83 protein-coding genes, 3 pseudogenes and 1 riboswitch are annotated in these 90,842 nt (G+C 74.1%); of the genes and pseudogenes, 41 read left to right on the forward strand and 45 right to left on the reverse strand.

Annotated features, from left to right (window positions below; genetic code table 11):
* Positions 1 to 757 precede the first annotated feature (757 nt).
* Positions 758 to 1,432 carry a ScbR family autoregulator-binding transcription factor gene (locus ACGFZP_RS35955; RefSeq protein WP_392940977.1) on the reverse strand — a complete coding sequence of 225 codons (675 nt, stop codon included), beginning with the start codon at positions 1,430 to 1,432 and terminating at the stop codon, positions 758 to 760.
* A 451-nt stretch (positions 1,433 to 1,883) separates the two neighbouring features.
* Between ACGFZP_RS35955 and ACGFZP_RS35960 the strand changes: the two genes are divergently transcribed.
* Both ACGFZP_RS35960 and ACGFZP_RS35965 read left to right on the forward strand, forming a co-directional pair.
* On the forward strand, positions 1,884 to 2,870 hold the full coding sequence (locus tag ACGFZP_RS35960) for a ScbA/BarX family gamma-butyrolactone biosynthesis protein (protein ID WP_392940979.1): 987 nt from the start codon (positions 1,884 to 1,886) through the stop codon (positions 2,868 to 2,870).
* A 181-nt stretch (positions 2,871 to 3,051) separates the two neighbouring features.
* On the forward strand, positions 3,052 to 3,468 hold the full coding sequence (locus ACGFZP_RS35965; RefSeq protein WP_392940981.1) for a DUF5959 family protein: 417 nt from the start codon (positions 3,052 to 3,054) through the stop codon (positions 3,466 to 3,468).
* Positions 3,469 to 3,564: 96 nt separating this feature from the next.
* Here ACGFZP_RS35965 and ACGFZP_RS35970 read toward each other — a convergent pair whose 3' ends face one another.
* From ACGFZP_RS35970 to ACGFZP_RS35980, 3 genes are all read right to left on the reverse strand, one after another.
* A complete protein-coding gene (locus tag ACGFZP_RS35970) occupies positions 3,565 to 4,104 on the reverse strand; it encodes a hypothetical protein (protein WP_392940983.1) in 540 nt (179 codons plus the stop codon).
* Positions 4,105 to 4,224: 120 nt separating this feature from the next.
* On the reverse strand, positions 4,225 to 5,199 hold the full coding sequence (locus tag ACGFZP_RS35975; RefSeq protein ID WP_392940985.1) for an endonuclease/exonuclease/phosphatase family protein: 975 nt from the start codon (positions 5,197 to 5,199) through the stop codon (positions 4,225 to 4,227).
* A gap of 235 nt (positions 5,200 to 5,434) precedes the next feature.
* A complete protein-coding gene (locus ACGFZP_RS35980; protein WP_392940987.1) occupies positions 5,435 to 6,004 on the reverse strand; it encodes a hypothetical protein in 570 nt (189 codons plus the stop codon).
* Positions 6,005 to 6,356: 352 nt separating this feature from the next.
* Here ACGFZP_RS35980 and ACGFZP_RS35985 point away from each other — a divergent pair, with 352 nt between their 5' ends.
* Positions 6,357 to 6,737 (forward strand): VOC family protein, encoded by a 381-nt coding sequence (locus tag ACGFZP_RS35985; RefSeq protein WP_392940989.1) that lies wholly within the window; start codon positions 6,357 to 6,359, stop codon positions 6,735 to 6,737.
* A 109-nt stretch (positions 6,738 to 6,846) separates the two neighbouring features.
* Positions 6,847 to 8,106, forward strand: coding sequence for an MFS transporter (locus ACGFZP_RS35990; RefSeq protein WP_392940991.1), 1,260 nt, complete (start codon positions 6,847 to 6,849; stop codon positions 8,104 to 8,106).
* 44 nt (positions 8,107 to 8,150) lie between these two features.
* Here ACGFZP_RS35990 and ACGFZP_RS35995 read toward each other — a convergent pair whose 3' ends face one another.
* Positions 8,151 to 8,495: a hypothetical protein gene (locus ACGFZP_RS35995; protein WP_392940993.1), complete on the reverse strand. Its 345-nt coding sequence runs from the start codon at positions 8,493 to 8,495 to the stop codon at positions 8,151 to 8,153.
* A 249-nt stretch (positions 8,496 to 8,744) separates the two neighbouring features.
* Between ACGFZP_RS35995 and ACGFZP_RS36000 the strand changes: the two genes are divergently transcribed.
* Positions 8,745 to 9,707: a hypothetical protein gene (locus tag ACGFZP_RS36000; RefSeq protein WP_392940995.1), complete on the forward strand. Its 963-nt coding sequence runs from the start codon at positions 8,745 to 8,747 to the stop codon at positions 9,705 to 9,707.
* A 121-nt stretch (positions 9,708 to 9,828) separates the two neighbouring features.
* Positions 9,829 to 10,146, forward strand: a complete 318-nt coding sequence (locus ACGFZP_RS36005) for a hypothetical protein (protein WP_392940997.1) — start codon at positions 9,829 to 9,831, stop codon at positions 10,144 to 10,146.
* A gap of 85 nt (positions 10,147 to 10,231) precedes the next feature.
* Here ACGFZP_RS36005 and ACGFZP_RS36010 read toward each other — a convergent pair whose 3' ends face one another.
* The 3 genes from ACGFZP_RS36010 to ACGFZP_RS36020 all read right to left on the reverse strand — a co-directional run bounded on the left by ACGFZP_RS36010 (position 10,232) and on the right by ACGFZP_RS36020 (position 14,296).
* Positions 10,232 to 10,699, reverse strand: coding sequence for a hypothetical protein (locus ACGFZP_RS36010; protein WP_392940999.1), 468 nt, complete (start codon positions 10,697 to 10,699; stop codon positions 10,232 to 10,234).
* 224 nt (positions 10,700 to 10,923) lie between these two features.
* Positions 10,924 to 12,759, reverse strand: coding sequence for a protein kinase (locus ACGFZP_RS36015; protein WP_392941001.1), 1,836 nt, complete (start codon positions 12,757 to 12,759; stop codon positions 10,924 to 10,926).
* A gap of 289 nt (positions 12,760 to 13,048) precedes the next feature.
* On the reverse strand, positions 13,049 to 14,296 hold the full coding sequence (locus ACGFZP_RS36020; protein WP_392941003.1) for a helix-turn-helix domain-containing protein: 1,248 nt from the start codon (positions 14,294 to 14,296) through the stop codon (positions 13,049 to 13,051).
* A 281-nt stretch (positions 14,297 to 14,577) separates the two neighbouring features.
* Here ACGFZP_RS36020 and ACGFZP_RS36025 point away from each other — a divergent pair, with 281 nt between their 5' ends.
* Genes ACGFZP_RS36025 through ACGFZP_RS36035 form a run of 3 tightly spaced genes read left to right on the forward strand, consistent with a single transcriptional unit; the run spans position 14,578 to position 18,702 of the window.
* On the forward strand, positions 14,578 to 16,068 hold the full coding sequence (locus ACGFZP_RS36025) for a sodium:solute symporter (protein ID WP_392941005.1): 1,491 nt from the start codon (positions 14,578 to 14,580) through the stop codon (positions 16,066 to 16,068).
* Positions 16,069 to 16,105: 37 nt separating this feature from the next.
* Positions 16,106 to 17,077, forward strand: a complete 972-nt coding sequence (speB, locus tag ACGFZP_RS36030) for an agmatinase (protein WP_392941007.1) — start codon at positions 16,106 to 16,108, stop codon at positions 17,075 to 17,077.
* Entirely contained in the window at positions 17,074 to 18,702 is a 1,629-nt protein-coding gene (locus ACGFZP_RS36035; RefSeq protein ID WP_392941009.1) for a thiamine pyrophosphate-binding protein, read from the forward strand. Before speB ends, ACGFZP_RS36035 begins: the two co-directional genes overlap by 4 nt.
* Positions 18,703 to 18,735: 33 nt before the next feature.
* Here ACGFZP_RS36035 and ACGFZP_RS36040 read toward each other — a convergent pair whose 3' ends face one another.
* Positions 18,736 to 22,320: a HEAT repeat domain-containing protein gene (locus tag ACGFZP_RS36040; RefSeq protein WP_392941011.1), complete on the reverse strand. Its 3,585-nt coding sequence runs from the start codon at positions 22,318 to 22,320 to the stop codon at positions 18,736 to 18,738.
* Between the two features lie 141 nt (positions 22,321 to 22,461).
* Positions 22,462 to 23,028, reverse strand: a complete 567-nt coding sequence (locus ACGFZP_RS36045; RefSeq protein ID WP_392941013.1) for a hypothetical protein — start codon at positions 23,026 to 23,028, stop codon at positions 22,462 to 22,464.
* A 329-nt stretch (positions 23,029 to 23,357) separates the two neighbouring features.
* On the opposite strand from ACGFZP_RS36045, the gene ACGFZP_RS36050 reads away from it, so the two are divergent.
* A complete protein-coding gene (locus ACGFZP_RS36050; RefSeq protein WP_392941015.1) occupies positions 23,358 to 24,875 on the forward strand; it encodes an MFS transporter in 1,518 nt (505 codons plus the stop codon).
* Between the two features lie 147 nt (positions 24,876 to 25,022).
* Here ACGFZP_RS36050 and ACGFZP_RS36055 read toward each other — a convergent pair whose 3' ends face one another.
* The 3 genes from ACGFZP_RS36055 to ACGFZP_RS36065 are packed head-to-tail and all read right to left on the reverse strand — an operon-like array spanning position 25,023 to position 29,430.
* Positions 25,023 to 27,116: a PQQ-dependent sugar dehydrogenase gene (locus ACGFZP_RS36055; protein WP_392941016.1), complete on the reverse strand. Its 2,094-nt coding sequence runs from the start codon at positions 27,114 to 27,116 to the stop codon at positions 25,023 to 25,025.
* Complete coding sequence (locus ACGFZP_RS36060; protein WP_392941018.1) at positions 27,116 to 28,414, reverse strand: glycosyl hydrolase family 8; 1,299 nt, start codon at positions 28,412 to 28,414, stop codon at positions 27,116 to 27,118. The genes ACGFZP_RS36055 and ACGFZP_RS36060 overlap by 1 nt, the downstream gene beginning before the upstream one ends.
* Positions 28,415 to 28,425: 11 nt before the next feature.
* Positions 28,426 to 29,430, reverse strand: a complete 1,005-nt coding sequence (locus ACGFZP_RS36065; protein ID WP_392941020.1) for a chitinase — start codon at positions 29,428 to 29,430, stop codon at positions 28,426 to 28,428.
* Positions 29,431 to 29,804: 374 nt separating this feature from the next.
* Between ACGFZP_RS36065 and ACGFZP_RS36070 the strand changes: the two genes are divergently transcribed.
* Positions 29,805 to 31,247 (forward strand): APC family permease, encoded by a 1,443-nt coding sequence (locus ACGFZP_RS36070; protein WP_392941022.1) that lies wholly within the window; start codon positions 29,805 to 29,807, stop codon positions 31,245 to 31,247.
* 76 nt (positions 31,248 to 31,323) lie between these two features.
* Here ACGFZP_RS36070 and ACGFZP_RS36075 read toward each other — a convergent pair whose 3' ends face one another.
* Positions 31,324 to 34,449 (reverse strand): AAA family ATPase, encoded by a 3,126-nt coding sequence (locus ACGFZP_RS36075; RefSeq protein WP_392941024.1) that lies wholly within the window; start codon positions 34,447 to 34,449, stop codon positions 31,324 to 31,326.
* 376 nt (positions 34,450 to 34,825) lie between these two features.
* Between ACGFZP_RS36075 and ACGFZP_RS36080 the strand changes: the two genes are divergently transcribed.
* Entirely contained in the window at positions 34,826 to 36,166 is a 1,341-nt protein-coding gene (locus ACGFZP_RS36080) for a lamin tail domain-containing protein (protein WP_392941026.1), read from the forward strand.
* A gap of 69 nt (positions 36,167 to 36,235) precedes the next feature.
* Here ACGFZP_RS36080 and ACGFZP_RS36085 read toward each other — a convergent pair whose 3' ends face one another.
* Positions 36,236 to 37,462: an ROK family transcriptional regulator gene (locus ACGFZP_RS36085; RefSeq protein ID WP_392941028.1), complete on the reverse strand. Its 1,227-nt coding sequence runs from the start codon at positions 37,460 to 37,462 to the stop codon at positions 36,236 to 36,238.
* 154 nt (positions 37,463 to 37,616) lie between these two features.
* Positions 37,617 to 38,462 carry an SDR family oxidoreductase gene (locus ACGFZP_RS36090; protein WP_392941029.1) on the reverse strand — a complete coding sequence of 282 codons (846 nt, stop codon included), beginning with the start codon at positions 38,460 to 38,462 and terminating at the stop codon, positions 37,617 to 37,619.
* 89 nt (positions 38,463 to 38,551) lie between these two features.
* Between ACGFZP_RS36090 and ACGFZP_RS36095 the strand changes: the two genes are divergently transcribed.
* Positions 38,552 to 39,025, forward strand: coding sequence for a MarR family winged helix-turn-helix transcriptional regulator (locus ACGFZP_RS36095; RefSeq protein WP_392941031.1), 474 nt, complete (start codon positions 38,552 to 38,554; stop codon positions 39,023 to 39,025).
* Positions 39,026 to 39,306: 281 nt separating this feature from the next.
* A complete protein-coding gene (locus tag ACGFZP_RS36100) occupies positions 39,307 to 40,962 on the forward strand; it encodes a SpoIIE family protein phosphatase (protein WP_392941033.1) in 1,656 nt (551 codons plus the stop codon).
* 36 nt (positions 40,963 to 40,998) lie between these two features.
* Here the strand turns inward: ACGFZP_RS36100 and ACGFZP_RS36105 are convergent, their stop codons facing one another.
* Positions 40,999 to 42,192 (reverse strand): trans-sulfuration enzyme family protein, encoded by a 1,194-nt coding sequence (locus tag ACGFZP_RS36105; RefSeq protein WP_392941035.1) that lies wholly within the window; start codon positions 42,190 to 42,192, stop codon positions 40,999 to 41,001.
* Between the two features lie 112 nt (positions 42,193 to 42,304).
* Positions 42,305 to 43,051, reverse strand: a complete 747-nt coding sequence (locus ACGFZP_RS36110) for a hypothetical protein (RefSeq protein WP_392941037.1) — start codon at positions 43,049 to 43,051, stop codon at positions 42,305 to 42,307.
* Positions 43,052 to 43,205: 154 nt separating this feature from the next.
* On the opposite strand from ACGFZP_RS36110, the gene ACGFZP_RS36115 reads away from it, so the two are divergent.
* Both ACGFZP_RS36115 and ACGFZP_RS36120 read left to right on the forward strand, forming a co-directional pair.
* Complete coding sequence (locus tag ACGFZP_RS36115; RefSeq protein ID WP_392941039.1) at positions 43,206 to 43,799, forward strand: DUF4291 domain-containing protein; 594 nt, start codon at positions 43,206 to 43,208, stop codon at positions 43,797 to 43,799.
* Positions 43,800 to 43,963: 164 nt separating this feature from the next.
* On the forward strand, positions 43,964 to 44,314 hold the full coding sequence (locus ACGFZP_RS36120; RefSeq protein WP_392941040.1) for a BTAD domain-containing putative transcriptional regulator: 351 nt from the start codon (positions 43,964 to 43,966) through the stop codon (positions 44,312 to 44,314).
* 50 nt (positions 44,315 to 44,364) lie between these two features.
* Here ACGFZP_RS36120 and ACGFZP_RS36125 read toward each other — a convergent pair whose 3' ends face one another.
* A complete protein-coding gene (locus tag ACGFZP_RS36125) occupies positions 44,365 to 45,126 on the reverse strand; it encodes a hypothetical protein (RefSeq protein WP_392941042.1) in 762 nt (253 codons plus the stop codon).
* A 250-nt stretch (positions 45,127 to 45,376) separates the two neighbouring features.
* On the reverse strand, positions 45,377 to 46,225 hold the full coding sequence (lepB, locus tag ACGFZP_RS36130; protein ID WP_392941043.1) for a signal peptidase I: 849 nt from the start codon (positions 46,223 to 46,225) through the stop codon (positions 45,377 to 45,379).
* Positions 46,226 to 46,517: 292 nt separating this feature from the next.
* Between lepB and ACGFZP_RS36135 the strand changes: the two genes are divergently transcribed.
* Positions 46,518 to 46,847 (forward strand): putative quinol monooxygenase, encoded by a 330-nt coding sequence (locus tag ACGFZP_RS36135; protein ID WP_392941044.1) that lies wholly within the window; start codon positions 46,518 to 46,520, stop codon positions 46,845 to 46,847.
* A 77-nt stretch (positions 46,848 to 46,924) separates the two neighbouring features.
* Here ACGFZP_RS36135 and ACGFZP_RS36140 read toward each other — a convergent pair whose 3' ends face one another.
* Both ACGFZP_RS36140 and rho read right to left on the reverse strand, forming a co-directional pair.
* Positions 46,925 to 47,074 (reverse strand): hypothetical protein, encoded by a 150-nt coding sequence (locus ACGFZP_RS36140; protein WP_392941046.1) that lies wholly within the window; start codon positions 47,072 to 47,074, stop codon positions 46,925 to 46,927.
* A 184-nt stretch (positions 47,075 to 47,258) separates the two neighbouring features.
* Entirely contained in the window at positions 47,259 to 48,695 is a 1,437-nt protein-coding gene (gene rho / locus ACGFZP_RS36145; protein WP_392941048.1) for a transcription termination factor Rho, read from the reverse strand.
* A 660-nt stretch (positions 48,696 to 49,355) separates the two neighbouring features.
* Between rho and ACGFZP_RS36150 the strand changes: the two genes are divergently transcribed.
* Positions 49,356 to 49,838 carry an Imm21 family immunity protein gene (locus tag ACGFZP_RS36150; RefSeq protein WP_392941050.1) on the forward strand — a complete coding sequence of 161 codons (483 nt, stop codon included), beginning with the start codon at positions 49,356 to 49,358 and terminating at the stop codon, positions 49,836 to 49,838.
* Positions 49,839 to 50,046: 208 nt separating this feature from the next.
* Here ACGFZP_RS36150 and ACGFZP_RS36155 read toward each other — a convergent pair whose 3' ends face one another.
* On the reverse strand, positions 50,047 to 51,117 hold the full coding sequence (locus tag ACGFZP_RS36155; RefSeq protein ID WP_392941051.1) for a helix-turn-helix transcriptional regulator: 1,071 nt from the start codon (positions 51,115 to 51,117) through the stop codon (positions 50,047 to 50,049).
* Between the two features lie 88 nt (positions 51,118 to 51,205).
* Here ACGFZP_RS36155 and ACGFZP_RS36160 point away from each other — a divergent pair, with 88 nt between their 5' ends.
* Positions 51,206 to 51,568: a hypothetical protein gene (locus ACGFZP_RS36160; protein ID WP_392941053.1), complete on the forward strand. Its 363-nt coding sequence runs from the start codon at positions 51,206 to 51,208 to the stop codon at positions 51,566 to 51,568.
* A gap of 70 nt (positions 51,569 to 51,638) precedes the next feature.
* Here the strand turns inward: ACGFZP_RS36160 and ACGFZP_RS36165 are convergent, their stop codons facing one another.
* A complete protein-coding gene (locus ACGFZP_RS36165) occupies positions 51,639 to 52,076 on the reverse strand; it encodes a hypothetical protein (protein ID WP_392941055.1) in 438 nt (145 codons plus the stop codon).
* A gap of 214 nt (positions 52,077 to 52,290) precedes the next feature.
* Here ACGFZP_RS36165 and ACGFZP_RS36170 point away from each other — a divergent pair, with 214 nt between their 5' ends.
* A complete protein-coding gene (locus tag ACGFZP_RS36170; protein WP_392941057.1) occupies positions 52,291 to 52,596 on the forward strand; it encodes a hypothetical protein in 306 nt (101 codons plus the stop codon).
* A 48-nt stretch (positions 52,597 to 52,644) separates the two neighbouring features.
* Here the strand turns inward: ACGFZP_RS36170 and ACGFZP_RS36175 are convergent, their stop codons facing one another.
* Both ACGFZP_RS36175 and ACGFZP_RS36180 read right to left on the reverse strand, forming a co-directional pair.
* On the reverse strand, positions 52,645 to 52,827 hold the full coding sequence (locus ACGFZP_RS36175; protein ID WP_392941059.1) for a hypothetical protein: 183 nt from the start codon (positions 52,825 to 52,827) through the stop codon (positions 52,645 to 52,647).
* 193 nt (positions 52,828 to 53,020) lie between these two features.
* Complete coding sequence (locus tag ACGFZP_RS36180) at positions 53,021 to 53,461, reverse strand: hypothetical protein (RefSeq protein ID WP_392941060.1); 441 nt, start codon at positions 53,459 to 53,461, stop codon at positions 53,021 to 53,023.
* Positions 53,462 to 53,848: 387 nt separating this feature from the next.
* Between ACGFZP_RS36180 and ACGFZP_RS36185 the strand changes: the two genes are divergently transcribed.
* The 4 genes from ACGFZP_RS36185 to ACGFZP_RS36200 all read left to right on the forward strand — a co-directional run bounded on the left by ACGFZP_RS36185 (position 53,849) and on the right by ACGFZP_RS36200 (position 56,493).
* Positions 53,849 to 54,301: a DUF6325 family protein gene (locus tag ACGFZP_RS36185; RefSeq protein ID WP_392941061.1), complete on the forward strand. Its 453-nt coding sequence runs from the start codon at positions 53,849 to 53,851 to the stop codon at positions 54,299 to 54,301.
* Positions 54,302 to 54,434: 133 nt separating this feature from the next.
* Positions 54,435 to 54,725, forward strand: a complete 291-nt coding sequence (locus ACGFZP_RS36190; protein WP_392941062.1) for an SHOCT domain-containing protein — start codon at positions 54,435 to 54,437, stop codon at positions 54,723 to 54,725.
* A gap of 71 nt (positions 54,726 to 54,796) precedes the next feature.
* On the forward strand, positions 54,797 to 55,555 hold the full coding sequence (locus ACGFZP_RS36195) for an SOS response-associated peptidase (RefSeq protein WP_392941064.1): 759 nt from the start codon (positions 54,797 to 54,799) through the stop codon (positions 55,553 to 55,555).
* 155 nt (positions 55,556 to 55,710) lie between these two features.
* Positions 55,711 to 56,493 carry an alpha/beta fold hydrolase gene (locus ACGFZP_RS36200; protein WP_392941066.1) on the forward strand — a complete coding sequence of 261 codons (783 nt, stop codon included), beginning with the start codon at positions 55,711 to 55,713 and terminating at the stop codon, positions 56,491 to 56,493.
* Between the two features lie 210 nt (positions 56,494 to 56,703).
* Here the strand turns inward: ACGFZP_RS36200 and ACGFZP_RS36205 are convergent, their stop codons facing one another.
* On the reverse strand, positions 56,704 to 57,552 hold the full coding sequence (locus tag ACGFZP_RS36205) for an SDR family NAD(P)-dependent oxidoreductase (RefSeq protein ID WP_392941068.1): 849 nt from the start codon (positions 57,550 to 57,552) through the stop codon (positions 56,704 to 56,706).
* Between the two features lie 104 nt (positions 57,553 to 57,656).
* Between ACGFZP_RS36205 and ACGFZP_RS36210 the strand changes: the two genes are divergently transcribed.
* A complete protein-coding gene (locus ACGFZP_RS36210; RefSeq protein ID WP_392941069.1) occupies positions 57,657 to 58,322 on the forward strand; it encodes a CGNR zinc finger domain-containing protein in 666 nt (221 codons plus the stop codon).
* 141 nt (positions 58,323 to 58,463) lie between these two features.
* Here the strand turns inward: ACGFZP_RS36210 and ACGFZP_RS36215 are convergent, their stop codons facing one another.
* Positions 58,464 to 58,916: a MarR family winged helix-turn-helix transcriptional regulator gene (locus ACGFZP_RS36215; RefSeq protein WP_392941070.1), complete on the reverse strand. Its 453-nt coding sequence runs from the start codon at positions 58,914 to 58,916 to the stop codon at positions 58,464 to 58,466.
* Positions 58,917 to 58,975: 59 nt separating this feature from the next.
* Here ACGFZP_RS36215 and ACGFZP_RS36220 point away from each other — a divergent pair, with 59 nt between their 5' ends.
* Entirely contained in the window at positions 58,976 to 59,434 is a 459-nt protein-coding gene (locus ACGFZP_RS36220; protein ID WP_392941072.1) for a hypothetical protein, read from the forward strand.
* A gap of 76 nt (positions 59,435 to 59,510) precedes the next feature.
* On the opposite strand, the gene ACGFZP_RS36225 is transcribed toward ACGFZP_RS36220, so the two are convergent.
* Positions 59,511 to 60,458: a helix-turn-helix domain-containing protein gene (locus ACGFZP_RS36225; protein WP_392941074.1), complete on the reverse strand. Its 948-nt coding sequence runs from the start codon at positions 60,456 to 60,458 to the stop codon at positions 59,511 to 59,513.
* 96 nt (positions 60,459 to 60,554) lie between these two features.
* Between ACGFZP_RS36225 and ACGFZP_RS36230 the strand changes: the two genes are divergently transcribed.
* Both ACGFZP_RS36230 and ACGFZP_RS36235 read left to right on the forward strand, forming a co-directional pair.
* The gene (locus ACGFZP_RS36230) at positions 60,555 to 61,589 is read left to right on the forward strand and encodes a saccharopine dehydrogenase NADP-binding domain-containing protein (protein ID WP_392941076.1); all 1,035 of its coding nucleotides are present in this window, start codon (positions 60,555 to 60,557) and stop codon (positions 61,587 to 61,589) included.
* A 198-nt stretch (positions 61,590 to 61,787) separates the two neighbouring features.
* The gene (locus ACGFZP_RS36235; RefSeq protein ID WP_392941078.1) at positions 61,788 to 62,432 is read left to right on the forward strand and encodes a dihydrofolate reductase family protein; all 645 of its coding nucleotides are present in this window, start codon (positions 61,788 to 61,790) and stop codon (positions 62,430 to 62,432) included.
* Positions 62,433 to 62,558: 126 nt separating this feature from the next.
* On the opposite strand, the gene ACGFZP_RS36240 is transcribed toward ACGFZP_RS36235, so the two are convergent.
* The 7 genes from ACGFZP_RS36240 to ACGFZP_RS36270 all read right to left on the reverse strand — a co-directional run bounded on the left by ACGFZP_RS36240 (position 62,559) and on the right by ACGFZP_RS36270 (position 70,220).
* Entirely contained in the window at positions 62,559 to 63,845 is a 1,287-nt protein-coding gene (locus ACGFZP_RS36240) for a beta-ketoacyl-[acyl-carrier-protein] synthase family protein (RefSeq protein WP_392941079.1), read from the reverse strand.
* Entirely contained in the window at positions 63,842 to 64,108 is a 267-nt protein-coding gene (locus ACGFZP_RS36245; protein ID WP_392941081.1) for an acyl carrier protein, read from the reverse strand. The genes ACGFZP_RS36240 and ACGFZP_RS36245 overlap by 4 nt, the downstream gene beginning before the upstream one ends.
* Complete coding sequence (locus ACGFZP_RS36250) at positions 64,105 to 65,199, reverse strand: beta-ketoacyl-ACP synthase III (protein WP_392941083.1); 1,095 nt, start codon at positions 65,197 to 65,199, stop codon at positions 64,105 to 64,107. Before ACGFZP_RS36250 ends, ACGFZP_RS36245 begins: the two co-directional genes overlap by 4 nt.
* Positions 65,196 to 66,035, reverse strand: a complete 840-nt coding sequence (locus ACGFZP_RS36255; protein ID WP_392941085.1) for an SDR family NAD(P)-dependent oxidoreductase — start codon at positions 66,033 to 66,035, stop codon at positions 65,196 to 65,198. Before ACGFZP_RS36255 ends, ACGFZP_RS36250 begins: the two co-directional genes overlap by 4 nt.
* Positions 66,036 to 66,148: 113 nt before the next feature.
* Complete coding sequence (locus ACGFZP_RS36260; protein WP_392941087.1) at positions 66,149 to 67,195, reverse strand: 3-oxoacyl-ACP synthase III family protein; 1,047 nt, start codon at positions 67,193 to 67,195, stop codon at positions 66,149 to 66,151.
* Complete coding sequence (locus ACGFZP_RS36265) at positions 67,192 to 69,087, reverse strand: hypothetical protein (RefSeq protein ID WP_392941089.1); 1,896 nt, start codon at positions 69,085 to 69,087, stop codon at positions 67,192 to 67,194. Before ACGFZP_RS36265 ends, ACGFZP_RS36260 begins: the two co-directional genes overlap by 4 nt.
* A complete protein-coding gene (locus ACGFZP_RS36270) occupies positions 69,084 to 70,220 on the reverse strand; it encodes an ACP S-malonyltransferase (RefSeq protein ID WP_392941091.1) in 1,137 nt (378 codons plus the stop codon). The genes ACGFZP_RS36265 and ACGFZP_RS36270 overlap by 4 nt, the downstream gene beginning before the upstream one ends.
* Before the next feature lie 291 nt (positions 70,221 to 70,511).
* On the opposite strand from ACGFZP_RS36270, the gene ACGFZP_RS36275 reads away from it, so the two are divergent.
* The 3 genes and pseudogenes from ACGFZP_RS36275 to ACGFZP_RS36285 form a co-directional block, all read left to right on the forward strand.
* Entirely contained in the window at positions 70,512 to 71,858 is a 1,347-nt protein-coding gene (locus ACGFZP_RS36275) for a hypothetical protein (protein ID WP_392941093.1), read from the forward strand.
* Between the two features lie 250 nt (positions 71,859 to 72,108).
* Positions 72,109 to 72,726, forward strand: a pseudogene (locus ACGFZP_RS36280) (carbohydrate binding domain-containing protein); the annotation flags it as partial.
* 210 nt (positions 72,727 to 72,936) lie between these two features.
* Positions 72,937 to 73,896 (forward strand): annotated as a pseudogene (locus ACGFZP_RS36285) (chitinase); the annotation flags it as partial.
* Positions 73,897 to 73,974: 78 nt separating this feature from the next.
* Here ACGFZP_RS36285 and ACGFZP_RS36290 read toward each other — a convergent pair.
* Positions 73,975 to 74,937, reverse strand: coding sequence for a hypothetical protein (locus tag ACGFZP_RS36290; protein WP_392941095.1), 963 nt, complete (start codon positions 74,935 to 74,937; stop codon positions 73,975 to 73,977).
* Positions 74,938 to 75,089: 152 nt separating this feature from the next.
* Between ACGFZP_RS36290 and ACGFZP_RS36295 the strand changes: the two genes are divergently transcribed.
* The 3 genes and pseudogenes from ACGFZP_RS36295 (at position 75,090) to ACGFZP_RS36305 (ending at position 76,622) form a co-directional block, all read left to right on the forward strand.
* Complete coding sequence (locus ACGFZP_RS36295) at positions 75,090 to 75,311, forward strand: hypothetical protein (protein WP_392941096.1); 222 nt, start codon at positions 75,090 to 75,092, stop codon at positions 75,309 to 75,311.
* 190 nt (positions 75,312 to 75,501) lie between these two features.
* Positions 75,502 to 75,789 (forward strand): annotated as a pseudogene (locus ACGFZP_RS36300) (FAD-dependent monooxygenase); the annotation flags it as partial.
* 191 nt (positions 75,790 to 75,980) lie between these two features.
* Positions 75,981 to 76,622, forward strand: coding sequence for a TetR/AcrR family transcriptional regulator (locus ACGFZP_RS36305; protein WP_392941097.1), 642 nt, complete (start codon positions 75,981 to 75,983; stop codon positions 76,620 to 76,622).
* Between the two features lie 44 nt (positions 76,623 to 76,666).
* Here the strand turns inward: ACGFZP_RS36305 and ACGFZP_RS36310 are convergent, their stop codons facing one another.
* Together ACGFZP_RS36310 and ACGFZP_RS36315 are read right to left on the reverse strand one after the other, a co-directional pair.
* Positions 76,667 to 77,842 carry a magnesium and cobalt transport protein CorA gene (locus tag ACGFZP_RS36310; protein WP_392941099.1) on the reverse strand — a complete coding sequence of 392 codons (1,176 nt, stop codon included), beginning with the start codon at positions 77,840 to 77,842 and terminating at the stop codon, positions 76,667 to 76,669.
* A gap of 380 nt (positions 77,843 to 78,222) precedes the next feature.
* Positions 78,223 to 78,396: riboswitch (M-box (ykoK) riboswitch) on the reverse strand.
* A 201-nt stretch (positions 78,397 to 78,597) separates the two neighbouring features.
* The gene (locus ACGFZP_RS36315) at positions 78,598 to 79,503 is read right to left on the reverse strand and encodes a RimK family alpha-L-glutamate ligase (protein WP_392941101.1); all 906 of its coding nucleotides are present in this window, start codon (positions 79,501 to 79,503) and stop codon (positions 78,598 to 78,600) included.
* A 211-nt stretch (positions 79,504 to 79,714) separates the two neighbouring features.
* Between ACGFZP_RS36315 and ACGFZP_RS36320 the strand changes: the two genes are divergently transcribed.
* Positions 79,715 to 79,969, forward strand: a complete 255-nt coding sequence (locus tag ACGFZP_RS36320; RefSeq protein ID WP_392941103.1) for a LapA family protein — start codon at positions 79,715 to 79,717, stop codon at positions 79,967 to 79,969.
* A 178-nt stretch (positions 79,970 to 80,147) separates the two neighbouring features.
* Positions 80,148 to 80,681, forward strand: a complete 534-nt coding sequence (locus tag ACGFZP_RS36325; RefSeq protein ID WP_392941105.1) for a GNAT family N-acetyltransferase — start codon at positions 80,148 to 80,150, stop codon at positions 80,679 to 80,681.
* 70 nt (positions 80,682 to 80,751) lie between these two features.
* Here the strand turns inward: ACGFZP_RS36325 and chrA are convergent, their stop codons facing one another.
* Both chrA and ACGFZP_RS36335 read right to left on the reverse strand, forming a co-directional pair.
* Positions 80,752 to 81,954: a chromate efflux transporter gene (chrA, locus tag ACGFZP_RS36330; RefSeq protein WP_392941107.1), complete on the reverse strand. Its 1,203-nt coding sequence runs from the start codon at positions 81,952 to 81,954 to the stop codon at positions 80,752 to 80,754.
* Positions 81,955 to 82,050: 96 nt separating this feature from the next.
* Positions 82,051 to 82,821, reverse strand: a complete 771-nt coding sequence (locus ACGFZP_RS36335; RefSeq protein ID WP_392941109.1) for a class I SAM-dependent methyltransferase — start codon at positions 82,819 to 82,821, stop codon at positions 82,051 to 82,053.
* 239 nt (positions 82,822 to 83,060) lie between these two features.
* Here ACGFZP_RS36335 and ACGFZP_RS36340 point away from each other — a divergent pair, with 239 nt between their 5' ends.
* Positions 83,061 to 83,663 (forward strand): hypothetical protein, encoded by a 603-nt coding sequence (locus ACGFZP_RS36340; protein WP_392941111.1) that lies wholly within the window; start codon positions 83,061 to 83,063, stop codon positions 83,661 to 83,663.
* A gap of 70 nt (positions 83,664 to 83,733) precedes the next feature.
* Here ACGFZP_RS36340 and ACGFZP_RS36345 read toward each other — a convergent pair whose 3' ends face one another.
* Positions 83,734 to 84,378, reverse strand: a complete 645-nt coding sequence (locus tag ACGFZP_RS36345) for a lysophospholipid acyltransferase family protein (protein WP_392941113.1) — start codon at positions 84,376 to 84,378, stop codon at positions 83,734 to 83,736.
* 189 nt (positions 84,379 to 84,567) lie between these two features.
* Here ACGFZP_RS36345 and ACGFZP_RS36350 point away from each other — a divergent pair, with 189 nt between their 5' ends.
* On the forward strand, positions 84,568 to 86,049 hold the full coding sequence (locus ACGFZP_RS36350; protein WP_392941115.1) for a bifunctional phosphatase PAP2/diacylglycerol kinase family protein: 1,482 nt from the start codon (positions 84,568 to 84,570) through the stop codon (positions 86,047 to 86,049).
* An 80-nt stretch (positions 86,050 to 86,129) separates the two neighbouring features.
* Here the strand turns inward: ACGFZP_RS36350 and ACGFZP_RS36355 are convergent, their stop codons facing one another.
* Positions 86,130 to 86,969: an SDR family oxidoreductase gene (locus tag ACGFZP_RS36355; RefSeq protein WP_392941116.1), complete on the reverse strand. Its 840-nt coding sequence runs from the start codon at positions 86,967 to 86,969 to the stop codon at positions 86,130 to 86,132.
* A gap of 92 nt (positions 86,970 to 87,061) precedes the next feature.
* On the opposite strand from ACGFZP_RS36355, the gene ACGFZP_RS36360 reads away from it, so the two are divergent.
* Positions 87,062 to 87,496 (forward strand): winged helix-turn-helix transcriptional regulator, encoded by a 435-nt coding sequence (locus ACGFZP_RS36360; protein WP_392941117.1) that lies wholly within the window; start codon positions 87,062 to 87,064, stop codon positions 87,494 to 87,496.
* A 218-nt stretch (positions 87,497 to 87,714) separates the two neighbouring features.
* Positions 87,715 to 87,927 (forward strand): hypothetical protein, encoded by a 213-nt coding sequence (locus ACGFZP_RS36365; protein ID WP_392941119.1) that lies wholly within the window; start codon positions 87,715 to 87,717, stop codon positions 87,925 to 87,927.
* Between the two features lie 103 nt (positions 87,928 to 88,030).
* Here the strand turns inward: ACGFZP_RS36365 and ACGFZP_RS36370 are convergent, their stop codons facing one another.
* Positions 88,031 to 89,164: a DUF6745 domain-containing protein gene (locus tag ACGFZP_RS36370; RefSeq protein WP_392941120.1), complete on the reverse strand. Its 1,134-nt coding sequence runs from the start codon at positions 89,162 to 89,164 to the stop codon at positions 88,031 to 88,033.
* A gap of 221 nt (positions 89,165 to 89,385) precedes the next feature.
* Between ACGFZP_RS36370 and ACGFZP_RS36375 the strand changes: the two genes are divergently transcribed.
* The gene (locus ACGFZP_RS36375) at positions 89,386 to 90,201 is read left to right on the forward strand and encodes a class I SAM-dependent methyltransferase (protein ID WP_392941122.1); all 816 of its coding nucleotides are present in this window, start codon (positions 89,386 to 89,388) and stop codon (positions 90,199 to 90,201) included.
* On the opposite strand, the gene ACGFZP_RS36380 is transcribed toward ACGFZP_RS36375, so the two are convergent.
* A partial coding sequence (locus ACGFZP_RS36380) for an amidohydrolase family protein (RefSeq protein WP_392941124.1) occupies positions 90,171 to 90,842 on the reverse strand: 672 nt, incomplete at its 5' end. The two genes, ACGFZP_RS36375 and ACGFZP_RS36380, sit on opposite strands and share 31 nt — an antisense overlap.

The raw sequence follows: 90,842 nt of genomic DNA on the forward strand, positions 1-90,842 counted from the left end.
CACCCCACACACCCGAACCCCCAACGCCCCCAACACCCGAACCTCCACAACCACCACCCCAATCACAACAAACCCAGAGAACACGGACACCGGACGTCGAACTCCGGTACGTGGAACGCAGGACACGGGACACGGAACGCGGGAGATGGGGCACCGATGGGACACCGGACGCACCCGGGCGCCGGTCAGCCTCCCCACAACCACCCAGGCGCCTACATCGATTCAAAAACAGGACAGACGGTTTGTCAACACAAAACCGAACGCGCTGTTTGTTTACCTGGCAACAACCTGTCCGGCGCCCAGCGGGCCGTCGCCCCGCCGCACAGCCGGGGCCGTCGCCACCCCGCCGGCCCCCACACCGGGTCGGGCCGTGACGGGCCGTCGGGCGCGCGGCGGTCCGGACGATCAAGCTTGGCCGGACCGGGCTACGGGACTGGCGCGCCCACACAAAGGGCTTGGTGCTGCCCACTGCGGCACGCCGCTACGGGTCTATCGGCCTCGGCCGAAACCCGGTGAACCGCGATGCCGGATTCCCCACGGCATCGCCAGAAACCATTGAACCGATACGAACTGACGCCGCCCGACATCGCCTGCCCGAGGACCGCCAACGCCGACGGATCCACTCCCGGGGCACCCTGAACCGTGGCCGCCGGCCGCCCACCGCCGGCTGCCTGCGGGGACGCCTCACGCCGCCCGGACGCCCGCGCGACCGTGCGGTTCAGTGCAGTGCGGGCGTACCGCGAGGCGGCCACCCGGCCTACCGGCCCTGTGCCTCCTCGTCGGCCTCCGGGTCCGCCATCTCCGCGACCACCCGGGCCCCCCGGTCCGCCCCGATGTCCAGCGAACCCAGCACGCCAGGAACCGCCACGCTGGGCATCAGCATCTGGTAGAGGCCGGAGATCCGCCGCTCCAGGTCGGCGCGGCCCGAGAGCTTCTGCGACTGGATCTGCACACCCGTCCAGGCCGCCGTCACCAGCCACGCCGCGTCGGCCGGGACCACGTGCGGCAGCAGCTCGCCGCGCTCCCCCGCCTGCTCCAACAGCTCCTGCAGGCGCGCGATCCACCCCGGAATCGCTCCCCCGCCCAGGTCCCCGAAATCGTCCTGACCCAAGGACAGCCGGGCACCCGCCGACAACAGCGGGTCGCGCGGCATCAGATGCGCCACCACCATTCCGGTGTCCACGAACTCCTGAAGCTTGCAGGCGCGTTCGGGAATTGCGTTCTGAACGAACTGCTCCTCCACCACCCCTTGCGCAAGCTCCCGCTTCGACGCGAAATGGAAATACACCGCTCCCCGGGTCACCCCGGCCCGCGCCACCACCTCACCGATCGTCGCACCCTCGTAGCCGAACTCGTCGAAGACCGACGCCGCCGCCTCCAGGATCACCCGACGCGTCCGCATCGCCCGTTCCTGCCGCACCACCAGGACCACCCCGCCACACAACCCGAGCAAACCAAACCGACCACCCCGCACCCTACCCATCCGGGACTCCCGGCACCCGGGCGGTGCCGACCCTGGCACGCCGACGGCCGTCGCCGGCACCCGCTCAGGCAGCACCCGTGCGCACACACCCACGAAGGCTCCACCCGCCGGGCGAAGCGGAGGACGCCCCCTCACTTCACAGTGGATCGAATACGTAGCATCCAGCTCCCACAACGGCCGAACGTCGGATCAGAACAGACTTTCGCCCCAGGTCACATGGCCTCTACAGACCGCTCGAACGCCACCCGAGACGGTCCGGTCGGCACGCACCGCAACGGTCCGCTTGCGCTCGGGCGCCAACGAACCTTGCTCCACGCGCCTTGAAAACCAAACCGGAAGGTACGTATCTTACGAGCCCTGAGCCCCCACCCCGCCCATCACGGCCTTCCGGAGTGCTCCCATGACCCTGCTCGCCTACCGCCTCCCTGCCTCCGCGCCCGCCACCGCCCCCGGCCAGGCGCCCCGGCTGACCACCACGGTGCCCAAGGAATACGTCCACCGAGCGTGCCACGCCGAGGTCTTCCTCACCGGCTGCCGACAGCTGGACGACACCGCCTTCACGGTCACCGCGCAGTGGCCCAGGGCGCACACCTTCTTCACCAGCCCGGACGGGGTGCGGCACGACCCGCTCCAGACCGCCGAGACCGTCCGCCAGGTCGGCCTGTACCTCGCGCACACCCAGTTCGGGGTGCCGCTTGACCACCAGTTCCTGATGTGGAGCCTCGACTACGCGACCCGGCCGCGGCAGCTCGCCATCGACGCCGCGCCGACGGACCTCACGATCGCGGCCACGCTCACGCCGCAGCCGCGCAGGAACCGGACCACCATCGACTTCCTGCTCACCGCCACCCTCTTCCGGGGGGACCTCGTCGCCGCCACCGGGTCCACCAGGTTCACCACCGTCCCGCCCGCGACCTACCAGCGCCTGCGCGGCCCGCAGCGGGCGGCCCGGCCGGAGCCGCAGCCGGCGTCCCAGCCGCCGGCCCAGCCGCTGTCGGAGCCGATGCCGCTCGCACCCGGCACGGTCGGACGCGTCCACCCCCGGGACGTCATCCTCGCGCCGACCGGGGAGCCGGACACCTGGCACCTGACGCCCAACCCCCGGCACCCCATACTGTTCGACCACTCCAACGACCACATCCCGGGCATGGTCCTGCTGGAGGCCGCCCGGCAGGCCACCAATGCGCTCACCACGCCCACCACCATCTCGCCCACCGCGGCCACGACCACCTACCACCGCTACGCCGAGCACGACCTCCCGACCGTCGTCACCGCCCGGTTCACCCCGGGCGACGACGCCACCGCGCTGGTCACCACCGTCACGGGACACCAGGGCGGGGAACCGGTCTTCACCACCGTCATCACGGGCACCCCCGAGCACACCTGACCGCCGACCCGCGGACCAGGCCGCCACGGCGCCCGGGAGTCCCTCCGATCGCCCCGACCGGACCGGCCCCCCACCCCGCCGAGGCACAACCCGCATCACCCTCCGGCTGGTGAGGTGTGGGCGGCCTGCGCGAGGATGGCGGGGATCGCACCACCTTCACGGGGAGAGGGATGTGGCCGAAGTGGCTTCCGAAAGCATCGAGTTGATTCGTCTCGGCGACCGCCCGGGCAGCAGCGGGCAAAGCGTCGCGGTACGGGTGCGGAGGCCTCCGGCGGACCGCGGCCCGCTCGCCTGCGAGATCACGATCACCACGGAGGTGGTCACGGGGAGGTTCCACGCGGACCTGACTGTTCGTCAACTCGACGAGTGGGAGCAGGCGTTGGAAAGACTCGACAGACGATCCGCCGTCCGCTGGCTGGACGGGGAACGCGGTCCCGAACTGCGGATCGAGCCGACCGGGCCCGACGGGGTGTGGGTGACGGTGTCCGACGCCGAGTCCTCCGGCGTCCTGGTACGCCTCGCGCTGACCCCTGCGGCGGGCTGGCTCGACGAGCAGCGCGCGCTGCTCGCACTGGTCCGGGAGGCACTCCCCCGCTAGGGCTTGTCCGGACAGGGCCCGGGCCGCCCGTCTTCGAACTCCCGTTGTTCGCCCGGAGGGTGGGCGGGAGTTCGAAGACGGACCGGCGCGGGCGGTCTACCAGCCGCCGGAGGTGGTGACGCCGCCCGAGGAGGTGGACGAGCCGGAGGAGGTGCTGAAGCCCCCGGAGGAGGTCGACGTACCGGAGGTCCGGGTCGACGGGAGGCCCGCGCCGGAGGTGCTGATCCGGCCCGGATCCTGCTGCCGGCCGGCCGACTCGGTGGCGGACCACCGGGCGGCGGACGCGGACGCGGGGGCCGCCGCCGGGCGCGGGTCCTCCTGGTCGATCCGCAGCACCAGGCTGCGGCCGCCGGGGCTGCCGAGCCGGTCGCGGTCGGTGCAGCGGACCACCTGGCTGCGGGTGCCGGCGCGCTCCTCCCACCGGCCCACGACAGCGCGGATGCTGGGCCCCCAGACGTTCTGGTACTCGTGCTCGACGGCGAGGTCCCAGTCGTCCGCGTCGATCAGCTCGCTGGTTCCAAGGACCCCCGGCACCACCACGGTGCCGCCGCCGCGGACGGTCACCACGGCGCGTTGCGGCCACTCGGCCTGCACACCGGTCACCGTGATCCGGTGGGCGCCTCGGTACTTCGGCATCGGTCACTCCCGCAGGTTGGTTCGGCTGTTCCGCACTCCTCCTCCCTAGTACGGCCGGTGGCCGGGCGGGGGTTCACCACCCCCGACCGGCCACCGTTCGTACGTGGTCCTCGGCGCTGTCTAGAAGTCGAACTTCGCCAGCACGGGTGAGTGGTCGGACGGCTTGCCGTGCGACGCGGCCGGGTGGGCCTCCGCCATGCTGGGCAGCGCGTCGAGGCCGGTGGAGACCTCCTTGAACCTGGCCAGCAGCGAGTGGCTGATCAGGATGTGGTCGATCAGCTCGTGCTGCCCCTCGAAGACGCGGGAGAAGCCGCCCTGCTCCAGGATCCTCGGGGCCAGGTTCCACAGCCGCGTGGGGTCGTTGTGCGGGTCCGGGTGGTCGAAGCCGCCACTGCCCATCTGGGAGCCGGGCGGACCGTACAGGATCTGGGTGGTGGCGGCCTGCCACCCGTCGTTGAGGTCGCCCATCAGGATGACGTCACGGTTGGTGCCGTCGCCCTGGAGCAGCTGGTCGGCCAGGTCCCGCATCGTGACGGCCTCCGCGCTGCGCCGAAAGAGCGCGTACGCGCCGACCCGGGCACGCAGGCCCTCGTCATGGGTGCTGTGCTGGTTGCCGGGGAAGGTCAGCAGTTTCGACTTCAGGTGGCAGACGGCCACGTGCAGGGTGTGGCCGGGAGTCGGCTCCACCGTCACGGCCAGGCCGCCGCGGCCCATCTCGTGGACGGGCTCGCCGTCGTCATCGACCTGGATGGCGCGGAGGCGGGTCGGAAAGGCCACGTGCTGGCGGACATTGGTGAGCGGCCAACGGCTGATGACGCCGACGCGGATGCCCCGGGGGTCGGGGTGGTCCGACACGGCGGTGTGCCAGGTGCCCGGCAGCTTGGCCGCCAGGTCGTCCAACGGCTCCTGGCCTCCCACCTCCTGCACACCGAGCAGGTCCGGACCGAGCCCGCTGATGACCTCGGCCAGGGCTGTGACCTTGGCGTCGTAGGTCGCCTGGTCCTTGGCGGCGCACTTGTCGGGGTCCGGCGCGCTACCGGGCGGCAGCGGCCGGCAGAAGTTCTCCAGATTCCAGGTCCCGATGATCGCACTCACGGCTGCTCCCGTCGGTCATCGGCCGACGCCATCGCCGACCTCCGCACCCCTTATCCCCCGGCCCGGTCCAGATCCCCGGGAACGCGCCCGGCGGCGGCTCGCCCCTTCACCCGCGTGCAGGCGCCACCCGGGCCTCGGAGCCGGGAACGCGGACGGCGCTGCGGAACCCCGGCTCCGCTGCCCGCAGGGGCCGCTGGTCGTCCCGTCCCGTCGTCGGCGTTCGCGCGCCGCCCGGCTACCGGCCGCGCAGTTGGGTCGGCGCCGACGGGCCGGGAAGGTCCGGCGGGCGCTCGTAGCCGACGGCCGTGGCCTCGGGGTAGCGGACGCATTCGGCCGACGCGAAGACCTGCAGGTTGTCGTTCGGGTAGAGCACCACGCCGGCCCGGACCGCGACCTTGTCCGGCGTAGCCGGGGCCTCCAGCCGCAGGCTCGCCTCGCCGCCGGAGACGTCGTACGAAACGGTCTTCCAGCCGGCCGCCTCCAGCGTCCGCCGCGCTCGCGCGATCGCGTCGACGGCCTGCTCGCGCGTCACGCCGGCGAGCGCCCAGCTCTCGTGGACGGCGGCCGTGCCGGGCTCGCGCGGCGGGGAGTCGGCGACGGTGTCGGGGAAGTGTGCGAGGCCGCGGGGGTGGCAGTCGTAGATGGAGGCCTTGATCCCGGCCCCCGGCCAGGCGGGGTTGAGCTTCGCGTCCGGCAGTTGGAGCCCGTCGTAGATCGCCTGTGTCCGCGCGTCCAGCCGCTGGGCGACGGCGACGGGGTCGGCCCTGGGGAACGGCTCGCCCCGCCAGAGGTCGGCGAACCACATACCCCCGAGGATCAGCGCTCCCGTCAGAACCACCCCGACCCCCAGGGTCTTTCCCAGGGCCCGCCTACTGCTTTGATCACTGGACATGCCGGCGATCCTGCCGCACCCGGTGGACCGTTCGCCTGAGTACCGGTACTCAACCCGCGGGGCGTCAGGTACCGGGCTGAGCAGCCTCTCCACGGATCACGGAGACCCCGGTCGGGCGGGCCGAGCGGGCCGACCGCTCCGGAAAACGGTTCGCCCCCGCTCGCCTCGCCCGCTAGCGTTCCGAGCGTGCACGCGCTGCGTGGGCCCGTTGAGACCTGTGTGTGGGCCGACCAGGCAGTTCTTACGTCGAGAGTGGGTTTCGTCCATGGCATCCCGTTTCAGTGAGCTCGTGATCAAGTGCCACGACCCCGAGGTGCTGGCGCGGTTCTGGTGCGAGGTCCTGGACTTCGTGGAGCTCGACCGCGAGGCGGAGGTCTACATCGAGATCGGCCCGCGCGAGGGGTTCGGCGGCGCGCAGCCGACGCTCTTCCTCATCCGCCACGACAAGCCGACGGACACGCGCACCAGGCTGCACATCGACATCAACCCGACCGACCGCGATCAGGACGCCGAGCTTGAGCGCCTCCTGGCCGTCGGAGCCGAGCTCGTCGACGTCGGCCAGCCGGCGGAGGCGTCCTGGCACGTCCTCGCCGATCCGGAGGGCAACGAGTTCTGCCTGCTCAAGCGGCGCCTCGACCCGCTCTGACGGTTCTCTCCCACACGGCCGAACCCGACCGGGCGCGACCGGGCCTGACGGCTGACGGTTTCCGGTCGGTCGGTCGGCAGCCCAGGAAAGGTTCGGGGGCGCCCTGCTCATGGCCGATACGTTCACGACGAAGGCCACCTACGGCCAGGTCTTCGCGGTCACCCAGTTCCGTGCCGTATTCGCGGGGCGGCTGCTCGGCGTCATGTCGGACACGCTGCGGTCCGTCGCGCTGGCGGTGCTGGTGTTCGACCGGACCAGCTCTCCGTTGCTGACGGCGATGACGATGACGATCGGCTTCCTCCCCCAGGCCGTGGGCGGCCTCTTCCTTGCCGCGATGGCGGACCGGTTCTCGCCGCGGACCCTCATCACCACCGGCTACGCCCTCCAGAGCGCGGTCGGGCTGCTGCTGGCCTCCGGGCGCCTCCCGGTCGCGGCCGGCCTGCTCCTCGTCGCGGGCATGGCCTGTCTGACGCCGGTCACCACCGGGGCCACGGGCCGGGTCCTGGCGGGGATCCTCACCGGCGACACCTACGTCCTCGGGCGTTCGCTGTCCTACCTCGTCGCGGTGTCGGCGCAGATGGTGGGCATGGCCGCCGGTGGGGCGCTGGTCGTGTGGCTGGGCGTGGACCGGACGATGCTGGTCACCGCCGGGGCACACCTGCTCGCGGCGGTGATCAGCCGTCTGTTCCTGGCGTGCACCGAGGCGGTCCGCGCGGTCGTGCCGGTCGTGCCGGGCGGGTCGCCCGCGCCTGGCGGTTCGCCCGTGTCCGGCGGGTCGATAGTGCGGAAGACCCTGCGGGGTAACGCCGCCCTCCTCGGCGCCCCCGGGGTCCTCAAGCTGATCATGGTCCAGTGCCTGCCCGCCGCGTACCTGGCCGCGGCCGGAAGCCTGCTCATCCCGTACTCCGCGCACCGTGCGTTCAGCCCCGCCCAGACCGGCATCCTCCTGGCGGCCACGTCGGTCGGCATGCTCGTCGGCGACGTCGTGGTCGGGCGGGCGTTCGCGCCCGCCACCCGCGAACGGCTGGTCCTGCCACTGCTGCTGGTGATGGGCACGCCCGCGATCACGCTCGTCCTGGACCTGCCGTATCCGGGGGTCGCCGCGGTGTACGCGATCACGGGCATGGGCTCCGCCTACCTGCTCGGCCTGCAGCGGCGCTTCCTGGAGGCGGTCCCGTCCGACCTCCAGGGGCAGGGTTTCGCACTGCTCAACACCACCACCATGACCATCCAGGGCATCGGGCCCCTGGTCTTCGGCGTGTTCGCGGAGTTCCTCCCGATCGGCCTCGCGATCGCCCTGACCGGGGTGGGCAGCGTGACCACCACCCTCCTCCTGCGCGACGCGATCCGCCCCCGCACGTCCGGCTGAGGCCCCTGGGCCTCGGACCGGCCGTCAGTCGCCGACGACAGGGCTCAGCCGGCGGTCCACACTCGGAGGTCGGCCAACGTGAACACCCGGTAGCGGTCTTCCTCCTGTGTCATGACAAACAGCTGAAAGAGCTCCGGCTCCGACCACGGGAGCTCCCCGGCGATCCGGGCGAACTCGTCGAACGGCAGGTGGTTCAGAGCCCCGCCGTAGAGGGCGGGAGGCCACTTCGTACCGCCCCAGGCGTGGTCCCTGGTGGCGATGTTCCGAAGTGCCCAGCGGTCGGGGGGCTCGGGACCCAGCTCACGGAGGCGGGCGTTGAGCGCGGCGACGACATCGGCGTCCTCCTCCCAGCCACCGGGGCTGAGCAGGACGGTCGTTATCTCGGACATGGCTCCCATGATGCCCGCGATCATGACGACCCCGGCACCCGGGGTGGAGCGGCGGAACGCCGGCACCGGACATCCACGCCTGCGCCCGTGGTGCCCGGGCGGGACCGACCGGGGGATCCTCCCGGCGGCACGGTTCGCCGCCGCCGGGGTGTCCGCGTCCGCTGTGCTCTGCTGACGGAGGACGCCCGCTCGCGGCGTCGCCCGACCGCCTCTCGGGCCCTTCCGCGCCGTCTCCTGAGGAGTACCCCCATGCCCCGACCGTCCCGCCTCGCCCGGCTCTCCGGTGCAGCCCCGGCCGCGTGCCTCGCGCTGGCGCTGCTCGCGGCCACTCCGGCCGTCGCCGTCGCGCCGCCGCTCTCGCAGCCCCGGATCGTCGCCCACTTCGACCTGGCCCAGGGCCTCCAGCCCGAGAACATCGCGGTGGAACCCGACGGCTCGGTGGACCTCACCTTCTCCTTCGCCCGACAGCTCGGCCGGGTCGACCGCGACGGGCGCCTCACCGTCCTGGCGACCCTGCCGGCCCCCGCGCATCCGGCCACCCCGCTGCTCGGCGCGGCCGTGGTCTCCGGCCTTGCCCGCGCCCACGACGGCACCCTCTACCTCGCCTACGCCACCGGCACCGAGGACCTCACCGGCGTGTGGCGGCTCTGCCCCGGCGGCGAGCCCGAGCGGATCTCCGCCTTCCCCCCGAACAGCCTGCCCAACGGCCTCGCGCTCGACGAGCGGGCAGGCCTGCTCTACTCCGCCGACTCGGCGCTCGGCCTGGTACGGACCGTCCCCGTGGACGGCGGCGCCCCGACGGTCTGGTCCGACGACGCCCTGCTGAAGCCCGTCACCGCCTTCGGCGCCAACGGCCTCAAGCTGCACGGCGGCGCCGTCTGGGTCGGCAACACCGACACCGGCACACTGCTGCGCATCCCGATCGGCGCGGACGGCGCCGCCGGCCCGGTGGAGACCCGCGCCACCGGACTCGGCGGCCTCGACGACTTCGCCTTCCCCGGCCCCGGCGACGAGCTGATCGCCGCCCTGAACCCCGCCAGTGAGGCCGTACTCATCACCGCCGACGGCAGCCACCGCACCGTGCTCACCGCGCAGGACGGCCTGTCCAATCCCACCTCCGTCGCCATCCGCGGGAACACGGTGTACGTACCGAGCGCGGCGTTCTTCACCCTGACCGACCCCAACCTGCTGGCCGCGACCCTGGAGCGGTAGACCGGGCGGCGCAGCCCGGCGGGGCGGGCGTGACCGGGGTGCGGGACGCCTCCGGCTGTCGGTGCCGTCTGCCATGCTTCCGGGCAGCGGAGGACGGCCACGGGAGCAGGGACTGGGCGCGATGGGTTTCGAGGACCAGATCTGGCGTCTCGAACGCCAGGGCGAGTTGGTGGGCGAGATCGTCATCGAGGAGTCCGACTTCCCGTGGCTTCACGGGCGCTTCCTCCCGGGACCGGCGTTCCCCGCGATGGAGCCGATCTTCGCGCGGTCGCTCGCCCTGTGCGAGGCGGAGGACTGGGATGCCTTCGACACCGCGTACGAGGAGATCGCAAAGACCGTGTCACTGGCCTCCCCCTCGGGCCCGGTCGCCGAGTTCCTCCTACACATCCAGGGCGACACCGCCTGGTTCCGATGGAGCGACGACCCGTTCGACGAGTAGGAGCTGTCCGCGGGCAAGCGGTCCGGCTGAGACGGGGAACCGGGTCACGTTGCCGTGACCCGGCCCCAGCTGCCGGAGCGTTGGATCACATCTCCCGCCGGGTGGTTGGCCAGGGGATCTCCTGAAGAACGTCCTCAGGAGTCGGCACCGCGTCCGGGTAGTGCTGACGGATCTCCCGGACTACCGAGGAATCCGCGGTGCAGAGGTCCCAACTCGTGCTGTCGAACTCCCGCAGCACCACCCTCAGCTCATCGCCTGCATACCCAGCGAAGTCTCCATCAACAAACTGAAGGTCCGGCGCAGCCAGCGCCAGTAGCTCCAGGGTGCCGATCCCGGCGCCGGAGGAAGCCTTCTCGATCTCGGCAAACCTGGCGACCAGTCGAGCATCGTCGATCCGCACCTTCCATGTGAGGCCGAGTCCAAAGCTCCCAAGGCGCACAAGGAGTTCCGCCAGCGTGACGTAGTGCGGATCGGATGGGCGGTCCTGCCCGGGAGGACGGTCCCGCCAGGCCGCGAAGGTGATCGACTGAAATGCGCCAGGGGGCCGTGCCATCGATGCGGCGTCCTTTTCGCTTGGGAGGATCGGCGTGCTCTCACATCATGATCTTCCTCGACCGCAGCTGCAGATCATTTTGAAACCGTCAGCTCGTCCGCAGGCACTCGCAAGACCTGGTGCGGATACGAGTCGCGCTCCGAAAAGGACGTTTGAGCCGGCATGGGGCTCGGCACGGTGGGGTCGCGTACCGGGCAGCCGGGTTGGGGCTTCGTCGGCGCGGCTCAGGGGATTCGCCACTCCTGGGACTTGTTGCCGGGGGTGCAGGTCTTCATGGTGACCGGGTTGCCCGTGCCGTTGTCGGTCAGGCAGGACTGGCCCATGTAGTCGCGGAGGGTGTAGGAGCCGGGGGTGGTGGCGGCGGTCAGCGTCCAGTTCGTCAGGAAGCTGAAGCCGCCGCTGAGGTCCACCCTTCCGTCGGTCTCCTGGACGAGTTCGGGGGAGCTCATGCTGCACGGGTTGAGGTGGTACCAGCTGCTCGGTTGGGAGCGCACCCAGCCGTAGGCGGTCGCGCCGCCCATGACCGCGGCGTTGCCCCCGGACAGGTTGTTGTTGGCGAGGCCGAGTTTCTGGCCGTCGCCGACGTTGACGATGTAGCCCCAGTTGGTGCCGCCGCAGCCCTGGGGCACGGCGGGGGTCTGCGGCTGGGGGGCGGGGGCCTGGGTGGCGGCGGGTTGGGCCGGGTTGGTGGCGGGCGGGGTCGGGGTGGTGGGCGGTGCCTGGGTCGCCGCTCCGCCACCGGCTGCTCCGCCGCCCGGGTTGGGTGACGGCTTCACCGGCTGGTTCCCGGTGCCCGCGGCGGCGCCCGGGGTCGACGGTTGGGTCGTCGGGGGGAGGGTGCCGCCCGGAGGCGCGGTGGGCGCGGCCGTGGGGGTGGGCGTGGCGGCGGCCGTGGCCGAGGTCCCGGCGGCCGAGGGCGTGGCCGGCTGCGGTGTGCCCGCGCCCGCCGTCATCGTGGCGGACGGGGCCGGCTGCGGATCGACCGCCTTCGCCTCGGAGCGGAAGGGCGCCTTCTCGATCAGCACGGCGGTACCCGCACCCACCGTGAAGATCACCGGGACGATCACGGGTATCAGGATGCGGCGGCGCCTGCGGCCGGGGACGGTCTGCGCGACGGCGGGTACCGGGGCGGGGGTCGCGGCCTTGCCGGCCTCGGCCGCCACCGGCGCGGCGGCGGGAGCCACCTGTGCGGCGGCGGGAGGAGCGGCGGGCCGCGGGCCGACCACCGGCCCTTCGCCGATCGCCGCCCGCGCCGCGGCCGCCATCTGCGCCGCGTCGGCGAAGCGCTCCTCGGGGCTCTTGGCCAGGGCGGTGGCGACGAAGTCCCGGACGGCCTGCGGGTGGGGCTCCGGGAGGCCGGGCGCGGGCTCCCGGAGGTGCTTGAGCGCCACCTCCAGCACGCTCTCACCGGTGAACGGCGTTTCTCCGGTGAGCAGTTCGTAGCAGACGACACCGATCGAGTAGAGGTCGGAGGCCGGGGTGGTGGCCTTGCCCTCGGCCTGTTCGGGGGCCATGTAGAGGGCGGTGCCGATCACCGCGTGGGAGGCGGTGAGCCTGCTGCTCGCCAGGGCGCGCGCGATGCCGAAGTCGGTCACCGTCACCCGGCCGTCCGCGCGGAGCATCAGGTTGGACGGCTTGAGGTCGCGGTGCACGATGTCCTGCCGGTGGGCGGCGTGCAGTGCGTCCAGCGCGGTGGCGAGGAGGCCGAGGGCCCGTTCGGCGGGCATCGGGCCGTCCTCGGTGAGGACCGTGTTCAGCGGCCGCCCCTCGACGAGCTCCATGACGATGTAGGCGACCTGCTCCTCGGAGTCGTCCTCGCTCTCGCCGTAGTCGTGGACGTCCACGATCCCCGGGTGCTTGAGCGCGGCGAGCAGCTGGGCCTCGCGGCGGAACCGCCGGGCGAAGGTGCCGTCCCCCGACAGTCCGGGGTGCAGGATCTTGACCGCGACCTGCCTCGCCAGCACGCTGTCGTCGGCGCGCCAGACGGCCCCCATTCCCCCGCCGCCGATCCGCTCGGTCAGCGTGTAGCGCCCGCCGAGCACGCTCCCGCGACCACTCATGCCCGCCCCCTTGTCATGCCCGCCCCCGCGGGTCGTCACAGCCGCACAGTCTGCCATCGGGATCCGGGCGCCTGGTCCCGTACCGTGGTAGGGCCCTGACGGGCCTTCACCCGGCGCCCATCATCCCCGGCACACTGACGAACCCCGGAGGCCGGGGGCCTCTTCGGTCGATCTTGGCTGATCGGCGCCGGTCCGCGCCAGCCCTGACGACCACGAACATCCCGGGCGCACCGACGGCGGGTCGGCCGGCCCCGGCCGCCCCGCTCCGACTCCGAGCCGTCCGGTCGGCTCACCCGGCGCCGTCCGGATCCGCCGGCAGCCAGCGCAGGGCGAACCACAACTCCATCCGCAGCTCCGCCTCCTGGAGGTCCACTCCCAGCAACTCCCCCACCCGGGCCACGCGCTGGCGCACCGTGTTGCGGTGGAGCTGGAGCGCGGCCGCCGTCCGGTCCCAACTGCCGTGCAGGGAGAGCCAGGTGCGCAGCGTTTCGAGCAGCACCTCGGGGCCCGGCGCACCGGCCGCGGCCAGCGGGGCGAACCGGACCCGGGCCAGGTCCGCCGCGTCCTCGGGGGCGACCAGGGCGTGAACGCTCCGCTCACCCGCCTCCCGGTGCCGGACGACGGGTTCGCCGGTGGCCAGGGCCCGGCGCAGGGCTCGTTCGGCCTGGAGGTCGGCGGTGCGCAGCGCCGCGCCGGGGGCGGGCGCGCTGTAGCCGAGGGTCCAGCCGAGCCGGGCGGCCGGTTCGGGGTCGGCGGCCGGATCCACCGGGGGGCGGCCCGGGATCAGCGCCCGCAGCCGGGCGCCGTCCACGTCCAGGTACGGGGTGCCGAGCGCGGTTCCCAGGGCGGCGAGCTGCACGGCGTCGCCGCCGGGGCGGACCGTGCCGGTGAGGCGGCCGTGCACCACGACCCAGTGGCCCTCGGACGGCGCGTCGTCGGGCAGCAGGGTCGGGGCCACCTCCGCCGGGTCGGCGCCGAGCAGCAGCCGGACGAGCGCACCGGCGCTGCGGGCGTCCGCGCCCAGCACGTGGCGGGGGCTGGTGAGCAGCGACAGCAGGACGACGGCGACGCCGGCCACCGAGCGGTGGACCGCGGTCGGCGGCTCGGTGGCCGCGGTGGCCAGGGTGAGCGGCCCGCCGCCGCCGTCCGAACCGGGCAGGGTGCGCAGGGTGAGGTGTCCACCGGCGTGGTGCTGGGCCGCCGCGCCGGGCGGCCGGGTGCGCCCGCCGGTGGTGCGGGCGCGGCCGGTGGTACGGGCGGCGAGGGCACGCAGCTCGGCCAGGACGGGCTCGGCGGGCCTCGGTCCGGCGCTGAAGAGCTCGCCGCCCCGGGCGTCGAGCAGGACCGTCCACGCCCCGAGGTGGACGGCGAGCTGGTGCAGCACGGCGCGCAGCGCGTCCGGGCGGGCGGCGGCGGAGGCGAGTGCGGACTGTGCCTCGGAGATCTGCCGCAGGCCGAGGGCGCGGTCGGCGAGCAGGTCGGCCGGCGGCACGGCGGGGGTGCCGGGGGCGGGGGCATGGCTCGGGGTGGTCGGCACGTCCGGTCCTCCGGGAGGGGTTCTGCACTTACGGCTCTGCACGCACGGCCCTTCACAGGCAGCCCTGCACGCACGATCCGTCACACCTGGCCCTGTACGCATGGTTTTGCACACCGGCCCTCACGATATTGGACGAAAGCAGCACTTCTGCACCCTCGGCGGCCCGGTCTAGTTTCGTTCCGCCCCCGGGGCCGCCGTCTCCGACCCCGGCCGGCACCCCACCCACAGCGCCTGGCCCGCACCCGCTCCCACGGCGCGGCCCGGGCCGGATCGGAGGACCCGTGACCGTCGACTACGTGGTGATGATCGGATACCTGCTGGGCATCGTCGGAGTCGGCTGGTGGGGCAGGAGACGCGCCTCCTCCAAGGCCGACTTCCTGGTCGCCGGCCGCCGCCTCGGTCCGCTGATGTACACCGGCACGATGGCCGCCGTCGTCCTGGGCGGCGCCTCCACCATCGGCGGGGTCCGGCTCGGCTACACCTACGGGCTGTCAGGTGCCTGGATGGTGTTCGCGATCGGGCTCGGCCTGCTGGCACTGAGCGTCCTCTTCTCGGCCCGGATCGCCCGGCTGCGGGTGTACACCGTCGCCGAGATGCTGTCGCTGCGCTACGGCGGCGCGGCGAGCCTCATCTCGGGCGTGGTGATGTGGATCTACACGCTGATGCTCGCGGTGACCTCGACGATCGCCTACGCCAGCGTCTTCGACGTGCTGTTCGACGTGCCGCGCTGGGCCGCCGTGGTGATCGGCGGGACGATCGTGGTCGGCTACTCGGCGCTCGGCGGGATGTGGTCGATCACGCTCACCGACATGGTGCAGTTCGTGGTGAAGAGCATCGGCGTGCTGTTCCTGCTTCTGCCGATCGCCCTGGCCAAGGCCGGAGGCCTCGACCAGCTGAAGGCCGAACTCCCCTCCGGTTACTTCTCGTTCGGCTCGATCGGCGCCGAGACCATCTTCACCTATGTGCTGATCTACACCTTCGGCATGCTGATCGGCCAGGACATCTGGCAGCGGGTGTTCACCGCCCGCACCGACCGGGTGGCCTCGTACGGCGGCACGGTGGCCGGTGTCTACTGCCTGGTGTACGGGCTCGCCGGCGCCCTGATCGGCATGGCCACCAAGGCGCTGTACCCGCAGCTGGCCGGCGCGGACGGCGCGTTCGCGACGATCGTGAAGGGCGCGCTGCCGGCCGGCGTCCGGGGGCTGGTGCTGGCGGCGGCGCTGTCCGCGATGATGTCCACCGCGAGCGGGGCGCTGATCGCCTCGGCGACCGTCGCCAACAACGACATCTGGGCCCGGCTGCGCAGCCTCGGCGGTGGCGGCGCGGCGCTCCCGGGCGGCGGCGCCGCGGGGAGCGACCATGACGAGGTGCGCTCGAACCGGATCGCGATCATGCTGCTCGGCGCGGTGTCGATCGGGGTGGCCTGCGCGCTGGACGACGTGATCTCGGCCCTGACGGTCGCCTACAACCTGCTGGTCGGCGGCCTGCTGGTGCCGATCCTCGGCGGGCTGGTGTGGCGGCGCGGAAACCTGCAGGGGGCGCTCGCCTCGATGGTCGCGGGCGGCGTCACCGTGATCACCCTGATGGCCACCCGGGGTGTGCTGGCCAACGAGCCGATCTACTACGGCCTCACCGTCAGCCTCTGCGCCTACCTGGCGGTCAGCCTCGTCACCCGGCCCACCGACGCCGGGGTGCTGGAGCGGTGGCGCGGCCGGCTCGCCGGGCACACCGAGGCACCGGCGAGCCCCGAGCCCGCGACCGCCGCGCTCTGAGCGCCCACGCCGACTGACCGCCTCCCCAGGAGCCCTGATGACCAGCCCCACCCCCGTCGGACCGACCGACTCCTCCCGCATCCCCCGCTACGCCGGGCCCGCCACCTTCGCCCGGCTGCCCCGGATCGACCAGGTCCCCCGGGCCGACGTCGCCGTGGTCGGCGTCCCCTTCGACAGCGGCGTCTCCTACCGCCCCGGCGCCCGCTTCGGCGGCAACGCCATCCGCGAGGCCAGTCGGCTGCTGCGCCCCTACAACCCCGCCCAGGACGCCTCCCCGTTCGCCCTCGCCCAGGTCGCCGACGCGGGGGACATCACCGCCAACCCCTTCGACATCCACCAGGCCGTGGAGGCGGTCGAGGCCGCCGCCGGGGAGCTGCTGGACACCGGCGCCCGGCTGATGACCCTCGGCGGCGACCACACCGTCGCCCTGCCGCTGCTGCGCGCCGTCGCCCGCAGGCACGGCCCCGTCGCCCTGCTGCACTTCGACGCCCACCTCGACACCTGGGACACCTACTTCGGCGCCGAGTACACCCACGGCACACCGTTTCGCCGGGCCGTCGAGGAGGGACTCCTCGACACCGAGGCGCTCTCCCACGTCGGCACCCGCGGCCCGCTCTACGGCCGCCAGGACCTCACCGAGGACGAGCGGCTGGGCTTCGGCATCGTCACCTCCGCCGACGTGATGCGCCGGGGCGTCGACGAGGTCGCCCAGCAGCTGCGCGAGCGGATCGGCGACCGGCCGCTGTACGTCTCCGTCGACATCGACGTGCTCGACCCCGCGCACGCGCCCGGCACCGGCACCCCCGAGGCCGGCGGTCTCACCTCCCGCGAACTGCTGGAGATCCTGCGCGGACTGGCCGGCTGCCGGCTGGTCTCCGCCGACGTCGTAGAGGTCGCCCCCGCGTACGACCACGCCGAGATCACCGCCGTCGCCGCCTCGCACACCGCGTACGAGCTGACCACCCTGATGGCCCGTCAGATCGCAGACACCCGAGAGGGGACGGCGTGAGCCGGCCCCGCGGCGGCGGCGACCTGGCCGTCGAGTCCCTGGCCGTCCTCGGCGCGCGCCACGTCTTCGGCCTGCCCGGCCAGCACGCGCTCGGCCTGTTCGACGCGCTGCGCCGCTCCGACCTGCGCTACGTCGGCCTGCGGGTCGAGAACAACGCCGGCTTCGCCGCCGACGGCTACGCCCGCACCGCCGGGACGGTCGCCCCGCTCCTCCTCTCCACCGGCCCCGGCGCACTCACCTCGCTGGCCGCACTCCAGGAGGCGGCGGCCGCCTCCGTACCCGTTCTCGCCGTCTCCAGCCAGATCCCCTCGGCGGGCCTCGGCGGCCGCCGGCGCGGCTATCTGCACGAACTAGTCGACCAGCAGGCCAGCTTCCGCGACGTGGTGAAGTCCGTGCACACCGCGCGGACCGCCTCGCAGATCCCCTCCGCGCTCGCCGCGGCCTGGGAGTCCGCGCTCACCGCGCCCTACGGCCCGGTCTGGGTGGAGATCCCGCAGGACGTCCTGCTCGCCCCCACCACCGTGCCCCCGGTCACCGGCCTGCGCGCCGAACCGCGCCCGCCCGCACCCCGGCCCGAACTCGTCACCGAGGCCGCCGCCCTGCTCGCCGGGGCCGAGCGGCCGGTGGTCCTGGCCGGCGGAGGCGTCGTCCGGTCCGGCGCGAGCGGCGAACTGCTGCGCCTGGCCGAGCTGTTGCGGGCACCGGTGGCCTGCACGTTCGGGGCCAAGGGGGCGTTCCCCTGGGAGCATCCGCTCTCCCTGCAGTCCTGGCTGGAGGACCGCCACACCACCGAACTGCTGGAGGACGCCGACGTCCTCCTGGTCGTCGGCTCCGGACTCGGTGAACTCTCCAGCAACTACCACACGCTGGCACCGCGCGGGCGGATCGTGCAGATCGAGGCCGACCCCGGCAAGCTGGAGTCCAACCACCCGGCCCTCGGCATCCACGCCGACGCCCGGCTCGCCCTGGCGGCCCTCGCCGACGCCGTCCCGGCCGCCCCCGCCGACGGCCGGGCGGAGGCCGTCGCGGCCGGGCTGCTGAAGCGGATACGGGCCCGGATCGACGGCCAGGGGCTGGAGTTGGAGCAGCACCTGCTCGCCGCCGTCCGCCGGGCGCTGCCGGACGACGCGCCGGTCTTCTTCGACATGACCATCCTCGGCTACTGGGCGTGGTCCGCCTTCGACGCCCGCCGACCCGGCGGCATGCACTCCGCCCAGGGCGCCGGCGGCCTCGGCTACGGCTATCCGGCCGCGCTCGGCGCCGCCGTGGCCGCCGACGGGCGGCCGGTGCTGGCCGTCTCCGGCGACGGCGGCGCGATGTACTCGATCGCCGAACTCGCCACCGCCCGCCAACTCGGCCTGAACGTCACCTGGTTGATCGTGGACGACGGCGGCTACGGGATCCTGCGCGAGTACATGACGGACACCTTCGGCGAGCCCTCGGCCACCGAGCTCACCCGCCCCGACTTCGTCCGCCTCGCCGAGTCCTTCGGCGTCCCGGCGACGGCCACCACCCCGGAGGACCTCGAACGGGACCTGGCGGCCGCCCTGGCCGCACCGGGCCCGCAGGTGGTCGTCCTCCCGGCGCTGCTGCGGATGTTCGCGCCGACACACCTGGGCGGCTGAGCACGCAGGCGGCCACCCGCCCCTGCCGGACGGTCAGGCCCGCGTCAGCGCCTCGACCACCACCAGCGCGTGGGAGGCGGCGGCGCGGACCTCGGGGTCCTCGTCCTGCCCGGCCAGGGCGCGGATGGCCTCCACCGCCCTCCGGTCGTCCGGCCACTCCCACGCGAGCATCCGCACGGCGTCGACCCGGATCGCGGTGTCCGAGCCCGGGGCCGCCCAGGGTAGGACCGCCGGCACACCCTCGTCGGCGGCCACCTGCACCCACAGCTGGAAGGAGGGCAGGTTGATCCGCGGCGAGGGGTCGTGGCGGGCGCGGTCGAGAAACACGTCGGCGAGCTCCTCCCGCCGCCCCCATCGGGCTTCGGCGAGAACGTCCAAGGCCGCGGCACGCGGACCGGAGTCCGGATCGCGAACCGCACGCTCCGTCAGCACGCGAATCAGCTGCTCCCGGTCCACCCACGAGGACAGGACCTGCAGCGCCTCGGTACGCGGTCCCGGGTGCGGATCATGGACCGCGCGGTCCAGGATCAGGGCGCGCACGTCCTCCCGGTCCGGCCCGACGTCCTGCCCGAGGTTCCGCAGCACGGTGGAGCGCGGTTCGGGATCCGGATCCTTGACCGCGCGGTCCAGGAGGAAACGATGGACCTCCTCCCGGTCGGCCCACTCGCAGAGCAGGTCCAAGGCACTCGCGCGGGTGAAGGGGTCGGAATCGTGCAGTCCGCGATCCACCATGACGCGCCGAGCGTCCTCCGGCGCCATGCCCGCGCCGACCTGGCTCAGGGCCGCACTTCGCACCTGGGCGTCGGGGTCGTTGACGAGGCGGTCCAGCAGAACGGCGAGCACTCTCTCCCGGTCCGCCCACCGGCGCAGCGCGATCACGGCCTGAATGCGCGTACCGGCGTCGGGATCGCGTACCGCGCGATCCATCAGGGTGACCAGAAACTCCTCCTGCTCCCCCCAGATGGCCACCGCCACGACACGCACTCCCGGGTCGGGATCGTGAACGGCGCGCTCGATGGCGAACGCCAGCACGTCCTCCCGCATCTGCCAGGTGCGGAGGGCACGAAGCGCACGGACCCGCGGACGGGAGTCGGGGTCGCGGACCGCCCGCTCCCGGAGGAGGTGCAGGAAATCCTCCCGCTCGCCCCAGGCCCCCAGCACTCCAAGCGCCGCCGTGCGGGCGTCCCGACCGGGGTCGTGGACGGCCCGCTCCATCACCAGGGCGACGACATCCTCCCGATCCCGCCAGTTGCAGGCCCGCAGGGCCTCCAGTGCGGCGGCCCGCGGCCAGGGGGACGGGTCCTCGACCGCACGCTCCAGGAAGACCTGGAAGACCTCCTCCTGCTCCAACCACCCGCTCAGCGCCTCCAGGGCGGTGATGCGCACGTCGGAGTCGGGATCGTTCACCGCGCGGTCCAGCAGCAGCTCCAGGACACCGTCCCGCTTCCGCCATCGTGCACCGCCCAGGAGCCGGAGAGCGACCGAGCGGGGCTCGACTTCCGGATCGTCGACCGCACGCTCCGAAAGCATCCGGAGGACGTCGTGGCTCTCGGGGAACTGCTGGCCCAGAGCGCCCAGGGCCAGACACCGCACATCACGGTCGTCGTGCTGCACCGCAAGTGCATACACCAGCTCCGGAGACCCGTACATCGCGCAGGCGACCTCCACCACATCCTCGTCGGCGTGGAACTGTCCGATCAGATGGAACCAGCGGAGGTACCTCCTGCGCCCGCTCCAGGCGCTGCCGAAGCCCGCGAGGGCCGGCAGGGCGTCCGTCAGGGAGCTCATCGGCCGGAACATCATGTGCGTGGTCACGGCATCCACCACGGCATCGCTCTGAGCACTCAACAGGCCGATCTTGCGGACCTCCGCCAGGGCACGGATCGCCAGGACGAGGACCTCCGAGCCCCGCGTCTCGGCCGCGTCGATGGCGAGCAGCCGGTCGATCACCCGGGCCGCGTCCTTCTCGCTCAACTGGCCCACGAGCAGCAGCAGGACCTCGTGCCACGCCGGGTCGCCGACCCGCGCCGCGACGACCTCCTCGATCAGCTCCTCCGGCGTCCACTCCCGCTCCTCCTTGTACCGGTGCGCGATGTCCGCCGCCGCCAGGTACTCCAGGAAGGCCCGGTGGACGAACCCGTACACCTCGCCGCCGTACCGCGCGAGGATGAAGTTGCGCGTCCGGAGCTGCTCGCGCATCGCGCGGGCGGCCATCCGGGCGTCCTTCTCCGCGTGGCCGAACTGCAGGAGGTAGTCGCGGACGACCTCCTCCAGCTCGTCGGCGTGGATGTGGTTGCCCGCGATGCCGCCGTGGCCGTCCTGCATCCGCCGGGCGAGCAGGCGCAGCAGTTCGAGGCGCTCCTTGGGCTCCAGCATCTCCAGGGCCTCGTCGACCGCCGGCGGCAGCTCGGCCTTGAGGTGCTTGGTGTCCCGGTCCCAGTGCGCCACCAGGACCTTCACCGCGTGCTCGTACACGCCCTGCCGGTCCCGGGGCAGCGTCTGGCGGCGGCCGATGATCGCCAGGATCGTCAACAGCAGCGGGTTCCCGGCGAGTTCGCGGACCGGCCGGGAGGCGGCGACGGCGTCGGTGACCCTCCGGACCAGTTGCTCGGCCTGGTCGGCATCGCCCGGGCAGGCGACCCGGTACCAGGAGGAGGCGAAGGCGTGGATCTGCTCCTCGTCGAGGTCCTCCAGCATGAAGTGGGCGAACCCGGCGCCGTCCAGCACGCCGCGCTGGTAGCCGATGACCCGCGAGGTCACGACCACCCGGGCCTGGTCCCAGCGGGCCGCGAAGGCGGCTATCCGCTCGGCGGCCTCGGTGCGGATCCTCGGGTCGAAGAGCTCGTCCAGGCCGTCGAAGACGACGACCGCCGCTCCGATGCGCAGCAGGTGCCGCAGGACGGGGGCGGGGACGGACATGCCCTTGGTGGCGTGCAGGTGGTCGAGGAAGTCCTCGAAGGTGCGCTCGCGCCACTGGGCCTCGGCGTACTGGCGCAGTTCGACGACGAGCGGGAGGTGGCCGGCGAGTGCGGCGAGGGGGCCGGTGGCGCAGCCGGGCCGGGTGAGGGTCAGGGCGAGGTAGCGGGCGAGGGTGGACTTTCCGGCGCCCGGGTCCCCGAGGAAGACGGCGCGGGCGCCGCGGGGGCCGGCCAGGACGTCGAGGACGGCCTCGGCGGGGCGCCGGCGGTAGGTGTCGCGCAGTCGCTGGACGGTCTCGGGGGTGATGCCGGGCGGGAGGTCGCGGTCGGCGAGGACCTCGCCGGTGGCGAGGAGGCGCTGGAGGAGTTCCCGGGGCAGTTCGACGGGTGGCGGGTCGGCGCGGACGCGCGGGGCGACGAAGACCTCGCGGAGTTCCACGACGGGGTGCTCGCCCTGTTCCGAGAGCGGGGTGAGCACTTCGAGGTCGAGGCGTGCGTAGGACTCGCGGACCCGCTGGCGGTAGGCGTCGACCGCGGCCGTGTCGTCCGGCTCCCGGGGTCGCTCGGGGTCCGTACCGAGGTAGGCCGTACCGATGAACAGGTTGCCGTTGCCGGTCACCACCGTGGCGGCGCTGCCGCCGAGGGCCACCGACCCGTCCCCCGACGCCTCGACGCCCGTGTGCTGCTCGCCCGTCCCCACCGCGTGTCCCCGTCCTTCCCGCGCCGCTTCGGCGGCCCCTCCTGATGGGTCATCACGGTAGGGCACCGGCCGGACACCTCGCGTCGGCGTAGCGCGGAGGGGTGCCCGGGGAGCACCCCCGGACACCCCCCGTCGGCAGGATCAGGCCTGCCAGTGCGGCTTGCCGCTGACCATGCGGCAGTAGATCACCCGGCCGCCGGCCTCGTGGGTGCTCTTGCCGAGGTCGTCGTTGCGGCAGAACTGGCCGGCCTTGTAGCAGTTGCCGGCGGCGGAGCGGAGCTCGCAGTCCCCGGCGGGGGCGGCGGTCTCCTTCGGTGCGGGCGCGGGCTCGGGCTCCGGGTCCGCGGCCGGCTTCGCGGTGGTGGCCTTGGGCTGGGGGGCCTTGGTGGTCGCGGGCGGCTTCGGGGCCGCGGCGGGGGGCGCCGGCGGCTGGGGGGCGGGAGGCTGCGGCGCCTCGGGGGCGGCCGCGGGCGGCGGGGTGACCGGGGCCGGCGCGGCCGGCTCGGGAGCGGTGGTGGTCGCGGGCGGCGACGGGACGGTCGGTGCGGCGGAGACCGGTGCCGGGGCCGCGGGGGTGGAGGCGACGACGGGGGCTGCGGCGCCGTCACCGGCCGCCGGGTCGCACCCGGTCAGGGCGAGGCCGATGGTGAAGACGAGGCCGGCGACGGCGGCCAGGCCGCGGTGACCGGTGCGCGGCCGCGCGGGCATGCGGGAAGGCATAGGTGGAGAACGCTCCGTTCCATGTGAAAAGAGGTTCGTCATTCAACCAGCCTGGCAACACGGGGTGCACACGGATCCCACACCTGTTGGCAGATCGTGATCTCACGGATACGGAACGCCAGGAGGCCGCCCGGACCCCGCCCGGCACGGCGACCGGGGACGATCAGGCCGGGGGTGCTCCAGCCCGGCCATCTCCGCCGGACAGGGCCTAAATACGCCCACCCGGCCGCGCTTGTCCGGTTCTGCTCCGCTTCGGGCCGTACGGTCGGTGCCGTCCCGACCGAACCCCGGTCGGCGGGCCAAGGAGATCGGCTGCCGTGCAACGCAAGTGGTGGACCCTCATCGCCGTCTCGGTCGCGACGTTCATGCTGCTGCTGGACATCACGGTGGTCAACGTCGCGCTGCCGTCGATCCGCAAGGACCTCGGCGCGAGCTTCACCGACCTCCAGTGGGTGTTCGACGCCTACGCGCTGTCGCTGGCCGCACTGGTCCTGACGGCCGGTTCGCTCGCCGACCGGCTCGGCCGCCGCCGGTCCTTCGCCGCGGGCCTGGTCATCTTCTCCGCCGCCTCGCTGCTCTGCGCGCTGGCGCCGAACCCGACCTTCCTCAACGTGTCCCGCGCGGTGCAGGGCGTCGGCGGCGCCGTGATGTTCGCGGTGTCCCTGGCCCTGGTCGCGCAGGAGTTCCCGCCCGGCCGCGAGCGCGGCACGGCGATGGGCCTCTACGGGGCGACCATCGGGGTGGCGGTCGCGGTCGGCCCGCTGGTCGGCGGGGCGCTCACCGACTCGCTCGGCTGGGAGTGGATCTTCTACCTCAACATCCCGATCGGCGCGGCCGCCCTGGTCGTCACCTACCTGAAGCTGGCCGAGAGCCGCGACCCGAACGCCACCCGGATCGACTGGGCCGGGGTGGCCACCTTCAGCAGCGGCCTCTTCCTGTTCGTCCTGGCCCTGGTGCGCGGCAACGCCGAGGGCTGGGGCAGCACGCTGATCGTCTCCCTGTTCGCCGGGGCGGCCGTGCTGCTGGCCGCGTTCGTGGTGGTCGAACTCCGCGTCCCCGAACCGATGCTGCCGCTCGGGCTGTTCCGCCGGCACGCCTTCACCGGTGTGCAGCTGGCCGCGTTCGCGGTGTCCAGCTCGCTGTTCGCGCTGTTCCTCTACCTGACGCTGTACCTGCAGAACTACCTCGGGCTCTCGCCGTTCGCGGCGGGCGTGCGCTATCTGCCGATCACCATGCTCAGCTTCCTCGTGGCCCCCGTCGCCGGCCTGCTGCTCTCCCGGGTGCCGGCCCGGCTGCTGCTGTTCGTCGGCCTCCTGGCGGTCGGTGCGGGCCTGCTGCTGATGGGCGACATCCAGCCCGAGGACGACTGGACGGGCCTGCTGGCCGGCTTCCTGGTCGGCGGGGCGGGCGTCGGCCTGATCAACCCGGTGATCGCGGACGTGGCCGTCAGCGTGGTGCCGAAGGAGAACAGCGGGATGGCGGCCGGGATCAACGACACCTTCCGGCAGGTCGGCATCGCGGTGGGGATCGCCGTCTGGGGCGCCGTGTTCGTCGGCCGGGGCGCCGACAAGGTCCGCGAGCTGGCGGCGGGCACGCCGACCGGGGAGGGCGCCCACCCGCGCGAGGTGATCGAGGCCGCCTCCTCCGGCAGTCTCCCGGACCTCCTCGCCGCCCTCCCGGAGCCGGCCCGGCAGGCCGCCGCGGACGCCGCCCGCGCGGGCTTCCTCGACGGGCTCAACACCGTGCTGCTGCTCGGCGGCCTGGTCAGCCTGGTCGGCGCGGTGCTCGCGCTCTGGCTCGTCCGGGAGGACGAGATCGACCGCGAGACCGCGTAGTTCGGACGGTCGGGGACGTGGGCGGGTCGAGCGCTCGGGGCGGCCGGAGCGCGGACGGCCCGGGCCCGGAGGATGGCGCCTCCGGGCCCGGGCCGTGACGGTGGGCGGTGGGCGGTGGCCGGGCCTGCCGCCTCCGCCCGCCAAGCCCTAGCCGATCGAGATCGTGAAGATCCGGTCGGCGCCGTCCGCCTCCCCGCCCTTGTTGTCGGCGTTGGTGGTGGTGAGCCAGAGCCGGTCGGCCCCGGGCACCTTGGACACCGTCCGCAGCCTGCCGTACGCGCCGACGTAGTAGGCGGTCGGCGCACCGACGTTCTCAGTGTTCCCCTCGATCGGGATGCGCCACATCCGCTCACCGCGCAGCGCGGCCATGTAGACCACGTTGCGGACGATCGCGATGCCGCTCGGCGAGGCCTCGTCGACCGGCCAGCTGGCCTTGGGGTTCGTCATCCCCGCCACCGTGCAGGGCCCCTCGCAGGTCGGCCAGCCGTAGTTGGCGCCGGGCTTGACGAGGTTGAGCTCGTCCCGCTTGGAGTCGCCGAACTCCGCCTCCCAGAGCCGTCCGTTGCGGTCGAAGGCCAGGCCCTGCGGGTTGCGGTGGCCGTAACTGTAGGTGTAGTTGCCGAACGGGTTGCCGGGGGCCGGCCTGCCGTCCGTGGCCAGCCGGAGGATCTTCCCGTTGAGGGAGTTCCGGTCCTGGGCCAGCGAGCCCGTCTGGGCGTCCCCGGTCGACGCGTACAGGTACCCGTCGGGGCCGAACGCCAGGCGTCCGCCGTTGTGGTAGCGGTTCTTCCTGATGCCCTGGAGCAGGACCTTGTAGCCGCCCAGGGTGCTGCCGTCGTACGTCATCCGCACGATCCGGTTGCCCTCGGCTGCGGTGTGCATGAGGTAGACGTAGTGGTTGGACGACCAGTTGGGGTCGACGGCGATGCCGAGCAGGCCGCCCTCGCCGTCGGTGGTGACGGCGTTGGGCACGCTGCCGACCGCCGTCCTGGTGCCGCCCGTGGTGAGCCGGAAGACCTTGAAGCTGTCCCGCTCGGTCACCAGCGCGCTCGTGCCGTCCGGCAGCCAGGCGATGCCCCAGGGAATCGTCCACCCCGTGGAGAAGGCGGTCGGGGAGCCCGGGACGCCGCCGTCGGCCGGGCAGGTGCCGGTGGTGAAGGAGACCGTGCCGGACGGCGCCGAGTTGTTGCCCGCGGTGTCCCGGGCGACCACGGACAGGGTGAACGGCGCGTCGCAGGCGAGCCCGGTGACCGCCGCCGTGGTGGCCGGCGGGGTGCCGGTGACGGTCTTCACCACGGCGGATCCGCTGCGGATCTCGTACGCCACCACGCCCTTGTCGTCCGTGGCGGCGCCCCAGGTCAGGGTGGCGCCGGTGGCCGTGACCGCCGAGACGGTCGGGGTGCCCGGCGGGCTCGGCGGCGGGTCGGTGCTCGCCGCGGTGGTGCAGTCGACCGCGACGCTGGCCGGCGAGGCGTTGCCGGCGGCGTCCCGGGCGATCACGGTGAGATTGTAAGTGGTGGCCGGGGTCAGCCCGGTGAGCTGCCAGGACGTCGCGGTGCCCGGCGCCTCGGCGAGCTTGTTGCCGTGCTCGTACAGGTCGTAGGCGGTGACGCCGACGTTGTCGGTGGCGGCTCCCCAGCCGAGCGTGAGGCCGTTCGGCCCGACGGCGGAGCAGCTCGGCGGGCCGGGCCGGCTCGGCGGGGCGGTGTCGGCCGCCGAGCCCACCCGCAGGCGGTCGAGGTTGGGACCGCCGTCGGCGGTGGTGGCGGTGGCCCGGATCCGGTTGGCGCCGGCCGCGAGGGCGACGGCGACGGTCTTCTCCGCCCAGGTGTCCCAGTCGGCGGTGGGCGGGAAGGTGACGCCGGCGGCGACGACCTTCCCGTTGACCGCGATGTCCATCGGGCGGTTCGCGGTACCGGCGTTGGCGTACCGGAAGGCCAGCGCGGCGCTGCCGGCCGCCGTGGCGCTCACCGTGAACTCGACGGCGGAGCCGGTGGTGTTGGTGTAGTCGACGAAACCGGTACCGGTGTAGCCGCTGTGGTTGACGGCCTTCTTCGCCTGTGTGAGCGCGGCGTCCTCGGCCTGGTGGTCGGTGCTCGCCGCGCTCGGCGCGGCCCCGGTCGCGGCGGTCGCCGGAGGCGCCGCCACCGCCCCGAGGACCAGGCCCGCGGCGGCGAGTACCGCACCGCCGGCCCTGACGGCGGCCGTCCGCGCGCGGCGCGGTCGTGCTCCGGCCGCCATTACGGCACCCAGTGGTTGCCGGAGGCCACGATCATCGACTGGAGCTGCACGCTGCTCCCGTAGTACAGCTTCGGATCCACGGCGGTGCCCGCCAGCTTAGTCCAGAGCGCGTCCAGCCAGGCCTGCGAGCCCGGGTCGGTCATCGCGGTGACCGCGAACGGCGCGGTGAACGCCATGTCGTGCCCGCTGTCGAAGACCGTGCCGTTGAGCTTGTAGCCGGTGACGATGCTCGCCGGGTTGCCGGCCGCCTTGCCCTTGATCCAGGTGTTGATCTTCCGGGCCGAGGCGAGCGAGGCGGCGTCGCCGCTGGTGACGGCGTCCGCGCCGATCCGCCAGGGGTCGCGGCAGGCGTTCCAGGAGTAGTCCCCGTCGTTGGGGCTCTCCAGGACCTCGCCGGGGGCCGGCCTGGCCGTGCCGTTGGTGTTGACCACGAAGTCGGCGAGCAGCCCGGTGTTCGGGGCGTAGCCGCTCTGCTGCCTGGTGATCAGGTTCTGGTGCGCGCTGCGGATGGTGTCCCACCCGGCGTCGCCGGTGGCGGTCCGGAAGGCGCGGAAGTGGTCGATCATCCAGTCCGAGGAGCGGGTGATGTAGTAGGTCGAGTCGCCCTTGGTCGACCAGTCGCCGAGCAGCGTCAGGTGCGTGCTCGGGTTGATCTCGCTCGCCTTGATCGCCTTGATGTGCTTCACGGCCAGGTCTTTGTAGTTGTACGTGCCGGTGCTGCCCCACTGCCGGTCGGCCAGCAGCAGCCCGTAGGCGACGTCGAGGTCCCCGTCGGTGGCGGAGTCGGAGCCGTTGACGGACTTGCAGGAGGAGTCCTGCTCGGCCGCCAGCAGATCGGCGTTGTTGACCGACTTGTGCGCCAGCACGTACTTCACCAGGCCGTCGAAGACGGTCTTCGCGTTGGGGTCGGCGCCGGCCATGGTGGCGGTGACGACCATGCCGTACCCCTGGGCCTCGGCCACGTACGGGTGGTCGGCGTCCGGCGAGATGACCTGGTACCAGCCGTTGCCGCAGTTCTGCTTGACGAACGCGGCCTTCCAGGCGTTGTAGACGGTGACGACCTTCTGGTCGAGGTCGGCCTGGGCTCCGGTGGGCTTGAGGATCCCGGCGGCGTACGGGTAGCGGTGGCTGCCGAAGGGCACGGCGGGCCCGGCGGCGGCCTGCTGCGAGGCGGCGGACGCGGCGGGGGCGGCGAGCAGTCCGGCCGTCAGGGCGGCGCCCGCGAGGACGGCGGCGGCGGTGCGCCCGGGTCGCGTGGTGGTCGGGTTCGGGATCGGCTTCGAGATCGGCTTCGACATCGGGGAGCTCCTCAGCCCTGGTACTGGACGACGATCTTGGTGAACTCGTACGGGGACTGCGCGACGCCGCTGCAGGCGTCGGCGTCCGTCCCGGAGCCGCAGGCGCGGTCCCGGTTGACCGACCAGAACGCGAAGCGGGCCAGGTGGTGCTGCTGCGCGTAGCCGAGGATGGTGCGGAAGTCGGCGGTGGTGACGGTCTCGCCGGCCTCGTCGGTCCTCCCGTTCATCGAGGAGACCCCGATGTGCCGGTACGCGGCGTCGTCGCTGTAGCCGTAGGCGCTCTTGACCGCGGCCTTCAGCCCGTTCAGGGCGCTGACCGTGGCCTGGCCCATGGTGCCGCTGTGGCCGCCGAAGTCGAAGGGCATGACCACCCAGCCGTCGTTGGCCAGGCCGGCCGCTGCGCCCCGCTTGATCAGGTCCTTGCCGGTGGCGTCCGGGCCGCTCGGGGTGGTGCCCATGGTGACGTAGGTGACGATGCCGGGGTTCCTGGTCTTGACGATCTTCAGCGCGTCGACCACCCGCTGACGGACCGTCGCGTTGGAGAACTCGGTGTCCTCGATGTCGATGTCCAGCGCCTTGAGCCGGTAGGCGTCGATCACCTTCTGGTAGGCGCCGGCCAGTGCGCTCGCGCTGGAACACTTCTCGCCGAGCTTGTTGCCGCTCCAGCCGCCGACCGAGACCATGACGTCGCCGCCGGCCGCCCGGATGGACTTGATCGCGGCCTCGTCGGTGCCGCCGGCCAGGGCCCGGCTGCCGTCCCACTTCGGGTTGCAGCCGCCGTCGGACAGGATGAACGCCAGGGTGAACCACCTGACGCCGGTGGCCTTCATGACGTCGACGGGCTTCTGCGGGCTGCCCCAGCCGAGGTACTCGTACGGCGCGGCGGCCATCCCGGGAACGGCGGCAGCGGGAACGGCGGCCGAGGCGGTGCCCACGGGGGCGAGCAGCAGGGCGGCCGGTCCGAGGGCGGCGGCCAGTAGCGGGGCCGCGAGGCGGACCCCTATGGTCTTGTGCATGCCAACTCACTTTCGTCGACCCGCCGCTCGGCGGCGGCAGGCCCGGGAGGGAGGACGGGAGGGGACGACGGGCGAGGACCCGCGACGGACGGCGGTGACCGCAGCAGGCGCCTACAGAATCGGGGCACCGGGCCGCACGGTCAATGGCTTTCGTTAGGAAAGTTTCCCAATGGTCGGCGCCCGCAACCCCGGGAAGTCCGCTTCACCGCAGATCACCTGACGGGAGATCACGCCGCCCGAAGCGCACCGCCTCACACCGGCGCACCACCCCGGACCGCACGCCCGGCCGATGTCTTGACGAATTAAGTAACGCTCCCTAACTTGAACCTCCGCAACCCGCACGGCACTCCACTCCCCCACGCCCGGAGGCCCCGGTGTCCCCAGGTCTTACCCGAAGAATCGGCCTCTTCCAGGCCACCGCCCTCAACATGAGCCAGATGTGCGGCATCGGGCCGTTCGTCACCATCCCGCTGATGGTCGCGGCCTTCGGCGGCCCGCAGGCGGTGATCGGCTGGATCGCCGGCGCCGTCCTCGCCCTGGCCGACGGCCTGGTCTGGGCCGAACTCGGCGCCTCGCTCCCCGGCTCCGGCGGCACCTACGTCTACCTCCGCGAGGCCTTCCAGTACCGGAGCGGGCGGCTGATGCCGTTCCTCTTCGTCTGGACGGCGATGCTCTTCATCCCGCTGATCATGTCCACCGGCGTGGTCGGCTTCGTCCAGTACCTCGGCTACCTCTGGCCCGGCATGACGAACGGCCAGGGCGACCTGGTCGGGCTGGCGCTGTGCGCCCTGGTGGTGCTGCTGCTCTGGCGCCGGGTCGAGAGCATCGCCAGGCTCACCACCGTGATGTGGGTGGTGATGATCGTCTCCGTGCTGGCCGTGATCCTCGCCTGCTACACGCACTTCAGCCCGAGCCGCGCCTTCGACTGGCCCGCGCACGCCGTCGAGCTGACGCACGGCCAGTTCTGGATCGGCTTCGCGGCGGGCCTGACCATCGGCATCTACGACTACCTCGGCTACAACACCGCCGCCTACCTCGGCGCCGAGGTCCGCCGGCCCGGGCGGGTGCTGCCGCGCGCCATCGTGCTGTCCATCACCGGCATCATGGCCATCTACCTGCTGCTGCAGATCGGCGTGCTGGGCGCGATGGACTGGCACACGATGCTCGACCCCGACTCGACGGCCTCCAGGTCGGTCGCCTCGGCCGTCCTGGAGAGCACCTGGGGCAAGGGCGCCGCCGACGTCGTCACCGTGCTCATCCTGATCACCGCCTTCGCGTCCGTGCTGGCCGGCCTGCTCGGCGGCTCCCGGGTGCCCTACGACGCGGCCCGCGACGGGGTGTTCTTCCGCGCCTTCGGCCGACTGCACCCGAAGCACGGCTTCCCGGTGCTCGGACTGCTCGCCATGGGCGCGATGACCGCCGCCGGCTTCCTGCTCGGCCGCCACCTCGGCAGCAGCGCCGCCCACCCGCCGCTGACCGTCCTGATCAACCTGCTCACCACCGTGATGGTGATCGTCCAGGCCCTCGCCCAGATCGTCGCCGTCACCGTCCTGCGGCGCCGGCAGCCGGGGCTGGCACGCCCGTACCGGATGTGGCTGTACCCGGCGCCGGGCATCCTCGCGGCCGTCGGCTGGCTGGTCGTCTACGGCTACGCGGACCGCAACGCCCCCGGCTTCCACCCGGTGGAGTGGTCGCTCGTCTGGGTCGCGACCGGCTGCGGCGCCTTCCTGCTCTGGGCGCGGGCGGAACGGACCTGGCCGTTCGGCCCGCGCGAAGTCCGGGAGGAGTACCTGGAGGCGGAGGCGGCAACGGTCTGACGCCGACACCGCCTCGCCCGCCGTCGGCCGGCCGGATGTCCGCCACGCACTGCCGGCGGATCTCCGGCTCACGTCCCTACACGCCCAGGGCCTCCGAACCGCGGCGTCCGGCGCGACGGACCAGGGCGGCGAGCAGCAGGTAGCCGACGAGGCTGACGCAGCTCGGGACGGCCCCGGTGGCGTGGAGTTCGCCGCGCATCAGCGATACCGCGTGCAGTGTCGTCACCGGCAGGGCGACGAGCGTCCAGCCGATCTGGAGGAGCAGCTGGGCCGGGCTCGCCACGTCGGCGCCGGCGGCGCTGCGGAAGGACAGGCCGGCCACCAGGGCGAGTGCCGCGCTCACTGCGGCGACCGCGGCCGCCGCGACGGCCCACGGCCCGCCGAACCGGAGGGCCGCCACGGCGGCGACGGCCAGCAGCACGCCCGCCTCGGCGTAGGCGGTGGACGCGGCCCGGTGGTGAGCGCCCTTCTGCCGCGCCACGCCGCTCGGCCCAGGAGCGCCGGACCCGGGCCCCCGGGCGGCGGCGCCCGGCGGGAGGGCGTCGGCGGCGACCGTGGCCGCCACCACCGTGACCGCCGGCAGCGCGGGCCGCTCCGCCCGGGCCGGGTGGACGGCGGCCCGGGGGACGGGTTCCGAGCAGCGCCGCACCGCCGCCCGTGACCGCCGGAAGGCGGCCGCGGCCTCGGTGGGGTGGCCCGAGGCGTTGAGTACGGCGCCGAGCAGGGCCAGCGCCCACACCTCGGCCAGCGGGTCGTCCTCCTCGACGGCGAGGGCCGCCGCCTCGTGCAGCGGGTCGACGGCCGCCGACGGCCGCCCTGCGTCGTGCAGGGACCGGCCGAGGCTGCTCAAGGCGGCGGAGAGGACGGCCCGCTGCCCGGCCTCCCTGGCCAGCGCGACGGCCTCGGTCGCCGCCTCGACGGCCGCCTCGTGGCGCTTCAGGCGTCCGACGGAGGAGGCCAGGGCGATGAGCGCGCGGGCCCGCCCGGCCGGATCCCCGGTGCGGGCGCGGAAGTCGGCGACCGCCCGGTGGAGGGCGGCGGCCTGCTCGTAGGCGTCGAGGGCGTCCAGGACGTCGCCCGCCTCCTCCAGCAGGAGGTGGGCGGCGTGCTCGTCCCCCAGGTCGAGCAGCTTCCCGGCCGCTTCGCCCAGGAACCGCAGGCCGCCCTCGCCGCTCGCCCGGCCGACCAGACCCAGGGCGACGTGGTGGCGCCACTGCTCCCCGGCCTCGCCGAAGGCGTGGACGGCGAGCGCGAACACCGCGCCCGCGGCCAGCGGTTCGCCCATCAGGTCGAGGCCGGCCAGGCCGAGCTGGACGTGGGCCACACCGGAGGCGGCCTGGTCACCGGCCGCCTCGGCCACCCTGACCGCCCGGCTGAGGTCCTTCGTGGCGGCCTTTCCCCGGCCCTTCTCGGCGAGCGCGATCCCGGCGTGCAGGCTCCCCCGGTACTCGGCCTCCGGGCCGCCGCCGGCGCGGGCGGCGATCGCGGCCGCCCGGCGCCCCTCCCGGGCCGCCTCGTCCCACCGGCCGACCGCCCGCCAGGCCTCGGCCAGCGCGGCCAGCGCCAGCGCCGCGGCCTCCCAGTGGCGGATCCGCCGGGCCCCCTCGGCCGCTCCGCGCAGCACCGTCAGGGCCTCCTCGTGGCGCCCCGCCAGGCAGTGCAGCCGGCCGAGGCGCACCTGGGCGGTCAACTGCCCGCCGGCGTCGCCGCCTTCCTCGGCCAGGGCGCGGGTGAGGGCGGCGGAGTCGGCGAGCTCGTCGTGGCGGCGCCCGTGTTCCAGGTAGGGGTCGAGCGCCTGCGCGAGCCCGGCCACCGCCGCGTGCCCGCCGGTGGACGCCGCCCGGCGCAGCAGCCCCGCCGACATGGCGTGCTCCGCGTCGAGCCAGGCGAGCGCGGCGGCGCGGTCGGCGAAGGCCTGCGGGGCGGCGCTGCGGCCGTGCCGCAGTGGACTCAGCACCCGGCAGGCGGCCCGGACCTGCTCGGTGCGGCCGCGGACCAGCCGGTCCAGGGCGTCCCGGGCCTCCTCGGCCGGCCGCGGGCCGGCGTCCGGGCCGGCCGGGACGTTCAGCGGCAGGTCGTCGTCGGCGTGCAGCACGGGCCGCCACCAGCCGGGGGCCGCGGTCCGCTCGACCAGCCCGGACGCGTGCAGCTCCGCGAGGTCGGCCTCGACCGAGATGGCGGCGGCGGGGCCGGCCAGGTGGCGGGCGGTGTCGGTGGAGAAGTCGGCGCCCTGGACGAGGGAGAGCAGCCGCAGCAGGCGGGTCGGTCCGGGCTCCAGCGGGCCGAGGGCGAGGCGGTGCACGGCCGCCAGGGTCTGTGCGGGTCCGTCGAGGCGGGCCAGGCCCGCCCGGAGCCGGTCGAGTTCCTGAACGGTCTCGGCGGCCGTCCGGCCGGTTCGGGCCATGGCGGCGGCCGTCACCAGCAGCGCGGGCGGCAGCCCGCCGCAGGCCTTCGCCAGGCGGCGCAGGTCGAGTCCGTGGGCGGTGTCGGCCGACACCCGGGCGCCGCGGGCGGCCAGCTCCCGGCGCACCAGGTCGGTCGCGGCGGCGGTGGTGAGCGGGCCCAGCCCGTGGACGGCGCCCGGCACGCCGCGGGGGGTGTGCCGGGCGGCGACCAGGACACCGGCGGTGCCGGGGTCGGGCAGCAGCGGGGCCAGGTCGTCGTCGGCGGCCGGGTCGTCCAGGAGCAGCAGCACCCGGCGGCCCTGGGCGGCGTACCCGGCCAGGATGCGGCGCAGCGCCGCGGCGCGGTCGGCCGGCTCGGACGGGATGTGCTCGGGCGGCAGGCCGACGGCGCGCAGTGCGGTGTCGAGGGCGCGCCCTGGGCGGAGGCGGCGGGTGTGGTCGGATCCGTGGAACTCCACCGCGAGCAGGCCGCCGGGGAAATGCCCGTCGGCCTGCAGGGCGTGGCCGAGCCGGCGGGCCAGTGCGCTCTTGCCGACGCCCGGCGGGCCGGTGACGACGGCGTACGGCTCGCCGCCACCGGTGAGCGCGGTGCGCAGCGCGGCCAGGTCGGCGTCCCGGCCTCTGAGGTCGGCGTCGTGGTCGGTGCCCCGGCCGGTGTCCTGGTCCGGGGGCGGGGGGCCGGCCGGCGGCCCGATCACCGCCGGGAGGCGGACCGCGTACGGCCTGCCGTCCGTCCGCCCGTGGCACAGCACGCCTTCGCGTTCCCGGCCGACCCACGACCAGTCCACCGTGTCCATCCAGCCCCTCGAAAGTCCGCCCCTCGGCCGCCCGCCCCCTGCCCCGTCGCGGCCGGCCCCGCTCCCCTGACGCGTTCCCCAGACTCCATGACGCTATCTCATATCCACTTTCCTGTAAGGGTTTTGGGCATATCCTGTGTTCTTCGGAGGCGGCCCTCGGCCACCGGCCCCGCCCAATGGTTCGCCCACCCGCCCGCCCGTCGGTTCGCCGGGCGTTCACACGGCGCTCGCCCGGCCGCGGGGCCCCGTTGGGCCGGTGCCGGGACTGTGGTGGCGGCCTGTCAGAACGACCCCCGGGACGGACATCGTGACCGAATCGCGCGCACCGCGGTGGCGCCGAAACCTAGCGTTCCTTCTTGTCGCCGTCGCCGGCCCGATGGGAGCGCTCGGCGCCTCACCGGCCCATGCGGCCGCGGCCGACGACATCCGGATCAACGAGGTGGTGACCACCGGGGACGTCGAGGACTCCATCGAGCTCTACAACAAGGGCACCGCGACGGTCGACGTCTCGGGGTGGATCCTCAAGGACGACGACAACGGCTCCAAGTACGCGATCGCCGCCGGGACGACACTGGCCCCCGGCGCGTTCCGGGCCTTCGACGTGCACGGCAGGTTCGGCCTGGGCTCCGCGGACAAGGCGCGGCTGTACCTGCCGAACGGCAGCACGCTGGTCGACAGCGTCAGCTGGAGCGAGCACTCGGCCCCGTCGTGGTCCCGCTGCCCCGACGGCACCGGCGCGTTCGCCAAGGCCGCGCTCACCCTCGGTGCGGCGAACGCCTGCGGCACCGGCGGCGGCACCTCCCCGGTGGCCTGGCCCGGCAGCGGGTCCGTGGCGACCGCCGACGCCTCCAACGTGTTCGGCTCGGACCTCAGCGGCCTCTACCAGGAGGGCGGCGTGCTGTGGGGCGCACAGAACTCCGGGAAGCTGTGGCGGCTCGTGCCGAACGGCTCCGGCGGGTGGAAGCCGGACACCGCGAACGGCTGGACCTCCGGCAGGACGCTGCGCTTCCCGGGCGGCGCCGGCAGTCCTGACAGCGAGGGCGTCACGCTCACCGGCGCGGGCTCCGCGGGCGGCGTGTTCGTCTCCAGCGAGCGCAACGGCGACGCGTCCGGCACCAGCCGGCTGTCCGTCCTGCGCTACGACGTGAGCGGCACGGGGTCGTCGCTGACGGCCACGAAGGAGTGGAACCTGACCTCCGCGCTGCCGGCGGTGGGGTCCAACCTCGGTCTTGAGGGCATCACCTGGATCCCCGACGGCTACCTGACCGGCGCCGGCTTCAAGGACGCGGCGACCAATGCGGTCTACGACCCGGCCGGGTACGGCGCGCACACGGGCGGGGTGTTCTTCGTGGCCGTCGAGGGCGGCACGGTCTACGGCTTCGTCCTCCAGGACTCCGGGGCTTTCACCCGGGTGGCCACCGTCGCCAGCGGCATGGCCGGGGTCATGGAGCTGCAGTGGGAGCCGCAGGCCTCCCGGCTCTGGGTCGTCTGCGACGACACGTGCAGCGGTCAGCACCGGACGATGCAGGTCGGTGCGGGCGGGGTCTTCACCACCACCGCGGTGTTCAACCGCCCGAGCGGCATGGCCAACCTGAACAACGAGGGCTTCGCCCTCGCGGGCGCCGGGGAGTGCACCGCCGGTTCGAAGCCCGTCTACTGGGCGGACGACGGCAACACGAGCGGGCACGCCCTGCGCAAGGGCAGCATCGCCTGCTGAGCCACCGGAGTGCGCCACGGCCCCGTCCGACCGTCACGGCCGGGCCGCGGCGCACTCCGGTCCGACCGCTCAGAGCGGGGCGCCGAGGTCCACCAGGGCCGAGCGGCGTTCGAAGACCTCGGGGCGGGCGGTCTCCAGGGCGGTCGCGACGGCGCCGAGCAGGACGGCCTCCTCGCCCAGCCCGCTGGGGGCGAGCTTGGGGCGCAGCGGGGTGAGGCCGTGCAAAGCCCGCTCCAGCGGCTCCAGGAGCAGGTCGGCGCTGTTGCCGATCCCGCCGCCGAGCACCACGAGATCCGGGTCGAGCATCGCGGACAGCACCGCGACGGCGTAGGCGAGCTGTTCGGCCTCCCGCTGCACGGCCTCGGCGGCGAGCGGGTCGCCGGCCCGGGCCGCGTCGAAGACCTGCTTGGCCGTCAGCGGGCCGCGCATACCGAGGCCGAGCGCGGTGCGGACCACCGCGTCGGCCGCGGCCGCCTGCTCGATCGTCCCGCCCGGTTCGCCGTCCGGGCGGGCGGGCAGCGGGACGAGGCCGACCTCGCCGGCCGCGCCGTGGGCGCCGGAGAGCAGCTCGCCGTCCTTGAGCACGCCGACGCCGACGCCGGTGCCGATCAGCAGGTAGGCGAACATCCGGCTGCCGCGGCCGGCGCCGAGGGTGAACTCGCCGAGGGCGGCGAGGTTGGCGTCGTTGCCGACGGTGACGGCGGTCTCCAGCCCCTCCGCGATCCGGTCGAAGAGTCCGCGTCTGCCCCAGCCGGGCAGGCTGGTGGCGTAGCGGACGCCGCGCCGCCGTTCGTCCCAGACGCCCGGGGTGCCGATCACCGCGTGGACGATCCCGGCGGCCGCCAGCCCGGCCTCGGCGGTGGTCTCTCGGGCGGCCGCCACCACGGCGTCGGCGACGGCGTTCGCCGAGCGGCCCCTGTTGGGCACGTCCCGGCGGGCCACGATCCGCCCGGCGAGGTCCGCCACCGCGACGCGCAGCCGGGCCCGGCCGATGTCCACGCCGAGGACGTGGCCGGCGGTCGGGTCGGGCTCGTACAGCACCGCCGTGCGGCCGCGCTCGGGGACGAACCGGCCGGCCTCGCGGGCCAGCCCGGCCTGCTCCAGCGCGGCCAGGGCGGTGGAGACGGTGGGCTTGGAGAGGCCGGTGTCCCTGGCCAGCTGGGCGCGGGAGGAGGGGCCGCCGGTGCGCAGCAGTTCGAGCAGCAGCCACTCGTTGTTGCTGCGCAGCCGCTGCCGGTTCCACGGCTGCGCCGGCGCCCCGCCCGGCGGAACAGTGGTCGGCAGGTGGCGGGTCATCGGGTCCTCCGGTCGCGGGCGCGTGGCGAGGCGCCCTCGTCGGCGCCTGCGGCCTGGGCTCAGGCACGCCCAAGTATGACCGGTCGTCAACCCGCTCATCGGCCGAAATTCCCGGAGGCCGGGCTCGGCCGGGCTCAGCAGGGCTCGGCCGGGCTCAGCCCAGCCAGGAGCCGGTGAGGTGCTGCACGGCGGAGCCGTCCAGGTCGGAGAGTTTGGCGCCGACGAAGGCGCGGGCCCGCTCGGAGGTCTGGACCCGGAACGGCGGCTGCTCGGCGGTCAGCGCGTCGATGATCGCCTCGGCGGCCTGCTCGGAGGTCTGGGCCTGGTCGAAGGCGGCCCGGGTGCGCTCGGCGTACGCCTGCAGCGCGGGGGCGTAGGGGCCGGCGGCGGTCAGCAGGGCGGGCAGGTCGATGCCCTGGCTGGCGACGAACTCGCTGGCCACGGCGCCCGGTTCGACCACGGTGACGTGGACGCCGACGGTCGCGGCGACCGGGGCCAGCGACTCCATGAAGCCCTCGACGGCGAACTTGGCGGCACAGTAGGCCTCGTTGAAGGGCTGGCCGATCACGCCGCCGACGCTGGTGACGGTGATGACCCGGCCGCCGGTGGCGCGCAGGTGCGGCAGTGCGGCCCGGGTGACCTCGACGACCCCGAAGAAGTTGACCTCCATGGCGGCACGGACGGGGTCGAGGCCGTCCTGCTCGATGGTGCCGACGTGGCCGGCGCCGGCGTTGTTGACCACGGCGTCGAGCCGTCCGTGCCGGCTGACGGCCTCGTCCAGGCAGGCGGCGACGGAGGCGGGGTCGGTGACGTCCAGCCGGGCGACCTCGATCCGGTCGGCGACGCCGGCCGCGGCGGCGGCCTCGGTGAGGGCGCCGGAGCGGCCGGTGTCGCGCATGGTGGCGACGACGTGGTGGCCGGCCCGGGCGGCGGCGACGGCTGCGGCCAGGCCGATGCCGGTGGAGGTGCCGGTGATCAGGACGGTGCGAGTGGTAGTCATGCGGGCGCTCCCGAGGGCTCGGCTTTGTGTGCGTGCACACACACCATAGGGCCGTGTGTGCGCACACGCAAACAGGTAGAGTGCCGGGCATGGCGCGCAACGACCTCACTCTCGGCGACCTCACCGCCCGCGACCACGCCTTCTACGGCCTGGTCTGGGCCGGGGCGACCCTCAGCGCCCGGGTGGACCAGGCCCTGGCCAGGGCGCACGACCTGCCGCTCTCCTGGTTCGAGGTGATGCTCTGGCTGCACGCCCAGGACGGTCCGGTCGCCGCCTCCGACCTCGGCGCGAAGACCCTGCTCAGCCGCAGCCAGGTCTCCCGGGTCGCCGACTCCCTGCAGGCGCGCGGCCTGGTCGAGCGCGCGCCCTCCCCCACCGACGCCCGCTCGGTGCGGATCACCCTCACCCCGGCCGGGCGGGAGGCCTTCGCCGCCGCCGACGCCACCCGCCGGGCCGCCCTCGCCGAGGCCTTCGACGACCGGCTGGACGAGCAGGACATCGCGGCCCTGGAGGGCATCTGGGCCAAGCTCAAGCAGCCGCCGGCCGAGGCGCCGAAGGGCTGAGCCCAGCCCGCCCGCTTGCGGTGCGCACACGGGTCGGGTACCGGTCGGGTACGCACCAAGCACGCACCGAGCACGCGCCACGCACGCGCCGGGTCACAAGACCGCCACCGCCTGGTCAAGCTTTCGCCGAGGTGTGGGCGCGCCCCCGCCGGGCGCGTGATCATGGGCATATGCGCTTCCGGCACGGCAACGGAGGAGAGAGCGCCGCACCGGCGGGTCCAGGGCCCGGCGGCGGCCCCCTGGCCGCGGCACGCACGGCGATGGCCACGGACAGTGACAGCGTGGACCTCCTCCGCGAGGTTCTCGCGACCGCCCCGGTCGGGGTGGCCCTGCTGGACGAGCGGTTGCGCTGGCAGTACCTCAACGCGGCGTTCACCACCGCGACCGCCCTGCGCCGGGCCGACCTGCTCGGCCGCCCGGTCGAGGACACCCCGTTCGCCGGCGCCGCCGACACGCTGCGCCGGGTGCTCGCCGACGGGCGGACCCGCGAGCGGATCAGCGGCGTGCCCGACGGCCCCGCCGCGCCGGTGCCACCAGGCCTGCGGGTCCGCTACCGGCTGCTGGAGCGCGCCGGGCAGGTGGTGGGCGTGGTCGTCGCCGTACTGGACGACCCCGACCCGGAGCGGCAGCGGCTGCACGAACTGGAGCAGGCCCGCGCCCGGCTGGCCCTGCTCGACGCGGCCGCCGAGCGGATCGGCACCACCCTGGACGTCGGCACCACCTGCGCCGAGCTCGCCGCCTTCGCCGTCCCCGGCCTGGCCGACCTGGTCACCGTCGACGTACTGCCACCCGACGCCACCGTCCGCTCCGGCCGCACCTCGGCACTGCGGCTCGGCCGGACGGCCGTCGACTGCGCCGACGGCATGCACCCGGCCATCGGCCCGCTCGCCCGCCCCGGCGAGACGGTCCGCTACCGGGAGGGCTCGGCCGCCGCCCGCAGCCTGGCCGCCGGCGCCGCCGTGCTCGCCCTCGGGCTCCCGGACGAGGACCTGGCCGCCGCGGCCCCCGACCCGGCCAGCCTCGCCGCCTACCGGGCGGCCGGGGTCGCCTCGCTGCTGGTGGTACCGCTCGCCTCCCGCGGCCAGGTGATCGGGCTGCTGACCCTGGCCCGGCTCGCCTCCTCGCCGCCCTTCAGCCCGGACGAGGCCGTGCTGATCGGCGACCTGGCCGCCCGCGCCGCGACCGGCATCGACAACGCCCGCCGCTACACCCGCTCCCAGGGCATCGCCCTCGAACTCCAGCGGGCCCTGCTCAGCGAGCCCGGCAACCCGCACCAGAACCTGGAGCTGGCCTCCCGCTACCTCCCGTCCGGCACCACCTCGGTGGTCGGCGGCGACTGGTACGAGACGGTGCGGCTGCCGTTCGGCCGGACCCTGCTGGTGATGGGCGACGTGATGGGGCACGGCGTCGAGGCGGCCGTCGACATGAGCACCTACCGGTCCACGCTGCGCGACGTCGCGGGCATGGACCTGCCCCCGCACCGGATCCTGCGTCAGCTGGACACCGTGATCTCGGCCAACGAGTCGGCCCGCCCGGCGACCTGCCTGCTCGCCCTGGCCGACCCGGGCCGCGGCCGCTGGACGCTGTCCAGCGCCGGCCACCTGCCGCCGGCGCTGATCGCCCCCGACCGGTCCACCGAGCTGCTGCGCATCCCCACCGGCCCGCCGCTCGGCACCGGGTTCGGCGGCTACGAGCAGGTGACCAGGGAGCTGCTGCCCGGGCAGACCCTGCTGCTGTACACCGACGGGCTGGTGGAGCGGCGGGACGAGGACATCGACGTCTCGCTGGACCGGCTCGCCGCCCTGCGGCTGCCCGCCGGGGGCGAGTTGGACGACCTGCTCGACGCCGTGCTGCACGCCCTGGCGCCGGGCGGGCCGTCCGCGCACACCGCCGAGGACGACATCGCCCTGCTGGCGGCCCGGCCGAGAGCCCGGTAGCGGGAGCGACCGGAGCAGCCGGAGGAGTGGGAGGGCTCAGAGCTTGGCCAGTGCCTGCTCCAGGTCGGTCCAGAGGTCCTCCGGGTGCTCGATGCCCACCGCGATCCGGACGGTGCCGGCGCCGATGCCGGCCGCGGCCAGCTCCTGGTCGTCGAGCTGGCGGTGCGAGGTGCTGGCCGGGTGGAGGACGAGGGTGTGCACCCCGCCGAGCGAGGGGGCGAGCGAGGCCAGCCGCACCGACTCGGTGAAGGTCCGGGCCGCCTCCCGGCCGCCGGCCAGGTCGAAGGCGAGGACCCCGCCATGGCCCTGCGGCAGCAGCCGGCGGGCGAGCTCGTGGTCCGGATGGGCGGGCAGGCCCGGGTAGTGGACGGCGGTGACGGCCGGGTGGGCGGCCAGCCGGCCGGCCAGGTCCAGCGCGGTCTCGCAGTGGCGGCGCACCCGCAGCGCCAGGGTCTGCAGGCCGCGGAGCGTCAGCCAGGCGCTGTTCGGGTCGGCCGAGGCACCCAGCTCGATGGCGTACTTCCAGACGGTGTGGTGCAGTTCGGCGTCGGCGAAGACGGCGAGGCCGGCCAGCACGTCGGAGTGGCCGCCGAGGTACTTGGTGGCCGAGTGGACCACGATGTCGGCGCCGTACTCGATCGGCCGGCAGAGCAGCGGGGTGGCGAAGGTGTTGTCCACGACGCTGACCACCCCCGCCTCCCTGGCGACGGCGATCAGGCCGGGGAGGTCGGTGACCCGGGTGGTCGGGTTGGAGATGGTCTCCAGGTGCAGCAGCCGGGTGTTGGGGCGCAGCGCCGCCCGCACCTCGTCGGGGTCGTCGCCCCGCACGTGCGTCACCTCCACGCCCCAGCGCCGGGCCAGGTCGGCGAGCATCGCGAAGGTGCCGCCGTAGAGGCTCCGCTGGGCGATCACGTGGTCGCCGGAGCTCAGCAGGGCGAGCAGCACGGTGTTGATCGCGCCCATGCCGGAGGCGGTGGCGATCGCACCCGCGCCGCCCTCCAGCCCGGCGACCGCCTTCTCCAGCGAGCGGACCGTCGGGTTGCCGTAGCGGTTGTAGAAGAACGCCTGGTCCGGGCCGCTGAACGCGCGGGTCAGCGCTTCGGTGTCCTCGAAGGCGAACAGGTGGCTCTGGTGCAGCGGCACCCCCAGCGGGCGGCTGCCGGTCACCTCCTCGACGGGCGGGTGGACGATCCGGCTCTCGGGGTGCAGCGCGCTGTCGAAGTCGTTCATGCCGCCCATCATCGGCCGCCGGGGGCGGCCCCGACCAGGGCCAATCCCGACCAGGTGGCCCTACTCCCCCGTCTGGGCCTACTCCCCCGTCCGGGCCCGCTGTCCCGTCGGGTCAGGCCGGCTGCAGCGCCCGGGCCAGGTCCTCGGCCTCGCGCAACTGCCCGACGCCCAGCCGGCGCAGACCCCGCAGCAGCAGGGCGCTGTCGGCGGCGGCCTCGTCCGGCCGGGGCGGGTCCGGCGGCAGCGGCATTCCGAGGAGTGCCGCCAGGCCGTCGGCGGGCAGGCCCAGCACGACGGCGAAGTCGGCGACCAGATCCGGGGTCGGCGAGGTCTCGCCGGTGGCGATCCGACCGTACGCGTCGGCCATCCAGGAGCGGCCGGTCAGCAGGCGGAAGACCTTCCCCGTCCCGGTCCACCCGAGGTTCCGGGCCGCGACCATCCGCATCAGCAGGTTCCCCGGCGAGCGCGGATCCGGGGCCGAGACGGGCAGCCCCTCGATCCGTCCCGGCTGCCGGACGTGCGGCAACGACTCGACGAGGGAGCGGAGTTCGGCCCGCCGGTCGGCCGGCAGCGCCTTGCCGAACCGCAGGACGGCGACGATCGAGGTGGTGGCCATCCCGCCGGCCGGCACGAGGTCCTCCGGCAGCGGGAGCGCCGCGATCTCGAACAGGTCAGCGGTGTCGAGGCCGAGTGCGGGCGCGAGACGGCGCAGCAGCGCCTCGCCCGGCGCGGCGCCGTCCAGCACCGCGGCCAGCTCGGCCTCGGCGACGTCCGCCCGACGGGCCAGGTCGGCGGGCTCCAGGCCTTGGTGGTCCAGCAGTCGGGCCGTCAGGGCCGCGAAGCCGGGTAGCTCTGTCATGGCGCCAGCATAGGGCGGCCCGGCCGGTCCGCCGTACCGCCGCCCAGCTGGGGCGATGCCGCCCCGGCCGCCCCGGGCCTCTCCGGCACCGGGGGTCGTCCGCCCGGGGGAAATCCGATGGCGCAATGCGCGCCGAACGTCGACGCTGGTCCCCGTGCCAGAACCCAAGCATCAGATCCGCGCCCTCCACACGGCCTCCACGGTGACCGTCTACCAGGCGTACTCGCCGGAGATCGGCCTGCCCGCGGCACGGGACGGACGCTTCCCGCCGGCCTGGAGGAGGGACCGGATGACGTGGATCAAACCGTCGTTCCTCTGGATGATGTACCGCTGCGGATGGGCGGGCAAGGAGGGCCAGGAGACCGTCCTGGCGGTCGAGATCACCCGCGAGGGCTTCGAATGGGCCCTGGGGAACGCCTGTCTGTCCCACTACGAGCACGGGCTGCACCCCGACCGCGCCACCTGGCAGCGCCGGCTGAAGCGGGCCCCGGCCCGAGTGCAGTGGGATCCCGAACGTGATCTGCACCTGCAGCCGCTTGCGCACCGCTCCCTTCAACTCGGCCTCGCCGGCGAGGCCGCCGCGCGCTACGCGGACGAGTGGATCGTCTCGATCCACGACGTCACCACCCTCGCACGGGCGGTCCACGCCCGGGTGCGCGGCGGCGACCTGGAGGCCGCCCGCCGGCTCCTCCCCGCCGAGCGCCCCTACCCGTCGGGCGACACGCTCCTGGCCCACCTGAGCGGCTGAGCCGGGGGCGTCCGCACGCGGAGTCGTCGACAGGGCGCCCGGGGTGGGGTGGAGCGGGCCGACCCGGTGACAGGCACCTCTCCCAACGTAGCCTGCGGGCGCCCGGCGGTGGCGCCGGGGCGAGGCCCTGTGGACACGAACCGGCGGCGCGGCAAGGATGATCGTTGCCGCCGGCCGGGTCCCGGCCCGGGCACGACCAGGGCACGACCCGGTCCGGACGACTGCTCGAAGCCCTGGCCGCCACGCTCGACGAACTGCGGCTGACCGCCCTGGAACGCCTCTACGGGGTGGAGATCGACGCCGGACGCCACCACGAGTCCGTTGCCGAACTGACCGGCCGGGTCCAGCGGTTCCCACTGCGCGACGGACTGGTCCGACAGCTGCTGACCGCCCTGGCCCGCGCCGGCCGCCGCAGCGACGGCCCCGCCGTCTACCGCTGCTACGCCGACCGGCACCCGGCGGAGCCCTCGCCGGCCGCCCGCACGCCCCCACCCGCCCGAACCGGTCCCGCCTGACGCCACCCCTCGTACCGCCGTACCGCGCCGAGGGCCGGACCGTCGCCCGGCTACTCCTGCGCCTCGTGGAACAGGAAGGCCCGAGGGCCCTGCCGCTCCCCCGTCCACAGCAGGTCGGCCCGGTTGGAGGGCAGGGCCAGCGACCGCGAACCGACCGCGTACTCCGGGTCCTGGGCCAGCGCGAGGTAGTGCCCGCCGCTCCAGTGCAGGATCAGCACCCATTCGGTGGGGTCCGCCTCGCCCCAGGCGATCGCCCCGCCCGGCGCGCCGAGGTAGCGGCCCGTCACGGTGTTGCGGAAGGTGTAGGCGCCGCTCCCGGTCGCCGTCACCTGCCACCTCCCGTGCTCGGGCCGCTGGGCGCCGAGCCCGCCGACCCGCTGGAGCCGGACCCCTGGCTCCAGGGCGGGCCCCATGGTCAGGAAGTAGTCGTGGTCGAGGTGGTGAACGACGTGGTACGGGCCGTCGGACAGCCGCTCCGTCGCCGCCCCCACGGGAGGGTTCACCCCGACGACGGTGAACGAGGAGGCCCGGTCGCCGAAGGCGTTCAGCAGGTGCGGACAGTCGATCCGGTACCTGTCGCGGTCCCCGTCGCCGTCGTAGTCGTACAGCGCGACCTCGTAGCCCTCGGCCACCCGGAGGGAGGTGATCGCACGGTTGCCGATCGCCTCCCTCAACTGCTCGCCGTAGACGCGGTACTCCGGCCGCCCGCCGTACACCCCCGCCACGAGGTCGGACTTTCTGACGGTCATACTTCTGCCCGAGTAGTCCCGGTCGGCGAACAGTTCGGCGACGACGTCGTCAGGCGATGACACGAAGGACCTCCACGTGGGTGCTGGGGTTTCCCGGCGAGACCATGACGTGATCATGACTAATGCGGGGACGTTGTGAGGCCGAACGCCTCGGATCTGGCCGAATCGCGCCCTCGACACCCTGCCGGGCCCAGCCCGACCACCCCGCCCCGCCCCGCACCCGCTGGTCCGCGACTGCCGCGCCGTCGCCCGCGACCGCCCGGGCCGCCGCCCCTTCGAAACCGGCTTCAGCGTGCCCGCCTTCGAACCCTCGTCACTTCCGGCGGCGCCGGCGGCCCCACAGCACCAGCGGGACGGCGGCGGCCATCGCGGCGGCGGCCAGCGGCGGCGGGGTCTCCAACTGCTCCGCGGCCCCCGGCGGGGTCCGGTCGAAGGTGCCGGGGACGGGCAGGGTGTCCCAGTTCGACAGCGGCCAGGCCACCACGAAGGCCCGGCCGATGACGTTCTCCACCGGGACGAAGCCGCCGCTCGCGTCGTTCACGTGGTAGCGGGAGTCCCGGGAGTTGTTGCGGTGGTCGCCCATCACCCAGAGGTGGTCCTTGGGCACCGTGACGGTGCCGACCGGCTCGTTGTCGCAGGGCGTCGCCCCCGGGTAGAGGTACGGCTCGACCAGCGGGACCCCGTTCACCTTCACCGGGCTGCCGCTCGTGCACTCCACGGTGTCGCCGCCGACCGCGATCACCCGCTTGATCAGGTCCTTCTCATCCGCCGAGGGCATCAGGCCGACCACGCTCAGCGCCTTCTGGACACCGCGCAGCACGGCGTTGCCGGACGGGCCGGCCGGCCCGTCCAACCAGCCGCCCGGGTCACGGAAGACCACCACCTCGCCGCGCTCCGGCTCGGCGCCGAACCACGGGGTGAACTTGTCGACCAGCACCCGGTCGCCCTTCTCCAGGGTGTGCTGCATCGAGCCCGAGGGGATCGAGAAGGCCTGGACGAAGAAGGTCTTGATCGCGAGTGAGAGCAGCAGCGCGACGACCACCAGGACCGGCAGCTCCTTCCAGAACGGCCGCTTTCGCCGCTCCGGCTTCGCCCGCTCCCCCTCCGCCTGCTCACCGCTCCCGGCCGATGCACTGCTCTCGGTCGTCTCCTCGACGCTCACCGCTGGTTCCCCTCCGGCCGGCCTGACGGAGGGCCCGAACGACCCCCCGCTGTCAGCTAACGAACAGAGGTTCCCGTCCGGGCCCGGACGCGACGGCGGACGTCGACACCGGGCGTCGGCACCGGGCGCCCTCCGCCGGCGCCGGGCCAGACCGTGCGGCGAGGGCGGGCCGATAGGGTGGCGGTCTGACCTGGCCGTTCGGCGAGGCCGCCCGACCGGCGCAGCTTCGCCACCCGCAACCGCGCCTACACCCGCACGCGGGTCTGACGGCCCCTAGCGAGGAAAGCACCCCATGATCCTGATCACCGTCAAGTTCACCGCCCGGCCCGAGTTCAGCGAGAGCTGGATGAGCCAGGTGGCGGAGTTCACCAAGGCCACCCGCGAGGAGCCGGGCAACGTCTTCTTCGAGTGGTCCCGCAGCGTCGAGAACCCCGACCAGTACGTCCTGCTGGAGGCGTTCGAGTCCGCCGACGCCGGCGCCGTCCACGTGAACTCCGACCACTTCAAGGCCGCGATGGCCGCCCTCCCCGCCACGATCGCCGCCAAGCCGCAGATCATCTACGTCGACGCCGCCGTGGACGGCTGGTCCGAGATGGCCGAGCTCTCCCCCGCCGCCTCCTGACGACGGCCCATGCGTGGGCGGGTGGGCCGACCGGCGCCCACCCGCCACGGCCGCCGGTCGGCCAGGTCGTCAGGCGGTCAGAGCTGGACGGCCTTCAGGTAGGCGGTGTCACCGCGGACTCCCGCGACGAGAAGCGTGTGGCCGCCGGGGACCACCGCCGCGGCCGACACCCCGCAGGTCAGGGAGATCAGATCCCCGTCGAGGCTCCACACCGCGGCGACCGTCATCGTCTCCCCCGGTCCGTTTGACGCCTGACTCGTGCCAGACGGTCGGCCGCCCGGGAAGTCGACCTGCCGCCGGGCATCCAGGGCTATTTGGCCAGTTCATCCCGACGGGGGGCCTGGAGTAGTGGGGTCATGCTGCCGGTAGTGGCGTGAGCCGGTGTACGGCCCGCGGCAGTGCTGCTTCGGTTCAGGCCGGACGGGTCGGGGAGTTGGTTGCCACCTGGCGCAGGAGCTCGGCGTTGGTGGCGGTCCGCTTCAGCCGGTCCAGGAGCAGTTCCGTGGCCTGTTGGGTGTCGAGGCCGCCTAGGACGCGGCGCAGGGTCCAGGCCGCGGGCGTGCGGGTGCGGCCGAGGAGGAGTTCCTCACGGCGGGTTCCGGAGGCCCTGACGTCGACGGAGGGGAAGATGCGCTTGTCGGCGAGGCGGCGGTCGAGGCGGAGTTCCATGTTGCCGGTGCCCTTGAACTCCTCGAAGATCAGGTCGTCCATCCGGGAGCCGGTGTCGACGAGGGCGGTGGCCAGGATGGTCAGCGAGCCTCCGTTCTCGATGTTGCGGGCAGCGCCGAAGAGCCTCTTCGGGTGCTGGAGGGCTGTGGCGTCCAGACCGCCGCTGAGGGTCCGTCCGTGAGCGGGGGCGGCGGCGTTGTGGGCGCGGGCGAGGCGGGTGACGGAGTCGAGCAGGACCACCACGTCGTGGCCGAGTTCCACCAGGCGCTTGGCGCGTTCGACGGCGATTTCGGCGAGCGCGATGTGCTCGCGGGCGGGCCGGTCGAAGGTGGACGCGATGACTTCGCCCTTGACCGAGCGCCGCATGTCGGTGACCTCCTCCGGGCGTTCGTCGACCAGGACGACCATCAGGTGCGCCTCGGGGTGGTTGTGAGCGATCGCCGCCGCGATCGACTGCACGATCATCGTCTTGCCGGCCTTCGGGGGCGCCACGATGAGACCGCGCTGGCCCTTGCCGATCGGGGCCACCAGGTCGACGGCCCGGCCGATCAGCTCCCGCGGACCGGTTTCCAGGCGCAACTGCTCCTGCGGGTACAGCGGCGTCAGTTCGTGGAACGCGGGCCGGCGCCGGGCCCCGTCGGCGGTGGTGCCGTTGACCGTCTCGATGCGGGCCGGCGCCTGGCGGGCGGCGCCGCGCGGAGAGGTCGCGCGCGGGCCGTTCGCGGCCGGGGCGGTCGCGACGGTCAGGACGTCACCGGGCCGCAGGCCGAGTGCGCGCACCTGGTCGGCGGGAATGTTCACATCGGCGGGCCCGGGGAGGTAGCCGGAGGTGCGCAGGACGGCTTTCCCCTCGCGGACGTCCAGCACACCGGTGACCGCGACGGGGTCGCCGCCCTCGGCTGTGGCCGGCCGCGCCGGCCGGTCGCTGCGGCTGTGTGTTCGCGGTGACGGCAGTGCGGGCCGACTGCCTAGGCCTTCCGTGTCCGCAGGCCGGGGTGCGGCCGTCGGGGCCTGCGGCCGGTCGGTGGAGCGCTTGGCGGTGATCGCCTCGACGAGTTCGCCCTTGCGCAGACGGGCGGCGCCCGGGATGCCCAGGGCGGAGGCGAGTTGGTGGAGGTCGGTCTTCAGCAGGCCGTCCAGCGGTGTGGTGGTGGACGATTCGATGGTGGTGGTCGTCACGAGAAGGTACTCCTGGGGTGTCGAGGGTGTGGTGGCCGCCGGGCGAGCCGCGGCGCGGGGCGCCCGGCAACGGCGAGTGGCACGGCCGGACGGCTGTTCGGAGGTGGAACGTGGTGTGCGGCCAACACGCTCGGAAAGGCGCGGGACCGTTGGTAGGGGGCGGCCCCTGCGGGGCGGCGAGGTTCCCTACGGGATGAAGTGGGTCGTCTTCCGGCGAGGGATCGCCGGGACGCTGCCCGCAGATGGGCTCTCAGACGTTGCCGGTGTGCCGGACAGGGGCACTGGAGGATGGCGGTCTGCATGTTTCCGGGGCCGCTGTGGAGCCTTCCGGTGTGCATTGGCACCTGGTCCCCGCACCCCAGAGGGTGGGCATCCAGCATCGCCAGCGACGATGATAGCACTACCGGCTTCGGGACGGCAGTGTGACGGCGGCGCGAGCGCGTCGCCGCTGGACGCACCTGCCCACGGTCCCAGCGGCCCGGCTTCCTACCAGCCGAAACCGGCTGGTGTGGCCACCGCCCGAGCCGAACGTCGCCAGCGTGGTCAGCTCCTCGATGCTGGTCACCGTGCACCCCCGACCACCACGGGCACGAGGATGCAGCGTCCGATCCGGCGCATAGGCTGTCGCAACGGAACGGGGATCTTGGAGCTGGAGGCGGTATGTCCTTGGCGTGGCTGGAGACGGAGGGCGGCCCGTTCGTCGTGGTTCCACGCGATGCCCTGTCGCACTGGTCGGGAACGGAGGGCGACTACGGCCGGGCCTGCGAGGTGGTGGAACTCGTCGGTGTCCTCGACCTTCCTGATGCGTCCGAGGCGCTCGTCCTCGGGGATGAACCGCTCTCCACCGCCTACCTTCCCGAGCACCGGGTCCTCGTCCGCTGGTGCTGCGCGGAAAGCGAGGAAGGTGTCGCCGACATCGTCCTGGCCGGACTTCCCAGCGCCGAGTGGGATGAAGGACCTGTCCTGAAGACCACCGGCGAGCTCGTCATGTTCGACGCCGCCTACTTCGGCACCGAGGTCGGGAATCTCGCGGACGGCACCGTCCTCGAACTCGGCGCCGGCCGCTACCGGGTGGACTCGGCGAGCATCGAGCCCGACCACCTGACGTCCTTTCGCGTCCACCGATTCGTTGAGCTGACCTGACCTGAGGCTGTGCAACGTCCACCGGTGACCTCCCCTTCACGGGTACGTCTCACAGGTACGTCGAACTCACCACCGTGCACCTCCCTGTCCAGGGCCGGGTCACGAACACCGGCGTCACTACTCAGAGCGACCGGCCAAGGCCCGGCCCGATGGAATACGTGATACCTCAGCAGGCGAGCCAACCGGTCCCGAGACCGGTGCCGACGGGTCAGGGGCCGCCGGCGAGCATGATCCGGGCCACCAGTTCGCGCCGGCTGGCCACTCCCGCCTTGGCGAAGACCGACTTCAGATGGTCCTGGACGGTGTAGGGCGTCATCGCCAGCACCCGGGCGATGTCACGGGTGTCGCAACCGCGCACCAGTAGCAGGGCCACCTCCTGCTCCCGCACGGTCAGCCCGTAGGCGGAGAGGTAGAGCGGCATCGCGTCGGACGGCGTGGCCGGGGACGCCACCACCGTCACCTCGCCGCCCGGTGAGCCCTCCAGCGGCGCGGCGTGCAGGACGAACCACCGGCCCTCCCGGGTCTGCACCCGGATCTTGGCCTCCGAGGCCGCCAGCCCGCACGCCGCCCGGCGCGCCTGCTCGGCGGCGATCGCGAAGGCGGTCGGCACCGAGAGCGCCGAGGGCGAGGGGTCGGCCAGCCGGGCCAGCAGCTCCTCGGCCGGACCGGACACCGCCAGCGGCTGGTTCGCCGAGCCAAGTACCAGCACGGCTGGACCTTCTGACGGATCGTTGGACGACTCACCGGTCTGCGGGAGGTGGCAGGACCGCAGCGCGTTGCCCAGGTGCCGGGCGGCGGTGTCGGCGAGCTGGCGCTGCCGCCCGAGGTACGGGCCGCGGTCCGGCGCCCGCATGAACGCCGCGCACCCCCACATCCCGCCGTGCGCGTCGAAGACGGTGCGCAGCTCGTCGCCGAACCCCGCCGGGTCGATCTGCTCGCGGAAGCGCGCGCTGCTCTCGGGCTGCCCCCTGGTCACCCGGCTCAGCGTCTCGGCCCGGACTCCGGAGTTGCGGATCTTGGGGAAGGTCGCGACGTCGTCGACCCAGACCTCCAGCCGGACGGCGTCGTGGAACCGGTCGAGGCTGAGATCGTCACTCAGGACGGAGTTGACCAGGCCGGTCGCCGGATCGGCGGTGTGCCAGCAGACGGCGTCGAACTCCAGCACCCCGCGCAGTAGTTCGTCGGCCCTGCGGAAGACCTCGGCCGCCTCCAGACCGCCCCCGGCCAGCTCGCGTAACCCCTCGACCGCCTCGTGCGCCGCCGCCCCACGTGATCCCATGGGCGGAAGCTAACACGGCCGCCGAAGGCCCGCCACAGGCCGAATGGCGGGGCGGGGACCTCTCGAATCAGGCCCTAGGGTGCTTGCCATGAGAGCCGAACTGACCAGGGACAGTGTTGCCATGGGCGACGACGCGGACGCGCCGCACGCCGAGGGGCGGGAGTTCCGGGAGGACCTCACGATCCGTCAGGCGATCGCCTCGGTGGTCGCGGACCACTACCTCGCGGGGATCCACGGCGGCCGGGCCACCTGGATCGCGCAGGCGGACGACGGTACCGCGCTCGCGGTGGTCGCCCAGCAGTGGGCGGAGCCCCGCATGCTCGTCGCCGGGGAGCTGCCGCTCGCCCGGTTCGCCGACGCGGACGGCCGGGTGCGGCTGCACTTCGCCTACCGGCGCCAGCTGGACCCCGAGGCCGAGTACGCGCGCCTGGCGGCCGGTCCGCCCCGCTGAGGCGCCCGGTGCGGGCGGAGGCCGCCGCCTCCGCCCGCACCGGCCGATCCGGCGGTGTGCCGGGGGCGGGTCAGCAGGCCACGACGGCGGAGACGGTCGCGGTCGACGGCGGCCAGCCCCACTGGCTGACGGCGAAGCTTGCGGTCACCGTCGCGCCGCACGGCGCGGTGGTGGTGATCCCGCCGACGCGGACCCCGCCCGCCGACACCGGGACGCTGGTGCTGACAGGGGCGATCGGGGCGTTGCCGACCACGTTGCCGGCGAGCGTGAAGCCGACCTGCTGGGGCTGCCAGGCCGGGTTGGTGGGGGTGGCCTGGCCGTACAGGTTGACCTGGTTTCCGGTCACCTCGACACAGGCCCTGGTCAGCAGGAAGCCGGGCGCGCCAGGGGCGCCGCAGGTCACGGTGGCGCCCACCGGACCGGCGGGCGCGGCGGCCGCCTCGTGGATGGTGGCCGCCGGCACGGCCAGGGCGGCGGCTGCGGTCAGAACGGCAGCAAGACGCTTCATGAGGTCCTCCCTCGTCTGTCGCCCTCGACCTTCGGCAAGGGCAATGTGAAATGTCACATGGGTCTTGCCGCATCATGGCAGCCCCGGGGAGAGGCGGTGCCGGTTTGAGGCGCGGAGGGCGCGCTCTTGCCGATATCGGCCGTCGGATGACCTGAACCGACTGTCATGATCCCTCCCGTCGCCGTCGGAGCCGTTTCCCTCGGGCGCCACGATTGTGGCCCGGCGCTGGGGCAACCACATCGGCAACCGCGAGTGGTACCGGGACGGCGCGGCGGTCAGGATCTCCGAGGACCAGCGGCAGCTCTCCTACGCGGAGGCAACGCCGGTCCAGGCGGAGCACCGCGTGGCGTTACTGGCGGGTGGGCTGAACCACCACGTGCGCATGCACGGGGCGAACAGCTGGCAGGCGAAGGACGTCCGCAGGAAGCTCACCGACGCGCGAAACCGGGTCAACACTCTCACGTGGGAGACCGCCAACCTGCGGCGCGAACTCGACGGGCTCCGCCGCTGCCTGCTCTGACGGAGTGCCGCCTGGTGGCTGGTGGGGTCCGGCGATCTGCGCTGCACCTTAATGCCGGCGGCCGCCCCACAGGCCGTACTCGTGGACGTAGTCGGCGATCGGGTCGAACCAGTCCGTGAAGAGGAACAGCACCAGGCTGACCGAACCCCCGAGCAGCCCGCCGATCGCGACCGCCGCGCCTGCCAGGGCCAGCAGCCGGCCCATCGGCCCGGTGTCCTCGCGTCTCCCCATGCCGCACTCCCCCCGCCCGCCCGGCTTCCGCCCCCGGTGCACCGAGGATCCGCGAACATCGCCGACTGCGCCAGCCAATCGACCGACAGCGAAGCCGAGTTGTGATGCGGGTCCGCGCGGGCCGACTCCCCCGGTCCCGCTACTCCCGGGCCGGGCCGGGGGTAGCGGGAGGGAGTTCACCGACCGCCCGGCGTCAGGGTCGGCTGGCGTCTCGAAGCGATCCGGCGCACAGGGCCCAGATGATGAAGATGTTCACGGCGATCAGGACGATGGCCCAGAACGGGTAGTAGGGCAGCCACAGGAAGTTGGCGATCAGGCTCAGTCCGGCGAGGACGACGCCGACGGCGCGCGCCCACGTCGCCCCGGTGAAGAGGGCGCAGCCGGCCAGGACGATGACGATCCCCAGGATCAGGTGGATCCAGCCCCAACTGGTCAGGTTGAACTGGAATGTGTAGTTCGAGGTTCTGACGAACAGGTCGTCCTTGGCGATGGCGGCGATCCCCTCGAAGATCGCCATGGTCCCACCGAAGATCATCAGCACCGCCGCGAGGACGGTCCAGCCGGTTCTCAGCGGATGCCCGGAGCTTCCCGGGGCGCCGACGCCGGCCGTGGGCTGTTGAGGATTGGCGGCCATAGGGGCCTCCCGTGGTCAGGGGGCCGGTCGGCCTGCCCGAGCGGACCGGTCGGCGGCTCCGTTTCCAGCGTTCCACGGTGCTCTCGTTGCCGCGCGCCAGGCGGGGGCACGGGCCGGGGCGGGGCGGGCCGCCACCGCCGAGGGGACACTTCACCCCCCGCCCGCGGCCGACCCGCCTGACGGCGGCCACGTTGACGCCCTGGCCCGGCGGTCCACGACCGAGATGCGCCCGGCTCCGCCCACTGGTGGAATGACGAAGGGGCGCCGAATCGGCCCGACCCGGGCCCCTCGGCCCTCCAGCCGCGCGGCAGCGCGGCGACGGCGGCGTGCCGAGCGCCGAGCCGGCGGCGGGCCCCGCACCACTGGCCGACCCGATGAGGAGCCGACATGAGCACCGAACCAAGCGAGCTCGACGAACTCGGGCCGATCGACTACCTGGTGGTCGAGTTCCCCGGGAGCCGGATGACCGGCGAGGGACTGCCCCTGCTGATCGACCTGGTCGACCGCGGCATCATCCGGATCCTGGACCTGATCTTCGTCAAGAAGGAACAGGACGGGACGGTCGTCGGCGTGGAACTCGCCGACCTGACCGGGGACCGGCAGCTCGATCTCACCGTCTTCGAGGGCGTCTCCTCGGGCCTGCTCGGTGCGGACGAGATCGACGACGTGAGCGGCATCCTGGAGCCCGGAAGCTCCGCCGGCATCCTGGTCTACGAGAACGTCTGGGCGGGGCCCTTCGCCGCCGCCCTGCGCCGCGCCGGCGGCCGCCTGGTGGCCAACGGCCGCATCCCGGTCCAGGACCTGCTGGCCTCGCTCGACGCCGCCGAGGCCGGCGCCTGAGCAGTCCCGGCCCGGCCACCGCGCACGGCCGGGCAAGCCGTCCGTCCGAGCAACGCACGGCCGGCCCGGCCACCGGCCGACCGATCCACATCCGGCCAGGCCACGGCCGGTCGAACCACCGAAGGAGAACACCATGCCGGGTCTACTTCGCGGTGTCGCACGCACCGCCGTCGTCGCCGGGACCGCCACCGCGGTCTCCAACCGGGTCTCCCGGCGCCAGGCCGGCCGCTGGGCCCAGCAGGAGGCCCCCCAACAGGTCGCCCAGCCCGCACCCGTACAGGCCGCACCGGCTCCCGCGGCCGCTCCGGCCGACGACATGAGCACGAGGATCGCCCAGTTGAAGCAACTCGGCGAACTGCGGGACCAAGGCCTGCTCACCGAGGCCGAGTTCGCCACCCAGAAGGCGGCCATCCTCGGCTCCTGAACGCCGGCCACCGCGCCCCGAAAACCGCGTGTCGGATGCCACGGCGACCGGCGGGTGGCAGAGTTGCGCCCATGTGCGGCCGATTCGTCTCCACCACAACGCCCCAGGACCTGGTCGAGCTGTTCGGGGTGACCCGCTGGACCCCGGTCGAGACCCTCGCCCCGAGCTGGAACGTGGCACCCACGGACCCGGTGTGGACGGTGATGGAGCGCGTGGACCACGACACCGGTGAACTCACCCGCCGACTCCGCCCGGTGCGCTGGGGCCTGGTCCCCTCCTGGTCGAAGGACCCGGGGGCGGGGGCGAGGATGATCAACGCCAGGGCCGAGACGGTGCACGAGAAGCCGGCGTTCCGGACCGCGTTCGCCAAGCGGCGCTGCGTACTCCCGGCCGACGGCTACTACGAGTGGGTCCAGGTGGCCGCCACCGCCGACCGCAAGGCGTACAAGCAGCCGTACTTCCTCCACCCCCGCGAGGGCGGGCCGCTGGTGATGGCCGGGCTCTACGAGTTCTGGCGCGACCGCTCGGTGCCCGAGGACGACCCGGCGGCCTGGCTCACCACCGCCACCATCATCACCACCGACGCCACCGACGCCGCCGGCCGCGTCCACGACCGGATGCCGCTCACCATCGACCCGGGCGACCTGGACGCCTGGCTCGACCCCGAACACACCGACCCGGCCGAACTCCGACGGCTGCTGCACACCCCGGCCGGCGGGGAACTCGCCGTGCGGTCGGTGTCCACCGCCGTCAACAGCGTCCGCAACAACGGCGCCACCCTCCTTGACGCCGTGCCCGACCCGGTGGGCCACGGCGACACGTCCGACTAGTACGACCAGCCCGGCTAGTGCGACCGGTCCGACTGGTCCGACCAAAGCGTGTTTGCAAAGTCGCATCGGGCCCGACAGCACTTTGCAAAGTCCCCAAAACTTTGCAAACACCCCGGAACGCCGGAAAAGGCCTCGCACCGAGAGGACCGACACCGATGAGCATGGACTGGGACCTCCTCACCTCAGGGCCAGCCGACGCACGGCGCACCGCGCTGCTGCTCCCGGGCGGGCTCAACCCCGCGCGGTCGTACGCCGAGCTGATGGCGCAGCCCGAGCTGGCCGGCATCCGCCTGGTCGCCGCGACGCTTCCGGGCCACTGCGGGGCGCCGGCCCCGGAGGGCTACGGCATCGACACCGCGGCCCGGCTCGCCGGGCGGCTGGCCGCCGAGCAGCGCTGCGACGCGGTCGTGGGGTTCAGCATGGGGGCGAGCGTCGCACTGGAGATGGTGGCGTCCGGCGCGTTCTCGGGACCGGTCGTGCTGCTCGGGATCAGCCTGTCGCCCCGGGACGAGCCGCTGTTCTTCAGGACCGTCTGCCGACTGAGCGGCGTACTGGGCGAGCTTCCGTCCGTCGTCCTGCTGAAGCTCATGGGGTCGGTCACCAAGGATGTCCGGGTACCTCCCGCGCGCCGAACCGAGATCCTCGCCGACCTGCGCAGCAACGAACCGCGGGCGATGCGCGGGATCCTCCGCTGCTATCTGCGCCACCTCGGCGAGCACGCCAGGCCGGCCGAGCGGCTGTGCGCCGCCGGGGTGCCGGTCTGGGTGGTGCACGCCGAGAAGGGCGACGGCGGGCTCACCGCGGAGGAGCGGCGCACCCTGGAGGCCTGCCCCCGTGCGAGGGTCGTGACGATCCCCGGCAGCAGCTTCTTCCTGCCCAACGAGGAGCCGCAGCGGATCGCCGGGATCCTCCTTGACGCCCTGGCGCAGGCCTCCTGAGCCGCTTTGCCAGGTCGGCGTCTTCCTCGCCTACGCGGGCGAGCGAGGCCGGACCCGGATCGACCCGGCGCTCTACGTGCCGAAGTCCTGGACGCCGCCGACGCCGGCACCAAGCCCGGACCAGCCACTACAAACGACGAGGCCACAGCCCCAAGAGCTGAGGCCTCGTCATGGTAGGCACCGGCACCGAGGCCCGCGCGGGACTTGCGATCACCTGTCGACGGCGGCGGTCACGCGGTTCCACTCGTCCAGGTCGGCGGTGCGGGCCTCCAGTGCGGTGCGCATGCCGGTGGCGCCGGAGGCGCCGAGGGCCAGGCGCAGCGGGGGGTTGGGGCTGCCGACCGCGGTTCGGATGCCCTCGGCGATCCGGGCCGCGGAGGAGAACGCGGACGGGGGCAGTTCTCCGATGCCCTTCTGGACCTCGCGGACGGTCCGGTCGTAGTCGTCGAGGCCGGCGGCGACGTCGAGGTTGGACAGGAAGGGGGTGGCGGTCATTCCGGGCTGGATGATCGTGACCTTGATGCCGAGCGGCGCGACCTCGGCGGCCAGTGCGTCCGACAGTCCCTCGACCGCGTACTTGGTCGCGGCCAGCAGTCCCACGCCGGGGTGGGCGGACTGTCCGTAGACCGACGAGCCCTGGAGGATGTGGCCGGATCGCTGGGAGCGGAGTACCGGCAGCGTCGCGCGGAGCACGTTGAGCACTCCGAAGACGTTGGTGTCGAACACGGCGCGGGCCTGGGTGTCGGAGGCTTCCTCGACGGCTCCGAAGAGCCCGTAGCCGGCGTTGTTGGCCACCACGTCGATGCGGCCGAACCGCGAGAGCGTGTGCTCCACGGCTTCCCGGACGGCCTGCTCGTCACGCACGTCCGCCCGGACGAGGAGCAGACGGTCGCCGTGCGCTTCGACCAGTTCCTCCAGGGGAGCGGTGTCGCGGGCGATCGCCGAGACGACATCGCCGTTCTCCAGTGCCTGCAGGGTCAGTTCGCGGCCGATGCCGGAGGTCGCGCCGGTGATGAGCCAGGTGCGGGGGCCGGTCGGCTGGTTCGTTGTTCCGTTCATGTTGCGACCGTAGAGCGTTAGCGCATAACTCGTCAATCGATGCGATGCCTGGAGTTGCCCGTTAGCCGACTTAGTGCCTCTTCCTGCCGATGTAGGATGGGGCGATGAGCAGCACTGCGGCCGGATCCGCGAAACCCAGCCCGCGCACCGTCGTGCCGACGGTGGAGACCGTGCTCGCGTTCGTGAACACCCGCGCGGACGGGGGCGGCCGGCAAGAGCTGTTCGGGGACGGCCGCTCGTTCGCGGCGTGGCTCGCGGAGCACGGCGAGTTCGACGGCGTTGGCGGCGCAGGCGGTGTTGGCGGCGCAGGCGGTGTTGGCGGCGCAGGCGGCGAGACCGTGGCGACCGATGCGGATGCCGCGGCCGCACGCGAACTGCGGGACGCCCTGGTGACCCTGCTGCTCGCGCATTCGGGCGACGAGGCGAGCCTGGGCGAGCCGCTCCGGCTCGCCGAGCAGCACCTGCGGCGTGCAGGTGCGCTCTACCCGCTGGCGACAGTGGTCACGGCCGGTGGTGTCGAACTGGCGTCGCCGCAGACCGGGGTTCCGGGCGTGTTCGGGACCGTCCTGGCCGCGGTGACGACCTTCGCGCAGACCGGCGACTGGGCGCGCATCAAGGCCTGCCGCAACCCCCCCTGCCACTTCGGCTTCTTCGACCGCACCCGCAACGGAGCGGGGCTCTACTGCAGCACCGGCTGCGGCTCCCAGGTGTCCATGCGCAACTACCGCCGGCGCCAGCGCCGGGAGGGCGAGGCCCCGCCCGAGGCGTGAGGCCGCGGCCTCACGGGCGGCCCCTCGAAGCCGTGACCACCCCGGCATCTTCCTCGCAGGCCGCCCTCGCCATCCGGCTCCGCGCACGGTCGGCCGGACAGGACCAGGAGGCTCGGCCGACCATGCCCCGGTCGGTCCCGGTCAGTCCCCGGTCGGCAGTCCGGCCTCGACGCCCAGTACGCCCAGCGTGCGGCGCAGCGCCTCCCGGTCGGGGGCGGTCAGCGAGGCGGTGAGCTCCTCGTCCAGCCCGTGCGCGAGCGCGGTGCATTCGGCGAGCAGGCTCCGCCCGGTGTCGGTCAGCGCGAGTACCTGGCGGCGCCGGTCCGCCGGGTCGCGCACCCGGTCCACCGCGCCGACCTGTTCCAGGTGGTCGGCCAGCGCGACCACCAGGCTGGGTGCCACCGCCATGGTGCGGGCCAGTTCCTGCTGGGACGGCGGCGCGCCCGAGTCCAGTGCGACCAGTACGCCGACGTGCTTGGGCTTGAGGCCCAGCTCCGCCAGGGCGGTGGTGAACCGCGCCGTGACCACGCTGCCCAGGGTGCCGAGCCGGAAGACCACGGAGGCGGTCAGCGGCGCGGGGTTGACATTGTTCACGCGAGGAACGCTAGCATGCGGTAACCATTCAGAGTTCGAACAATTTGAGGTCTGACGCAATGCTTCGTTCCACCACCCCGCTCAGCCGGGGCATGCGCGTCCTGGTGATCGCCAATGCGGCCGGCGCCGCCCTGTCCATGGCCTCCGGCGTCGTCGGGCTGCTCTCCCCCGGCCTGGCCCTGCCCGGCGGCACCGACCCGGTGACCGCGCTCACCGACCTGTACGTTCAGGCCTACGCGGCCCGCGCCCTGCCGCTCGGCGCCGTCCTGGTGCACCAGCTGCTGATCAGCCGGACCAGCCGTGCCGGCCGCGCGCTCGGACCGCTGCTGCTGGTCTCCGGCGCGGTACAGCTGGCCGACGCGGCCATCGGCGTCTCGACCCACAATCCCGGCATGGCCGTCGGCGGCACCGTTCTCGCCGCCCTCCATCTGGGCCTGGCCTCCCGGCTGGCCCGCTCGGACCGTGCGACCCTCCCAGCCCGCGCCACCGGAGGCCTCCCCGCCGCCGAAGGCGCCTGACCGGGGCCGTCCGGGGCGCCGTCGCCGCAGGCCGGCACGCCCCCGCACCGGCCCCGCACCCGCCCCGCACCCCTCCTCAGGCGGGATTCGCGCTGCGGAACGCGTGCCGGTAGCCCGCCGGCGAGACCCCGACGACCCGTTTGAACTGACGCCGAAGCGTCGTGGCGGTCCCCATGCCGGTGGCCTGGGCCACCGCCTCGACGCTCTCGTCGGTGGCCTCCAGCAACTCCTGGGCGCGGCGCACCCGCTGGGTCAGCAGCCACTGGAGCGGCGTCTGACCGGTCACCGACCGGAACTGCCGCCCCAGATGGCGCGGGCTCGTGTTCGCCCGCCGCGCCAGGTCCGTCACCGTCAGCGGCCGGTCCAGCCGCTGCTGGGCCCAGGCGAGCAGGTCGGCCAGCACGTGGTCGCCCCTGACCTGCACCGGCGTGGCCACGAACTGGGCCTGGCCACCGGGCCGGTGCGGCGCCATGACGAGGCGTCGGGCCACCGAGTTGGCGATGGCCGCGCCGTGGTCGAGGTGGACCAGGTGGAGGCAGAGATCCACCGCGGCGGCCTTTCCCGCGGCGGTGAGCACGCTGCCGTTGTCGGTGTACAGCACGTCCGGATCGACCACGGCCAGCGGATGACGCGCACTCAACTCCGCGGTGTGCGCCCAGTGCGTGGTGGCGCGCCGGCCGTCCAGCAGGCCGGCCGCGCCGAGCACGAACGCCCCGGTACAGAGCGAGGCGACCCGGGCACCCGCCTCGTGGGCCGCCCGCACGGCCTCGACCAGCTCCGGCGGGGGCGGGACGTCGACGTCGGCGCAGGCGGGCACGATCACCGTGTCCGCGCCGACCAGGCGCTCCAGCCCGTGGTCGGGTTCGACCACGAACGGGCCGACCTTCACCGGGCCCTCCCCGCAGAGCAGCACGTCGTACCAGCCCTCCGCGGCCTCGCGCGGGGGGTTTCCGAAGATCTCGTAGGCCACCCCCAGCTCGAAGTGCAGCAGGTCACCGGCGGCCGGGAGTGCGACAGTTGGCATGTCCGAAAGTGTACGGGTGGTGTCGTTCAGGACACTCACGATCAGGCCCTGCCTGCGGCGAGACTGGAGTCCTCAGCACATCGAGATCGGGGAACCATGAGTACAGCGGCTGCAGTGGTGGTCTACGGCGCGACGGGTCACACCGGTCGCTTCATCGTCGCCGAACTGCAAAGGCGCGGCATCGCCACCATCGTCTCCGGGCGCAGCGCGGCCCCGTTGGCGGCGCTGGCCGCCGAGACCGGCGCCGGCGTCGAGGCGCGGCCCGCCGCCGTGGACGACCCGGCCGCGCTGGACCGGGCGCTCGCCGGAGCGGCGGCCGTCATCAACGCCGCCGGACCGTTCGCGGTGACGGCCGGTCCGGTCGTCGAGGCGGCCCTGCGCGCCGGGATCCCGTACCTGGACGTCGCCGCGGAGATCGAGGCGAACGCCTCGACGTTCGCCGACCACGCCGAGGCGGCCCGCAAGGCGGAGACCCTCGTCGTCCCGGCGATGGCGTTCTACGGCGGCCTCGGCGACCTCCTGGTGACGGCGGCCCTCGGGGACTGGACCGCCGCCGACGAGGTGCACGTCGCCTACGGGTTGAACGGCTGGCACCCCACTCCGGGCACCCGGGAGGCCGGCCGGGTCTCGCACGAGCGCCGCGCGGGCCGCCGGGTCCGGTTCACCGACGGCGGGCTGCAGTACCACGACGACAGGTCGCCGGAGCAGGACTGGGACTTCCCGGAACCGCTGGGCCGGCGCACGGTGCTCGCCGAGTTCAGCATGGCCGACATCGTCACCGTCCCCAGCCACGTGGACGTGCCCGAGGTCCGCACCTACATGACGCTCGAGGCCGCGCGGGACCTCGCCGCGGAGGACACCCCCGCGCCGGAGGCGGTCGACGACCTGGGCCGCTCCGACCAGACCTTCGTCGTCGACGTCCTGGTCCGCGCGGGCGGGGTCGAGCGCCGTGCCACGGCCCGCGGCCAGGACATCTACGCGATCACCGCTCCCCTGGTGGTGGAGGCCGCCCAGCAGGTCCTCGCCGGTAACACCCGCGCCACGGGCGTGGCCTCGGCCGGTACGGCGTTCCACGCGGCCGACTTCCTCCGGGCGCTGGCCCCGAACCTGTCGGTCGAGCTCCCGAACTGACCGCCCGCACGGGCGCCGACCACGGTGCCGCACCGGTCCCGGGCTGACACCGCGACCGCGGGCCGGGGGCCGCGCCGGGGTGCGCGCGGACGACCGGCCCGCGGGTACGGAAGAACGGGTACCGGCGTGGCGATGAGTTTTCCGGTCCCGGCCGGTCTACATCTCGAGGGGGCAACCACACACTCCGGGAGTACAGACATGGGACTCATCCACATCGAGATGTTCGCGACCCTCGACCTCGTCGCGCAGGCACCCGGCGGACCGGACGAGGACCCGGCGGGGTTCCCGTACGGCGGCTGGCAGGCACCCCTGCTGAGCGAGACCACCGGGGCGCAGATCATCGCCGCCTACCAGGGCACGGACGCCCTGCTGCTCGGCCGGCGCACCTACGACATCTTCGCCGCGTACTGGCCGCACCAGAAGGAGGGCGAGATCGCCGAGCTGTTCAACCGCGTCCCCAAGTACGTGGCCTCCCGCGGCACGCCGGACCTCCCCTGGGACGGGTCCACGCAGCTCGGCCCGGACCTGGCCGCCGCCGTCCGCGGGATCCGCGACCGGCACGAGAACGTGAAGGTCGTCGGAAGCCTCGACCTCGTCCAGACCCTGCTGCACGAGAGGCTCTTCGACCGCCTCGACCTGTGGGTGCACCCGATCGTCCTCGGCGTCGGCAAGAAGGTGTTCGACGGCGGCGCCGTCCCCACGAACCTCGCCCTCCTCGAACCGCCGGCGGCCGGTCCGGAGGGCACCGTCTACCTGCGCTACGCGCTCGCCGACGGCACCCCCGCGACGGGCGACATGAGCGCACCCGACCGCGGCCTCGGTCGCGACGGCGACGGTCGGTGACCTGCCGGCCACCGTCGCCGTCCGTGGAACCGTCCTGGGCATCGAGTCCTTCGGTGACCGCGGCGCACCCCTCGTCCTGCCCGCGGACGGCCCACCATGCTCTCGCCCTGCTCGGTCGACGCCGTCTCAGGAAGCCGCCGACGGGCCCGGCGTGCTGCGCAGGCCCGGCGGGCCCGGCGAGTCGGCGGGGGCGAACACCAGCGCCGTGTTGTGGCCGCCGAACCCGGCCGAGGTGCTGAGGGCGAGGCGCAGCCGCTGCCGCCGGGGCGCGCCGTGGACGAGGTCGATCCGGTCGGTGTCCTGGTCGGGCACCGCGAAGCCCGCGGTGGCGGGCACCGTCTGGTGCTGGACGGTGAGCACGGTCAGGGCGGCCTCGATGGCGCCGGCCGCGCCCATGGTGTGGCCCAGCACCCCCTTGGCGGAGGTGACGGACGGGGGGCGGCGGGCGAAGAGCCGGTCGATCAGGCCGGCCTCCGCACTGTCGTTGAGCCGGGTCCCGGTGCCGTGGGCGTTGACGTGGTCGACGTCGTCCGCAGCGGCGCCGGCTTCGGCCAGGGCCTGCCGGACGGCCGCCGCGAGGCCGCGGGCCCGCGGGTGCGGTGCCACCGGGTGGTAGGCGTCGGCCGCCGTTCCGACGCCCACCAGCAGGGCCCGGGTGGGCGCCCGCCGGCACAGCGCGTCGGCCTGGCGCTCCAGGACGGTGAAGGCGGCCCCCTCGCCGATGACGAAGCCGTCGCGGCCCGCGTCGAAGGGCCGCGAGGCGCAACCGGGGTCGGGCTGGCGGGAGAGCGCCCGCATCCGGGCGAACCCGGCGACGCAGACCGGCGTGATCATGGCGTCGGCGCCGCCCGCCAGGGCGATGTCGCAGGCCCCGGCGTGCAGGAGCAGGGCCGCGGTGTGGATGGCGCCGGCGCCCGAGGCGCAGGCCGTCGCGGTGTGCAGCACCGGTCCGGTGACGCCGAGTTCGATGGCGAGCTGGCCCGCCGCCATGTTCGGAAGGAAGGCGGGCAGGGCGAGCGCGGAGACGCCGGACGGGCCTCTCGTACCGAACCGTCGCGCCGCCTGCTCGTAGCTGCCCACGCCTCCGGCGGCCGATCCGAGGACGATGGCGACCCGGGCCCCGTCCCAGTCCTCGGGCCACAGTCCGGCGTCCGCGACGGCCTCGCGAGCCGCGACCAGCGCGAAGTGGGTGGCGCGGTCCAGCCGCCAGGACTGGCGGCCTCCGAGCAGCGCCCTGGCGTCGAACCGGGGGACCCGGCAGGAGATGCCGACCGGCAGTCCGGCGAGCGCAGGATCCGGCGCGGCCGTGGCGCGGGCGGCGAGGACGCCCTGCCAGGTCGGTCCGGCCCCGGGACCGGCCGGGGTGACCAGGCCGATCCCGGTGACGGCCAGGGGCGGGCGGGCTGCGCTCACTCCAGCGCTCCGGGCTGCCCGGTGGTCTCGGCGATCAGGGCGTGGACGCGGTCGACGAGCCGGCCCACCGTCACGTCGGCCGCGGAGTCGCCGTCGTCGTCGAGGCCGATGCCCCAGTGCTCCTGGAGGCTGACGACCAGTTCGACGCGGGCGAGCGAGTCGAGGTCCAGGTCGCCGAGCGCGGCGTCGTCGCCGACCGCGTCCGCCGGGACTTCGAACTGTCCGATGAGCAGGGCGACCAGGTGTTCGCGTACGGGGTTCACGGGGTGCCGACCTCCTTGTGGTCGAGGGTGTGCGGGCGGGGCTCCGGGGGTGCCGTGCGCACCGGGGCGTCGGGCCAGAGCAGGGTGGCGGAGGCCCAGGTGAGGCCGCCGCCGAAGGCGGTGAGCAGGGTCGGGGCACCCGGTGGGCGGACGCCCCGGGCGGCCGCGTCGGCCAGCGCGAGCGGGACGGAGGCGCCGGCCGTGTTGCCGACCTCGCGGATGTTCCCGAAGCGGTGCCGCGGCGGGATGCCGAGCCGGTCGGCGACGGCGTCCAGGATGCGCTGGTTGGCCTGGTGTCCGATGAAGGCCCGGACGTCCCCGGGCTGCCAGCCGGTCGCGCCCAGGACGGCTGTGGCGGAGGCGGCCATCCGGCGTACGGCGTGTGCGTAGACCGGTCGGCCGCGCATCCGGAAGTACTGTTCCTCGCGCCGCAGGCCGACGGTGGCGGGCAGTCGGGCCCCGCCTCCGGCGATGGCGATCAGGTCGCTCCCGGCGCCGTCGCTCCCCCAGTCGGTCTCCAGCAGGGCCCCGGGCTCGGCGGCGTCGCCGCGGCGGAGCAGCACGGCGGCGGCCGCGTCCCCGAACAGCGGTGCGGTGTCGCGGTCGAGCGGGTCGATGATCGCCGAGTACTTCTCCGCCGCGACCACCAGCGGGGCCTGGCAGGTGCCGCTGCGGAGCAGGGCGGCGGCGGTGGTCAGGGCGTAGAGGAAGCCGGAGCAGACGGCGGCGAGGTCGAAGGCGGGGACGGGCCCCAGGCCGAGCCGGTGCGCGACCTCGGGCGCGGTGGCCGGGCAGGGGCGGTCCGGCGTGGTGGTGGCCAGCAGGAGCAGGTCGGGGCGCGGTCCTGCGGGACCGGCGGAGTCGATCGCGGCGCGGGCGGCGGCGGTGGCCAGGTCCCCGGTGCCGACGTCGGGGCCGGCCAGCCGTCGGCGGTGGATGCCGGTGCGGCTGGTGATCCAGTCGGTGCTGGTGTCGAGGGCGCCGTGCTCGATGACCTGCTGGTTGGTCACCACCCGGGGTGGGAGGCTGGCGCCGATTCCGCCGATCACCGCCGCGGGCCGGTCGGCCGGGCGGCCGGGCGGGGTCGTCATGGCGCGAGGAACGGGGAGGGCGGCTTGGGGATCCCCGCCAGGCCGCCGTCGGGCACCGACAGGCCCCCGTCCAGTGCGACGGCCTGCCCGGTGAGGAAGGCGGCGGCGGGCGAGGCCAGGAAGAGCGCCGCCGCGGCGACCTCCTCCGGTTCGGCCCAGCGGCCCATCGGCACGTGGGCGAGCAGCCAGTCGCTGAGGGCGGCGTCGGTGTGGACGGACGCCGTCATGTCGGTGCGGACCCAGCCCGGGCACAGGGCGTTGACCCGGATGCCCGTGCGGGCCCACCCGACGGCGAGGCTGCGGGCGAGCGACACCTGGGCGGCCTTGGTGGCGGCGTACACCTCCATCAGCGGCGTCCCGACCAGTCCGGCCACGGAGGACATCAGCACCAGGCTGGCGCCGTCGGAGCGGGCCAGATGGGGGTGGGCGTGCCGGCAGACGGCCGCGGTGGCGTTGAGGTTGACGGCGACCACCTGCTCCCAGACGGGCTGCGGGAGGTACTGCAGCGGCGCGAAGAGCGCGCTGCCGTCGGGCTCGGCGGGCAGGATCCCGGCGTTGTGGACGAGGATGTCGAGTCCTCCCAGGGCCTCGGCGGCGTGGTCGACGAGCACCGCCTGCCCGGGGTCGGCGAGGTCGCCCGGTACGAGCGCGGGGCGTTCGGTGTACTCGGCGACCAGGTCGGCGGTGTGCTTGAGCCCGGCGGCGGTGCGGGCGGACAGGGCGAGCCGCGCTCCGGCCTGGGCGAGGGCGACGGCGACGGCCTGGCCGATGCCGCGGGAGGCGCCGGTCACCAGCGCACGCCGGCCGTCGAGCCGGAAGTGGTCAAGGACGGTCATCAGGGGGCTCCTCTGGTTCTGACGCCGCCTCGGAGCGGTGTCCGGGCGGTCAGGGCGGGGCGGTCAGGGCGGGACGGTCAGGGCGGGACGGTCAGGGCGGGACGGGGCTGATGTCAGGGCGCGCTGGGGGCGACGGCCGCGGCGTGCAGCGCGGGGGCGCCGGTCCAGGTGAGCAGGGCGGTGCCCCAGGTGAGGCCGGCGCCGAGTACGCAGACCAGCAGCCGGGCGCGGTCCGGCAGCAGGCCACCGGCCGCGGCGTCGGCCAGCGCGAACGGGGCGGACGCCGCGCCGATGTTGCCCGTCCGGTCCCCGGTGATGTGGAGGCGCTCGGGCGGGATGCCGATTCCGGCCGCGACGGTGCGCAGCAGCAGCGGGTTGGGCTGGTGGGTGATGAAGGCGTCGATGTCCTTGAGGTCGAGCCCGTGTTCGGTGAGGGTCTCCTCGACCATGCGCGGGAAGACCTCGGTGATGAAGTCGCGGACCGCCCGGCCGTCCATGTGGATGTGGTGCAGGCCGTTCGCCAGGCTGCGGGCGCTCGCGGGTGTCCGGCTCCCGCCGCCGGGGATGAGCACATGGTGCGCTCCGCGGCCGTCCGAGCCGAGGCGGAAGCCCCGGAAGCCCCCGTCCCCGGGGACGGGGCCCAGGACGGCGGCGGCGGCGCCGTCCGCGAAGAGCACGGCGGTGCCCCGGTGGGCGGGGTCGACGAACTTCGAGTAGGCCTCGACGCCGACGACCGCCGCGTACCGGCTGCCGGGGGTCGTCGAGAGCCAGTCGTGGGCGACCTTGGCCGCGAACAGCCAGCCCGAGCAGGCCGCGCTGACGTCCAGGGCGACGGCGTTCGCGGCACCGGTCAGTGCCTGGACCCGGCAGGCGGTGGCCGGTCCGAGCTCGTCGGGTGTCGAGGTGGCGGCGATGACGACGTCGAGCCGGTCCGGCGGGATGCCCGCGGCCTCGCACGCGGCCAGCACGGCCGCCGCCGCGAGATCGGAGGCGGCCTCGCCGCTCGCGGCGACGTGCCGCTCGACCACTCCGGTGCGTTCGACGATCCACTCGGCCGAGACGCCCGCGAGCCGGCCGACCTCTACGTTGCCGCGCACCTCCTCGGGCAGGTACGTACCCATCCCCAGAACGCCGATCGCGGGGGGTGTCCGCTGGTTCACGATGTGCTCCCTGTCGGGTCTCGGGGGGTGGAACGGGTGCCGTGGGCGGCGAGCAGTGCGGTGGCGTAGTCGGGCCGGTCGAGCGCGGAGGGGGCGAGGGCGGCGCCGGGGTCGAGGGCGTCCACGACGTCCGGGAGGGCCGGTCGCAGCCGGTCGCACAGGACGTCCATGGCGGCCGGGAGGGCGCGCACCGCGGCGGGTGTGAGCACTCCGGTCGCCAGCAGCGGCCCGGCCAGCCGTCGGGCCTGGCGGAGTCCCGCGAGCGCCGCGAGGTCGTCGGCCAGCGGAACGCCCCACCCCGGGCCGTTCGCGGCGGCGTCGGCCGCGAGCCGGCAGGCCTGGACCGCTCCCAGCTCCAGGGCGTCCGCGAGCAGCGGATTCCAGAGGTCCAGCGCGCGGCGCCCCTCCGCGGCGCCGGCCGTGTGCGCCGCCGCGAGCTCGTCGGCGAGCCGGTCCTGCAGGGCGGAGACGGCCTCCGGCCACCACGCCGCGCCGGTCGGGTCGGGCAGGGCGCCGCGCGGGCCCGTCGTCGGCCGGCCCTGGCGGGTCCGCTCCTCGACGAGGGCGCGCCCGGCGTCGAGCAGGATGAGGGTGTTGTCGCCGCCCGCGTTGTCGAAGGCGCGGGCGAACCCGAGGTAGCCGGGGAGCCGGTTGCCGTCGAGGAGGCCGGACACGCCGCAGCGGTGCTGCAGGCCGTCGATCAGTTCCGCGGCCGTGCGCGTGCTGTGCGCCTTGTGGAGGGCGAGCGCCCGGTCGACCCCGGCCCACGGGGAGAAGGTCATCGCGGTGTCCGGCGGTGCGGCCGTTTCCGTAGGCGGCCCGGGGGCTCTTCCGGGCGTGCGCAGGGCCGCCCATCCGGACAGGGCCGCCCGTGCGGTGCAGCGCAGCGAGTAGGCCTCGGCCAGTGCGCCGATGACGGCGTGCTGCTGGGGGCGGTACTCCAGGACGGGCCGTCCGGGGGCCAGTCGGCCGTGGGTGCGGCGGTCGGCGCTGAACCGCCAGGCCATGGCCGCGCTGCGGCCCGCCAGGCCCGCCATCGCCGAGGGGAGGGTGGCCCACAGCCCCTGACCGCAGCTCAGGGTCCGCTGCAGTCGGGCGTCGGGGCCGGGCTGCGGGTCGTGCAGCAGGCCGGCGGCGTCGATCGTGGACCGGTCCGCGAGCCAGCGGTCGTAGGGCACCCGTGCACCGTGGAAGCGGACGAGGCCGTAGGGCAGGGGGAGGGCGTCCACCGCGATCGGGTCCGAGATCGAGACGCCCGGTGCGGGGCGGCCCTCGGCACCGGTGATGTCGACGAGGAAGGAGAACACCCCGCCGTCCCGGCCGTCCGTCAGCAGCCTGGCGCAGACCACCGCCTGCTGGGGCAGTCCCTCGGCGGCCACCGAGGAGAACTTCGCGGCCCGGTCGTCCGGGGTGTGCAGCGCGAACTCGCGGCGCGCCGGGTCGAACCGCGCCTCGGTCCGGATGCCGAGGTGGCTGCCGGCCTCGCCGATCTCGGTGACCATGAAGGAGCCCTTGGTCCGGGCGTGCGCCAGGGCACCGTCCGGGTCGGCGTTCCGGCCGCCCAGCAGGACCAGCGACCCCACGCACAGCGTGTAGTGGGAGAGCAGGGTCTGGTAGAGCGGCGGATCGGCGAGGACCGTCGCCTCGCCGAGGGCGGCCAGGAGTTCGGCGTCGGCGACCACCTCGGCGGCGGGGGGAAGCAGCGCCGCCAGCCGGGTCAGCCGTTCGTGGGCGCGGGTGTCCGTCCGCAAGGCGGCCGGGTCGCCGCGTGTTCCGTCCTCCGCCAGGAGCTTCCCGAGCTCGCCGCCCCGTCCCGGTGGGAGGAGTGCCGTCAGGCGCGCCAGCACGTCCGCGGCGCCGGGGCGGCGGTGGTCCTGTTGTGCGGTGTTCACGATTCCCTCTCTGCTGCGGTCGTGCGGTGGGTGTCGGCCGCGGTCCGCCAGGGCCGGGCGCGCCGGGTGCGGGGGTCCCCTTGTCCGGGCGGGTCCGTCGGCGACCGTCCGGGCGGGTCGGTCGGCGACCAGGGCCACGGGGGCGGGAGCGGGGGTGGGAGCGGGCCCGGCTCGCGGACGGGCCACTCGCCGTCGAACACCGGCGCCAGGGCTTCGACGTCCGGCGTGAGGAGCCGCACGCTGTTGGTGAGCGTCCGGCCGGTTCCCGCCTCGATCACCTGCGAGGCGCCGGCCAGCGCAGGCCCGAGCACCGCGGGCAGGGCGAAGGCGCGGACCAGACAGGCGGACAGCGCGCGCGGCAGATCCGTGTCCTGCCGGTAGGACCGCCCGGCGACCGCCGAGTAGACCGGCCGCCGCGGTGGCTCAAGGCGCAGCCCCCGGGCGTAGTGCGCGAACGCGCCCGCCTCGCGGGCGAGGGCCGGGTGGTGGCTCATGAACGGCAGCCGCAGGCGCTGGGCGGCGACGCCCTGCCGCCCGGCCGAGGACTCCACTGCGGCGAGGCCGGCCGGGCTGCCCGATACCACCGTCTCCTCGCCGTGGTTGACACAGGCCACCACGACCGAGCCCGCTGCCGGTCCGGCCTCGGCCAGCAGTCTGCGGGCCCGGTGCTCCGCCGCGCCCAGCAGCGTCATGCCTCCTCCCGCGGCCGTCATCAACTGCCCGAGGCGGCAGGCCAGTCGGGCTCCATCGGGGATCGAACAGGAGCCCGCCGCGGTGAGTGCGGGGATCTCGCCGAAGCTGACCGCGAGGATGCGGTCCGCCGGGAGCCCGTCGGCCTCAAGCGCGCGGTGTACCGCCACCGACACGCCGAACAGGGCGAGTTGGACGGTGCCGGGCGCCTCGCCGGCCAGCGCGCCCGTGCTGAGCGCCGACCCGCGTGTACTTGGCGCCGACCCGGCGGCACCGGGTGTCAGGCCTCCCGTCAACCGCGGGCCGATCGGCGTCACCCCGAACTCGGCGGCGACCGTGTCGGCCTCGCCGAACACCTGGGTGACCGCTCGTGCCAGCGACCGGACGCGGGGAAGGGCCCGCAGCAGCGGGGTCAGGCTGAAGTCCCCCTGGCCGGGGAACATGTGGACCACCCCACCGGTGGTTGTGGGGCCGTTCGGGCCGGGGTTCACGGGCGCCGCCTCCACCTCGGGGCGCTCCGGGAGGGAACCGCCGATACCACCGATGGTGGCGCCGATCACCGACCGCGCCGAGTGGCGCCGCGCCCCTGGCCTGTCAATACTTATGAACCGTCAATTATCTTTTCACCCGCAAAACTTGACGGCAGGTGGCTACCATGGGGCGGTGAAATGCAGGGGCCCGCCTTTGGCGCGGGATCCCCGCGCCCCGGCTTGAACGACCTCCCGGGGGGAGCCATGACCGGCCGCCGCATACCCAACACCCGCCTTCGGGAACTCGTCGCCGAATCCCGTTGGACCGGCGAGGAGTTGGCCCGAGCCGTCAACCAGATCGCCGCCGAGGCCGGGATGAGCCTGGCCTACCGGAGGGCCTCCGTCCACCAGTGGATCACCGGCGCCGAACCCCGCAGGCCTGCCGCGCACTTCGTCTGTGCCGCGCTGGCCCGGCGCCTCGGCCGCGCCGTCACCCTGACCGACGCGGGATTCGCCGACCCGCAGGCCGACGGTTCGGCGAGGGCCTCCGACCGGGACGCGCTCCGCAGCCTCGCCGCGGCGGCGACCGTTCCGGGCCGGCACGGCGAGCTGCTCGCCTACCGGCCGCTGTCGGCCGAGGAGTACGTCACGACCCTCATCCGGCCGTCCACCGGCGGGCCGACGGGCGGCCCCGGCCGGCACCGCGGGCAGGGCGGCCCGGCGGACGCCGAACCCGACGTGCTCAGGCAGCTGCTGACCGTCTTCGCCACCGTCGACCGCACCCAGGGCGGGGGCCAGGCCCGCACCGCGCTCGCCGCCCTGCTCGCCACCACGGTGGCGCCCATGCTCAGCCGACCCTACGGGCCCGTCCGGCACGCACGGTTGCTCGGCGACACGGCCCGGCTCTGCTACCTGTGCGCGTTCATGCACGTCGACGACGAACTCAACGGCCTGGCCGGCTGGTACTACCGGATCGGCCTCGCGCTCGCCCACCGCGCGGGCGACACCGCCGCCGAGGCGATGGTCCTCCGGGCGATGAGCGCCCAGGCCTACGAACTCGGCCGCCCCCGGCAGAGCCTGCGACTCGCCCGCGCCGCCGCCGACCGTCCCATCGGCGCCGCCCCGCCGCGGCTGCGCGCCGCGGTGCTGGGCCAACTCGCCCTCGCCGAGGCCGCGGTGGGCGACGGGCCGGCGGCGCTCCGCCACCTCGACGACGCCCGCGACCTCCTCCCGCTCATCGTCGGCCCCCCGCCGCCGGTCGGCGACTACCACCACGCGTCCTGGGACCACCAGCGCGCCCTCGTGCGGGCCGAACTCGGCGACCTCCCCGGGGCGATCAGGTCCCTGGAGACGTCCGCCGCCCGACGCCCCCGAGCCGAGGCCCGCTCCCGCGCCTTCATCCTCAGCCGCCTGGCCGAAACGCAGGTGGCCGCCGGCCACATCGAAGCCGCGTGCGCCGCCTGGCACGAGTTCCTCGACGTCTACCCCCTGCTGTCCTCCCGCCGAGCCCACGCGGCCCGCGCCCGGCTACCCCGCCTCCTCCTCCCCCACCGCCGACGCCCATCCGTCGACCACCTCATCCAACGCGCCACCACCCTCCGCCCCCGCTAGGGTGCGCCCGGCCTTGGCCCCTCAATGTCCCGGGCCGTAAAGAGACTTGACGACCAAAGCAAATGCCGGCCGCCCCCGCCCGACCAAGCCGCACCCCCTAGGATTGGTCCAGACCTATTGACGCGCCCCGCCGCCCCTTCTACGATCCGGTCCGGCACAGCCCCACATGTCCCCACCTCACCCAGAGCCGGGCGTCACGCCCCCACGCGCCGGTCATCTCCCTGGCGCCCGGCGGGAAAGGGAGCACAGCATGTTCCGTCGAAGGTCGCGCAATCCACGCCCGCCGGGCGGTCTCCGCCCCGGTTCGGGCCCCGACCGTCTGGAAGGCGTCCAGGCCGGGAGCGAGCCGCTCCGGACCCCTCGCCCGCAGCGTGCGTCCGTGGAACGCGCATCGCAGGTGAACCGGACCAGCCGCGCCACGCACCGGCCGACCGTCCTGAAGAGCTCCATCGCCGGGGTGAGCGCCGCCGCCGTCATCGGCGCCGGGCTCGTCGTGGCCGGCTCCGTCACCGCCGGGGCCGCCACCACCAACCTGGTGGCCAACGCCGGATTCGAGAACGGGCTCTCCGACTGGACCTGCTCCGGCGGCTCCGGCACGGCCGTCACCAGCCCGGTCCACTCCGGCACCTCCGCGCTCAAGGCCACGCCCACCGGCCTGGACAACGCCCAGTGCAGCCAGACCATCAGCGTTCAGCCCAACTCCCAGTACACGCTGAGCGCCTACGTCCAGGGCAGCTACATCTACCTGGGCGCCACCGGCACCGGCATCACCAGCGCCCCGTCCACCTGGACGCCGAGCAGCTCGTCCTACAGCCAGCTCAGCGTCGGCTTCACCACCGGGGCGAACACCACCTCGGTGACCGTCTACCTGCACGGCTGGTACGGGCAGCCCGCGTACTACGCGGACGACGTGTCACTGGTCGGCCCCGGCGGCAGCAGCCCCACGCCGAGCACCACCCCGCCGACCACGACGCCCCCCACGACCACCGCACCGCCGACCACCACGCCACCCACCACCACGGCGCCGCCGACGACCACGCCTCCCACCACCACGGCGCCGCCGACGACCACCCCGCCGGGCGACACCTGCCCCACGAAGCCCAAGCCGTCGGGCAAGGTCCTGCAGGGCTACTGGGAGAACTGGGACGGCGCCGCGAACGGCGTCCACCCCGGCATGGGCTGGGTCCCCATCACTGACAGCCGGATCGCCGCGCACGGCTACAACGTCATCAACGCCGCCTTCCCGGTGATCCTCTCGGACGGCACCGTCCAGTGGCAGGACGGCATGGACGCCGGCGTCAAGGTCTCGACCCCCGCCGAGATGTGCCAGGCCAAGGCCGCCGGGGCGACGCTCCTGATGTCGATCGGCGGCGCCGCCGCGGGCATCGACCTGAGCTCCAGCACCGTCGCCGACCGGTTCGTGGCGACCGTCGTGCCGATCCTCAAGAAGTACAACTTCGACGGAATCGACATCGACATCGAGACCGGACTGTCCGGAAGCGGCAACATCAACACGCTGTCCGCCTCCCAGTCCAACCTGATCCGCATCATCGACGGCGTGCTGGCCCAGATGCCCGCGGGCTTCGGCCTGACGATGGCCCCCGAGACGGCGTACGTCACCGGCGGTAGCGTCACCTACGGGTCGATCTGGGGCTCCTACCTCCCGATCATCAAGAAGTACGCCGACAACGGGCGCCTGTGGTGGCTGAACATGCAGTACTACAACGGCAGCATGTACGGCTGCTCCGGCGACTCCTACCAGGCCGGCACCGTCCAGGGCTTCACCGCGCAGACCACCTGCCTGAACAACGGCCTGGTCATCCAGGGCACCACGATCAAGGTGCCGTACGACAAGCAGGTGCCCGGACTGCCGGCCCAACCCGGTGCGGGCGGTGGCTACATGGCGCCGAGCCTGGTCAGCCAGTCGTGGAACGCCTTCGGTGGTCAACTGAAGGGGCTCATGACCTGGTCGATCAACTGGGACGGCTCGAAGGGCTGGACCTTCGGCGACAACGCCAAGTCCCTCCAGGGCCGTTGACATCCCGTTGACGCCTCGCTGAGACCCGGCTGGGTCCGCGCCCCGGTGCACCGTCCTTCGTGGCACCGGGGCGCGGCCTCAACGAGGGGCCGTCGGCGTGTTCTCGTGGATGCCGGTGCCGACGTCCGTCCGCACCCGGTGGTTGACGACGCTCAGCGGCCCCAACCCCGCGAGCACCTCCAGGAGGTCGGCAACCGTCACGGCGGCCGGAACACCCTCGGCCACCGGACCGCCACCGGCCACCGCAGCGCCCTCGGCGGCCGACCCGCCGTCGGTGGCCAGCACCCCGACCGTCGCGGCCGAGGCGATCTCCTCCGGCAGGAGGTCGCCTAGCGTCCTGATCCTGCGCACGGACCCACGGCCGGGCGGCGGGAGGAGGGCGGGCTCGCCGTCGCCGGTCAGCAGCGTCAGATCGCTCGCCTCGGCGACCGCCCGCTCGGCCCACCGCGCGTCGGAGGCCACATAGCACCACTGGTCGGGGTGCTGACCGCGCAACGACGGGTACCGGAGCCGGAGTTCGCGCAGCAGCCCGCCGACCTCGTCGACGACCGCGCACGGACTGACCACGAACGACAACCGCGTCTCGTCCCGGATCGCAAGCCCCTCCAGCGCGGCCAAGGCCTCCGACACCTCCGATGCTCCCACCCCGGCGACCTCGACCACCGGCCCGGACGGCAAGGCGCCCGGTCCGGCCCGCTCAGGACGCCGACGCTCCTCCCGGCCGCCGAGGACGAGCACCGTGTCGCCCCGGTCCAGATAGGCCCGGACCAGCGCACCTGCCGCAGCCGCCTTCTCGCAGCCGTCCTCCGCCCGGGGCCACCGGACCGACCCCGTGCTCCGGGGATCGGGCAGCAGCGGAGTGCCGTGCCGACCGTGTCGGCAGGGCCGGGGGCCGGGGGCCACCAGCACACGGCGGGTCCGGAGCGCCCGCGACCAGTGCCGGACGACCTCCTCGGCCAGGGCCGCCCTCCGGGCTCCGCCCGCCACCGCAAGGCCCGCGACCCGGCCGCCGGGATCGAGGTAGGTCGTCGCGGCCAGCACCCCGGACCGCGCGGCCCCGGCCGCCCGGTCCGATCGCCCGAGCGCCCGAGCGCCCGCGGGGGCACGGCGCGAACCGGTGCGGCATACCCCTGCCCGGCCAACCACGCCGCGATCAGGGGGGCTGCAGGACAGCGCACCTCCCCGCGGGCGGGGTGGGTGAAGCGGCTCACGACGAAGACCTCCTCGTCGCCGATGTCACCAATGCCACCAATACCACCGATGCCACCGATGCCACCGATGCCACCGATCGCCGGCAGGATGAACGCTTCCGACAGCCGCGTCCTGTTCACGTGTTCGCACCTTCCGAAACCTGCTTCCGGCATACGCCTGCTGCACATACTGGTTCGCCGAAGGGCATTCGCCACATTCCCTGACGGGGCGTCACAATCGCTGTAGGCACGCGAAGTAGAGGAATTCCGAACTGGGGAACGAGGCACTCCGGCCGGCGGCGGCCATCGGCCCGCAGCGGTCACCCCCTCCCGGCGCCACCCCTGCGACCGCCGCGACCGCCGAGCGCCCCGCCGACCCCGGAAATCCGGGGCCCGGACGGTTCGAGCACCCGCCGTGCCCACCGACCCCGGGGCCCGGCCCCCGGGCGGGCGGCCGAACAGCTCCCGAACGGCGAAAGACCCCACCAGGTTCACCCGTCCGACCCAAACCCGGTTCCGGCCAAGGTGCCTGCAGAACCCACATCGAGATGATCTTTCCGTCACGGCCACCGTCACCACCGGCGGCCGCGAGTACCGCGTCCGGGCCGCGTACCTGGTCGGCTGCGACGGCGGCCGCAGCACCGTCCGCAAGCAGGCCGGCATCGACTTCCCCGGTACCGCGGCGACCCGCTTCTCCCTGCTCGGCGACGTCGAGCCCGCCGACCCCGAGGCATTGCCGTTCGGCGCGACCACCGGCCCCGACGGGACCGTGTTCGTCACAAGATCGACCGGACAGGGCCAAGCGAGCCGAGTGCTGCCACCGTCGTGTGCGGTCGGCGGGTCGGCCCCCGCCCGACCGTGGCCACGACATCCGGAAATGATCTCCGCTTCGGCGTGCCCTACAGTACGGAGCACCTCCCCGCTTGGCCCGCCTCCCGCGGCCGCCAAGTCCACCACGACCCGGACAGCGAGGACCAACCGATGGCCGCCGCCGCGCAGCGCACCGATGCCCGACGCAACCGCGAACGGCTGCTCGCCGCCGCCCAGGAGGCGTTCACGGAGGCCGGCCCCGAGGCCTCGCTCAACGAGATCGCCCGCCGGGCCGGTGTCGGCCCCGGCACCCTCTACCGGCACTTCCCCACCCGCGGCACCCTCCTCGCGGCCGTCCTCGACGAGCGGGTCGAGCGGCTCTGCACCACCGCCGACCGGCTGCTGTCCACCGAACCCGCCGACATCGCGCTCGCCGACTGGCTGCGCGCCTTCGTCGCCCACGCCCGCATCAACCAGGGCCTCGGCAGCGCGCTCCTGATGGAGGCCGAGGGATCGCTGGGCACGGACTGCCACCGCCGGATCCGGGAGGCGGCCACCGCCGTGCTGTCCAGCGCCCGGATCAGCGGCACCGCCCGCCCCGACCTGACCACCGACGACCTGCTCCAACTCGCCCTCGGCGTCGCCCTCGCCACCCCGCACCCCGGGCAGGGCGACCAGGCCGAGCGGCTGCTCGACCTGGTGCTGGACGCGGTGTGCCCGGGCTGACCATCCGGACGGTGGCCTGAGGCCCGACCCCTCAGGCCACAGGGTCAGAGCCAGTTGCGGCGCTTGAACACCAGGTACAGGCCGGTGCAGACCAGACCCATCAACCCGATCGCGAACGGGTACCCGAAGGCCCACTTCAGCTCCGGCATGGACTGGAAGTTCATCCCGTAGACCGTTCCGATCAGGGTCGGGGCGAACAGGATCGCCGCCCAGGAGGAGATCTTCTTGATCTCGTCGTTCTGCATGTGCCCGGCCTCGGCGAGCTGCTTCATCTCCTCGTTCTGCCGCTGCGAGACCAGCGTGGCGTTCACGGTGAGGATGTTCTGCAGCATCTGCCGGAATCCGTCCACCCGCTCGGCCGCGTAGGTCGCGTGGTCGGCCACGTCGCGCAGGTAGCGCTGGAGCTCGTCGTCGGTGCCGTACTTCCCGAAGCCCGCCTCCAGGCTCTTCATGATCTCCAGCAGCGGCCGGGTGGCCCGTTGGAACTCGATGACCTCGCGCGAGAGCTCGTAGATGCGCCGGGACACCTGCGGGTCGCCGCCGAACACCTCGGTCTCGATCTCGTCGATGTCGTGCTGGAGCCCGGCGATCACCGGCGCGTACCCGTCGACGACGGCGTCCAGCACCGCGTACAGCACCGCCTCCGGTCCGAGTGCGAGCAGCTCCGGGTCGGCCTCCAGGCGCCGGCGCACGGCGGAGAGGTCCGGGGCCTGCGAGTGCCGGACGGTCAGGACGAAGTCCGGGCCGACGAAGAGGTGGATCTCACCGAAGTCGACCTCCTCCACGTCGTCCAGGTAGCGGGCGGCGCGCAGCACCACGAAGAGCGTGTCGCCGTAGCGCTCCAGCTTGGGCCGCTGGTGGGCGACGATGGCGTCCTCAAGCGCCAGTTCGTGCAGTCCGAAGCGCTCCGCGGCCTCCAGCAGCTGCGCCTCGGCGGGCCGGAACAGTCCGATCCAGGCCATCGTGCCGGGCTTGCCGGGCAGTTGCCGGTAGATGTCGGCCAGGCCCGCGCTGGCGGGTGCCCCGACCCGGTGCCCGTCCCGGTACACGGCCGCGTCCACCACGGAACGCTCCAGGGTGACGGGCTCGGCGGGCTGATCGGGCCTCGGGTCCATCGAGTGCTCGGGCGCTGGCTGGGCGTCCTCGACGCGGACGGCGGTGAGGGAACGGGAGAACGGACGCTTGCTCGCGCGCACGGCGCGCACTCGCCAGTCGGACATGGCGGTACCTCCACGAGTCTGGGTCCTCCGCCCGTGCCGCAGGCCCGGGGCGTGCTCCCGGGGCGGGTGGCAGGGGCGGCAGGCGGCCGGCCGTCCTCCACCGCGCACGGCGCCCGGTCCGCACCGGCACGGCCCGACGCGGTCAGCGGCGGGGTGCGGGGGCGCGGGTGGCGGGAGCGGTACGGGAGGAGGGGAGCCGGGTGCCGGAAGAAAAGGGGGACATCCTGGGGCAGGGCCGACTTCGACCCGGACTACTGCTCTCCACCGCTCTCACCTCCTCGCCGCCGGGGCGCCCCTCCGGGGTCGCCTCTTGCCGGGCCACCAGGAGCGTCCACACCGCGCGGCCGCGGGCGCACGCACACATGCGCCGGTCAGGCGGGTGGGCACCCCTGATCTCGTCAGAGCTTTGGCACGCCACGGCGTAGCACCGGAAGGTGCAGCCACTTGGGGTCACCCCTTAGGCCGGGGAGACCTGTCCTGACCCTGGGCGTCTCTCGACGTCGTGGGGTCAGTGGCCTGTGTCCATGGCGACGCCTCACCGAACGAGGTGCCTTCACAACTCCACCGAGTCTAGTACCCGCGCGACGGCACCTCCGACCACGGCCCGGGCCCGCGGTGCCCGCCGACCGCCTTTCGACCACGCGGAGGCCGGCTCGACGCCCCTGCTACCCCGGCGCCGCGTTCGTCGCCGACGGGGCGGTCGGCGACTCACCCAGGTCCGCGCGCCCCCGGCGCCCGGAGGCACTGCCGCCTCGTCAGCACAGGGCGAGGTGCGCGGCGGCGTAGGGGATGGCCACGGTCTCCAGGCCGCCGACGGTGCCGAACACCGGGTGGACGTTGACCTCGAAGACCACGCCGCCGCTCTCCGCGGCCAGGTCGACCCCGGCGAACGGGAGCCCGAGGGACTCGGTTGCGCGGACGGCGAGTTCGGCGAGCCCGGCCGGCAGGTCGCCCTCCGCCAGCAGGGTCGACACGGCGCCCTGGCTCTCGTTGCAGGGGGCGTCCGGGTCCGGCTGGACGTGCTCCACCGCCCGGACCACGCGCCCGGCGAGGACCACCACCCGGTACTGGTGGCGCCGGCCCTCGGCGTTGTAGTTGGCGGCATCGCGGGCGATCAGCCAGTCGGCGCCCGAGGCGCCGTAGTGGCGTGCGGCGGCGGTCAGTTGGGCGCGGGTGGTGACGTGGAAGACGTCGTTGCCGCCCATGCCGACGGTGGGACGCGCCCAGACGTCGCGGCCGAGGCGGTCGAAGGCGTCGGCGGCGGCCTCCGGGGTCGGCCGGGAGAGCGCGATGGTGGGCATGTGCGGGATGCCGTCCCGGGTGAACCGCTCGACCGTGAGGTCCTTCTCGGTGGCCGCCCGCCAGGCGTCCGCGTCGGTGCCGAACGAGCGGGCGCCGTGCTTGCGCAGCCGCTGCTGGCAGGCCGTGAAGTCCCGGCGGCGGTGCGGCGGGATCTCGTAGACCAGGACCGCCTCCGCTGTCACGGCCCTTCCGGCGGAGGGCACTTCGATGTGGAGGAGGCCGTCGGCTCCGCCGATCCGGCCGGATCCGCCGGTCATGAAGTGGCGCGCGTCGAACAGGACGGGCGTCCTGCCGGTGAGCATCTGCACGGCGGTGGCCAGCGTCTCCCGGCTGCCTTCGGTCGAGCTGTGATCAGTCATGAGAACTAGCTCGGGTCGGCCCATGCGGCCATGGAACAGGCCGCGACCAGCCCCGGCAAGGGTGCGCCGTCGGCCATTCGGGGCCCGGTGGCCGGAAACCCGGCCAGGGTGGCCCGGCATGGCTCGCGGCGGCCCGGTGTCTCCGCTCGTCCCGGCCTCCGCCCCCCGCTGTGGACGGGCCCGAACCCGCGCAGCGCCCCATACTGGGGGAATGGCGCAGAACACTCCTCCGCCGCATCGCCCGTCGACCCTCACGGTCAAGGGGCGGAATGTGCGGCTGCGTACGATCGGGGTGGCCGTTCTTGCCGTGCTCGCCGTCTGGTTCATCGCGGCCAACACCGGATCGGTCTCCATCAAGTTGTGGATCGCCACCGTCACCCTGCCGCTGTGGGCGGTCCTCGCCGTGACGCTGCTGACGGGGATGATCCTCGGTTTCTTCATCGCCCGCCGCCGGGCGAAGGGCTGAGCCCGCCCGGGCGGGCCGCGACGCTTCGAGTGCCCGTCCGGCCTGCTCGACCGGCCCGGCCCGCCCGAGACGCGGCCGCGGCCGCTGTCCGAGGTGTCCCCCGCCGCGGTCTCCTCGCGCAGACGCCGACGGCCGGAGGCATGATGGCCACGAGGACGACCGAGGAGGGTGCCGGCCCATGGACATCTCGTTGACCACCGATCGGCTCATCATCCGGGACTGGTCCATCGACGACGCCGAGCAGGCGCTGGAGATCTACGGCTCGCCGGAGGTCGCGCGCTGGCTCACCCCGGCGATGGACCGCGTCGGCGACGTGGCGGCGATGCGCTCCGTCCTCCAGGCCTGGCAGGAGGCGCAGCCGAACCTGCCGGTGCCCCGGGGGCGCTGGGCCGTCCAGCGCAAGGAGGACGACGCGGTCGTCGGCGGCCTCGGCATCCGGCTGCTGCCGCCCTACGAGGACGATCTGGAGATGAGCTGGCAGCTCGCGCCCGGCGCCTGGGGGAAGGGCTACGCCGTCGAGGCCGGCCGCGCCCTGATCGCCTGGGCCTTCGCGCAGGATGCCGAGGAGCTCTTCGCGGTCGCCCGGCCGAACAACGTCCGCGCCATCTCCATGGCGAAGCGGCTGGGGATGGAGTGGGTCGGCGAGACCACCAAGTACTACGGGCTCAGCCTGCAGGTCTACCGGATCCGCCCCAGCGACCTGCCCGGCTGACCGGGCGCCGTCGGGGCCCGCACGCCTCCCGCAGCCCGTCACGGGTGGTCACGGCCCGTCGCGGTGCGTTTCAGCCGACGGGCCGGCCGGCCAGCGCCGCCGCGACGCCGAGCGCCCCCGCTCCCAGCAGGGCGCTGACCACTCCCCGGCGGGCGGCGAGCAGCCACAGCGCGGCGCCGGCCAGCACGGCGTACTGCCACCCGTGGCGCAGGGCCAGGGTGAGCGGGATCGCCGACCCCGCGATGGCTCCGATCACCGCCGGCCCGGCACCGGTGAAGAAGGCCTGCACCCGCTCGCTGGCCCGCACTCCGTCGAAGTGCCGCCCGCCGAGGAGCACGAACAGGAAGGACGGGGCGAAGGCCACCGCGGCCGCGAACAGTCCGCCCCACACTCCGGCGGCGGCGTAGCCGACCACGGCGACGGTCTGCACCACGGGCCCGGGGGTGATCTGGCCGAGGGCGACGGCGTTGAGGAACTGGCCGTCGTCCAGCCAGCGGTAGTGGTCGACCGCGTCGGCCTGCATCAGCGGGATGATGACGAACCCGCCGCCGTAGGACAGCGCACCGACCTTGAGCGCCACCCAGGCCAGGGCCGGCAGGCCGCCGCCGAGCGCCGGGGCGGCGGCCAGGACCGGCCAGCCCGCCGTGGCCCGGCCGCGCGGGCTGCGCCGCCCACCGGTGCGCACGGCGACCTCGGTGAGGCCGGCCGCCAGCAGGACCAGGACGAGCCACGGTCCGGTCAGCGCGGCGGCCGCCCCGCCCAGGAGCGCGTAGCAGAGCCAGCGCGCGCGGGCCGGGAGCGCCCGGCCGGCCCGCTGCCGGCTTGCCGGGACGAGCGACCAGGCCGCGTGCAGGGCGACGGCCGCCACGGCCGATCCCGCCCCGGCCGCCGCGCCGCGCACCCAGAGCGGCGGCCGTCCGGAGAGGAAGAGCGCCGCCAGGGCCAGGATCAGCACCAGCCCGGGCAGGATGAAGCAGACCCCGCCGACCAGGGCGCCCGGCACCCCGCGCAGCCGCCAGGCAGTGAGGATCGCCAGCTGGGTGGAGGCCGGGCCGGGGAGCAGGTTCGTCGCGGTGATCGCGTCCTCGAACTCCGCCGCCGCGATCCACCGCCGCCGGTCCACGCACAGCCGGCGCAGCAGCGCGATGTGGGTGGGCGGGCCGCCGAAGCCGGTGCAGCCGATCCGTCCCCACTCCCGCGCTATGGTGCCCAGCCCCACCCGGGCCGCGCCCGGTCGGCCCTCGTCCACCGCCACGTTCCGCTCATCTCCCATGTCACCCGATCCCGGTACAGCCCCGGGACCTTACCGGCCGGATTTGAACGGCCGGGGCGGGCCCCCTGCCCGGTGTCCGGGCAGCCGGCCTCGTCGTCAGGGGCGGCCGGGCTTGCGCGCCTCGATCAGGAAGCGTGCGGAGTGCGCGACGAACGGCCCCTGCGAGCGGATCAGCGCGTCCAGCTCGCGCAGCCGGTCGAGGTACGCCTCGACGGTGAAGCCGGGGACCATCCAGATCACCTTCCGCAGGAAATAGACCACCGCGCCGATGTCGCGGAACTCCGTCCGCAGCCGCTCGGAGCGCAGGTCGACCACCTCCAGCCCGGCCGCCCGGGCGGCGGCGCTCTCGGCCTCGGGCCGGCGGGCGAGGCGGGCCTCGGGCTGCGGGCCGAGGAAGTACTCCACCAGTTCGAACACCGAGGCCGGTCCGACGTGCTGCGCGAAGTAGGTGCCGCCCGGCCGCAGGACCCTGGCGATCTCCGTCCACCACACCGTCGCCGGGTGCCGGCTGGTCACCAGGTCGAAGGCCTCGTCCGCGAAGGGCAGCGGCGGCTCGTCCGGATCGGCGACCACGACGGCGCCCAGCGGGTGCAGCAGCGCGGTCGCCTTGGCGACGTTCGGCGGCCAGGACTCGGTGGCGACCATCGCGGGCGGCAGGCTCCCCGCTCCGGCCAGCACCTCGCCGCCGCCGGTCTGGATGTCCAGCGCCGCCGACGCCGATGCGAGGCGCCCGCCGAGCAGTCGCTGATAGCCCCAGGAGGGCCGCTGCTCGGTGGCCCGGCCGTCCAGCCAGGAGAAGTCCCAGCCGTCGACGGATACCGCCTCGGCCTCGGCGATCAGCTCTTCGAACGTTCGTGTACCAGGCATGGCTTCATCCTCCCCGCGGTCTCCCCGCGGGCCAACCGGGTTTCCGGGACGCGCCCGCCACCGGCCGCGGGCCGCGCTCTCCGTGCCCATGTCAGCTTTAGGCCAAGATTGTCAGTTCATCCTATCCACCCATCTTGTGCACACGATCCCCGCATACAGTGAGGCCCGTTCCATCCCGGTGTCCCCCGTCAACGGGCCGTCTCAGGCGTGCTCATCGCTAGGACTGGAGTGAACTGACCATGCTGGCACGTCACTTGTGGAAGCACCTGACAAATTCCGTCGTCCGCAGGGGCGCCGGCGCGACCCTGGGCGCCCTCGCACTCGTCGCGGCCTTCGTCCTCGCGGGCACCGCCGCCGGGACGTCGAGCGCGGCGGCCAGGCCGGCGGGCTGGGGCGGTCCCGGCACGTGGGCCTGCAGCGGAGCGCCCGTCCAGTCCGGGTGGGTCATCACCCTCTACGACCGGACCGGCTGCAACGGCAACGGCTCCTGGTACCAGGAGCCGGTCAAGGACGGCATCTGGACCTGCTCGGGCTCGCCGATCGTCCCCGGGTACGTCATCACCGACCACATCCAGAGCGGCTGCAACGGCATCGGCTCCTGGCGGCACAGCCTCCCCAAGGACGGCATCTGGACCTGCGGCGGGTCACCGGTCATCAGCGGGTACGTCATCACCGACTACATCGTCAACGGCTGCAACGGTGTCGGGGCCTGGCGGCACAACCTCGCGCGCAACGGCCTGTGGACCTGCCCGGGCTCGCCCGTTCCGGCCGGCTGGCGGGCCAGCACCTACAGCGCCGGCGGGTGCAGCGGCCTCGGCGCCTGGGCCCTGGTCCGCGCCTGACCCCCGGAGGCGCCGCAGACCCCTTCGGCGCCTCCGTCGCATCCGCCGACCGCCGTGTGGCCGACCGGCCTTAGCCGGCCGCGCGCTGCGCGGCGACCGCCCACGCCCTGGTCACCGCACCGTGCGCGTCCGCGGTGGCGGCGGCGGTGTCCTCCGGCAGGTGCAGCGGCGCACCCAGGTGGACGTGCAGGGCGGGCCGCCGCAGGGGCGCCGTGGCCAGGCCGGCCAGCTGCTTCGCGGCGCCGCCGGAGCCCACCCGGCGGGCGCCCGCCTGGCCGAGCGGGACGACGGGGGCGCCGGTGGCCCGGGCCAGCCGGGCGGGGCCGGTACGGAACGGGCCCGGCGCCAGCTCGCCCGAGTCCCGGCGGCGCGGCAGTCCGCCCTCGCCGTAGATGAGCACCAGCCGCCCGCGGGTCAGCGCGTCCGCGGCGGCGTCCAGCGCCTCGGCCGCCCGCTCGCTGCCGCGGTGGACCGGGATGTGGCCCTCCCGCCGCAGTACCCCGCCCAGCAGCGGCATGCGCCACAGCCCCGCCGCCGCCAGCACCACCGGCCGCACGTCCAGGCGGTGCAGCGCGGCCAGCACGATCGCGGGGTCGGCGAGTGAGGTGTGGTTCGCCACCACGATGCTTCCCGGGGCGAGGCCGGCGCCGGGGTCGCTGCTGACCGTCAGGCGGCCGAAGGCGGGGACGAGGGCGGCGGCGGTTCGGCTGAGCATGGCGTTCGTGGTCCTTCGGGCAGGCTGGGCGGGATCGGTCGCAGGACCAGCCTCCTCGCCGGCGGCCGTCCCCCGCCTGAGTACCCGTACTCAACCCTGCAACCGGCGCCGGTCCGGCCCGTGTTCCGCGCCCCGCCGGAGAGCGGTAAGCCGCGCGCTGTTCCGAAAGGGAGGGCCTAGGCTCAAGGGATGAGGCGACTCGACGCGGTGGACCGGGCCCTGTTCGACCGAGTGGCGCTGGCGCGCCTGCACGGCGCCCGCCCCTGGCTGCGCGGCCTGAGCCGGGCCGCCGACCACGGGGTGCTCTGGCTGTCCGCCGCCGCCGTACTCGGCGCGGTCGGCGGGCGGACCGGACGGCGGGCGGCGCTGCGCGGCATCGGGTCGCTGGCGCTGGCCTCGGCGACGGCCAACATCGCCGCCAAGCAGCTGACCCGGCGCCCGCGTCCGCTGCTGGACCAGGTGCCCGTCCCGCGGCTGCTGCTCCGACAGCCCGTCACGACCTCGTTCCCGTCCGGGCACTCCGCCTCGGCGGCGGCCTTCGCGGCGGGTGTCGCTATCGAGTCACCGCTGCTGGGGGCCGCCGTCGTGCCGATCGCGGCCGCCGTGGGCGCGTCCCGGGTGTACACGGGCGCGCACTACCCGGGCGATGTGCTGGCGGGCTTCGCACTGGGCTCGGCCATGGCGGCGCTGACCCTGCGCTGGTGGCCCCGATCGGCCGAGGGGCCCGTCCCCGCCGGTCCGCCGCGCCGGCCGGCCCCGGCCCTCGCCCAGGGATCCGGCCTGTTCCTGGTGGTCAACAGCGGCTCCGGCAACGGCGCGCTGCTGCCGACCGGCCCCGAGGACACGGTGGCCGGGCTGCGCGCCCTGCTCCCCCGCGCCGACGTCCGGCTCTGCGGCCCCGACGACGACCTGCCCGCACTGCTCGCCGACGCGGCCGACCGTGCGGCGGCCGCCAAGGGCGCGCTCGGCGTCTGCGGCGGCGACGGCAGCGTCAACCTCGCCGCCTCGCTGGCGGTCGAACGCGGCCTGCCGCTGGCGGTCTTCCCCGGCGGCACGCTCAACCACTTCGCGCTGGACCTCGGCATCGGCTCCCCCGACGCGACCGCGGCCGCCGTCGAGGCCGGCGCCGCCTGCGGGGTGGACCTGGGCCTGGCCGTCGACGACACCGAGCGGCGGGTGTTCCTGAACACCTTCAGCCTCGGCGTCTACCCCGAACTCGTCCGGCTGCGCGAGTCGTTGGAGGGCCGGCTCGGCAAGTGGCCGGCCCTGGCGGTGGCCGTCGCCCGGGCCCTGGCCCGCGCCGAACCGGTCACCGTCCAGGCGGCGGGCCGCAGCCGCCGCCTCTGGCTGCTGTTCGCGGGCAACGGCGCGTACGACCCGCCGGGCTTCGCCCCCACCCGCCGGACCGGTCTGGCCGACGGCCTGCTCGACATCCGCGTGGTGGACGGCGGCAGCCGGTTCGCCCGGACCAGGCTGGCGGCGGCGTTCCTCTCCGGCACCCTCGACCGCTCCCGGGTCTACCGCGCCGCCCGGCTGACCGCCCTCGACCTCGACGCCCTCGGCGACGCCGAGCACATCGCCGTGGACGGCGAGAGCGTCCCGGCGGCGGGCGCGCTGCGGCTGGCGAAGATGCCCAACGCCCTGACGGTGTACCGGCCCTCACCCGCATAGGGTCTGCCTGACAGTCCCGCCAGGCCCGGTACGCCCGACAGTTCCCGCCAGGCCCGGTACGCCCGCCCGTCGGACACGGCCTACCGGAAGGCGGCGGCGTTGCGGGCGGCCCAGGCGGAGAAGGTGCGCGGGGAGCGGCCGAGGACCCGCTGGACGTCCGGGCTGATGCGCAGTTCGGCCGGGTTCGGTTCGCCGAGGATGTCCAGGGTGTCGTCGGCGAGCTCCACCGGCATGACCCGGCTCATGGCGGCCCTGGCCTCGGCGCGGGTGAGCTCGTGGAACCGCACCGGCGAGCCCAGCGCGTCGGAGATCGCGGCCGCCTGTCGGCGCGGTGTGATCACCTCGGGGCCGGTCAGCTGGTAGACGCCGCCAGCGTGCCGATCGTCCAGCAGGCAGGCCGCGGCGACCGCCGCGATGTCCGCCGGGTCGACGAGCGGCACGCCGACATCACCGAAGGGCGCGGCGACCAGCCCCCGCGTACGGATGGACTCGGCCCACCAGAGAGCGTTGGAGGCGAAGCCGCCCGGTTGCAGGACCGCCCACTCCGCACCGGATTCCCGCAGGGTGTCTTCGAGTTCGCGCATCGCGATCCGCGTCGGCCCGAAGGGCCTGGTCACCACGCCCTGGCTGGAGAGCAGCACGACCCGCCGGACTCCGGCGGCCGCGGCCTCGCCGATGAGGTCGGCAGGGTTGGCCTCGGCGGCGTGCAGATCGCCGGAGAGCAGCAGGAAGAGCGCCGTCGCCCGGGCCAGCGCAGGCTTGAGCTCGGCCGGCCTGGCAAGGTCCGCCACCAGATGGCGGACACCGTTCGGCACCGCCGCCGGGTGCCGCGACACCGCCGTCACCTGCTGCCCCGCCTCGGCCAGCGCCTGCACCAACGGCCGGCCGATGTTCCCGGTCGCTCCGGTCACCACGATCATGATCAGCTCCTCGTCAGATGTCCTCGGTGGCTCCGACGCTAGGAGGGTGGGCTAACTCCTGGTAAGGACATACCTGAGGGTAAGCTCATGGCATGGTGGGAGGCGTGCAGTCCAGAGGGGCCGAGGCGGGCAGCCGGTATGACGTGTTTCACACCGACTGCCCCGCGCGCGACGTGGTCGACCACGTCACCAGCAGGTGGGGCGTCTGGGTGCTCATCTCCCTGCGGAGAGCCGACCTGCGCTTCTTCGAGCTGCGCGACGGCATCCGCGGGATCAGCGAGAAGATGCTCGCCCAGACCCTGCGGGCACTGGTCCAGGACGGCCTGGTCTGGCGGAGGGTCGAGCCGACGACACCGCCTCAGGTCACCTACGGCCTCACCGGGTTCGGCCACGAGGTGAGCGAACCGCTGACGGAGCTGTTCGACCGGATCACCCGACGGCTGCCGCCGGGAGGCGGTGCCGACGCCGACCGGCCCGATCCGGTAGCCGCGGCGGCGGAGGCGGAGGCGGACCAGCGTCCCGGGTGACGGCCGGTCGGGCGGCTCGGTCACGAGTGAAGCGGGCAGGGCCCTCGCGCGGCCTGCCGCCGCTCCCGCACGACCGCCGGACAGGGTCGGCACCCTGCGGGAACGACCGGCCCTGCGGGAGCGACACGCACCACAAGCCATTCGAGTGACATTGCCCCCGGCCCGCACCTTCGACTCCCTAGTGTGCAGAGCAAGTTAGCCTACGAAGGGAATGCTCCATGTACCGCACCATCCGCACCTTCGCCGTCCTCCTCGCGGCCGCCGGCGCCGTCGCCGTTCCCACCCAGGCCTTCGCCGGGAGCGGCGACAGCACGGAGGTGGTCGTCACCACCGTCACCGTGATCGGCACCGGCAACCAGCTCGCCGGCGGTGACATCTTCAACGTCGGTGGCGACAACGTGGTCGGCTCCTTCAACGGCGAGGCCCCGTGATCCCCGCCCCACCGTGAACGGACCGCCCGCACCCCCCGGGGTGCGGGCGGTTCCGCGTGCGCCGGGCCGCAGGGCATCGCGGGCAGGGCAGAGGCTCCGGGCCTCAGGTCTCGCGCTGGGGGTGGTACTCGGCCTCCGGAATGCCGAACGTCCAGGCCACCCCGGCCCGGGCGGTGCGGGTGCTCGGCGGGACCCGCAGCCAGTAGGTGCGGAAGGTGCCGTCCGGCTCGGCCGTCGAGTTGACCACCTCGACCATCACCACCGGCTCGTCGTCCGGCAGTTGGATCCGCCACAGCACACCGGTCTCGTCCCGGTGCAGCGGCTCGGCGCCGGAGTCCGCCAGATAGCGCTCGTAGCCGTAGTGCTCCAGCATGACGCGGCGCAGCTCGGCGTTCTCCTCCTCACGGATCCGCTCGACGGTGACGGTGCCGAGGCCGCCGAGGAAGTCGGCCGGGACGGGCATGCCGCGCCACGCGTGCAGGGCGAAGCCGTCCGCGTAGGCGAGGGCCGGACCGTCGGCGCGGTCGAGTCGGCCGGCCTCGTCGCGGTGCAGTTCGAGGGGCCGCTCGCTGACCAGGGCCACCCGCTCGTACGGCCACCACCAGCCGGCGCCGCGCGCCACCTCGGCGAGGGCGGCGATGCCCACCGCGTCGGGGTCGGCGCCGCGGGCCCCGACCTGGTCCGCGTCGGGGGCGGCCAGGGCGATGCCGGCCGCGTCGAAGGCCGCGAACCAGGGCGCGTCGTGCTGGCCCCGGACGGCGTCGAGCAGTCCGAGCCGGACGGCCGTGCGGCGGGCCCTGGCGGCCTCGACCACGTCGTCCGGGTCCTCCTCGACGTCGGCCTCGGGGGCCAGCCGGTCGAGTACCGCGTCGCGGATCCGGCCGGCCAGTGCGTTGGCCACCGGCCCGAGCTCCCCGCCGGTGAGCCCCCAGAGCGGTGCCCAGCCCGCCGCGCCGACCTGCTCGACGGCCCGGCGCCGGGCGGCCTCCCACGGCCTGGTCCGGACAGCCTCGCGCACGCTCACCGCGCCGCCGGCCCGCAGCTCCAGCGCGGCCTGCGCCGCCGCCGGCGGCGAGCCGAACCAGCGGACCGCCTCCGGCTCGGCCAGCCCGGCCGCACGGTAGGCGGCCCGCACCGCGCGCTCGACCGCCGCCCGGTCGCCCGGTCCGGTGGCCGCCGCGCTCGCCCGCCAGCGGGCCGTCGCCTCACCCGTCCCGGCCGTCTGCTGCACCGTCATCACGCTCTCCCCTCGCACCGCGGCCTGCCCGGCCGCCGTGGACACCCCGTCCGGTCCACGTCCGGTGTGCCCTGAGCCCCTCGGCTCCCGGTCATCATGGACGCCGGGTCTGACACCGGCGCCCGGCCCCGGACCGCGCCGGGGCGGCGAGCCTGCCGGACCGCCCGAACCGCCGAAAATGGGCTTGAGCGCCGTCCTGGCCGCTGGTTAGCGTGACGTTCATGACGAAGATCCCGCCTCCCGCCGACTGGCGCGCGGCCAACCGCGCCAACTGGGACGAGCGCGTCCCGATCCACGTCTCCGGCGACTTCTACGACGTCCCCGGCTTCGTCGCCGGGAAGGACCCGCTTCGGGCGTTCGAGCTCGCCGAGGTCGGCGATGTCACCGGCAGGACCCTGCTGCACCTCCAGTGCCACATCGGCCTGGACACGCTGTCCTGGGCGCGGCGCGGGGCCACCGTCACCGGCCTCGACTTCTCCGCGCCCGCGGTGGAGGCGGCCGGCGGCCTCGCCGAGCGGATCGGCGCCACCACGGCCCGGTTCGTCACCTCCGACGTGTACGACGCCGTCGACGCGCTCGACAAGCAGACCTTCGACATCGTCTACACCGGTCTGGGTGCGCTGTGCTGGCTCCCCGACATCGACCGCTGGGCCCGGACGGCCGCCGAGCTCGTCGCGCCGGGCGGCTTCCTCTACCTGGCGGAGTTCCACCCGTTCTCCGACGTCCTGGCCGAGGACGGCCTGACCGTCGAGAGCGACTACTTCCAGCGCGAGCCCTTCGTCTGGGACGAGCCCGGCACCTACGCCGACCTGAACGCGGCGACCACCGCGAACCTGACGGTCGAGTGGCAGCACGGAATCGGCGAGGTCGTCAGCGCGCTGACCGCCGCCGGTCTGCGCCTGGAGTTCCTGCACGAGCACGACTTCACGCTGTTCCCCCGCTTCCCCGTGCTCCAGCCCGGTAACGGCTACCGCTTCCCGCCGGGCCACCCCCGCGTCCCGCTGATCTACTCGCTCCGCGCGGTGAAGCCGGTGTAGCGCCCGTCCGCCGCCGAGGCGGTTGCCGGGTGGCCGGCCCGCAGGGGCGACGGCTTCACCGCGGTGAACGTGTCGCGGCCGGTGATCCAGCGGCCGCGGCGCATCACGGCGACCAGGTCGTGGGTGTCGGAGTCCAGGACGACCAGGTCGGCGTTCTTGCCGGTCTCCAGCGAGCCGACCGAGTCGGCCAGGCCGAGCAGCCGGGCGGGGACGGCGCAGAGCGACTCCACCGCCTGCTCCAGGGACAGCCCGTTGACGGTCACCGAGCGGCGGAGGGCGGCATCGAGCGTCAGCGTCGACCCGGCGATGGAGCTGCCGTCGGTGAGCATGGCGACGCCGTCCTTGACCTCGACCTGGAGGGGGCCGAGGGGGTAGAGGCCGTCGCCCATGCCGGCGGCGCCCATCGCGTCGGTGATCAGGGCGACCCGGGAGGCGCCGGCGGTGCCGTAGGCGAGGTCGAGGACCGAGGGGTGCAGGTGGATGCCGTCGTTGATGAGCTCGACGGTGACCCGCTCGTCCTCCAGCAGCGCCACGATCGGCCCGGGGGCGCGGTGGGCGATGCCGGGCATGGCGTTGAACAGGTGGGTGGCGACGGTGGCGCCGGCCTCGATCGCCTCCAGGGTCTTGGCGTAGTCGGAGTC

Source organism: Kitasatospora sp. NPDC048239 (assembly GCF_043202015.1).
GTDB lineage: Bacteria > Actinomycetota > Actinomycetes > Streptomycetales > Streptomycetaceae > Kitasatospora.

Excerpts from the sequence above, each read along its gene's own strand:
- ACGFZP_RS35960 (WP_392940979.1), top strand. The coding sequence starts at position 1,884 with ATGACCCTGCTCGCCTACCGCCTCCCTGCCTCCGCGCCCGCCACCGCC.
- ACGFZP_RS35970 (WP_392940983.1), bottom strand. The coding sequence starts at position 4,104 with ATGCCGAAGTACCGAGGCGCCCACCGGATCACGGTGACCGGTGTGCAG.
- ACGFZP_RS35980 (WP_392940987.1), bottom strand. The coding sequence starts at position 6,004 with ATGTGGTTCGCCGACCTCTGGCGGGGCGAGCCGTTCCCCAGGGCCGAC.
- ACGFZP_RS35985 (WP_392940989.1), top strand. The coding sequence starts at position 6,357 with ATGGCATCCCGTTTCAGTGAGCTCGTGATCAAGTGCCACGACCCCGAG.
- ACGFZP_RS35990 (WP_392940991.1), top strand. The coding sequence starts at position 6,847 with ATGGCCGATACGTTCACGACGAAGGCCACCTACGGCCAGGTCTTCGCG.
- ACGFZP_RS35995 (WP_392940993.1), bottom strand. The coding sequence starts at position 8,495 with ATGTCCGAGATAACGACCGTCCTGCTCAGCCCCGGTGGCTGGGAGGAG.
- ACGFZP_RS36000 (WP_392940995.1), top strand. The coding sequence starts at position 8,745 with ATGCCCCGACCGTCCCGCCTCGCCCGGCTCTCCGGTGCAGCCCCGGCC.
- ACGFZP_RS36005 (WP_392940997.1), top strand. The coding sequence starts at position 9,829 with ATGGGTTTCGAGGACCAGATCTGGCGTCTCGAACGCCAGGGCGAGTTG.
- ACGFZP_RS36010 (WP_392940999.1), bottom strand. The coding sequence starts at position 10,699 with ATGGCACGGCCCCCTGGCGCATTTCAGTCGATCACCTTCGCGGCCTGG.
- ACGFZP_RS36015 (WP_392941001.1), bottom strand. The coding sequence starts at position 12,759 with ATGAGTGGTCGCGGGAGCGTGCTCGGCGGGCGCTACACGCTGACCGAG.
- speB (WP_392941007.1), top strand. The coding sequence starts at position 16,106 with ATGACCAGCCCCACCCCCGTCGGACCGACCGACTCCTCCCGCATCCCC.
- ACGFZP_RS36045 (WP_392941013.1), bottom strand. The coding sequence starts at position 23,028 with ATGCCCGCGCGGCCGCGCACCGGTCACCGCGGCCTGGCCGCCGTCGCC.
- ACGFZP_RS36055 (WP_392941016.1), bottom strand. The coding sequence starts at position 27,116 with ATGGCGGCCGGAGCACGACCGCGCCGCGCGCGGACGGCCGCCGTCAGG.
- ACGFZP_RS36060 (WP_392941018.1), bottom strand. The coding sequence starts at position 28,414 with ATGTCGAAGCCGATCTCGAAGCCGATCCCGAACCCGACCACCACGCGA.
- ACGFZP_RS36065 (WP_392941020.1), bottom strand. The coding sequence starts at position 29,430 with ATGCACAAGACCATAGGGGTCCGCCTCGCGGCCCCGCTACTGGCCGCC.
- ACGFZP_RS36075 (WP_392941024.1), bottom strand. The coding sequence starts at position 34,449 with ATGGACACGGTGGACTGGTCGTGGGTCGGCCGGGAACGCGAAGGCGTG.
- ACGFZP_RS36080 (WP_392941026.1), top strand. The coding sequence starts at position 34,826 with ATGGGAGCGCTCGGCGCCTCACCGGCCCATGCGGCCGCGGCCGACGAC.
- ACGFZP_RS36085 (WP_392941028.1), bottom strand. The coding sequence starts at position 37,462 with ATGACCCGCCACCTGCCGACCACTGTTCCGCCGGGCGGGGCGCCGGCG.
- ACGFZP_RS36090 (WP_392941029.1), bottom strand. The coding sequence starts at position 38,462 with ATGACTACCACTCGCACCGTCCTGATCACCGGCACCTCCACCGGCATC.
- ACGFZP_RS36095 (WP_392941031.1), top strand. The coding sequence starts at position 38,552 with ATGGCGCGCAACGACCTCACTCTCGGCGACCTCACCGCCCGCGACCAC.
- ACGFZP_RS36105 (WP_392941035.1), bottom strand. The coding sequence starts at position 42,192 with ATGAACGACTTCGACAGCGCGCTGCACCCCGAGAGCCGGATCGTCCAC.
- ACGFZP_RS36110 (WP_392941037.1), bottom strand. The coding sequence starts at position 43,051 with ATGACAGAGCTACCCGGCTTCGCGGCCCTGACGGCCCGACTGCTGGAC.
- ACGFZP_RS36135 (WP_392941044.1), top strand. The coding sequence starts at position 46,518 with ATGATCCTGATCACCGTCAAGTTCACCGCCCGGCCCGAGTTCAGCGAG.
- ACGFZP_RS36140 (WP_392941046.1), bottom strand. The coding sequence starts at position 47,074 with ATGACGGTCGCCGCGGTGTGGAGCCTCGACGGGGATCTGATCTCCCTG.
- ACGFZP_RS36150 (WP_392941050.1), top strand. The coding sequence starts at position 49,356 with ATGTCCTTGGCGTGGCTGGAGACGGAGGGCGGCCCGTTCGTCGTGGTT.
- ACGFZP_RS36155 (WP_392941051.1), bottom strand. The coding sequence starts at position 51,117 with ATGGGATCACGTGGGGCGGCGGCGCACGAGGCGGTCGAGGGGTTACGC.
- ACGFZP_RS36160 (WP_392941053.1), top strand. The coding sequence starts at position 51,206 with ATGAGAGCCGAACTGACCAGGGACAGTGTTGCCATGGGCGACGACGCG.
- ACGFZP_RS36165 (WP_392941055.1), bottom strand. The coding sequence starts at position 52,076 with ATGAAGCGTCTTGCTGCCGTTCTGACCGCAGCCGCCGCCCTGGCCGTG.
- ACGFZP_RS36175 (WP_392941059.1), bottom strand. The coding sequence starts at position 52,827 with ATGGGGAGACGCGAGGACACCGGGCCGATGGGCCGGCTGCTGGCCCTG.
- ACGFZP_RS36180 (WP_392941060.1), bottom strand. The coding sequence starts at position 53,461 with ATGGCCGCCAATCCTCAACAGCCCACGGCCGGCGTCGGCGCCCCGGGA.
- ACGFZP_RS36185 (WP_392941061.1), top strand. The coding sequence starts at position 53,849 with ATGAGCACCGAACCAAGCGAGCTCGACGAACTCGGGCCGATCGACTAC.
- ACGFZP_RS36190 (WP_392941062.1), top strand. The coding sequence starts at position 54,435 with ATGCCGGGTCTACTTCGCGGTGTCGCACGCACCGCCGTCGTCGCCGGG.
- ACGFZP_RS36195 (WP_392941064.1), top strand. The coding sequence starts at position 54,797 with ATGTGCGGCCGATTCGTCTCCACCACAACGCCCCAGGACCTGGTCGAG.
- ACGFZP_RS36200 (WP_392941066.1), top strand. The coding sequence starts at position 55,711 with ATGAGCATGGACTGGGACCTCCTCACCTCAGGGCCAGCCGACGCACGG.
- ACGFZP_RS36205 (WP_392941068.1), bottom strand. The coding sequence starts at position 57,552 with ATGAACGGAACAACGAACCAGCCGACCGGCCCCCGCACCTGGCTCATC.
- ACGFZP_RS36210 (WP_392941069.1), top strand. The coding sequence starts at position 57,657 with ATGAGCAGCACTGCGGCCGGATCCGCGAAACCCAGCCCGCGCACCGTC.
- ACGFZP_RS36220 (WP_392941072.1), top strand. The coding sequence starts at position 58,976 with ATGCTTCGTTCCACCACCCCGCTCAGCCGGGGCATGCGCGTCCTGGTG.
- ACGFZP_RS36225 (WP_392941074.1), bottom strand. The coding sequence starts at position 60,458 with ATGCCAACTGTCGCACTCCCGGCCGCCGGTGACCTGCTGCACTTCGAG.
- ACGFZP_RS36230 (WP_392941076.1), top strand. The coding sequence starts at position 60,555 with ATGAGTACAGCGGCTGCAGTGGTGGTCTACGGCGCGACGGGTCACACC.
- ACGFZP_RS36235 (WP_392941078.1), top strand. The coding sequence starts at position 61,788 with ATGGGACTCATCCACATCGAGATGTTCGCGACCCTCGACCTCGTCGCG.
- ACGFZP_RS36250 (WP_392941083.1), bottom strand. The coding sequence starts at position 65,199 with ATGACGACCCCGCCCGGCCGCCCGGCCGACCGGCCCGCGGCGGTGATC.
- ACGFZP_RS36255 (WP_392941085.1), bottom strand. The coding sequence starts at position 66,035 with ATGACCGTCCTTGACCACTTCCGGCTCGACGGCCGGCGTGCGCTGGTG.
- ACGFZP_RS36270 (WP_392941091.1), bottom strand. The coding sequence starts at position 70,220 with ATGTTCCCCGGCCAGGGGGACTTCAGCCTGACCCCGCTGCTGCGGGCC.
- ACGFZP_RS36275 (WP_392941093.1), top strand. The coding sequence starts at position 70,512 with ATGACCGGCCGCCGCATACCCAACACCCGCCTTCGGGAACTCGTCGCC.
- ACGFZP_RS36310 (WP_392941099.1), bottom strand. The coding sequence starts at position 77,842 with ATGTCCGACTGGCGAGTGCGCGCCGTGCGCGCGAGCAAGCGTCCGTTC.
- ACGFZP_RS36315 (WP_392941101.1), bottom strand. The coding sequence starts at position 79,503 with ATGACTGATCACAGCTCGACCGAAGGCAGCCGGGAGACGCTGGCCACC.
- ACGFZP_RS36320 (WP_392941103.1), top strand. The coding sequence starts at position 79,715 with ATGGCGCAGAACACTCCTCCGCCGCATCGCCCGTCGACCCTCACGGTC.
- ACGFZP_RS36325 (WP_392941105.1), top strand. The coding sequence starts at position 80,148 with ATGGACATCTCGTTGACCACCGATCGGCTCATCATCCGGGACTGGTCC.
- chrA (WP_392941107.1), bottom strand. The coding sequence starts at position 81,954 with ATGGGAGATGAGCGGAACGTGGCGGTGGACGAGGGCCGACCGGGCGCG.
- ACGFZP_RS36335 (WP_392941109.1), bottom strand. The coding sequence starts at position 82,821 with ATGCCTGGTACACGAACGTTCGAAGAGCTGATCGCCGAGGCCGAGGCG.
- ACGFZP_RS36340 (WP_392941111.1), top strand. The coding sequence starts at position 83,061 with ATGCTGGCACGTCACTTGTGGAAGCACCTGACAAATTCCGTCGTCCGC.
- ACGFZP_RS36345 (WP_392941113.1), bottom strand. The coding sequence starts at position 84,378 with ATGCTCAGCCGAACCGCCGCCGCCCTCGTCCCCGCCTTCGGCCGCCTG.
- ACGFZP_RS36350 (WP_392941115.1), top strand. The coding sequence starts at position 84,568 with ATGAGGCGACTCGACGCGGTGGACCGGGCCCTGTTCGACCGAGTGGCG.
- ACGFZP_RS36355 (WP_392941116.1), bottom strand. The coding sequence starts at position 86,969 with ATGATCGTGGTGACCGGAGCGACCGGGAACATCGGCCGGCCGTTGGTG.
- ACGFZP_RS36360 (WP_392941117.1), top strand. The coding sequence starts at position 87,062 with ATGGTGGGAGGCGTGCAGTCCAGAGGGGCCGAGGCGGGCAGCCGGTAT.
- ACGFZP_RS36365 (WP_392941119.1), top strand. The coding sequence starts at position 87,715 with ATGTACCGCACCATCCGCACCTTCGCCGTCCTCCTCGCGGCCGCCGGC.
- ACGFZP_RS36370 (WP_392941120.1), bottom strand. The coding sequence starts at position 89,164 with ATGACGGTGCAGCAGACGGCCGGGACGGGTGAGGCGACGGCCCGCTGG.
- ACGFZP_RS36375 (WP_392941122.1), top strand. The coding sequence starts at position 89,386 with ATGACGAAGATCCCGCCTCCCGCCGACTGGCGCGCGGCCAACCGCGCC.